This is a genomic window from Mycobacterium ostraviense (assembly GCF_002705925.1).
Classification (GTDB): Bacteria; Actinomycetota; Actinomycetes; order Mycobacteriales; family Mycobacteriaceae; genus Mycobacterium; species Mycobacterium ostraviense.
Map to the genome: position 1 here is coordinate 3249294 of NZ_NKRE01000001.1, position 114388 is coordinate 3363681.

Sequence of the window (114388 nt, forward strand, 5' to 3'; positions counted from 1 at the left end):
ATTCGTCCATCATGTCGGCGAGTTCGTCACAGTGGTACCGGGCGTGCAGGTCCGATCCACAGATGCCACACTTGCGGACATCGATCAGCAACTGCCCTTTGGCCGGTTGCGGGGTGGGCTGTTCGACTACCTCGAGCTTCGCGTTGGTGCAGGTTACCGCTCTCATCCTGAGACAGCCTGTTCGGTCGGGTTGATGTTGTTGCCGGGGCAAACGTAAACCTCGACGAACCCGGCTGTCACCCCCGGGGCGCCGGCAGGTTGGCGTCAGGGTCGGGCAGCGCCCACCGAACTGATCATGGCTTCTCCGCGATCATCAGGGTGTAGCCGAGTCGTCGGCCTGGACTTCGGATCGCGCCAGCGCGGTCAACGCGTGGACGGAGTCGGGCTGGATGCCGTTGTCGGCCAGGGTATCTGGAGCGGCGATGGCCAGGGCGGTGATCCGCGCGTCGATTCGGTCGATCATGTCCAGCAGGCTCTGGTCGTGCGATTCGACGTGGCGGATGCGTAGCCCGGCCTCCTGCAGGATGCGGGTGTAGTCGGTGACCGACCGGGCGTCGGCGATGCAGGCCACCCATGCGCGCAGTGAGGTCAGCTCCGGCGGTAGGCCGGCATCGGTGACGGTGACATCGGTGATGCCGACCAAGCCTCCCGGACGCAACATCCGGGCGAACTGGCGGGCTGCCGCAGGCCCGGCTGATTCCGCTGGGCGAGGTTGGCGACGAACTGCCGGTCCGACGCGAGGCGGATGCCGTTGGTGTTGATGATGACGGTCTTGATCGGCCGGCTCTGCGCGGCGTCGACGAAGTCAAAGATCTGCTTGTGGATCGTGGGCTCGCCGCCGGAGAACATCACGACTTCGGGTTCGCCCTCGGCGGCGACGAGTGCATCGAGCATCTTCTCGCACTGCGCCACGGTGAGCGCGTAGCCGTCGGGCTGGTGACCGGAGTCTGCGAAACAGATCGGGCAGTCCAGGTTGCAGTGGGTGTTGACTTCGATCAACCCCAAGCAGGCGTGCTGTTTGTGATCCGGGCACAGGCCGCAGTCGCTGGGACAGCCGTCGCGGATCTCGGTCTGAAACTGTAGCGGACTGGTGCCGGGTTTGTTGAATCGTATTGATTCCAAGTACATCTGAGCGTCCCCGTACGCCAGGGCCCCGAACTCGCCATGGTCGCGGCAGCGCTTGCGCAGATATACCTCGCCGCCGCGGACGTTGACCCGAGCGTCGACCACGGCCTTGCACACCGGGCAGATACTCCTGGTGTATTCGAGGAATACCTCATCACGGCGGATAGCGTGCCCGGCGCGCAACTGTCATCAGGACTACAGTTCAGCTGCGCGCCGCACCGCTATAGCGTGCTATAGCGGCAAGGATGATTGCAGGAGGTTGACCAGAATGATTCGTGCCGTCTGGAACGGGGCCGTGCTTGCCGAGGCGCCGCGAACCGTCCGCCTGGAGGGCAATGACTACTTTCCGCCGGAGTCGCTGCGGCGCGAGCACCTGGTCGACAGCTCGACGAAGTAGATATGCCCGTGGAAGGGCCTGGCGCACTATTACACCGTGCCGGTCAACGGCGAGGTGAATCCGGACGCCGCGTGGTACTACCCACGGCCGAGCCCGCTGGCGCGTCGGATCAAGAAACATGTCGCGTTCTGGAACGGTGTGCGCGTGGAAGGGGCGCCCGAAGAAGCTCGCCCGCAAAGCCCATCGGATAAGGATGGCCGGCTGCCGATCTGGCGTATCGGAATCACCGGCGGTCGGCATTTTGTGCTGCGTCGGACCCAGCGTCCTCGCAATGTTCGGAATCATCAGCGGCGCAACAGCATTGGCATGGGCCAACAATCTGTACGGCAACTATGCGTGGTGGTTCCGGCTGAGCGGCTTGGGTGTCCTTGCGCTGCTGGTATGGATTGCATTGCGGCGACGTAATCAGTGCAGTCTCGGCGGCATCCGCCGGTTACGGTGGCTGGCGACTACGCTGGGGATCGCGGTTGGCACCTACGCGGTGTTGTATGCGGTGACGACATGGCTGGAACGGTTCGCGTAAAACCGATTCTAGTCCGACGGTCTGGTGCTGCGACGAAACATGTTGTGACGCACCAATATTCGCAATCCAACAGTGGTAGCCAGGAGTGCGGCGAGAATAGCCAGCAGGGGCCATACCCCGAGCGAATCGACGCCCCGGACCAGCCAGGTTTGCACCGCACCGGCGGCTTCAATGACGGGATCCTCCGTGCTGGCGTCGGTCAAATACAACCGGATCTCGTAGTAACCGTAATCGGTCAGGTAGAGGCCCGGTCAGCAGCAGCAGGCCGGCCACGCGACCGGGGTAGGGCAGGATGCGACGCAGCACGCCCGCCGCCGATGACCCGACAAAGGCCACGGCCAGTGCGGCCACTCCCACCGTGATGGCCATGCCGACGGCGTAGAGCACGAATGCGAGAACCCCGGTGAGTATCGAGCCGCGCGAAATGTGGTGCTGATCAACGCCAGAAAGGGCCCGATCGTGCACGACAGCGAAGCCACCGCGTAAGCGACGCCGTAGCCGTACATGGAACGCAGGCGCGCCGTCGGCGCGCCACCGGAAAGCTTTGGCGCCACCACAGCGATATCTCTGCCGGTGAGCAGCCAAGCCGCCAAACCGATCAGCAACACACCGATGATCACGGTGGCAAACGGAACATACTGCTGCGCCGAGGCGATCAGTGGAGCAATCAGCAGACCGAAGATTCCGAACACCGTGAGGAATCCGGCCGACATGACAAGCGTGGCCGCTCCGGCACGGGCCAGCGCCACTGGCCGCGACGTGATCTGGCTGCCGCCGGCGATGACCAAGTCCAGATAGGCTAATAGGTGAACTATGACAACAGCGTTCGTGCTCTCCGGGGGCGGCAGCCTCGGGTCCATCCAGGTGGGGATGCTCCTCGGGTTGGCCGAAAGCGGCATCACGCCGGACCTGATCGTCGGCACCTCCGTCGGCGCCGTCAACGGCGGTTGGCTGGCGTCGCGTGCTGATGTCGAGGGCATCGGCATGCTGGCCGACCTGTGGCGGTCGCTGTCGAGAGAAGACGTGTTTCCCACCCGCCCGATCGTCGGGTTGTTGGGTTTTCTCGGTCTGCGTTCCAACCTGGTCCCGAGCCACGGCCTGCGGCGGCTTCTCAAGGGCCATCTGCAGTTTCCCCGGCTGCAGGATGCCCCGATACCGCTGCATGTGGTGGCCACCGACGTGCTGTGGGGCCACGACGTCCTGCTTTCGTCGGGTGACGCGGTCGACGCGATCACGGCCAGCGCCGCCATTCCCGCCGTCTTTCCCCCGGTGAACATCGACGGACGGGACCTGATGGACGGGGGTGTCGTCAACAACACCCCGCTTTCGCACGCCGTCGCGCTCGGCGCCGATCTGGTCTGGGTGCTGCCGACCGGCTACCCATGTGCGCTGCCCAAAGCACCAAGGGGGGCGCTGGCGATGGCGATATACGCCTTGACCGTTGCCATCAACCAACGCCTGGCCGTGGATGTCGCCAGCTATGAGAAATCGGTCGACTTGCGCGTCGTTCCACCGCTGTGCCCACTCGGCGTTACACCAATAGACTTCTCGCACACGGCCCGGCTCATCGAACGATCGCATGACGGCACCCGCGAGTGGCTGGCGACGCGTCGCCCCGTCGTTGGTCAGGCGGCGTTGCTTGCGCCGCATCGGCATTGAACCAGCGCGACGCTCGAGCCGCCGGGTTGGGCCTACACCCGCTGCAAAACTGTTCTCGCCGAGGGTTTTACCGACGTCGAAACGACCGTTGGGCTCGGGGCAGGGCTAGCCGCCGTTAAAGCGCCGGTTCGTATGGGCGGCGCGGCCAAGTCGGGCTGTGCTCGGGGTCAGAGTCCCGTGTCACGTCGGTACGGGCCTCGTCGCGGGCGTTGGAAGGAAAAGAGGTGTCGACGCATGTCGGCCGTCGGCCTGGCAACGGCCGAGCCGTCAATGCAACCGATGGAGAGCGAAGGCCGCTACACCTTCAACCAACAGCATCGCGACAATCTCAGTTGGTGGAACCGCACCTGGGTGCCGCAGCTCATCCCCAAAGGCGCCCTGCTCGAAGTCCAACTGCCGAGCGATCCGATCCACTGGATTCCCTATGGCGAACCGGACTGTCAGCCGAGCTCGGGCTGGGCTGGGACTGGGCTGAAATCAGCGGTTCGTGGTACCCGGACGGCCCCCCGCGGCACCAGCGGGTGGCCGTGCAACTCGAAGGTCAGCGCACCGTTCCCAACGAGAACCGCTACCGGGAGTCGGCAAACCCGTACGAACTGCCCGGCGTGTACATCCCCTTCGACAAACGGGTGGACGGCAGCAAGACCATCACGATCTTCGACTACCGACTCCTGCCGGAAACCGCGACGATTATTGGGCCGGAAGGGGTTTGGCAACAATCTGCCTGCGGCCCGACCCGATCCCCGAGGACGTCAGAGTGCTGGGCTTTCCCCCGGACACGCCGCCCACCTACGTGCTCACGCTTGTCGTCGGCGTGCGACAGGCCTCCTACGGAGGCGGCCTGCCACCGACCCCACTACCCCTACCGCCGATGGTCACCGTCGAGCCGGACGGGCCGGCCGCACCGACCCAGCCCGCTACCGAGGAGCATGGTTAGGTTATGGCCCCCAAATCATGAGGTCTTCCATCCCGTTGTTCATCGTCACCGTGGTCGGCGAAGGGCCGGTAACGTCGAAGTGGATTTTTCCGGTCGATTGTGCGCCTTCAGGAATAGTGGCTCCACTGATGTTGGACGGCGAAGCGACAAACCACAGAACCCGGTAGGCCGCCTGGTCGGGGACGACCGCGTTGAACTGCGAAATGGCGGGAGTGACGCTGCCCCGAATGGCCTTGACGGTTGCCGTCGCTTCCCAAAGCTTCCCGGCTACCTGGTAGCCCGGCGTCTCATCGCTGCTGGGCTGGAGGTTGCTGACCTTCCAGCTCAGGACAACCTGGCCGACGGTGTCGGTCATCGTCAGTTCGCTGCCAAGTTTGCCGACCACAGTATGGTCGGCCGACGCAATCGGTGCGCTGGTGAGCCCGGCAGTTGCCACGACCAGGGTTGCGACTGCCGCCTGTATCAATCTGGTGATTTTCATGGTGCTCTCCTCGGTGGTTGGAGCGACAACGGTTTATATATAAATCACCTTTTTCGCATATGACCACTATTTTCAAGAATTGTTATCCGCTGCCATCAGCACCTCGGCGTCACGGCACTGATCAAGATTTGGCCGGCGCGGATGCGATGCCCGCCGGCGAACTCGCGCTGGTGGCTGCGCCTCCGAGGCCTGCTGGCCGCCGCCCAGCGATTGCACGAGATGCCGGAGCGGACTTGCCGGGTGGTCTGACATCTCGACTCCTTTATGCACCGCCGATCATGTCACGAAGCGGGGGCCGACGGGTTCGAGCACCACATCACGATGGAAGGCAGACATCCGCTTGCGCTCGATGTCCGCTCAGCGATAGCCCAGCCTGAGCAGAACGCGAGCATTGAAGGCGCGCTCGGCGGTTGTCGGCAGCCTGAAGTCGAGACCGTCGGCCACCCGATTGATCGTGTTGAACAACCCGCAGACCTCGATCGCGTCGCGGACCGCTTCCGGGCTGACGCCGGTGTCGAGGACCGCGCGCACATCGGGCGGTCCAATTTCGTCGGGTGTGCGGGTCAACTTTTCCAGCAGGCCCAGGGTCGCCCGCACCCGGTCGTCGACCGCGGCGGTACACCAATCGCTCACTGCCGCAACGGTGGTCGCGGGGTCGAGGACAGCCGAAGCGACCGCCTCGTGGGTGGTGGCGCAGAATTGGCAACGGTTTTGCTCGGAGACAAAAGCGGCGAAGAGTTCGCGTTCGCCGACCGTCCACGGCGACGGGCCCCGCATCACCGCCTGAACCAGTACGAAGAACGGCTTGCCGAAGAACCGCGGACGGTAGTGGCGCATCTTGATGATGTCGGGTATGTCGCGGCGTGTCGCGGCCCGCAACGCCGCGAACACCAGGCGAGTGCCGAATCGGCTACGCGCGACGCTGTGCAGCCTCATCGCAACGCCTCGTTGAGGGCCGACATACCCGCGCACCGGCGGCTGTCACCCGCGCCGAGCGCGGCGGCGATGGTCACCTCGAATATCTGGTCCTCGGAATAGCCGGCTCGGCGCATCCGCTCTATGTCGCTGTCCTGCACGCGGTAGGCATGCCGGCGCAGCTTGTCCACATATGCCTGCAACGGCTCGGGCAGGTCATCGCCGTGGTAGGCGGCGTGTCGAACGGCCGGATCTGTATCGGCCGGGGCATCGAGAACAGCATGGCGAAGTTTCTCGCGCAGGCGTGGGTACCGGTCCATGATCGACACCGCGCACCCCCTTGTTCGTGGGCCGGTGTGGCCCGGTACGGCAAGGTGTGTCTGACCTTAACTAAGTTAGCCAATCACCCGCGACTGGCGTGGGGACTTTCCCGGCCACCCGTGGAGTCTTCTTGGCAATTGGCAGGGCTCGTTTTGAACGCGGGCGGCTTCGATGCGTGGATTAGTGAGTGGTGTCGAGGAATCGGTTGACCGCTTCGAGGAACTGAGTTGGGCAGTCACGGACGAACCAGTGGCCACAGGATTCGAAGACTCGCACCTGTCCGTCCTGAACCAGTTGTGAAGCACGGATCGAATCCGCCACTGGTACGAGCTTGTCATTGCGTCCCGCGAGTATCAGAGTTTTGGCTCTTATTTGGGGCAACTTTTCAACGAGGGACAAGTTTTCGGCCCCGGCGGTGAGCGCCCATCGTTGGGTGGCGGCGAAGGCTTCGCCGGCGCGCGGACGTTTGCCGCTGGCGATGACCGCATCGATGAGCTCGTCGGTCAGAGCCGAGGCGTTCTTCATACCGAGGCCGGAGCGCAGCTGCCTGCGGGTAAACCTCCTGCCCATGCTTACCGAGAGCCGAGTTGTGCGATTGGCCAGCCGGGGATGAGCGGCCACCCACTTGGTGAGGTGCATGAGCTTGAAGTTCTCGGTGATTCCGCCGGGATTGATCGCGATGATGCGGCGCAGCACCTCGGGGTGGTTCAGGGCCATGTTCAGGGTGATCCATCCACCGAGTGACGACCCGCCGAGGTCGACCAGATCCAAGCCGAAGCGACGAATTAGGGCGGCGACCCATTCGCCATACCAGGGCACCGAACACGACGAATCCGGGAACGCCGTGTCGCCGTACCCGGGAAGGTCGGGGGCGATGACCCGTCGGTGTTTTCCCAAGGTAGTAAGCGCTGAACCGAAAGACACCAGCGCGGAGTCGACACCGCCACCATGCAGCAGTATCAGCGGAGTGAGGTCATTACGCGGGTCAACCTCGTAGACCCGCGTGTGAATGGCTTGCACGTCGACCTGATGGGAGTTGATCCCGGCGGGAACCCGCAACAATGGCACCAGTTTCGGGTGTTCACTGGCCAATGAATCGTCCTCACCGCATCGCTGGGGGCCGTGCCAGAATCTCCTATTCGTACATGGCGTCGTGGGTTCGCGCTCTATTTCAAGGTGTCTTGATTGTAAACCGGCCGAATTCCACGGTTGGCCGAGCCGACAGCCGCTGATACGCCGCCACTACATCGATGAGCATTGGTCGACTCCCAGGTACGTTTCTGAAGGAACCGGTGAGTGAATTGCTCAGCCCGCGCTGCACCTGGCAAAGGTCATCTGTCGCTGCGGCCGCGCCCGCTGGCGTCCAGCGGCAGGATCAACCGAGGCCGGTGGATGGGGCCCAGCCGTGATCGCCAACTTCCCCGTCGGTGTGGATCGTCCTCGCCGCGGTCGTGCTGCTGCGGGAACCGCAGCCGATGCCCGCGCAGCAGGCGGCGGGTGATGCCAAGTGACAGGGCTCCGCCCTGTGCCCCATCTGTGTCAGACATCCGATAGAGCAGTAGGTGAGGGCTGTCGAGGGTTATCATCACGACACGTCGCGGCTGCGTCTGTTCTACGTGCTGATGTTCGACGCCATCGGCCCCCGCGAGGACTTGCGGACCCGCTTCGCGCAGCTGCACACCCACCTGCGTGACCTGTGCGAGCATTGGATCGGCGCGGGGCAGCAGGACGGTGAGATCCGCGCCGACGTGGCTCCGCGGGCCATCGTCACCATCCTGATCGCCGCCCTCGGGGGCATCGCCTATCAGGCGCTCATCGATCCGGACCTCGACCTCGACCCGCTCTACCGTGACCTGGACGCGCTGGCGATCGACGGGCTGCGGATGCGCTAGCTGTCGGTGCTAAGGAGTCTGGCGGCGTCGGCGCGAAGCCTGCGGGGTAGCGCACGAATCGACGAGTCTGACCGCCGATTGCGCCATCGCTTCGAGGTCGGCACGTTGCGCGCCGGCTCGGGCGCGTAGCGCCAAGCTCTGCAGCACCGCCGATGCCAGGCGCGCCAGCGCCTGTGTATCGGTACCGGCGGCAAGCTCGCGCTGCGCGACCGCCTTGTCGAAGCGGGCCGCGAAAGCATCATCGATGGTCCGGAAGATCCCGGCGAGGAACGTCCGGATGTCTTCGTGGCGTACGGCTTCGGCGGGTGCGGTACACATCACCAGGCATCCCCGCGCGGCTTCGTCGCCGCTCAGATAGAGGTCGATGCTGGCCCGGTAGAAATGCAGCAAGCCGTCAACCAAGGGGTGCTCGGGCGAGAGTGAGTCGGCGAGCTGCGCGCGCAAGTGCTCGCCGAAATGGCCGAGCGCGCGCAAATACATCGACTTCTTATCACCCAGTGCGGTGTACAGGCTGGGTCGGGTGACTCGGGCGGCCGCCGCGAGATCGTCCAGCGACGCCGCCGAATAGCCCGCCTGCCAGAAGACGCCCGACGCCGCTTCGAGCACATGTTGTTCGTCGAACCCGCGCGGACGCCCCCGCTGGCGCTTCACCCCATTGTTTTTCATACCGATCCGATCGAAAATATCCACGAGTAGTTTTACTGCGAGATAGTAGCAAAATGCACAGACGAGCGACGCCCATGTTGGTCAAACGCAATCCGTTCGCCCGGCCACGACCCGGCGACGAGATCCTGCCCAATGTTCACCTGCTCGGGACGCATCGCGTCAATTTCTATGCGGTGACCGACGGCCGATCCGTCACGTTGGTCGACTGCGGATTCGACGGGCATCGTCGCTACCTACAGCGCTGGCTCGATATGTCTGGTCGGCGATTGTCCGACGTCGAGGCGATCATCCTCACCCATGGGCACGCCGACCATGTCGGGTTTGCCGAACGGCTACGGCGACAGGGGATTCCGGTCTATTTGCATGACGCGGATACCGCGTTCGCCATGAGCCCGCGAGGGCGACGCCCGCCGCAACGCTTACGACGTGGCTTCTGGCATGCTTCCGCGCTCGGCTTGCTGGGTGAGGCGGCGTTGGACGGCGTCTTCGTGCAGCCCGTGCTCAAAGAGGTACGTCGCCTTTCTGCCGACAGCCAGCTGGACGTGCCCGGCCGGCCGACTGTCGTTGCCGTCCCGGCTCATTCGGCCGGCTCGGTGGCTTTCCGCCTACCCGGACAAGGAGCACTGTTGACCGGCGACACCCTGATGACACGCGACCCGATGTTCGGCGGTGCCGATCGCGCGGTCGTCTTCGCCGAACACACCGATCGCGACCACGCCGCGTTGGAGGCGCTGATTCACTTGCGGCCGTTAGCCGACGACGCGTTATTGCCTGCCCACGGCGAACCGTGGACCGACGCAGAGGCTGTCGGACGGGCGATCCGCCAAGCGCGAATTGCCACAGCCTGAAGTGATACCGGCCAGGTGCGGTTGTTGCGCGCCGGTGATCGCGCCGCCCGAGGCGGGTTGGCGATATTGCCACCCATAGGCCGTCACGGTTCTGGCACGACGAGCGAGCCCGGCCGCGACGATGCGCTTGAGATCGACTGACGCGCAGGCGAATCGGTGGCCGCTGCGATCAGGATCGCGGCGTTGGCGAGGGCACATGTCCGGCCGGCGCCGAGCAGGGCCGCGCCGGAAGATGGGTCGAGACCATCTTGGCCGGATCCAGCCGTGGAGCCGCTGGTAGGCAAGTCCGGCAAGGCGCCAACGCGCCGACGACTGCCGGCGCGTTGGCGCCTAACGACGACTGGCCAACACGTTGCCTGCTGAGAGGTGGACAGCCGCGCGAGAGTGCCGCGATCTCCGGGCGTGCGCCGGTGACGTCGAGCTCCACCCGCTGAAGACGGGTCGAGCTTTGTTGGTGGCACCCTTGCCTATGTTGAACGTACAACATAGAATGCCCGGCCAAATGCTTCTTGGGAGGACACCGCGGTCATGGCCAGTGGCGGGGCCTACCACGCCTCCAAGTACGCCGTGGAAGCCATCAGCGATGCGCTGCGGTTCGAAGTCCAGGGCTTCGACGTCAAGGTGGTGATCATCCAGCCCGGACTCATTCGCACCGACTTCTCGTCGACGGCGGCGGCCGCGATCGGCGCCGGTGACGGTCCCTACGCCGCGTTCAACGCCGGGGTCGCCCAGTCCACCAAGGAGGTCTACGAGAAGGGGCCGCTGGCCCATTTCGGCGGGGATCCCGACGACGTGGCCAAGGCGATCCAGAAGGCGATCACCGCGCGCCGGCCGAAGATCCGGATGCGGGTGACGCACTCGGCGCACATGCTGATCGCGCAGCGCCGCATGATGACCGACCGGATGTGGGACCGGTTCCTCAAGACGCAATTCACCCCACCCACGCTTGACGCTCGCGCCGTCCGCTGATGAACATGACCGCGACGCAAGCCCGCGCCGACCGGTCGGTGGAAAACGCGCTGTTCGACGACCCCGGTGCCGTTCAGCTACGGGTGCACGCGCGCAACCGGCCCGCCTGTCACCATGGAGTACGTGACCACCGCGATTGTGGTGACGGTGCTGGTGCTGGTGGCCATCGGCATCGTGATCAACGAACTTCTTCGGCTACGCACCTGGTTGAAGAATTCGCCTACCCCGCCCTCCGAGGGAGACGACACTGAGTCTCCTGACGGGCTCGCGTGATTTCTCGTCGAGATTGCCGCCACGGTCGTGGACCCGTGGAAACCACAGCCTCCACGGCAATCTCGATGCAACCGGCTAAGCCCGCAGGGCGGCGACCGTGTCGGCCAAAGTGGTGCGTGGATCCCGATAGGTGATGCCGAGTTCATGCTCGGACGGTGAGTCGTCGGACTCGGGCATCTGGGTGTAGTACTGCATCCCGGCGGCGGTGAACGGATTGTCGAACGGCAGGTACGGACCGGCCAAGTCCAGCAGTGTCCCCGCGACGCGCAGCACAGTGTCGGGAACCGGGACACTCACCATCGGTGTCTCGGCTACCTGGCCGAGCATTGTGGCCAACTCCGCTACCGGAATCCGGTGCCCGCCCACCATGTAGCGACGGGGCCCACGGCCAGGCTCCAGCAGCGCGGCATGCACGGCGGCCACGTCGCGGACGTCGATCACCAACCACGCCGCGCGGCGCCCGGGGATCGTGTGCATCTGCAGCGCCGCCTTGACTCCCTCACCGGCCTCACCGAATTGGTCCCCGACGGGCGGCCCGAGAACCATGCCGGGATAGGTGATGTTCACCGGTGCACCCGCGTCCTGCAGGCCGCGCGCATAGATTTCGACCTGAGCCTTCGACGTTCCGTAGCCATCCGTTCCGCCGACAACTGGCAGGTCGGCCGTCAGGGTCTCCAAATCGGGATGAAAGAGCGCCGTGAAACTGGATACGTGCACGATGGGATCCAGCCCCAGTTGGACGGCTTGGCCGAGGACATTGCGGGCGCCCTCCATGTTGGTGCTCAGCATCTGTTGCTTCTGGCGCGGGTCGGTGGCGACCAGTGCGGCACTGTGCACGACGGCGTCACATCCGGTCAACGCCTCACGGACCGCGTCGCGGTCCTTGATGTCTGCGGGAACGAAGTCCGATGTGTCGACACCCAGTTTGGCGACGGTACTCTCCAGCTTTGCCGGATTTCGGACCAGGAAGCGGACCGAGTGGCCGGCATCGGCAATCGCCTTGGCGGTCCAGCCGCCGACGAACCCCGTAGCTCCGGTTACCAGAACATGCATGGTGCGATTGTGCACGGTGGGCGGACCGGCGTGTGGCCGGGGCGCGGCTGGGAGGTGGTGATCTCGTCGCCGCCCGTACCGCAGGTCAGGGTCCGGCAATCACATCTGTCACATGATCCCCAGGCCCAGCGGTGCACATTTTGCCCGCCTACGAGCGACAAGCCCAGGCGCGCAACGGATTTGTCGCTGACAGCCGGGCATATCGGGTATTGCCCCGGCCAGTGACTGATGTGGCTGATGGGATGGTCGCGGCTGCGCCCGGCAACTCGGGGGCAGCGCCGTCCAAGACCGGACTTACGAAGCTAGCGCCGACTGTGTATCCCACGACGCAACACACCTACGAAGCGTCGCGTGGTTCGCGCTCGGCCGAGATTAGAGCCTAGAGGAGCCTAGAGGTGACGCGCCGCGAAATCCGCACCCTGGCTTGTCATGCCGTTCATCGCATACGAGACGTGGGCTACGGGATCGTTCCCGGCACCGCAAACGCCGTCGCCGTTGGCGCATAACTCGATCGTCTTGGGCTGATACAGCGGCCCGATGGTGATCGGCGGTGCGCCGTACCGGTTCAGGAATTGACCCGACGGCGTTCCGAAAAGGGCAACCGCTGCAACGTGATTAGCGATCTCGGCCGGCATCGGCGCGGGCACCGCGGCGGCCGGAACACCGGGCGGCACGGCAGCGGAGGTGACGTAACCGGCCACGGCCGCCCCCTGGGAGTAGCCGCCGAGTATCTGCCGTGTCGCGGGGCAGCTGGCCGCCATGGATTCGATATGCGCACTGGCGTCGCGAACCCCGTCGATGACCGTGAGCGGGAAATCGCTGCTGGAAAAGTCACCGCTGGCCGGATAGTTGATCGCATAGACCCCAAGTGACCTGGAACCGATCTGCGAGCGCAGCGCCTCCACGAAAGCGGCTCCAATGTTGCCTATCCCCGGCGGTTCGCCGGTGCCGCGGGCGAACAACACCTCGACGTCGGGGCATGGTTCGGCGGACGCCGACGGGACCTGGACGCCAGGTGCCACGGTCAACGCGGCCAGCGTGCCGACCGCAACCGCGACGCCGGTTGTCAACCGGCGTGCCAAGGAGAACGTTGTCGTCGACCAGCGCTGGCCCATCGTGGTCGGCCTGGCCTCGGCTGGTGGTTCGGCACTCATTGTCCCTGGATACCCGGCATCGGACGAGACTGAAACCTCCGCCACCGACGGGCGCTGATAGCGGGAGCCGGCCAGTCGGCGGCGTGGAAACACATCAGTGGAAGAAACCCGACTGCCCAGGCTCGGTGTGAAGCCGCCCGAGCTGGTTCCGCCCGTGTTGTACAGGCCCGAATTGTCGCCGCCGTCACCGGAATTCGCCGCGCCCGAGTTCCCGCCGCCGGTTCCGGAGTTACCAAATACCGAGTTGAACCCGCCGCCGCCCGAGTTGAAAAACCGCGATTGGCCGCGACCAGCACTGGATGCACGGTGGTTGCTCGCGCGGCTTCGTAGCCGGCGACCGCTGCCCGGGCCTGCCCGGCCGCGCGCTGGGCGCAGGCCGCCGCCGTGCTCAGCCACCCGGCGTAGGGAACCGCCGCCGCCATCGCCGTCGAGGCCGGGTCCCGCCAGGATTGACCGCCCAGGGTGGCGGTGACGGAGTTGACGGAGCTTGCCGCCGTGGCTAATTCGCCGGCAAGCCGGTCCCATGCCGCCACCGCGGTCAGCTTCGGACCCGAGCCTGCACCGGCGAAGATCCGTGCCGAATTGACTTCCGGTGGCAGTACCGAAAAGTTCATCGCGGTGACCCCTTTCCGCCCAGAACTTTACGATCGCGGGCGGCGCCGGGGAGCCGGTTCGTGCTACTTACTATTTGCTGCGCGGCACCGCCCCACGGGGCAGTGTCAGGGGAAGGTCGTTGTAAGTCGCGATGCCGGGAGCCGCCGCGACGACGGCCGGGATCGCGTTGATCACCGGCATCGCCGTCATGATGTGGCCGAGCACCATGAAGTCGGCGATCGTCTCGGCCTGGAAATACGGCGGCGGCAAGAAGCCGATCCGGGTGGTGACCGTCGGTTGCCCGTCGACCTGGATGACCCAGCCGTCTTGGTCGATCTTCCAGTCCGGTTCGAGGGTCTGTCCCTTGCGCCAGCGGACATTGAGCTCGACGACGGTTGTGCCGTCGAGCACGCCCTGCCAGCTCGCGTGCACACCCGCGACGCATCCCGCGGGTATGGTCCACGATCCGAGGTCGAGGTCCGCCGTGGTCTGCGCATACTCGGCCACACAGCGCACGGCGTCGAGTTCGACCCCTAGCGCATCGGCGACCAACCGGACCGCTTCGCCGAAAACGGCCGTCCCGTGCGCGGTCATCGCCTGCAGGTTCGGGTGGTCGATCGGCTGGCCGAAGCCGACCGGCTTTTCAGTCGCCGGGGAGTCGTAGAACGTGGTGTCGGCGGCCTCGTTGACGGTGACCTTGTCGATCCGGTCGCAGACCATCGCGGACACGATGGCCAACAGCTCGGCGAAGCCGGGGCTGACGCCGGAGCCGAAGATCGTCGAGCCGCCCCGCCGGCACGCGTCCCGGATCCGGTCGCGCTCGGCACCCAGGTTGTGCCCGGTGATGAAGGCCGCGGTGGTCACCACGTTGACGCCGGCCGACAGGATGCGGACCAGTTCGTCGACGTTCTTCCACATCGGGTTGTAGACCACGCAGTCCGGCTCGAGGTCCAACAGCGCTTCGACATCGTTGGTGGCGGCCACGCCCAGCGGTGTGATGCCGCACAATTCGCCGGCGTCGCGGCCGACCTTTTCCGGCGACCAGGCATAGCACCCCACCAGTTCGAGGGCTGGGTTGGCGGCGATCGCCTGCAGTGCGCTCTTGCCGACGTTTCCGGTGGTCCATTGCACGACCCGATAGGTTTTTGGCACTCGCTCAGCATAGGGAGCACGGCGATCAGGTCAATAAGCCGACTCGCCGGCCAGGATTTCGGCGAGCAAGGCGTCGGCCGGCGGTCGGTCCACCCGCGCCCGCACCCAGCGGCGGACCCGATCGCGAGTGTGCCGCGATTCTTCGACGTCGGCGCCGATCACCACCGAGGTCGTGCGCCAATCGTGGTTCCAGGCAGCAGATTCCGTCAGCGCGCGCTGCTGCGCGTCAACCAAGGAGAGAGTGGCCCGGCCGCCGGCGTCCAGGGCGCCGGCGCCGCTGACCTCCCCGGAGTGCACCCGCACCGGGATGTCGGTGGGCGGATCCGGCCCGACGACGGTTGCGTGTACTACCGCAATAACGCCAGGGCCCGCCGGCTCGACACTCCAGTCGACGGTGTCCTCGGCCGCATCGAAGATTCCGGGCGGCACCGCACCCCAGTTGATCGACGCCACGCCCCGGCCGATCGTCACCGCACCCTGCGGGGCCGCGTCGGTGCCGGCGGCCAGCGCGTAGTCGTCCCGGCGACCGCTCGGCAACGTCGTGACAACCGTCGAATCATCAACTGCCGCAGACAGTTCCGACCAGTCGATACCGTCGATGCCGGCCTCGTCGGCGAGCCGGGCGGCGGAACGGATCAGCTCGAGGACGCGCCGATCGTCGGTCCGCAGGTGGGAAAGCAGCGCGGCGGCATGCGGTGCCAGCAGCCCGGAAACATCCGAATCCAGGGTGTCGTCGGTGAAGAAGCCGTGCGCGCCGGCCGTCAGCACCGCCACCTCGGCGTCGAGCAGGGCCCGGTCGAGTCCGGCGATGCCGTCGCGCTGACTGGCGGGCCACCACCGTCGCAGCCAATGGCCCAGCGCCAGCCTGCATAGCGGGGCCGTCGACCCCGGCACGATGTCGACACCGGTGATCTCGAGGTTGCCGGCCGGTTGCGCGGCCACCGCGGATGCCAGCGCCACATGGCCGGTCTCTCCGACCACCCGCCACAGCCAGTCGGCGCGCGACACGTCGGTGAAGGCGATGTGGATCGCGGCATCGTCGGGTGGGTCGTCGATGGTCCACGACAAGACCGCGCCACTGACTTCCAGCACCGCGGTCAGCGGTGCCGCCCGCTGAGCAGGGCCCGTCGTCCACAAGCCGGATTCGGCGACCAATCTCATCCCGCCACCTGCAATTCCAGCATCGACTTGATCCGTTGCCGGTGGTCGAGGCTCACCGACCGGGCGACGCCTTCCAGTAGGGATCGCACGTCGTCGACGTCCTCGCAGGGCTCCTGCCAGACGTCACGTCCGTGCAGCCGGGCCCACAGCCGGCTCAGGTACGGCTGCGGGTAGGCGGCAAGGTCGTCGACCACCTGCCGTTGCCGCGGGTGGATCGGTCCGCCTTCGGCGAGGTAGCGCCGGGCGTGCAGGACATACGCCTCCTTACGCAGCCTGGACTGGATCTGCGCGGCCAGCGGGTACCGGTTGGTCATCGTGCGGTCCAGGGGCGCGAGCTCGACCGCGACCTCGATGCCGGCCACCAGCGTCGCCTGCTTGTCCTCGGCCAGCAGACCCCACGGGGCGCAGGCCCGGTCCACCTCCTCGGCGCACAACAGCGGCACATCGGGTAGCGCGTCGCGATCCAGGGCACGCCGTAGCGTGGCCCGCACCCGATCCACCACCGTCCGGTCCAGCGGGCGGTCGCTGTCGGAGCCGCCGACGACCTGTGGGCGCTGTTGCGGCGCAACGGAACTCAGTCCCAGCGTTACGATCGACCACGGCAGCTGGGCATCGTCGACGCGGGCCAGCGCGCCCAGGTTGTACGGGGTGGCATCGGCGATCAGGGCCCACCAGACGCGCTGGCGGGCGGCGGCTGCGCTATGACCGGTGGCGGCACCCAGCACGGCGCCCAACCCGGCCAGAAACGGCTCGACCACGGTGTCCAGCGCCGTTTCCGGGGCGCGCACGTCGCGCCAGCTGCGGTCGAGTTGCGCAGTCAGCGCGGTGACCACCGTGGGGTTCGACACGTATTCGTTGAGCACTTCGATGGCGGTGCGGTCGCGGCCCTGATGCACCTCGTGCAGCACCGCGGCCGGCGTCTCACGATCGTCGGGTGCGGGTGGCCCTTTCGTCACCGCCAACTCGAAACAGACCGGGAAATACAGCTCTTGGGCGTTTCCGCTGCGAATCCGCAGCCGGCGCCTTTCCCGTTTGAGCACCTCGAACCACGCAGCTGCGCACCGTAATTCGGGGCCACTGCCAACGATCAGGTCGCTCATTGCCGCGGCTGTGCCGGGTTCGACGACCGGGGCCGAATACCGGGGATTCGAGCGCAACCGCAGCACCAGCGGATCGATGATGCGTTTGACGGTGCGGCTCAGCGGGCCGCCGTCATCGCTGCTGAGCACCTCGACACCGGGACCGATTGCGCGCCACGCCCGGTCGATCACCGCCCGGCGGGGGTGACCCACCGCTACGGCCGTCGCCACCCGCGGATCCGCGCTCATCTCGACAGGATAGGGGTATGGGCCACCATAGTGATAACCCGAAAGTTGGGTTCGGTAGCCGGTCGCATACCAGAGCCTGGTGGCATGAACACGTCGAAGCTGCCGGCCGTCGTCGCCGAGATCGCGCTGATCGCAACCACCCTGCTGTACCTGATGTTTCACTGGTCGTGGCTCGCCCTGACCGGTGTTGTGCTGGCTGCGGCGACGGTGGTGTTGATCGGCCGGCTCGCCCGCGGCTCCCGCCCGGCAGCAGCGGACAGCCGTACCGTCGGGGTGGGCACGGTGCGCGCGGTCGGCGCCGGGGAGCGCCAGATCTGGATCGAGGTGGCCAGCGTGCACGGCGACACGTTCATCGGCCGCTTGGTGCGCGACGACGACGATTCCGACGAATCGGCGTTGCGTCCCGGCCTGGTCGTCCTGGTGGCGTTCGATCCCGCTGACCGCGAAGCGCTTTCGCTGACCGACGACGTGTTGGCCGTCCGTGCACGCGATCTGAGCTTCGCGTGACCGTCAGCGTGCGCCGTCGACGGCGAAAGTGACCAGGGCGGCCCAATACAGCGGGCTGGTGGTGACGTCTCCGTCCCGCCAGCGTCGCATCTGGTCGCGCTGCCAGCGATTGACGGCGCATCCGGCGTCGACGTTCTCGTGGGCCCGGTCCACGGCGGCGACCGCGTCGGCCATGGGATCGACCAGATCGTCACCGGCGGTTGCGAATTGGCGATAGGCGGCGGTCGTGGGCAGCGACCACAAGGTGGCCGTCACCAGCTGCGCCCCACCGAGAATCATCGCCGCCACCAGGCCGGTAGCCTCGTCGAACCGGTAGTCGCCACCCGACGCGCAGGCCAGCAGGGCCACCCGCGGCGGTATCGGCAACCGCAGGGTCATCAGATCCGACGCGGTCAGTGGCCGGTGCTCGCCGACCTCGTCGGCATCACCGGCGATTTCCGCCCGACAGGCCAGGTGCAGCGCGGCCCGGTCGGCCCGGCCTAGATCAGTGTCGGCCGCACTCGCGTGCCCGACGTACACGAGTCGGCTCGGGTTTTGGGCCAGCAAGCCGGCCAGCCACCAGCGGTCGGCATCGCTGCGGCGAAACAACTCGACCGCCGTCTCGACGCAAGGCAACACCGCGCGGCGTCGCATCAGCTCGGCAAAGTGCCGTGCCAGCGCAGTGTGCTCCGACGGGCGGCCGAGCACCGATCCCAGCGCGGAGTCGGGCCGCTGCCCGGGGACGCGGGGATCCAGCACCAGCACCGGCGGACCGTCGTGTCGGGCGTCCCAGCCGGCCGGTGTTCGCGGCGCATTGACGATGTTCTGCGGCACCGCCAGCAGCACGTCGACCAGTTCCATCAGCCGGTAGCCGTCGGTGTGCGCGGTGATATCGGCCAGCTGCCACGGGATGCGGGCGGCCGCCCGACCGCTGGCGGTGATGGCCTCCTGCCGGGCCCGCACCAGCTCTTCCTTGTTCGGCCCCGATTTCGGCACCGCCAGCAGGCCCCAGGGCACGCGTGCCAGATGGGCGCTGGGGGCGACGAACAGCACCGAGCGCGGCGACGACACGCACTCCGTCAGTAGCTGCCATCCCGATGTGCCGATCAGCAGCACACCGAGGATGTAGGCGAGCGTCAGTTCGGCATCCGGCGACGCGAACGGTCCTGTGGCCAGTGCCCGTTCGATGGCATCGCGCCGGCTCTCGGAGCCGTGCGGCTCGGGCAGCGCGTCGGCGAGTTCGGTCAAAGCCGCGAGCAGGATCGGCTCTTCCACCACCCAGGTAACGGTTTTCGACGGCTGGCCGACGATCCGCAAGCTGGCGTAGGTGGCGATCCCGACGTCGGCGTATCGCAGGACCAGAGTCAGCCGGTCCGAATCGGTCATGGCCAGGTCGACCAGGCGGGTTCGGCGGCGGTGACCGCGTGACCGTAACGCTGAAACGCCAGTGCGCGATAGTGACTCATGATCGGCTCGGCATCCGGCTCCATCCGCAGCGGCGGCAACGGCCCAAGCCGGGTCAGCGAGTTACCGGTTTGCGCCGGTGGACCCGCTGCCGCGAGGGCCGGCTCCGGCTCGGTGTCGGCCAATGCCGTTGCGGTGGTGGTCGACGCCCACTCACCCATTGCCGGCCGCTGCGGTTCCGCGTTGAAAGTGCCTCTGGCACTGTGGTATTCGACCAGCTCACTGACCAGGCCGGTGTTCTCCCATTCCCAGGCGACGGCGAAGGCGCCGGCCAGCATCGGTGCCGAGACATGGGCCGCCCACCGTGCTCTCGCGTCCGCGTCGGCGATCGAATAGCGCACCGAGTCGACGGCCAGCGCCGCGGGCACCTTGAGCTCGGCGGCCTGCTCGAGCTTGGTCAGCGCGCGCCGGTATTGCGGGGTGCCGACTTCGCCGCGCAGGATGCCGAGCCCGTCGGCTTGCCGCGCCTCGGTCTCCTGCAACGTCTCCTCCGGGTCGCCGGAGCTGTCAAAACCCAAGTCGGCCAGTGCGTCTGCCCGCCACACGGTGCCCAGGTGGCTGTCGAGCTGAGCGTACTGCAGCCAACTGCTGCGCGGTGAGGAGTCGAGCAACTCGCGCGCTTGCGCGATCATCTCGACCGCTTCGGCAAAACGGCTGCAGAAGATCGGGATCCAGCTGCGTTGCAGCAGAATACGATGCAGATGCAGTGGCTTACCCAGTTCACGCCAATGCCGTTCGGCGTGTTCCCAGCATTCGTCGGCGGCTTCCAGTGCGCCGCTTGCCAGCCGGGTAAGTCCCAGATACAGCCAGCACCGGGCGACGTCGTGCGCCCGGGCGTACCGGGCGATGACCGGATGAGCCCGCGACACCAACTGCTCGGCCGCCACATGGTCGCCGACCAGCCAGCGGGCCGCTGCGCGCTCCAATTGCGTTCTGGCCGAGGCTAATTCCCAGCCGTTGGCGGTTGCGCGGGCTTCGGCCCGCCGCAGCCAGGGCTCGGCTTCCGGCAGTCGCCCGGTCTCGATGCAGAATCTGCCGTACCCGGTGGCCGCGCAAACCCAGAGATAGTCGTCATAGGCGTCGGCGGCAGGCCGGTTCACGGCGTCGAGTATCTGCTCCCACAAGTGCAGCGATCGGGGATGCAGGTCGTCGTCGCAGAGTGCAACGGCGCACCGGAGGCGGGCGTGGGTGACTAGGGATTCGCCCTCGCCAGCAAGGTCGGGAAAGGCGTCGCCGGAGTCCGTGACCGACGCCGCCAGCTCCGCCAGCGCCGTCTGGGCGCCGTCGTGATCCCCGCGCGCCGCTGCCAGGCCGGTATGCAGCAACTGAGCGCGCCGCGAATAGCGGCAGACCATCCGCACGATGTCCGCGTCGGACATCCGCACCTGACCGGCTGCCTCGAGCATCGTGCCGGCCAGAATCCCGGCGTAGCTCGCCACACAGTCGCGGATCCGCCGAATGCATTCGTCCACACCGTCATTGGCACCGCGGGTCAGGTAGATCTCCCCGAGCTGCGCGAAGACCTCCAGCATCAGGTCGTCCCGATCGGCCTGCTCGATGCGCGGTATCAGGGACAGCAGCAGCTGGCGCGCACCCTCCTCGTCGGCGGCGAACGCCAGGCGCCGGGCGCGTTCGAGCTCGTCGAAGATCGACACGGCTGCATCATAAGTCCGGCCGGCGGACATGGAGGCATGTCCGCCGGCCGGGATCGGCCGCGCTAGCCGCACGTCACCTTGATGTTGAAGTCCTTGGTGATCATTCCGGCCATCGGGTTCTTCAAGTCGGCGCCCTGCGCCTGGCCGGTGATGGTGTAGGTCTTGCCGTCCACCGCGACCTTGGCCGAGCCCACTTTCGCGCTCATGTTGTCGGCGACGGACAACGCGTTGCCGTCGACGACCAGCGCCAGCGACTCGACCCGCGGCGTCGCCTCGTCGGTCATCACCACCGCCAGCGCCTGTTGCTGGCCACCGGTGGAGCCGCTGCCGATGTTGATCTTGCCGCCCTGCTTGACGCAGGTCACCGACGCCGGGTTCAGTCCAGGAAGATCGGTGCCGCCCACCTGGACCTGGGTCCCGCCACCGCCGGTGGAGACGCTGGGTGCTGGGCCGGCTGTGTGACCGCCGCTGGAGCAGCCCACCAGTACCGCAGCGCCGCCGATGGTTCCCATCGCAGCCGCGATAACACGCTTCATCGGATTTCCTTCCGTTGTGCGCCGCCCCGATGGCGGCGTCATGGCAGCAAGTACAAATCCGCTCGGCTGCTACCGATCCCAAGTATTCGAGCGACCCCGGAAGCGCCGCTGTTCGGCCGTGGTGATGGAGTGTCGGTGTGATCGAGATCCAGACCCTGGAAACGGCGCGAGTGTTGACGCTCTCATCGGGGCGGGTGAACGCCCTCGACGTCGAGCTGCTCGGCGAACTGACCGACGTCCTGCACCAGCTGCAGGGCCCGCTGGTGATCACCGGCGCCGGGCGGGTGTTCTGCGCCGGCGTGGACCTCAATCGCGTGCTGGATGGCGGTGCGGGGTACACCGATCAGCTGATCCCGGCGCTGTCGGACGCATTCGAGGCGATGTTCAGCTATCCCGCGCCAACGGTGGCCGCAATAAACGGCGCGGCCATCGCGGGCGGATGTGTGCTGGCCTGCGCCTGCGATCGGCGACTGATCAGCCCCGATGCCCAGATCGGAGCAACAGAGGTGCGGGTCGGGGTGCCGTTCCCGGTCGCTGCGCTGGAGGTGATGCGCTACGCGTGCGGCGACCGCGCCGAGGAGGTGGTGCTGGGCGGCGGCACGTTCCGCGGGACCGAGGCCGTCGCACGGGGACTTGCGCACGCCGTCGTCGACGAGGGCCTCCTCGAGGCGGCCGTCGCGGAGGCAGCGAGCCTTGGTGACATTCCGGCCGAGGCATACCGGCACACCAAAATCCAGCTGCGGGCGCCCACGGTGGTGCGCATGCGCGAATCCGGCGACATCGACGACGGCGTCCGCCGGCGCTGGGGTGCCGAGAAGACCCGGCAGGGGATCGCCGGCTACCTGGAGCGTCTTCGCCGGCGCTGAGCTATTCCTCGACCGTGAGCCCGCCGCGGGTGCGGGTGCGCCGGCGGCGGTGGGACGTCTTGCCGGTCGGGCGGCGGTTGCGTATCGCGCTCCGCGGCTCCTCGGCTTCGGTTTCTTTGGTTTCTTTGGTTTCTTTGGTTTCTTCGGTCGCGGGTGTTTCCTCGGCCGTTACTTCCGGCTCAACCTCAGCCTCGCCCGTCGGTTCCGGGGTTTCCGGCTCGGCCGGCTCCTCTTCGGTTGCTGGGGTTTCGGCTTCGGTCGTTTCAGCGGCCTCGGCCTCGGCTTCTTCTTTTTCTTCGGCCTCTTCGGTCTCAGCCTCGTCGGTGTCGCCGGGCTTCTCGCGGCGAATGCGCCGCTGCTTGGTTGCCTTCGGCTTGAGCGGTTTCGGTGGCGGCGGCGGCAATTCCGCGACAAACGACAGGTAGAACGCGAAGAACCCGAGCACCCCGATGGCGGCGGCGGCCCCGTAGATTCCGAACAACCACTGTCCCGCGGAGTCCAGACTGAGCCAGATCTCGCCGATCGCGGTGCCGATGATCAACACGCCCGCCAGCACATGGGCCACGATCGATGAGGTTCTTATCGACAGCGCGAGCTGCGGGGTGCCGAGTTCCGGCTTGCGAGTGCGCAACAGGGTGAACACCACCGGCAGTGCGGCCAGGCCGATCAGCGCGCCGGCCACGATCCGTAGCGTCGTTCCCAACGCGTGCGAGGTCTCGCCCATCAGCTCGTACCAGCGGGGCAACACGAAATAGAAGTAGAGGAGGCCGGCGGCGATCGAAAATGACGCGTGCCAAAGGACGGCCCACTTGCGGCGCATATGCCTCCTCATACTGGTTGGCCCTGGTCAGCTTAACGTTGCCGCACAAGCTGGCCGGCCCACACCGGGTGTGTCCGCGTTGCGGACTGATGGCGGAGGATGCGGGATTTGAACCCGCGAGGGCTGTTAACCCAACCCGCGTTCCAGGCGAGCGCCATAGGCCACTAGGCGAATCCTCCGCCGATATGGTAGCCGCTGGACGCGGCTATGTGTCCTGCGGCCGCCGTCGAGCGCGTCAGCCGAGGTACTAGACTCGCCGTTGGACCCCGCGCGGCGTCTATCCTGTGAACTCCCCCAGGGCCGGAAGGCAGCAAGGGTCAACGGGCTCTGTCGGGTGCGCGGGGTCCCCTCTGGTGAGGGGTGACGCAACCGAGTTCGACGGCGAAAGGGCCGCATTGTGTCGTTCGATTCCCTCAGCCGTGACGAGCTGGCAGCGCTGTATGACCGCCATCAGCAGGACTACGCGGAGTTGCAGGCCAAGAAGCTGGCGCTGGATCTGACCCGCGGCAAACCGTCCGCTGAGCAGCTCGACCTGTCCAACCAGCTGTTGAGCCTGCCCGGAGACGACTATCGCGACCCCGAGGGCGTCGACACGCGCAACTACGGCGGCCTGCACGGCCTGCCGGCGCTGCGTGCCATCTTCGCTGAGCTGCTCGGAATCCCTGTCCAGAACCTGATCGCGGGGAACAACTCCAGCCTGGAGTTGATGCATGACGTGGTCGCCTTCTCGATGCTCTACGGCGGCGTCGATTCGCCGCGGCCGTGGAAGGACGAACCGAGCGTCAAGTTCCTGTGTCCCGTTCCGGGCTATGACCGGCACTTCGCCATCACCGAGACGATGGGCATCGAGATGATCCCCGTCGCGATGCTCGACGACGGCCCTGACGTCGACCTGATCGAAGAACTGGTCGCCGCCGACCCCGCGATCAAGGGCATGTGGACGGTGCCGGTGTTCGGCAACCCCACCGGTGTCACCTATTCCTGGGAATCCGTTCGCCGGCTGGCCCTGATGCGGACGGCCGCGCCTGACTTCCGCTTGTTCTGGGACAACGCCTACGCGGTGCACACCCTGACCCATGACTTCATCCGTCAGGTCGACGTGCTGGGGCTGGCCGCCAAAGCCGGCAACCCGCACCGGCCGTACGTCTTTGCGTCCACGTCGAAGATCACCTTCGCCGGCGCGGGTGTCAGCTTCTTCGGTGGGTCGCTGGGCAACATCGCTTGGTATCTGCAGTACGCCGGTAAGAAGTCGATCGGCCCGGACAAGGTCAACCAGCTTCGGCATCTGCGGTTCTTCGGCGATGCCGACGGTGTGCGCCTGCACATGCTGCGCCACCAGCAGATCCTGGCGCCCAAGTTCGAGTTGGCGCTGGACATCCTGGATCAGCGGCTGCGGGATTCCACGATCGCCTCCTGGACGGAGCCCAAGGGCGGCTACTTCATCAGCCTCGACGTGCTGCCGGGGACGGCGCGCCGCACCGTGGCGCTGGCCAAGGACGCCGGAATTGCGGTCACCGAGGCGGGTGCGTCGTTCCCGTATCGAAAGGATCCCGACGACAAGAACATCCGGATCGCGCCCACGTTCCCGTCGCTTCCCGACCTGCGCGACGCCGTCGACGGGCTGGCGACGTGTGCGCTGTTGGCGGCTACCGAGTCGCTGCTGGCCCGCAGCTAGATCGACTGTGCGCTCAAGGCTTTCGCTGTGCGTCCAGGGCGGCAGAAATTGCGAAGATCCCGCTCGGTGTTCACCCTCGACGCCGTGAGTGCACACACGATGCCCAGCCGGGCGCTCGTCACCCAAGCTGAGTAGCCTGCTGACCGTGGCTCTCTACCGCAAGTATCGACCGGCAACCTTCGCCGAGGTGGTGGGGCAGGAGCACGTCACCGAGCCGCTGTCGGTCGCCCTGGAAGCCGGCCGGATCAACCACGCGTACCTGTTCTCGGGGCCGCGCGGCTGCGGGAAGACGTCGTCGGCGCGCATCCTGGCGCGCTCCTTGAACTGTGCGCAGGGCCCGACGGCCACGCCGTGCGGCGTCTGTGAGTCCTGCGTGGCGCTGGCGCCCAACGCGCCCGGCAGCATCGACGTGGTCGAACTCGACGCGGCCAGTCACGGCGGCGTGGACGACACCCGCGAGCTGCGGGATCGCGCGTTCTACGCACCGGCTCAGTCGCGGTACCGGGTGTTCATCGTCGACGAGGCGCACATGGTGACCACCGCCGGTTTCAACGCGCTGCTCAAGATCGTCGAAGAACCGCCCGAGCACCTGATCTTCATCTTCGCCACCACCGAACCGGAAAAGGTGCTGCCCACCATTCGGTCGCGCACCCACCACTACCCGTTCCGGTTGCTGCCACCGCGCACCATGCGAGGGCTGATCGGGCGAATCTGTGAGCAGGAGGGCGTCGTCGTCGACGACGCGGTGTACCCGCTGGTGATCCGAGCCGGCGGCGGGTCCCCGCGTGACACGTTGTCGGTGCTGGACCAGTTGGTGGCAGGCTCCGACCACGGCCACGACGGCATCCGGGTGACCTATCAGCGGGCATTGGGGCTGCTGGGGGCCACCGATGTGGCCCTGATCGACGATGCCGTCGACGCGCTGGCCGCAGGCGACGCGGCGGCGTTGTTCGGGGCGGTCGAATCGGTGATCGACGCCGGGCACGACCCTCGCCGTTTCGCCACCGATCTGCTGGAGCGATTCCGGGATCTGCTTGTCCTGCAAGCGGTTCCGGACGCGGTGTCTCGTGGTGTGGTGGATGCGCCGGAGGATGTGCTGGACCGGATGCGGGATCAGGCGGCGCGCATCGGGCCGGCGACCCTGACCCGGTACGCCGAGGTGGTTCAGGCCGGTCTGGGCGAGATGCGCGGCGCGACTGCGCCGCGCCTGCTCCTGGAAGTGATTTGCGCGCGGCTGCTCCTGCCGTCGGCCAGTGACGCCGAATCCGCGTTGCTGCAACGTGTCGAGCGGATCGAGACCCGGTTGGCCATGTCGATCCCGGCCGCTCCGGAGACACCGGACACCGCGGCCACGCGCCGTCCGGCACCGCCCGCGCGCCCGGCGGACACTGCGGCCCCGCGTCGTCCGGCGTCGCCCGAGCCGGCTCCCGAATCGGCTCCCGAACCGGCTCCCGAACCGGCTACTGCGCCAAGCGAACTCAACGCAGCCGCCGTTCGTACCATGTGGCCGACGGTGCGCGACAAGGTGCGCCAGCGCAGCCGCACCACCGAGGTGATGCTGGCGGGAGCCACCGTTCGCGCCCTGGAGGGCAACACGCTGGTGCTGACCCACGATTCGGCGCCGCTGGCCCGGCGGTTGTCCGAACAGCGCAATGCCGACGTCATCGCCGAGGCCCTCAAAGACGCGTTGGGCGTCGCCTGGCGGGTACGGTGCGAGGTGAGCGGACCCGAGCCCGTCACAGCCTCGGTGCCCGCAAAAGCGGAAGAGGTTGTGCCAGAAACCGATTCCGCTCAGCCCAGGGAAGACGAAGAGGAAAGCATGCTCGCCGAAGCCGGCCACAACAACCCCTCCGAGCCGCGCCGCGACCCCGAAGAGGCAGCCCTCGAGCTGCTGCGTAACGAACTGGGCGCCCGGCCCATCGACTAAAAAGCAAAACTACGGCGTCCACCATGGCCGCAGCGGCAGGTCATCCTCGCCCCAGGGGTCCACATTGGCGGCCAGCACGTGATGCAACTGAATGTTGTTGTGTTCGAATGCAACTCGCGATGCAGCCATGTACAGGCCCCACACTTTGGCGGTGGGCAGTCCGACCTCGGCGACGGCTTCCTCCCAGTGGTCGACGAGGTTGCGGCACCAGTCGCGCAGCGTCATCGCGTAGTGATGCCGGAAGTTCTCCTCGTGCAGCACCTCGAAACCGGCGTCCTGGACGTCGGTGATGATGCGCCCCGAACCCGCCAGCTCCCCGTCCGGGAAGACGTAGCGGTCGGTGAACCCGCCCGCGAATGGGGCCGACTTGTTGTCGTGGCGGGTGATGCAGTGGTTGAGCACCAGGCCGCCGGTGCGCAACTTCGACTTGAGGAAGCCGAAGTAGGCGGGATAATTCCGGACGCCGATGTGCTCGGTCAGGCCGATCGATGAGACCGCGTCGAATCCGGTCTCGGTCACGTCGCGGTAGTCGCAGTGCCGCACTTCGGCAAGGTCACTCAAACCGTCGTCTGAAATCGCCTGTTGCGCCCACTTGGCCTGCTCGGCCGATAGCGTGGCACCCAGCACATGGACGCCTCGTCGTGCTGCGTAACGCACCATGCCGCCCCAGCCGCAGCCGACGTCGAGCAGTCGGTCGCCCGGTTGTAGCCGCAGCTTCTCGAAGATCAGCCGGTATTTGTTCTCCTGAGCCTCTTCCAGCGTCGCGTCCGCGTTCGGGTAGACCGCGCAGGTGTAGGTCATCGACGGGCCGAGCACCCATTCGTAGAAGGTGTTGGAGACGTCGTAGTGGTGATGGATGGCTTCGGCGTCACGGGACTTGCTGTGCAGCAGGCCCTCGGCCAGCCGGCGCCACCGGGGCGGTGCCTCCTGCGGCGGCGGCGCGACCGGCAGCAGGTTCTCCACGCCGATCGAGCGCACGACATTGGCCAGCACCCGCGGCGACGGCCGCTTGAACTTCACCCGGTCGGTCAACGCTTTGAGCAGCTGATACGGGTCGCCGGGATGGACGCCGCGGGTCTGCAGGTCACCCGATACATAGGCGCGGGCCAGACCCAGTTCACCCGGAGCCGTCGCCAAGTAAGTGATGCCGCGCGGTGAGGTGAGTTCCAGACCCAGCGTCGCGTCGGCACGTCCGGCGGTGCTGCCGTCATAGGCGGCGAACTTCAGCGGCTGCTGTCCAGGAGCGGTGAAGATCGCCAGGATTTCGGCCATGGTCAGCTTGCCCCCGGCAGTGGGACGGCTGGCCTCCTTGATCGTTGTCATCGTCGTTGTACCGCCTTTGCGTAGAGGTCGAGTAGACGCGAGTCCGGGTCGTAGATCTTTTTCACGGTGTTGTAAGACTCCCCGCCGTAGAGCTCGTCAAACTCCTCGCGGGTGTAGTAGCTGTCGGAGTAGAGCGACTTGTGGCCGTCGAGCTCACTCACCTTCGCCTCGATCGCCCGGTTGGTCGCGCCCTCGGCGGTGGCTGCCGGCACCGACGACCAGAACCCGATATTGACGTAGGTGCGATCCGGCGGGATCGGGTACAGCGGCCAGGCAGTTGGTGAGTTGGGGTGATCGCGCAGCCGCAATGGGCACACCCAGATTGGCGCGATCGGCACATTGTCGAGGAACCACTGCAGAAACTCGCAGATTCGCTCGATGGGCACCTCGACGTCTTGAACGACCCGTTCGCGCGCCGGGCGTCCGTTGCGTTTCTCGATCCGGTCGGCGATTCCGAAGCGCTGATCGACCGCCACCAGCTTCCAGTAGACGCTGCTGCGCCGGTAGCGGCGCGGCCACCAGCGCCGCAGTCGTGGGTTCTGCGCGCCGAACGCGCGTGAACACCAGAACCAGTCGGTGTCCCAGCGCCAGAAGTAGTCGCGGATGGTCAACCGGTCTTCTTTGACTCCGGTCTCATGCTGGATGGACCGGTAGTAGATGTCTTGTCCGGTGTAGTCGCTGACCGGGCCCGGCGTCGTCGTCCGCATGCCCACGCACAGGTAGCTCTCGTCGGCGCCGAACACGACGCCGTCGAGGTAATCCACCGGGACTCCGTCGAGTCCTTGGGTGTCGACAATGCGTTCCATCGCCGCGATCATCTCGGCCAATGAGTGAAATCGGATGTGCCGCAAAGCCACGAAGGGTTTGACCGGCTCCAGCTCGATCCGCAGCCGGGTCGAATACCCCAGTGTTCCATAGGAATTCGGAAATGCGCGGTACAGGTCGGCGTGCTGGTCGGGGGACGCGGTGAGCAATTCGCCGGCGCCGGTGAGAATATCCATTTCCAGCACCGACTCGTGCGGCAGGCCATTGCGAAACGATGCCGACTCGATGCCCAGGCCGGTGACCGCCCCGCCGAGGGTGATGGTCTTCAGTTGCGGAACTACCAGCGGCGACAGGCCGCAACGCAGCGTCGCGGCGACCAGGTCCTCATACGTGCACATGCCGGCCACGTCGGCGGTGCGGGCGTCGGGATCCACACCGATGACGCCGGTCAGTCCGGAGGTATCCAGGCCGGGAGCATCGCGTTTGGTGCGGGCGCGGAACAGATTTGAGGTGGGCTTGGCCAACCGGACCGTCGCGGTCGCGGGGATGGATCGATAGCTCGCCAGCAACCGATCGACGCCCGATCGGTAGGTGGACAGCGCAGATTCACGGGCGGGCATCACATATATCGTAGTCACCGACCACAGCCCCCGCATCCGCGCGCGGGCTCGATACGGAGGAGTTGCACCTGATGGCACAGGTGAGCGCAGCCAGCACGATCTTGATCAATGCTGAGCCCGCGGCCGCACTCGATGCGGTGGCCGATTATCGCAGTGTCCGCCCGAAAATCCTTTCTCCGCAGTACAGCGAGTACCAGGTGCTCGAGGGTGGCCAAGGGCAGGGCACGGTCGCAAAATGGCGGCTGCAGGCCACCAAATCACGCGTGCGCAACGTGCAGGTCAACGTCGACGTCGCGGGCCACACGGTGATCGAAAAGGACGCGAACTCGTCCATGATCACCAATTGGACGGTGGCCCCCGCGGGACCCGGCTGCAGCGTCACCGTCAAGACCACCTGGAACGGCGCCGGGGGCGTCAAGGGTTTCTTTGAAAAGACGTTTGCGCCTCTGGGCTTGAAGCGGATTCAGGGCGAAGTGCTGGCCAACCTGAAAAAGCAGCTGGAAAGCTAACGCGCCTGGCTTTGGGCGGCCAGGAAACCTGCGATGCCGCGGACCAGCGCGCTGGCGTACTTTTGCCGTCCCTCGGCGGATTCGATCAGCGCCGAGTCCGCCGGGTTCTTCATGTTGCCCAGCTCGACCAAGATCGACGGATACTGCGCCAGGTTCAGGCCCGCCAGGTCGGAACGTCCGTACAGGCCGTCCTGACCGATGTAGTTGGCCGGCGGAATGCCCGAGGCCTGCAGCTGGTCCCGCATCACCTTGGCGAACTGCACCGAGGGTCCGGCCTGGGTCGCGTTCAGTGGCGGGGCCGAGTAGTTGACGTGGAAGCCGCGGCCGGTGGCCGGCCCGCCGTCGGCGTGCAGGCTGACGACCGCGTTGGGATGCAGGGCGTTGGCCATGTTGGCTCGCTCGTCGACGCAAGGTCCCAGCGCGTTGTCGTTGCCGCGCGACATGGCGGTGCGCACGCCCAGCGCGTTGAGCGCGGCCCGCAACCGCAGCGCGGTGTCCCAGGTGAAGGTGTGTTCCGGATAGCCGCTGTTGGTCGACGTTCCGCTGGCTTGGCAGTCCTTGGTGCCGCCCCGACCCGTGGGTACCTGGCGCCCGATCGACGAGTCGTTGGCCCCGTTGTGGCCGGGATCGATGAATACCACCATGCCGGCGATACTCGCGGGGGTGGCAGCGGCTTTCGGGACCAGCGGTAGCGCAGCGGCGACGAGCACGCCGACGACCCCCTGGAGTAGGAAGGCGATCCCGACACGCAGGCTGACTCGTACGTCCACTGCGCAAAGCTAACGTGGCGCGGTCTAGGCTGGATGTTTCGAATCGCCCGACAACCGCAGGCGAAACCAACTCGAGACCAAGATGCGAGGGGACTGTCATGCAACCTGGAGGCGATATGTCGGCGCTGCTGGCCCAGGCGCAGCAGATGCAGCAGAAGCTACTGGAAGCCCAGCACCAATTGGCCAACTCTGAGGTGCACGGCCAAGCCGGTGGGGGCTTGGTCCAGGTTCGCGTCAAAGGCAGCGGCGAGGTGATCGGTGTGACGATCGACCCCAAGGTCGTCGACCCCAACGACATCGAGACCTTGCAGGACCTGATCGTCGGTGCGATGCGCGACGCGTCGCAGCAAGTGACGAAGATGGCGCAGGAACGGCTGGGGGCATTGGCCGGGGCGATGCGTCCGCCGGGTGCGCCCGGTGCACCAGGGCCGGGGATGCCGGGTGCGCCGGGGATGCCGGGTATGCCGGGAGCGCCGGGGATGCCGGGAGCGCCGGGGGTCTGACCCGCACTGACATGTTCGAGGGACCTGTCCAGGATCTGATCGACGAGCTCGGTAAGTTGCCGGGTATCGGGCCGAAGAGTGCGCAGCGCATTGCCTTTCACCTCTTGTCGGTCGAGCCGTCGGATATCGACCGCCTGACCGCAGTGCTGGGCCGGGTGCGCGACGGCGTGCGGTTCTGCGCCGTCTGCGGCAACGTCTCCGATGGCGAGCGTTGCCGCATCTGTGCTGATCCACGACGCGACGGCTCCGTGGTGTGCGTCGTTGAGGAGCCCAAGGACATCCAGGCCGTCGAGCGCACCCGCGAATTCCGCGGCCGCTACCACGTCTTGGGTGGTGCGCTTGATCCACTGTCCGGGATCGGTCCCGAGCAGCTGCGGATCCGCGAGCTGCTGAGCCGCATCGGTGAGCGGGTCGACGACGTCGACATCACCGAGGTGATCATCGCCACCGACCCCAATACCGAGGGCGAGGCCACCGCCACCTACCTGGTGCGGATGCTGCGCGACATCCCCGGGCTGACCGTCACCCGGATCGCGTCGGGCCTGCCGATGGGCGGCGACCTGGAGTTCGCAGACGAGCTGACCCTCGGCCGTGCGTTGACCGGCCGCCGGGTGCTCGCGTGATTTCGCCGTGATGTCGCCGAGCCTGTAATTTTGCAGGCCGCTACTCGCACTTTCTCTGCGGATTTACAGGCTCGGTGAGTTGTCGGTTCCCGCTGCCAACATTTCGAGCCATGAAAACGGTTTTCCTCGGCAGCGAAGCTGTCTCGTCCAGCAAAGTGACCCGGCACGAGCTGCAACGGTGGTACCGGCCGGTGTATCCAGGTGTCTACGCCCCGCAACGGCACAACCTGTCACTGCGCGACCGGACCATCGGGGCATGGCTATGGTCGGGACGCCGAGCGGTCATTGCCGGTATCGCTGCATCCGCACTGCACGGCGCGCAATGGATCGACGATGACGTCGCCATCGAGTTGATCTGGTGCAACACCAGGCCCCCGAGGGGGCTCGTCGCTCGCGACGAAGTCCTGGCCGATGACGAGATCACCCGGGTAGTGGGCCTGCCGGTGACCACGTTGGCGCGGACTGCATATGACCTCGGCAGGCATCTGCCACGCGGGCAGGCGATAGCGCGCCTCGACGCGCTTATGCGAGCGACGCCGTTCTCAACCGACGAGGTTCTCCTGTTGGCCAAGCGCTATCCAGGTGCGCGTGGTGTCCGGCGACTGCGGGCCGTGCTGCCTCTCGTCGACGCGGGAGCGGCGTCGCCCAAAGAGACCTGGCTGCGGCTGTTGCTGATCGACGCCGGGTTTCCCCTACCCAGCACGCAGATACCGGTGCAGCAGGATTGGCGGCTGATCGCAATGCTGGATATGGGCTGGGAGAAATACCGGGTGGCGGCCGAATATGACGGTGACCAACACCGCACCGACCGCCGGCGGTATGCGCACGACCAACGGCGACTGCGCACCCTCGCGCAGCTGGGTTGGCTGATCATCCGGGTGATCGCCGAAGACAGATCCGACGAGGTAATCGCCCGGGTGCGCAACGCACTGCTGGCCAGAGGGTGGCGGCCTTAAGCCCTTAACCGCGCAGTCGCTCGCGGCGCAGCAGGTCCACCTCGGGGAGCTCCAGCGGCGGTAGCGAACCCACCACCTTGCTAAGCAGCAGGTCGGCAAGCTCGGGGTTGCGGGCCAGACACGGCCCGTGCATGTACGTCGCGACTACGCTGCCCTGAACCACGCCGTCGAAGCCATCGCCGGTTCGGTTGCCGGCACCCTTGACGACCGTTCCCAACGGCGACGCCGCGGGGCCCAGGACGGTGCCGCCGCGGTGGTTTTCGAAGCCGGTCAACGGCTGCGTCAATCCGGTCAGCAATGGCGTGCTGACAAGCTCGCCGATGGTGCGCGCCGGTTGCGGCGAGGTGGTGGCATCGAGCAGGCCCACGCCGTCGACCCGTTCTCCCGCGGATGTCTCGTACCACTGGCCGAGCACCTGGACGGCCGCACAGATCGCCAACACGGGCGCACCCCGGGCCGCCGCGCGCTGCAGACCCGGGTATTGCAGCAGGTGCGTGGTGGCCAACCGCTGGGCGTAGTCCTCCGCGCCGCCCAAGGTGTAGAGGTCCAACGATTCCGGGACCGGATCGGCCAGCGTGATCTCGACGATCTCGGCGGGGATGCCTCGCAGCAGCAGCCGTTGGCGCAGCACCACCGCGTTGCCGCCGTCGCCGTAGGTGCCCATCACGTCGGGCAGCACCAGACCGATCCGCACCTTGGAATCAGCCATGACGCGCCAATGCCCGTTGCAGCTGCAGGAACGCGGTGTAGTTGGCGACGACTTCGACCCGCCCCGGCGGGCAGGACGCGATGGCCGCCATGGTGTCGTGCACCAGGGTGTGGTCGACGTCCGCGTAGCCGAGGCGAACCGCCAGGTCGGTGCCTCGCTCCCCGGCGGCAACTACCGGTGTGTTCTCGAAGTGCTCGAAGCGTACGTCCCACAGCCACGACAGGTCCTCGCCGTCGGGTACCTGACCGTTGACCGCGATGACCACCCCGGCTGCGTGCTTATCCACCATCGAGAGCGCTTCCTGCCAGCCGGCCGGGTTCTTGGCCAGCAGGATCCGCGCTTGGTGCGCGCCGATCCGCACGGTCCGGTAGCGCCCGGCGACCTCGTCGACGTTGCAGACGGCTGCGACGGCTTTTCGGGGATCGGCGCCCAGCGCGACGGCGGCGGCGACGGCCTGGGCGGCATTGCCACGATTCACCGCGCCCGGAAGCGCCAACCGCATCGGCAGCGCCAGCCCGTCCGGCCCGTACAGGGTGTGGTCGTCGAACCACCACTGCGGGGTTGGCCGCTTGAAGTCGGCGCCGGTGCTGTACCAGTGACCGTGTTCGCGGACGATGACCTCGCCGCTGCGCGGGCAGCTCACCGAATCGTTGGACCAGGAGCCGCCCGCGGCCACCCACACCACGTTTGGGCTGTCGTAGCCCGCCGACGTCATGAGCACGTCGTCGCAGTTGGCGACGACGACGGCCTGCCGGTGCCGCGCCAGCCCGGCGCGCAGCGTGCGTTCGATCACGGTGATCTCGCCGACACGATCCAGCTGATCCCGCGACAAGTTCAGCAGGACGATGACGACGGGCTCCACGGCGTCGGACACGTGCGGCACGTGCATTTCGTCGACTTCCAGAGCCGCCAGCTTGGCATGACGATCCGCGGCCAGTGCGGCCACCAGCCCGGCGTCCATGTTGGCGCCCTCGGCGTTGGTGGCCACCGCGCCCAACGTGCCCAAAGCCGCGGCCGTCATCCGGGTGGTCGTCGACTTGCCGTTGGTCCCGGTGACGACCACGGTGCGACGGCCCACGGCGAGTTGGCGCAGCACCGAGCGGTCCAGGGCCATCGCGACCAGACCGCCGATCATCGCGCCGGCTCCGCGCCCGGTGACCCGCGATGCCCAGCGCGCGCTCGCTCCGGCGGCGAGGGCAAGGCGGGCCCGGGTGGTGATCACCCGGGTGAGTTTAGGGGCGATCGCAAGCTCGGTGCTTGTCGCCGGGCGCTGCGGGTCGCCCTCATCAGACTTCGTGCCCGACACGATGCGCAGCGACGCCGCTGATGTCGGTCGCGCATGCCATTCTCAACCTGTGAGCCATACCTGGGGACGGCCGGCCAGTCACCCGCACGAGGGTTGGGCCGTCATCGACGTCGAGACCTCGGGCTTTCGCCCGGGTCAGGCCCGGATCATCAGCATCGCCGCGCTAGGCATCGACGCCGACGGGCGGGTGGAGCAGTCCGTGGTCAGCCTGCTCAATCCGGGAGTGGAGCCCGGTCCCACCCATGTCCACGGTCTGACCGCGGCGATGCTCGAAGACCAGCCGCAATTCGCCGACATCGTGGGTGACGTGGTCGAGGTGCTACGCGGGCGCACCCTGGTGGCACACAATGTCGCGTTCGACTACGCGTTCCTGGCCGCCGAAGCCGAACTCGCCGACGCCGAACTTCCCGTCGACACCGTCATGTGCACCGTCGAGCTGGCCCGGCGGCTCGAGCTCGGCATGGACAATCTTCGGCTGGAGACGCTCGCCGCACACTGGGGTATCACCCAGGAGCGCCCGCACGACGCGTTCGACGACGCGCTGGTGTTGACCGGGGTGCTGACGCCCGCTCTCGAGCGGGCTCGGGAACTGGATGTCTGGCTGCCGATACGTCCGGTGACCCGACGTCATTGGCCCAACGGGCGGGTGACTCACGACGAGCTGCGCCCGCTGAAGGTGATGGCGTCCCGGATGCTCTGCCCGTATCTCAACCCGGGCCGCTATGTCACCGGCCGGCCCCTGGTTCAGGGCATGCGGGTGGCGTTGGCCGCCGAGGTAGGGCGCACCCACGAGGAGCTGGTCGAGCGGATCTTGTATGCCGGACTGGCCTACAGCGACGACGTGGACCGGGAGACCTCACTGGTGGTCTGCAACGAGACCGCTCCCGACCAGGGCAAGGGATATCACGCCCTGCAGCTTGGGGTACCAGTGGTATCCGACGCGCAGTTCATGAACCGCGTGGAATCGGTCGTCGGCGGCACCAGCATGGAGGAATTCACCGACCCCGGCCTGGTCGACCAGCAGCTGGCCCTCTTCTGAATCTTGCTTACACTACAGGCGTAGTGGTAGCGTCATGCCCATGTCTACCACTACGGATGTAGTACATCAAAGCGTGTACCGCCGACACGACTATTTCTTTCGGGAAGCCGCGATCCTGACCATGTCGCTCGGCGCCGTCTTGCACCTGTACCGGGTGGTCTTCGGAGACGAACTCACCCTGCGATACGTGGTGACCGTAACGACGGACCGAATCCTGCTGGTGCCGATGACGTACGCGGCCATCACCGGCATCCTGGTGTGGCATCGGGTCCGGTTCACCGGCAAACGGCATCGGCTGTTTTCACCGCACAGTTGGTCTACATCGGCGGCAGCGTGCCGCTGCACCTCTACATGTCCTATGTGGTCAGGGACGTGTCGATAGTGACGTGGTTTCCGATGTGGTTCAGCTATTTGCTGCTGATCGCGGTCTATCCGGCTTTCCTGACCATGTTCTGGCGGCTGCGCTACACCCACTGATGCCGCCGAACCCGCAACGCCGCACCCAGATCCTCGACGTCGCCATCGGCATACTGGCCGAGGTGGGGGTCGGAGGGCTGACGCATCGCCAGGTTGACGAGCGGGCGGGCCTGCCCGCGGGCACCACCTCGAACTACTTCCGGACCCGCCAGGCATTGCTCGAAGCGACCGCGGCCCGCACCGTCGACCTGCACTGGCAACGCGTGGCGGCGGTGCAAACCGCGGTCGGTTCGCTGACCCGTGACGGCGTCGAAGCGCTCCTGACGCGTCTCCTTGCCGACCCCGATGAGCAGGCGCGACGCTACACGCTGGCTCGGTTCGAGCTGTTCATGGAGGGGACGCGCCGGCCCGAGCTACAGCCGTTTCTGATCGCGCTGCAGGCCGCCGCGGTGAAAACCGCCACGCTGATCCTCGAGGCGGCGGGCTTCACCCCGACGCCTGAGCAGATGGACGAGTTGAGTCGGCTGCTCAACGGGTACCTGTTCAGCAACCTCACGATGCCAGGCACGGGACAGAATCCGGCCGGCGTGGTCGACCGGCTGTTACGTGTGTTTTCCGAGAAGTAGCCGGGCGGCACGAATAGCCGCGGTCAGTTCATCGGTTGCTGGCCCGGTTGACCGCCGACACCACCGCCCGCAGCGACGCGGTGGTGATCGACGGGGCGATGCCGACGCCCCACACGGTCTGGCGCTCGGCGTCTGCGGCACCCTCCGTCCTGGCGACCGAGGCCTCGACATATGCCGCGGCCTGCGCATCGCCGCCCGCGCTCATCGCGTGCTCGGAGTAGTCCAGGATGGCCACGTCGAGGCCGACGGGACGCAGCGCGTCGACAAACGCCGCCAGTGGGCCGTTACCGGTGCCGCTGATCTCGGTCTCCACGCCGTCGATCTTGACGGTCGCGACGATGTTGGTGGTGCCGCCGTCATCGTCGGCGGCGTCGACATGTTGCTTGATGCGCTCCAGCGGCCGCACCGGGGCCAGATATTCCTCGGCGAATACGTCCCACATCTCCTTCGGTGAGACCTCGCCGCCCTCGCCGCCTTTGCCCTCTGCGATCTTTTGAATCACCTGGGAGAACTCGATCTGCAGCCGTCGCGGCAGGGCCAGGCCATGATCGGCCTTCATGATGTAGGCGACCCCGCCCTTACCAGACTGCGAGTTGACCCGGATCACCGCTTCGTACGTCCGGCCGACATCGCGCGGGTCGATCGGCAGATACGGCACCTGCCACAGCATGTCGTCCATATCGACATCGGCGGCATCGGCGTCGAACTTCATCGCGTCCAGGCCCTTGTTGATGGCGTCCTGATGGCTACCGGAGAACGCCGTGTACACCAGGTCCCCGCCGTAAGGATGACGCTCATGCACCGGCAGCTGGTTGCAGTACTCGACGGTGCGCCGGATCTCGTCGATGTTCGAGAAGTCGATCTGCGAGTCCACCCCGCGGGAGAACAGGTTGAGCCCCAGCGTCACCAGGCATACGTTGCCGGTGCGCTCGCCGTTGCCGAACAGGCAGCCCTCGATCCGGTCGGCGCCGGCCTGATAGCCCAATTCGGCTGCGGCGACGGCGGTCCCACGGTCGTTGTGCGGATGCAAGCTCAGGATGACGGAGTCGCGACGCGCCAGGTTGCGGCTCATCCACTCGATCGAGTCGGCGTAGACGTTGGGCGTGGCCATCTCGACGGTGGCGGGCAGATTGAAGATGATCGGGTTGTCCGGCGTCGGCTGGATGATGTCGCTGACGGCGTCGCAGACCTGTTTGGCGTACTCCAGCTCGGTGCCGGTGTAGGACTCCGGCGAATACTCGAACCGCCACTGCGTGCCGGGATATTTGGCGGCCTCCTCGACGCACTTGCGGGCGCCGTCGGTGGCAATGGCCTGCACCGCCGCGCGGTCGGCTTTGAACACCACCCGGCGCTGCAGGATCGACGTCGAGTTGTAGAAGTGCACGATGGCGCGCGGCGCACCCGCACACGCCTCGAAGGTGCGCTCGATCAGCTCCGGACGGCACTGGGTCAGCACCTGGATGGTGACGTCGTCAGGAATCGCACCCTGCTCGATGATCTCGCGGACGAAGTCGAAGTCGGTCTGGCTGGCTGACGGGAACCCGACCTCGATCTCCTTGTAACCCATGCGGACCAGCAGGTCGAACATGCGGCGCTTGCGGGCCGGGCTCATCGGGTCGATCAACGCCTGGTTGCCGTCGCGCAGATCCACCGCGCACCACAAAGGGGCGTGGGTGATGACGCGGTCGGGCCAGGTGCGGTCGGGCAGCCGGATGGGCTCGACTTCTTCGGCGAACGAGCGGTACCGGTGGACCGGCATCGACGAGCCGCGCTGCGGATTCCATCCGGGCTGGCCGGGACGCGGCGGACCGGAAGGTTTGACGACGGTCCGGGCGAAGGTATAGCTGTCGGGTGAATCGGAATTGGTCACGGTAGTTGCTCCGGGTGATGAACGGGGTGGTGAGAAGGAACCTCAGACCGGCGCGTCGCGAACGCCCGCGACGGGAAGCCGGTCTGGATCAGACCCCGTCGCGGCGTCCGAGGAGGAGCACCCGCTGCACGTTGTGCACTCTACCGCTATCGGCCCGATCACCAAAACCACTGATATCGAGTGTGAGCTGACGGCTTTGGGTGTGCGTTGCGGGCGGGCAAAATCGCGAAAGTTCCGCCCTGTGCGCTCACTCGAAGCCGTCAGCTCACACTCGATGTGCGTCCACGTATCCTGTTGTGGACTTAAATCCAGTACCTCGAATCCGAGACAGGAAAAGATCAGTGGCGCTCGTCGTGCAGAAGTACGGCGGATCCTCAGTGGCCGATGCCGAGCGGATCCGTCGGGTCGCCGAGCGGATCGTCGCGACCAGGAAGCAGGGCAACGACGTGGTCGTCGTCGTCTCGGCGATGGGCGACACCACCGACGACCTGCTGGACCTGGCGCAGCAGGTGTGTCCGGTGCCACCGCCGCGCGAGCTCGACATGCTGCTGACCGCCGGCGAGCGCATCTCCAACGCGCTGGTGGCCATGGCGATCGAATCCCTCGGCGCCCAGGCCCGGTCGTTCACCGGTTCGCAAGCCGGCGTGATCACCACCGGTACTCACGGCAACGCCAAGATCATCGACGTCACGCCGGGGCGGGTGCGGGCCGCGCTCGACGAAGGCCGGATCGTGCTGGTCGCCGGATTTCAGGGCGTCAGCCAGGACACCCGCGATGTCACTACCCTGGGCCGCGGCGGCTCGGACACCACGGCGGTCGCCCTGGCGGCCGCGCTGTGCGCCGACGTCTGCGAGATCTACACCGACGTGGACGGCATCTTCACCGCCGACCCGCGGATCGTGCACAACGCGCGCAAGCTGGACACCGTCACGTTCGAGGAGATGCTCGAGATGGCGGCCTGCGGCGCCAAGGTATTGATGCTGCGCTGTGTGGAATACGCCCGTCGGTACAACATTCCGGTGCATGTCCGCTCGTCGTATTCGGACAAGCCGGGCACCGTCGTCGTCGGATCGATCAAGGACGTACCTATGGAAGACCCCATCCTGACCGGAGTCGCGCACGACCGCAGCGAAGCCAAGGTGACCATCGTCGGGCTGCCCGACATCCCCGGCTATGCGGCCAAGGTGTTCCGCGCCATCGCCGACGCCGAGGTGAACATCGACATGGTGCTGCAGAACGTCTCCAAGATCGAGGACGGCAAAACCGACATCACCTTCACCTGCTCGCGCGACGTCGGGCCGACCGCGGTGGCCAAGCTGGACTCGCTCAAAGACGAGATCGGCTTCTCCCAGGTGCTCTACGACGACCACATCGGCAAGCTGTCGCTGATCGGGGCGGGCATGCGCAGCCATCCCGGGGTCACCGCGACCTTCTGTGAGGCACTGGCCGCGGTCGGGGTGAACATCGATCTGATCTCGACGTCGGAGATCCGGATCTCGGTGCTGTGCCGCGACACCGAGCTGGACAAGGCGGTGGTCGCGCTGCACGAGGCGTTCGGGCTCGGCGGTGACGAGGAGGCCACGGTGTACGCGGGGACGGGACGCTAGATGGTTGCGACAGGTTTGTCGATCGGGATAGTGGGCGCCACCGGTCAGGTGGGCCAGGTGATGCGCACACTGCTCGACGACCGCGACTTCCCGGCGGCAGACAGTGGGGGGGCGGTGCGGTTCTTCGCCTCGGCCCGCTCCCAAGGCCGCAAGCTGGCCTTCCGCGGTCAGGAGATCGAAGTCGAAGACGCCGAGACGGCCGATCCGAGCGGCCTGGACATCGCGTTGTTCTCCGCCGGCGCGGCGATGTCACGAGTGCAGGCGCCGCGGTTCGCCGCCGCGGGCGTGACGGTGATCGACAACTCGTCGGCGTGGCGCAAGGATCCCGATGTGCCGTTGGTGGTGTCGGAGGTCAACTTCGAACGAGACGCTGGGCACCGGCCTAAAGGCATTATCGCCAACCCGAATTGCACCACCATGGCGGCGATGCCGGTGCTCAAGGTGCTGCACGACGAGGCGCAGCTGGTCCGCGTGGTGGCCTCCACCTATCAAGCGGTCTCCGGTAGCGGCTTGGCCGGGGTGGCCGAACTGGCCGCCCAGGCGCGCGCGGTCATCGACGACGCCGAAGCGTTGGTGCACGACGGCGGCGCGCTGGACTTCCCGCCGCCGCAGAAGTACGTCGCGCCGATCGCGTTCAACGTGGTGCCGCTGGCCGGGTCATTGGTGGACGACGGCTCCGGCGAGACCGACGAGGACCAGAAGCTGCGGTTCGAGAGCCGCAAGATCCTGGGCATTCCCGACCTGGCGGTCAGTGGCACTTGCGTGCGGGTGCCGGTGTTCACCGGGCACTGCTTGTCCATCAACGCCGAATTCGCCCGGCCGCTTTCGCCCGAGCGGGCTCGGGAACTGCTCGACGGCGCGCCCGGGGTGAAGGTGGTCGACGTGCCGACGCCGCTGGCGGCCGCCGGGGTGGACGAGTCGCTGGTCGGTCGCATTCGGCGCGACCCGGGGGTGCCGGACGGGCGCGGTGTGGCGTTGTTCGTTGCGGGGGACAACCTGCGCAAGGGGGCGGCGCTGAACACCATCCAGATCGCCGAGCTGCTGGCCGCCGAATTGTGATATGCGGGTGAGCTCCGCCTGGGTCGCGCGGTGCTCACTATTGGTCGTATCTTTCATTGTCCCGCAATGGTTTTGGGTTGCCCGCGCCGACCCCGCGGCGCCGGTGCCCGAGCCGATCCTGCCGCCGCTGGCCCCCGGTCAGGTGGTGCGGATCGGTCCGACTGCCGGCACCGGAACTCCTACCGGTGACTACGGCATCGGGGCCACCGACTTGTGCGACTTCATCGAATTTCCCAGCCGGCTGCTGCAGGTTTGCGGCGACAGCTTCGCCGGCCAGGGTGTCGGGTTCGGCGGCTGGTACTCGCCGATCGCCCTGCATGTCGACACCGCGTCGGTCGACGACCCCGCCGGGGTGCGCTACACCGGCGTCACCGGCGTAAGCCAGCCGCTGCTCGCCGACCCGACGCCACCGGGGGATTCGCAGCTCCCTGCCGGGGTGGTGCAGATCAACCGGCAAAACTATCTGCTGGTCGCGACGACCAAGAATCTGGTGCCGCAGACAACTCGGCTGGTGAAGGCCGAACCGGCGCGCGGCGGCTGGCAGACCGTTCCGGGGTCTCGGCGCGATGCGTCCTACCAGCGCTGGGGGCAGACCCAGATCAGCGGCTACTACGACCCGATCCCTACCCCGGAGTCGCCGAGCGGGTGGGTGTACATCGTGGCCAACAGCTTCACCCGTTGGCTACCGGTGGTGCTGTACCGGGCCACGCCGGAAGCGTTCACCGACCGGTCCCGCTGGCAGGGCTGGGCCGCCGGGCCCGGCGGCGGCTGGAACAAGCCGCCGACCCCGCTGTGGCCCGACCAGGTCGGCGAGATGAGCATCCGGCAGATCGAGGGCAAGACGGTGCTGTCGTATTTCAACGCCAGTAACGGCGACATGGAGGTCCGGGTGGCCGACGACCCGACGTCGCTCGGTACCGCTCCGGTGACCACCGTGGTGCGACACGAGGAGGAATGGCCCGAGCCGGCCGAAAGCCTGCCGCCGCCCTACGACAATCGGCTGGCGCAACCGTATGGCGGATACATCTCGCCCGGGTCCACGCTCGATGAGCTGCGGATATTCGTCAGTCAGTGGAACAATGCCGACCCGCGTGCCCGTGCGCCGTACCGGGTGATCCAGTTCGCGGTCAACCCGTTCAAGCCGTAAGACCTAGATGCCGCCGGCGTCGTCGGAGTAGCTATTTGGCTGCACCGCCCAAAGGCCACCCTGCCCCGGGGCCCAGGATGTCTCACAGCTACTACCTAAGTTGCGCATAGCCGCCACCACTGTTTGCCCCGGCATCATGCGTCTCATGAGCGAAACACCTGAAATACCGACAGCGCCGACGTCTACCGCCGTAGCATCACCGCCGCCGCCGGCGGCGCCACCGGCACCCCATCAGACCCCCAAGGTCTTCAAAGCCGCGGCGTGGGTGGCCATCGTCGCCGGAATCGTGTTCATCGTTGCGGTGATCTTCTTCACCGGCTTCCGGCTCGGCATGCAAAGCGGTCACGGCGGCTACGGCCACCACCGCCATCACAAGCCGCACGCGATGATGCACCGGATGGGAGGTCCCAATGGTGGCGTACCGGCGGTGAGCCCGAGCACCGGCCCTGGCGGTCCCGCCCAGGTGCCGTCCTCGGTTACGCCGGCCACCACACCCGGTCGTTAGAAACTTCGACACCAGGCCCGGTGCTCACTCGAGCACCGGGCCTCATGAATTTGTGATCAATCCGAGGTCGTATCGCCTTTAACCTTTGCGGTTGTCGCGGGGCTGAGCAATATTCGAGTGATGAGCGAAACACCGGAGCCCGCACCCCCACCGCCCCCACCGCTGTCTCTTATACACATCTGCGTCCCCACCGCCTGCCGTAGCTACCGCTGCACCGCCGCCCCCGCCGAGGGAAAAGCCGCCGAGGCTCTACCAGGCCGCGGCGTGGGTGGTGATCGTTGCCGGTGTCATCTTCATCGCATGGTCGCTCTTCCTCGCCGGCGCCCTGGTCTTGGGATACGGCAAGTGTTATCACCACCACCGCCACCACCATCACGGCATGTTCATGCCGGCCGGTCCGGGTGGCCCCGGCCCGGGGCCGGGATGGCAGTTCGGATTCCCCGGGCCGCCGCCACCCGGCATGGGCCCCGGCATGGGTCCCGGCATGGGCCCTGGCATGGGTCCCGGGTTCCCGGGCGGTCCGGGCGGACCGGGTGCCGGCCAGATGGGTCCCGGGGCTCCGCAGACGCCCAGCAGTCCCAGCCCCACCACGGCGCCGTCGCGGCCATAACCGGTTCAGCGAAGAGGCGCATACTGGGTCATGTGACCAAGGTGGCGCGCGACAACCGGCCCGGCGTCCCGTCGCGGGATGCCGGGCCGCGCTGTAGCAGATCGAAAGTCCTTCGCGCCCAGCATGATCCGGTCTAGTGGTATCATCAAACCGTATTACCATGCAGCCCAATAAGTTTCGTTGAACCAGCCCAGTCGACGAGGAGGCACCGATATGACGGAGCGTTACACCACCACCGACGCGGGCAGTCCCGCTCCCAGCGACGACCAGTCGCTGACCGTCGGCCCCGACGGCCCCATCCTGCTGCAGGACCACTATCTGATCGAGCAGATGGCGATGTTCAACCGGGAACGCATCCCGGAACGTCAGCCGCACGCCAAAGGCGGCGGCGCGTTCGGTCACTTCCAAGTGACCAACGATGTCAGCGGGTACACCAGGGCCGCGGTGTTCCAGCCCGGCGCCAAAACCGAGACACTGATCCGGTTTTCGACCGTTGCCGGCGAGCGCGGCAGCCCGGACACCTGGCGGGACCCGCGTGGTTTCGCCGTGAAGTTTTACACGTCGGAGGGCAACTTCGACATGGTCGGCAACAACACCCCGATCTTCTTCATTCGCGATCCACTGAAGTTCCAGCACTTCATCCGCTCCCAAAAGCGCCGGGCGGCAAACAACCTGCGGGACCACAACATGCAGTGGGACTTCTGGACCCTCTCACCCGAGTCGGCACATCAGGTGACCTGGCTGATGGGGGATCGCGGTATCCCGAAGACCTGGCGGCACATGAACGGCTACGGCAGCCACACCTACAGCTGGATCAACGCCGCAGGCGAAATCTTTTGGGTGAAGTACCATTTCATCACCGACCAGGGGATCGACTTCCTGACGCAGCAGGACGCCGACCGGCTGGCCGGTGAGGACGCCGACTACCATCAGCGGGATCTCTACGACGCGATCGAGCGTGGCGAATTCCCCAGCTGGACGCTCAAGATGCAGATCATGCCGTTCGACGAGGCCAAGACCTATCGGTTCAACCCCTTCGACCTGACCAAGGTGTGGCCGCACGGGGATTACCCGTTGATCGATGTCGGCAAGCTGACGTTGGACCGCAACGTCACCGACTACCACACCGAGATGGAACAGGCCGCATTCGAGCCCAACAATATCGTGCCCGGTACCGGATTGAGCCCGGACAAGATGCTGCTGGCGCGCGGGTTCTCCTACTCCGATGCACACCGGGCCCGATTGGGCACCAATTACAAGCAGATACCGGTCAATTCGCCGAAGGTGGAGGTCAACAGCTACTCCAAGGACGGCGCGATGCGGATCCACAACGTCACCGATCCGGTGTATGCGCCCAACTCCTACGACGGCCCCCAGGCCGATCCGACACGCGCCGCCGAAGTTCGCTGGATGGCCGACGGCCAAATGGTGCGTGTCGCATACACTTTGCGTGCCGAGGATGACGACTGGGTACAGGCCGGCACTCTGGTCCGCGACGTGCTCGATGACGCGGCCCGGGAACGCTTGGCCCACAACATCATTGGACATGCCTCCAAAGGTGTGCAGGAGCCGGTGCTGTCACGGGTGTTCGATTACTGGCGCAACGTGGACCCCGATCTAGGCAAGAAGGTGGAGGAGGGCGTGCGGGCGCGGCTGCATGGCAAGGCCTGATTCGATGCGAGTCGCGGCGCTGAGCCTGGCCCTCGCGGGCTGGGCAGCGGGCTGGGCGGCAGCCCCCGCTGCTCCGGTTGCGGCGGCTCAGCCGTCAGAGCCGGGGGTGGTGAACTACGCCGTCCTAGGCAGGGGATCGGTCGGCAATATCGTCGGCGCGCCGATGGGCTGGGAGTCGGTGTTCACCGAGCCGTTCCAGGCTTATGCGGTCGATCTCCCGGTGTGCAACAACTGGGCCGACATCGGGCTACCCGAGGTGTACAACGACCCCGACCTTGCGTCTTTCAACGGGGCGATCACCCAGACCTCTGCCACTGACCAGACCCACTACGTCAAGCAGGCAGTCGGGGTGTTCGCCACCAACGACGCCTCAGACCGGGCGTTTCACCGGGTCGTGGACCGAACCGTGGGTTGCGCGGGGCAGACCACCGCGATGCATCTGGACAACGGGACCACGCAGGTGTGGTCGTTCGACGGCGGCCCCCCGGGCCCACACGACGCGGCGTGGACCAAACAGGAAGCCGGCACCGACCGGCGGTGCTTCAATCAAACCAGGCTGCGTGAAAATGTGTTGCTGCAGGCCAAGGTCTGCCAGTCGGGCAACGGCGGTCCGGCGGTCAACGTCCTGGCCGGGGCAATGCAGAACCTGCTGGGCCAGTAACCACGTGCAAATGTGGGTACCCGTCTAATCCGTGCCTCGAAAAGCGGGCGGGAATATCTCGGGGCGCTCTGGAAGATGAGATGGTGGCGGCTATCGTTCTCGATAGCTGCGCAGGCCCCGGAGGAATCGTGATATGACGTTTGCCCCCAGCACTGCCGCGGCAGCGCAGCTGGACAGCGCCTGTGACAGCGATAGCGAGATCGCCTCGTTGGAAGCCGCGGGGGAGTACATCGCCGACGGCTGCCTCGTCGACGGCCCGCTCGGGCGGGTCGGGCTGGAGCTGGAAGCGCATTGCTATGACCGCGCGGATCCGTTTCGCCGGCCCGGCTGGGACGAGATCAGCGACGTTCTGGACTGGGTGAGCCCGCTGCCCGGCGGCAGCGCGGTCAGCGTCGAACCCGGCGGCGCGGTGGAACTGTCCGGTCCGCCGTGCGACGGGGTGCTGGCGGCCATCGACGCGATGAACCGCGACCAGGCGGTGCTGCGCCCGGCCTTCGCCGACGCCGGTCTGGGCCTGGTGTTCCTCGGTGCCGACCCGCTGCGGCCGACCAAGCGGATCAACCCGGGCCCGCGCTATCGGGCCATGGAACAGTTCTTCACCGCCAGTGACTCCGGGGCGGCCGGCGCGGCGATGATGACGGCGACCGCCTCCATCCAGGTCAACGTCGACGCCGGGCCGCAGGCCGACTGGGCGGCGCGGGTGCGGCTGGCGCACGCCCTGGGGCCGACGATGATCGCGATCGCCGCCAATTCCCCGATGCTCGGTGGCGAGTTCTCCGGTTGGCGGTCCACCCGGCAGCGGGTGTGGGGCCAGATGGATGCGGCGCGGTGCGGGCCGATCCTGGGCGCCAGCGGGGACGACCCCGCCACCGACTGGGCGCGTTACGCCCTGAAGGCGCCGGTGATGCTGGTGCACAACCCCGACGCCGTGGCGGTGACCCACTACGTCCCCTTCGCCGATTGGGCCGACGGCACGGTGCTGCTGGGTGACCGCCGCCCCACCACCGCCGACCTGGACTATCACCTGACCACGCTGTTCCCGCCGGTGCGGCCCCGGCAATGGCTCGAGATCCGCTACCTGGACAGCGTGCCCGACACCTTCTGGCCCGCCCTGGCGTTCACGGTGGTGACCCTGCTCGACGACCCGGGCGCGGCCGAGCTGGCCGCCGAGGCCGTCGAACCGGTCGCCACCGCCTGGGAAACCGCAGCCCGCGTCGGCCTGGAAGACCGGCGACTCTACGCGGCGGCCAACCGGTGCATGGCCGTCGCCGCCGAGCGGGCGCCGACGCAGCTCGCCGACGCCATGCAGGTGTTGATCGCCAACGTCGAGCGGGGCCGCTGCTGCGGTGACGACTTCGCCGACCGGGTCGTCGACTGCGGCCTCGCGCCGACGGTAGCGCGGCTGGCTCGAGGGGAAGCGTGACCACACCGGAAAGGCTGGCCCGCGATCTGGAGCGGGCCCGGACGCTGACGTTGCGCCTGGTCGACTTCGACGACGCGGAGCTGTGCCGGCAATACGACCCGCTGATGAGCCCGCTGGTGTGGGATCTGGCGCACATCGGTCAGCAGGAGGAGCTGTGGCTGCTGCGCGGCGGCAACCCGGACCGTCCCGGCAGGTTGCCGCCGCAGGTCGAGGGCCTCTACGACGCATTCCAGCACTCCCGCGCCAGCCGGGTCGAGCTGCCGTTGCTGTCCCCGGACCAGGCGCGAACCTTCTGCCGCAGCGTCCGCGCCGCGGCCCTGGACGCGCTGGACGCCCTGCCCGACGCCGTGGAGCACGGCCGGCCCGACGAAGCCGGCTTTGCCTTCGGCATGGTGGCCAGCCACGAATACCAGCACACCGAGACCATGCTGCAGGCGTTGAATCTGCGCCCCGGCGCGCCGCTGCTGCGGGAGACGTCCGTGCTGCCCGCCGGCCGGCCGGGTGTGGCCGGGACGTCGGTGCTGGTGCCCGGCGGGCCGTTCGTGCTGGGCGTGGACGCCGAGACCGAGCCGTATTCGCTGGACAACGAACGCCCGGCCCATGTCGTCGACGTGCCGGCCTTCCGGATCGGCCGGGTTCCGGTCACCAACGGCGAATGGCGACAGTTCGTCGACGACGGCGGCTACACCCAATCGCGGTGGTGGTCCGGCCGCGGCTGGCAGCACCGCCTGAGCGCCGGCCTGACCTCCCCGCAGTTCTGGAGCTCCGACGGGCGAACCCGCACCCGGTTCGGCTACCTCGAAGACCTTCCCGCCGACGAGCCGGTGCAGCATGTCACCTATTTCGAAGCGCAGGCCTACGCGGCCTGGGCCGGCGCCCGGCTGCCCACCGAGGTGGAGTGGGAGAAGGCGTGCGCATGGGACCCCGCGACCGAATCGCGGCGCCGCTACCCGTGGGGAGCCCAGGAGCCGACGGCCCGGCACGCCAACCTCGGTGCCGCGGCGCTGCGCCCGGCGCCGGTGGGCGCTTACCCGGCCGGCGCCTCGGCGTATGGCGCCGAGCAGATGCTGGGCGATGTGTGGGAGTGGACCAGCTCGCCGTTGCGACCGTGGCCCGGATTCGTCCCGATGATCTACGACCGGTACTCCCAACCGTTCTTCGACGGCGACTACCGGGTGCTGCGCGGCGGATCCTGGGCCGTCGAGCCGGCCATCCTGCGGCCCAGCTTCCGCAACTGGGATCACCCGTACCGCCGGCAGATCTTCTCCGGCGTCCGGCTGGCCTGGGACGTCGAGGATCCGGCCTGATGTGCCGTCATCTGGGTTGGCTGGGCACCGAGGTCACCCTGTCCGCGCTGGTGCTGGAGCCGCCGCGGAGCCTGCTGGTGCAGTCCTATGCGCCGCGCCGGCAAAAGCATGGGCTGATGAACGCCGACGGTTGGGGCGTCGGCTTTTTCGACGCCGGGGTGCCGCGGCGGTGGCGCAGCGCGTCGCCGTTGTGGGGCGACACGTCGTTCGAGTCGGTCGCGCCGGCGCTGCGCAGCAGCTGCGTGGTGGCCGCGGTCCGTTCGGCGACCGTCGGGATGCCGATCGAGATCAGCGCCACCGCACCGTTTACCGACGGAGAGTGGCTGCTGTCGCACAACGGCGTCGTCGACCGCAGTGTGCTGCCGCCGATCTCGGCGGCCGAATCCGTCTGTGACAGTGCGATATTGGCGGCCCTCATCTTCCAGCGTGGCCTGGACGCATTGGCCGACACCCTCGCCGAGATTGGCGCCGCCGACCCGCTCGCCAGGCTGAACATATTGGCCGCCAACGGATCTCGGCTGCTGGCTACCTCCTGGAACGAGACGCTGTCCATGCTGCGCCGCCCCGACGGAGTGGTGCTGGCCAGCGAACCCTACGACGACGACGCCGAGTGGGCCGACGTGCCGGACCGTCACCTGGTGGAGGTCACCGCGGACGGGGTCACGTTGACCGCCTTGGACGCCACGAAAGGACCTTGATGACGCTGTCGCTGTCCAACCACCTGTCCGAGGACTCGGCCTACCTCGCCTTGTGCCGCGACGTGTTCGACGGTCTGCAGATGACACCGAAGTCCTTGCCGCCCAAGTGGTTCTATGATTCGGTGGGCAGCGATCTGTTCGACCAGATCACCCGGTTGCCGGAGTACTACCCGACTCGCGCCGAGGCCGGTATCCTGCGAGCCCACTCCGCCGACATCGCCGCCGCCAGCGAGGCCGACACCCTGGTCGAACTCGGCAGCGGCACTTCGGAAAAAACCCGGATGTTGTTGAACGCGTTGCGCGATCGCGGTTCGCTGCGCAGGTTCGTGCCGTTCGACGTGGACGCCGGTGTCCTGTCGGCAGCCGCCAACGCTATCAAGAGCGAGTACCAGGGCATCGAAATATTCGCTGTGTGTGGTGATTTCGAGGAACACCTGGCCGAGATTCCCGACGGCGGCCGACGGTTGTTCGTGTTCCTCGGCTCGACGATCGGCAACCTGACACCCGGCCCGCGGGCGGAATTCCTGGCGACCCTGGCCGGCGTGATGCGGCCTGGCGACAGCCTGCTTTTGGGCACCGACCTGGTCAAAGACACCAAGCGGCTGATCCGGGCCTACGACGACGCGGCCGGCGTGACCGCCCGGTTCAACCGCAACGTGCTGGCGGTGATCAACCGCGAACTGGACGGCGATTTCGACCTCGACGCCTACCGGCACGTCGCCCGCTGGAACACCGCCGAGGAGCGGATCGAGATGTGGCTTAGGGCCGATCGCCGGCAACGGGTGCGGGTGGGCGCACTCGAGCTGACCGTCGACTTCGCCCCTGGCGAGGAGATGCTGACCGAGGTGTCGTGCAAGTTCCGGCCGGACGGCGTCGCGGCCGAGCTGGTTGCGGCGGGGCTGCGTGGCACCCGGTGGTGGACCGACGACGCCGGTGATTTCGGCTTGTCGCTGGCCGTGAAGTGAGCACCCTGGCCAAGCGCTGGCGGGCGGCTCGCCCGCCGGTCGCGGGTCTGCACCTGGACAGCGCCGCCTGCTCGCGGCAAAGTTTTGCGGTCTTGAACGCCACCGCCCGGCATGCGCTGCACGAGGCCGAGGTCGGCGGGTATGTCGCCGCCGATGCCGCCACGGCCGTGCTCGACGCGGGGCGGGCCGCCGTGGCGACGCTGTGCGGCATGCCGGACGCGGAGGTGGTGTTCACCACCGGCTCGCTGCACGCGCTGGATCTGTTGCTGGGCAGCTGGCCCGCACCAGGCGGGACGCTGGCCTGCCTGCCCGGAGAATATGGCCCCAACCTGGCCCTGATGGCCGCCCACGGGTTTGACGTGCGGTTCCTGCCGACCCTCGACGACGGCCGGCTGGCGCTGGACGATGCGGCGTTCGACCTGGAGGAGGATCCGCCGGAGCTGGTGCATCTGACCCCGGCGGGCAGCCATCGCGGCACCGTGCAGCCGCTGGCGATGATGGTCAGGCTGTGCCGCGAGCTGGGGCTGCCCGTGGTCGTCGACGCCGCTCAGGCGCTGGGCCAGGTGGACTGCGCGGTGGGCGCCGACGTCGCCTATTCGTCGTCACGCAAATGGCTCGCCGGGCCGCGGGGCGTCGGTGTGCTGGCCGTGCGCTCGGAATTGATGGAACGGCTGACTCCGCGGCTGCCGCTTCCGGAGTGGGCTCCGGCGCTGTCGGTGGCGCAGCGCCTGCAGCTTGGAGAGGCCAATTTCGCTGCGCGCGTGGGCTTTTCGGTGGCGGTCGGCGAACACCTGAGCTATGGGCCGGAATTGATCAGGGCGCGCCTGGCCGAGCTCGGCGGCATCGCACGGACCCTGCTGGCAGGCGTGGACGGCTGGGTGGTGGTCGAACCGGTCGACGAACCCAGCGCCATCACCACGCTGGCCGCGGTCGACGGCCCCGATCCGGTGGCAGTGCGAGCCTGGCTGCTCGCGGAGCGCGGAATCGTGACGACCTGCGCCGACGTGTGGCGAGCGCCGCAGGAACTGACGGCGCCGGTGCTGCGGATCTCACCGCATGTGGACACCACCGCCGGCGACCTGGAGGCCTTTGCCGAGGCGCTGATCGCCGCCACCGCGGCAACTTCGGTGTAAAGCGTGCCGGATCAGCCGGCCTTGTGCGCGCTCAGTAGATAGGCCGGCAGCATCATCCGGTCCTTCTCGTCGCGTGGGTGCGGCGGCATTTCAAACGGCGCTCCGGGAACCTGCGGCAGATTGGCATGGATGAACGCGGGCCGGATCTCGTCGATCTCCCAGTACTTGCTCACCGCGTCCCGCAACTCGTCCTCGTCGACCTCGTGGGGTCTGGCTTCGAATTCGGCCGGGAAGGCCCCCTTGGCGAACACCAGTACGTAGTAGCCGGCGCCCGGCGCCGCCGCACGATGCACCGAGCGCAGATAGCCGTCGCGACTCTCCACCGGCAGCGAATGAAACAGCGTGGAATCCAGCACCGTCGCGAAACGGCCCTCGGAGCCGGCCGGATAGCCGGCGAAGTCGGTGATGTCGGCCTGCACGAAGCTGGCCGTGCTCAACCCGCGCTCTTGGGCGGCCTTGGTGGCTGCCGCGACGGCCGTGGGCGTGATGTCGATGCCCACCACGGTGTAGCCCTGCGCTGCCAGCGCCAGCGACAATTCGGCGAACCCGCATCCGGCGTCGAGCACATCGCTGCGGACCTTCCCGGCCGCGATCAACGCCGCCAATTCCGGCTGCGGCTCACCGATATTCCACGGCGGCGGGCCCTCGAACACGCCCTGCTCCCGGTATGCGCCATCCCAGTCCATTACCTCAGAAGTCATGGCTCCCAACCTACTCACCCCAGGTGTGGACCGGCTCGTTGGCGTGCATGTGCTTGCAGTAGCGGCGCAGCATCTGCGCCAATGCCGCGCGCCGGTCTAGCCCGTCCTCCTGCAGAGCCCGCACCGTGGCGACCTGCCAGGTGGCGCCGTTGCGGCCGATGCTGGCCCGGCCTTCGATGACCCCCAGGAACCGGTCGCGCACCTCGGCGTCGACACCCCAGCGGCGCAGTCCCTCGTGAGCCATCGGCAGCAATGTGGTCAACACCAACTCCCGCGTCGTCACCTCACCCAGGCCCGGCCAATGCATCCGGGCATCGATGCCGTGCCGGGCGGCCGCGAAGAAATTCGCTTGTGCCGCAGCGAAACTCATCTGAGTCCAGGGCGGCCGCTCGGCTTCGGCCAGGCTGCGCAGCACGCCGTAATAGAACGCCGAATTGGCCAGCATGTCCAGGACGGTCGGTCCGGCCGGCAACACCCGGTTCTCCAGCCGCAGGTGCGGCCGTCCGTCGCCGGCCACCTCCGAGATGTCGTACACCGGCCGGTTCCACCGGTACACCGTGCCGTTGTGCAAGCGTAATTCGGCCAGCTGCGGAACCCGTCCGGCCGCGAGCTCGGCGACCGGATCCTCGTCGGACACCTCCGGCAGCAGCGACGGGAAGTAGCGGATGTTCTCCTTGAACAGGTCAAGGATGGAGCCGATCCACTGCTCGCCGAACCACACCCGTGGCCGCACGCCCTGGGTCTTCAGTTCCTCCGGCCGGGTGTCGGTGGATTGGGCGAACAGTTCGATGCGGGTTTCCGACCAGAGCTGGTGGCCGAAGAAATAGGGGGAGTTGGCGCCCAGCGCCAGCTGTGGGCCGGCCAGCACTTGGGCCGCGTTCCAGTGGGCAGCGAAGTCGGCAGGAGCCAGCTGCAGATGCAATTGCATACTGGTGCAAGCTGATTCGGGGGCAATGGAGGCGGCCTGCCAGCTCAACGGCTCCGGACCGGAGATGTTGATCGGGATGTCCTCGCCGCGGGCGTCGAAGATCGATTCGTTCAGCGCGACGTAGCGGGTGGATTCGCTCATCCAGCCCTCGGTCAGATGTTCGGGCATCAGCGTGGGCAGGATGCCGATCATCACGATGTGGGCGCCGTCGGAACCGGCCTTTCGCTCGGCGTCGTTGAGGCTGGCCCGCACGTCCCGTTCCAGGTCCAGGCCGGTACGCCCGGACAGCAGTCGCGGCGGCACATTGAATTCGATGTTGTAGGCGCCCAATTCGGTCTGGTAGGCCGGATCGCCGATCGCGTCCAGTACGGACCGATTCGTCATGGCGGGCTGGTAGTCGCCGTCGACAAGGTTGCATTCGATTTCCATCCCGGTGAGCGGCAGGTCGGAATCGAAGCTGCACTGGGAAAGCATCGTCTCGAAGACGTCCAGACAGACTTGCACCTTGCGCCGGTATTCCCGCCGGTGTGTGCGGTCATACGTGGTGCGCTTGACCTCTTCGCCCACAACGCCGATGCAACCGGTTTACCGCCCGCCGCGCAAGTGCGACCCGGGTAGGCGTCGATGCTTACCCACCATGGCCCATCATGGACGATTAACCCCAGTGTTCGATGTCACGTTTAGGAGTGCAGTTGGCCGAGTTCTCGGAGTTCGTTGCCGCCATCGATCAGGGCACCACCAGCACCCGCTGCATGATCTTCGATCACCGGGGCGCCGAGGTGGCCCGTCACCAGCTCGAGCATGAGCAGATCCTGCCCCGCGCCGGGTGGGTCGAGCACAATCCGGTGGAGATCTGGGAGCGCACCGCCTCGGTGCTTATGTCGGTGCTCAACGCGGCGGATCTGTCGTCCAAAGATATTGCGGCACTGGGGATTACCAATCAACGAGAGACGACGCTGGTGTGGAACAAGCACACCGGCCGGCCTTATTACAACGCGATCGTCTGGCAGGACACCCGCACCGACCGCATCGCGGCGGCGCTGGAGCGCGACGGCCGCGGTGAGGTGATCCGCCGCAAGGCGGGGTTGCCGCCGGCGACCTACTTCTCGGGTGGGAAGTTGCAGTGGATCCTGGATAACGTCCACGGGGTGCGGGACGCCGCCGAACGCGGCGACGCGTTGTTCGGCACCCCGGACACCTGGGTGTTGTGGAATCTGACCGGCGGGCCGCGCGGCGGGGTGCACGTCACCGACGTGACCAACGCCAGCCGGACCATGCTGATGAACTTGGAGACGCTGGACTGGGACGACGAACTGCTGTCGTTCTTCAACATCCCGCGCGCGATGCTGCCGGCCATCGAGCCGTCGTCACCCCTGCAGCCGTACGGCGTCACGCTGGACACCGGGCCGGTGGGCGGTGAGGTGCCGATCACCGGCGTACTTGGCGACCAGCACGCGGCCATGGTCGGTCAGGTGTGTCTGGACGTGGGAGAGGCCAAAAACACCTACGGCACCGGCAATTTCCTGCTGCTCAACACCGGCGAGACGATCGTACGATCGCAGAACGGCCTGCTGACCACGGTGTGCTACCAGTTCGGCGACGCCAAACCCGTTTACGCGCTCGAGGGTTCGATCGCGGTCACCGGTTCGGCGGTGCAGTGGCTGCGCGACCAGCTCGGCATCATCAGCGGTGCCGCACAAAGCGAGTTGCTGGCTCGTCAGGTTCCCGATAACGGCGGGGTGTATTTCGTGCCGGCCTTCTCCGGATTGTTCGCTCCCTATTGGCGATCCGATGCCCGCGGCGCGATCGTGGGGCTGTCGCGATTCAACACCAATGCGCATCTGGCCCGCGCGACGCTGGAGGCCATCTGCTACCAGAGCCGTGACGTGGTCGACGCCATGGAAGCCGATTCCGGTGTGCGACTTGAGGTTTTGAAGGTCGACGGCGGTATCACCAGCAACGACTTGTGCATGCAGATCCAGGCCGACGTGCTCGGCGTGGACGTGGTGCGGCCGGTCGTCGCCGAAACTACCGCGCTGGGCGCGGCCTATGCCGCGGGTTTGGCGGTGGGGTTCTGGGCGGACCCGTCGGACCTGCGGGCCAATTGGCAGGAGGACAAGCGTTGGACGCCGCAGTGGACCGACGAGCAGCGCGCCGCCGGCTACGCGGGCTGGCGCAAGGCGGTGCAGCGGACCCTGGATTGGGTGGACGTGTCGTGAGTCTGTCCGGTGGTGGTGGTCGTTGTGGTGTGTCCGGCGATTCGGCGTGAGCTTTCGGCCGGACTTCGCACCCTTCTCGCGCCACCCCAGTCACTCCAGCACCACGGCGCTGGTCATATGTGGTCTCCGATAGCGCTAGCGCATGTGCTATCGGATTTGGAACAGCACCATGGCGGACCGGGCGACACGGCGGCTCAACGGGTGGGGACCACGTCGGTAGGACGGAAACCAGCTTCGGCGATGGCGCCGACGCCGACTCGCCGCGCGCCAGGTGGTCAGTCCTCGCCGAGAATGCCGTAGATCTCGCGACGCGCGTTGTTGAGGATGTCGACGATGCGTTGCTGCTGCTCGGCGCCGGCGGCATGCGCTGCTTGCATGACCGCGCCGATCAGCTGGCCCATGGCCCGGCGCAATTCGAGGTGTCCGGGCGCGACGCCGTCGGCGATCTCCTCCCAAGGCGGGGTGTCGATCTTCTCGGCGACCGCCCGGCCCTCGTCGGTCAGCTCGAAGAGCTTCTTGCTGCCGTCGGACGCGCCGGCGGTGATCAGGCCCTCGTCGTCGAGTAGCTGCAAGGTCGGGTACACCGAGCCGGGGCTGGGACGCCACAGGTCATTGCTGCGCTCGGCGATCTGCTGGATCATCTCGTAGCCGTGCATCGGCCGCTCGCTCAGCAGCACCAGGATGGCGGCCCGGATGTCGCCGCGGCGGCCACGGCCGCGTCCGCCGCGGCGCCAACCGCCGCGCGGGCCGCCGGGGCCGAAGCCGAAACCGAACCCGGGGCCGAAACCGGGGCCGAACCCCAGCGGTCCGTCGTGGTCACCGGCGTGGTCGCGCAGGTTTGCGAAGAATTCACGTCGGGCCTGACGCCTGGCGCTGTGTAGCGCGCGCCGTTGTGCGGGCGGCAGGCCCAGGGCGGGGCCGGGGCCGAAGCCGAACCCCGGCCGAGCGCCGAATGGCCCGCCGGGCGCGGTGAAGAGGTTGTCCATGTTCTGTTCCTTACGTGTCTCAGAATACTGGCGCTGAAAGCTGCGCCGATGCATCAACGATATATCGTGACAGAACGCGATGCAACGGCGAACTTTTGGTTTGCGGTTGTTATTGCCCGGGTAGCCACTGAGGTCATGGACGGCAGAAATCGCCTGACGGAGACGCGTCCCAGTGGCGTGGCCGCTCCGACGCGGGGCAGCGGGCAGGCCCGCCTATGGGTTACCTGGGTGCTCGCCCTGCTGACCGTGCCGGGTGCCGCGATCGTGATGTTGTTCGCTCTCGGCGCGGTGATGAGCACCGATGCCTGCAGCGAAAGCCGCTGCCCCAACCTGGGCGCCGGGATCGACTTCGGTGTCTTGTTCTACGGCGCGCCGGTGGTGGCCCTGTTGGTCATCGTCGTCTCGGTGTTCACCGCCAAGCTCCGGTTCGGCATAGCGGTTCCGCTGGTCGGTCTGGCGCTATTGGTCGCCGACGTCGCCGTCTTGGCCGCGACGGTCGCGCGGTAGCTAGCTCGGCGGCGAGAAGCCGCCGGGCGGCGAAGTCTGCGGCGGTGGGTCGGGCTCCGGCCACGGAATCGCCTGCGGCGACGGGTACATCGGTGGCTGGGCGGGCGGTGGCTGGGCGGGCCATGCCGCCGCGGGCGGGTACATCGGTGGCTGGGCGGGCCATGCCGTCGCGGGCGGCCACCCCTGCGGCCCCGTCGGTGGCGGCCCCATCGGCCAGGCCTGTCGCATAGCCGGACGCAGCCGTGCCAACTCGCGGCGGTGCCGCTCGGCAAGCACCGCGGCCAGCGCCAGCTGCGGCGGAACGCCCGGCGGGGGCGGCGGGGCGACCCGGGAAAACACATCGGCGGCAATCCGGTACGCCATCTGCTCACGCAACCGGGGATACAATTGCGGTGCCCGGGAAAGGAATTGGCGCGCGACTTCGGCCTGGCCGGCGGTCAGCCCGGACAGCTGCAGCGACGACGCCCACCACGCCAGCGACGGCGGCATGGCCGGCGGCGGCCCCAGGCGCGGAGCGCGCTCGCTGACGACGATGGTGCCGGCGAACATGTCGCCCACGCGTTTACCTTTTGGCGACACCATGCTGCAGATCACGGCCGGGCTGCCCATCAGCATCCAGATCTCCACCACCGAGGCCAGCGCGCGAAACAGCGCCTGGCGAAAGCGTTCCGGGCCCCCGTCGTCGGATACCACCCGCAGACCCATCACGATCTTGCCCACCGACCGGCCCCGGGTCGCGGTCTCGATGGCCACCGGGTAGCCGACGAACGCCAGCACCGTGAACATGATCAGGAACGCAATGGTCAACGCCTCGTCCAGCTGACTCAACGCGGCCGCCCACAGCATCAGCCCGAGCAGGTAGCCGATGAAGATCACCGTCATGTCGATGATCGCGCTCACCGCACGCACCGGCAGCTGGGCGATCTGTACATCGAGCACCACGGCGTCCCCGGTCACCACCTCCGACATACCCCGGAACGCTACAGGTTTGCGGACGGCTGCCTGCCGCACTCGGTTGGGTACGCTGCGCAGGTGGACGTCGACGCGTTCTTGCTGACCCACCGCGGCACCTGGGATCGCCTCGACCAGTTGGTCAAAAAGCGTCGCTCACTGACCGGTGCCGAGATCGACGAGCTCGTCGAGCTCTACCAGCGTGTGTCCACGCACCTGTCGATGCTGCGGTCGGTGTCGTCGGATTCGTTGCTGATCGGCCGGTTGTCGAGCCTGGTCGCCCGCGCGCGGGCCGCGGTCACCGGCGCGCACGCGCCGCTGACCAGTACCTTCGTCCGGTTCTGGACGGTGTCGTTCCCGGTCGTCGCCTACCGCGCCGGGCGTTGGTGGTTGGCTACGGCGCTGGCGTTCTTCGCCGTCGTGGTGCTCATCGCGTTCTGGGTGGCCGGCAGTCCGGAGGTGCAGTCGGTCATCGGAACTCCCACCGAGATCAACGAATTGGTCAACCACGACGTCGAGTCGTATTACAGCGAGCACCCGGCAACGTCGTTCGCGCTGCAGGTCTGGGTGAACAATTCCTGGGTGGCGGCCAAGTGCATCGCGATGTCGGTCGTGCTGGGCCTGCCGATACCGCTGGTGCTTTTCCAGAACGCGGCCAACGTCGGAGTGATCGCCGGTTTGATGTTCCAGGCCGGCAGGGGCGGCCTGCTGCTGGGCCTGCTGATTCCGCACGGGCTGCTCGAGCTGACGGCGGTGTTCCTGGCCGCGGCAACCGGGATGCGGCTGGGGTGGTCGGTGATCGCGCCCGGTGACCGGCCGCGCGGACAAGTGCTGGCCGAGCAGGGCCGCGGCGTGGTGTCGGTGGCCGTGGGCCTGGTCGGGGTGCTGCTGGTGTCCGGGCTGATCGAAGCGATGGTGACGCCGTCGCCGTTGCCGACCTTCGTCCGGATCGCCATCGGCCTTCTTGCCGAGGCCGCGTTCGTGTTCTACATCGTTTACTTCGGCCGTCGCGCCGCCAAGGCCGGGGAGACCGGCGACATCGAGGACGCTCCCGACGTGGTGCCCACCGGCTGACGCGGGCCGCCGGAATCTACAGCCGGCCGGTCGCTTTCATCGCGAGATAACGATCCGCCAGGGCCGGCGCAAGCTCCGTCGGCGGCGCGTCGACGACGTCCACTCCGCTGCGGCGCAGTCGCGACGCGATCGCCCGACGGTCGTTGCGGGCGCGTTCTGCTGCGGCCGCGTCGTAGACCGCTGCCGCGTCGGAACGCCCGATGGCCAGTTCATCGACGCGCGGGTCGGCGACTGCGGCCACCACCACATGATGTTTGGCCGACAGCTGCGGCAGCACCGGTAGCAGACCCTCGTCCAGGGCGGTGGCGTTGAGGTCGGTCAGCAGCACCACCAGCGACCGGCGCCGGGTCCGCCGCAGAATCGCGGAAATCATTGCCCGCCAATCTGATTCGACGAGCGCCGGTTGCAGCGGCGCCATCGCGTCGACCAGTTGGGCCAGCAGTTCGGTGCGGGACGCGCCGAAAACCGCCGCCCGGCTGACCCGATCGTGAGCCAGGAAGTCGACGTGGTCGCCGGCCCGCGACGCCAGCGCCGCCAACAGCAGCGCGGCATCCATCGACCAGTCCAGCCGGGGCCATCCGGCGGGATCGGCGGCCGTCGGGTCAACACCGACCCGCCCCGCCGCCATCCGCCCGGTGTCGAGCACCAGCACCACCCGCCGGTCCCGCTCGGGCCGCCAGGTGCGCACCATCACGTCGGCGCGACGTGCCGTCGCGCGCCAGTCGATCGAGCGGACGTCGTCGCCGACGACATATTCGCGCAGCGAATCGAATTCGGTGCCTTGCCCGCGGATCAGCGTCGGCAACAACCCGTCGATCTCGCGCAGTTTGGCCAGCCGCGACGGCAGGTGCTTGCGCGACAGAAACGGCGGTAGCACCCGGACCGTGCCGGGCACCGGCTGCGAACTCTGCCGGCCCGCCAAGCCCAGCGGTCCGAGTGATCTGGCGGTGACAGCGGCCGCACGCTGGTCGCCGCGGCGAACCGGCCGCAGCTGGGTCGTCAGCTGCTGGCGCTCACCGCCGCCGACGTTGACCCGGTGGCTGCGCGGTTCGCCGCGGGCGCTGGGCGGCCAGGCGTCGCGGATCTGGCCGCGGAACCGGCGCCGGCCCTCGTTGTGGATGGACAGGCCAGCGTCCGCGGGCTGGCCCAGCCGGATCGAGCTGTCCGGGGAACGGGTGAAGCGCAACTTGCGGGTGCTGGCAGCCGCCACGATGTCGATGACCACCGCCGTCATCAGCAGCGCCAGCAAAGTGACGAAAGCCCTTGCCGGCCAAGGGGCCAACGCGATCGGCAGGACGCAGATCAGCGCCAGCAGGCCGGTTCGTCCGGTCAGGATCACTAGCGGGGCACCGGAACCGAGGCCAGTATCCCGTCCAGCACGCCGTCGGGCGTGGCCCCTTCGAGCTCGGCTTCCGGACGCAACATGATCCGGTGCCGCAGCGTGGGCCGGGCCATGGCCTTGACGTCGTCGGGAGTGACGTAGTTGCGCCCCGACAACCAGGCCCACGACCGGGCGGTGCCCAGCAGCGCCGTCGCCCCGCGCGGCGACACCCCCAGTTGCAGCGCGGGGGAGGAGCGGGTGGCCCCGACGATGTCGACGATGTAGCCCAGGACCTCGTCGGCGATCAGCACCTGACGAACCGCTTCCCGCCCGGCGGCCAGCTCGGCCGCCCCGGCCACCGGCCTGATCGCGGACAGATCGCGCGGGTCGAAACCGTGCGCGTGCCGGCCCAGGATGGCGATCTCGGCGTCGCGGGCCGGCAGCGTGACGTTGAGTTTCATCAGGAAACGGTCGAGCTGGGCCTCGGGCAGCTGATAGGTGCCTTCGTATTCGATCGGGTTCTGGGTGGCCGCGACGATGAACGGGTCCGGCAGCAGTTTGGCCTGGCCTTCCACGCTGACCTGACGCTCTTCCATGGCCTCGAGCAGCGCGGCCTGTGTTTTGGGTGGCGTGCGGTTGATCTCGTCGGCGAGCAGCAGGTTGGTGAACACCGGGCCCGGCCGGAAGGTGAATTCGGCGCTGTGCGAGTCGTAGACCAGCGAACCGGTGACGTCGCCGGGCATCAGGTCGGGGGTGAACTGCACCCGCTTGAACTCCAGCTGCAGCGCGGCGGCCATGGCCCGGACCATCAACGTCTTCGCCACTCCCGGAACGCCTTCCAGTAGCACGTGGCCGCGGCACAGCAGCGCGATCACCAGGCCGCTGATCACGCCGTCCTGTCCGACGACGGCCTTGCCGATCTCGGCGCGTAACCCCAGCAATGCTTCGCGTGCCGAGTCCGCGGGCGCGGATTGGGTGGGAGCGGATTGTGTCACGAGTGGGTGACCTGCCTTTCGATGTCGTCGAGCGCGCGGGCGAGGTGTAGTAGGTCCTGGTCGGTGGCCGGTGGCGGACCGTACAGGTGGTATCGAACGAACTCCGGGTCGGCCCCGCTGCGCCGGGCCACGGTCATCACCACCGCCGGCGGGTCGGTGCCCGGGCCGATACCCAGCCTCGGCAGCAGTCGTTGCAGCGTGGCGGTGCGCAGCGCCTCGGCGGCGCGATCGCGGGCTCGCCGGGACCGGTACAGCCGGCCGCGGCCCTCGACCGTCTCCGAGGCGCGGACCACCACGGGCATCTCCTCGGCCACCAGCGGGCCCAGCCGGCGGCCCTTCCAGAGCGCCACCAGCAGGACCACCAGCCACAGCTGCCAGACGATCCACGTCACGTTTGTCGGGATCAGGTCGGACAGCGAACCGGGCTCCGACGTCTGGCCCTCGACGCGGTGCGGCGCGTACCAGACCAGCCGCGGCCGGTCACCCGCGAGGTTCATCGCCAGCGCGGCGTTGCCCTCTTCGAGCAGGCCGCCGTTGGTCATGAAGTCGCTACTGCCGACCACCGTGACGGTTCGCCCGGCATCGCGATAGCGGACCAATGCGCCGCCGTAACAGCTGACCACCTCCAGGTCGTCCCTGGGCTGGTAGGCATCGCTGGGCCCAAAATGCACTTTTCCGGCCCGATTGGCTTCGCGCAGCGGGCATTTCGGCTGGGACGCGAATTGTTCGGCGGCCGTGATGCGCAGCTTCGGGGTGAGCGCTCTGCGGGCTCGCGCGGTGGGCTCCACCAGGAGCAGGTCACCGGGGGTTTGTGCCAGCCGCTGCAGTAGTGCGCTGTCGGTCAGGTATTGGGTCTGGGCCACCAGCAGCAGCGAGTCGGCGCGGGCCGAGCGTTCGACGTCGGCGACGGTGTTGGCGACGACGACCTCGACGCCGCCGTCGCGCAGCAACGTCACCAGCGCATGGGCGCCGGAGGAGTTGGTGGCCGCGGGATCCATCATGCCGCCGGGCCGCGGCGCGGTCAGGTAGGTGCCGACGGCGGCGACGAGGACGATCGCGGCCAGCGCGAGCACGATGCCGCGCCACGGGCGCCGTCGTCGGGTGATACCCGGTGCCGGCATCACCGGACCTGCGCCCAGGAATCGGGTGTGGCGGGGCGTTCCACCGCCGACGAGGCATGAGCACGTGATCGCAAGTGGTCGTCGAGGTCCGCGATCAGCTGGTAGGAATCTGGAGTTCCGGGCCGCTCGCCATAGGTGACGTCGTTGAAAGCCGTTGCGGCCCTGGACAATTCGCCTATCAGATGCGGCAGGGCCGCGCCCGCGTCGGTGGCCAGCTCGTTGGCGGTGCGTCCGGGGGCCGGGTTCAGCACCCCGTTCTCTTCCAGCTCGCGCGCGACCGCGCGCAGTCGGTGCCGGATGGCTGCGGCCCAATTACCTTGGGCCGCAAACGCTTCAGCCGTGGCTCTATGCTGGGCCGCGGTGAGTTGGCCGGCTTCGAACAGTTGGTAATCACCGCCGCGGTGGGTGCGCATGGTGCGTCGGGCGATGTGGACGGCGACGATCACCGCGATCACCGCCAGGATGAACACCACCGTCAGGGTGAACCAGCCACCGGATACCGAAGCGCCCTTCTCCAGCAGCCGGTACAACTGCTCGTTGAGCCAGTCGCTGAAAGCCGTCGACAGCGATGGCTTGGGGTAGATCGGTTTGTCGAGCTCATGCTGCGCTGCCTGGTGGGCGGCATCGCGGTCGATGTCGATGGAAGGCATCGTCAGTCAGTCCCCACCAGTCGATTAGTAAGGCCGGGTGAGCCACAGATTGTCGGTGGACTCCACCGCGGCGGGCCCACCGGCGGCACCGGTCTGCAGCACCAGATCGAAGGCTTCGGCGCGCATGCGGCGATCGGTGTAGAGCAGCACGACAACACCGGCGGTGAACGGTGCGGTGATGATCTGGCTGATCGCTGAGCCGACCGCCGACAGCGTCGTACCGACGAGCAGCATAGGGATGGATCCGCCCGACGCGGTAACGCCCAATAAGATCTGGCTCGCGATGCTGAAGGGCGCCGCGACCGCACCGCCGACCAGGCCCACCACCAGCGCCGTCAGCAACCGGATACCCAGAACCCGCCAGAACCCGCCGCGGACCAGCCGGAACGACCTGGTGACCGCGTCGACCAGCGGCAGTCGCTCCAGCACGATCAGCACCGGCGCGAACATCAGCATGGTGTACAGATAGCCCAGCAGCAACCCGACCAGCAGCAGTAGCGGGATGCCCAGCAGGACCGCCACCGCACCGTTGGCCACGGCCGCGACCCCGACCAGGATCACCACCACCAACCCCGCGAGCGCCACCATCCCGGCGGCTTCCAGCAAGGCCAGCCCGATCAGCGCCAGCACGCGCCCCCGGACCCTGGCCCACGCCTCGCCGATCGTGATGGGAGACCCGAACACCGCGCGCCCGACGACGACGGTGAGGATTCCGCTCAGCAGCATGCCGCCCAGCCAGGTGACCAGACCACTGGCCGCCACCGAACCCATCCAGGCGCCGAAGACGCCCAGACTCAGCTCGGTCGACGGCTGGGTTTTCAGCTGGTTGAGGGCCGCCAACGGTCCGATCGTGGCGATCAGCGTGACGACCTGCATGATCACCACGACGACGGCGGTCAGACCCAGCGTCGCCTTCGGGTTGGTGCGGATGTAGCCGACCGCGCCGTTGTAGATATCGCTCAAGGTCAACGGCCGCAGCGGGATGATTCCGGGTTTTACCGCCCCGGGAATCAGCGGCGGGCCGTAACCCGGTGGCGGCGCACCGTAACCCGGCGGCGGGGGGCCATATCCGGGCGGAGCGCCGTAGCCGGGGGGCGGGGGACCGTAACTCGGCGGCATGCCGTAGGCAGGTGGCACTCCGTAACCGGGCGGCGGGCCGTATCCGGGCGGTGGGGCGCCGTAGCCCGGCGGCTGCGACGATGGCGGCGGATAGCCGGCGCCCAATGGTGGGTACCCGGCCGGTACGTACCCGGGGGTCTCGGCCGGCGGGTCCACCGGATAACTCGGCGGCAGCGTACTCACCGGATGTGGCGGCTGTCGTCGTTGGTCATGGGCTCCATCCTGTCGGCGGTCGGCGCATTTCTCAATGCAGGTACGACTTCCGGTCTTGGTGTCGGCTTCGGCAACCTCCGAAAGCAACGCGCGTAGCGTCTCTGCCATGGCGGAACTCAAATCGCGGCTTCGGGCCGACCTAACCGAAGCGATGAAATCGCAGGATAAGTTGCGAACCGCGACCCTGCGCATGGTGCTGGCCGCAATCCAGACCGAGGAAGTGTCGGGCAAGCAGGCCAAAGAGCTCACCGACGACGAGGTGCTCAAGGTGCTGGCCAGAGAATCCCGCAAGCGTGGCGAGGCGGCGGAGATCTACACCCAGAACGGGCGTGGTGAGCTGGCCGCCAACGAGCACGCAGAAGCCCGGATCATCGACGAGTATCTGCCTACGCCGCTCACCGAGGCAGAAGTGGCCGACGTCGCTGACACCGCCATCGCCCAAGTGGCCGAACAGCTCGGGCATCGGCCCACCATGAAGCAGATGGGCCTGGTCATGAAATTCGCCACCGAGATCGCCGAGGGCAAAGCCGACGGGGCCCGCTTATCCGCGGCGGTCAAGGAGCGGCTGTAGTCACGGAGGAAGCGGTTTATCGACGGCTTGCTGCGCCGAGCGTGACATGGCGACGAAAAAACGGCCAAATTCTCGCCCTCAGAACACGTTCGGCGAAATCCCCGTGACGGCGATCAACGCGCGCACGACCGTCGATAGTGCGCTCTTGGCCTGGGGCTTGGGTTTAGTTTAGTCTTAGTACCACTTTTCGACCGGCCGCGCCGCAAACGCGCAGTTCAGCGATGTGCCACCGTCCGAACTCGGGGATCGTGAGCCCAGTCGGGTCCAGTATCCGGGAACACCCCAGCCCTGGGCGCGCTCATTGCGGCCGTGCTCAGCGGCCGGCATCAAGTCGCTGGCGCTGCGGCACCACCACGTATTTCGGGTCGCGGGTGGATTCCACACCGGCCTCGAACACCCCGAACCGCTGCAGCGCACTGCCGGTGAGCAGCGCCAGCCCGCACAGCATCGCCGCGAACCGGCTCCGGCCTGCCGCGGCCGTGCCCAGCGCCCCGCCGATCGTCAGGTACTCCGCCCACCTGCGCAGCCGGTGCGGCTTTCCCGTGGTGTACGCCTCGGCGGCCAGCCCCAGCCGTTGCTCCAGCAGCCGAGACGCCGCGACCTCCAGCCCGGCCCCCACGACCGCGAGTCGCCGCGCCGGACCGGCCTCGGCCACGGGCGCCAGCACCATGCCCCAGCCGCCGCCGCTGGCCGCGGCCGAGCCGGTGAAGACGAAAGGCAGATACGGGTGTGCCTCATGCCAGGCGGGGACGGCGGTCTGCGACAGCAGGACCGCGGTGTAGGAGGCAACCCCGGGTGCGGCGGCCGCCGCCGACAACCCGGCCGGGCGCGCCAGCCAGCTCAGCAGCCTCCCGACCCAGGTGCGCCGCAGCGGCGCCGGCATGAGCTCGGCGGCGCCGGCCAGCCCGGCGCCCGGCCCATAGGCGGCGAGCATCCAGGTGCCCACGCTCATCGGTGAACTCGGCTTGGCCACCCGCAGCATGTGGTGGAACCGCTCGGGGCGGCCGAGGTCGGCGACGAGGAAGTACATGCTGGCCAGGATGCTGGCCAGCGCCCCGACTCGGCTCACCCGGCACAGCGCCGGGCGTCCGGTCAGATCGGCGCCGGCGGCCAGTAGCGCCGAACCCGCCGACAGGCCACCGGAGAACAGGTACGCCGCGATCTTCCACTCCCACACCGGTGGTTTGAGCACCGGACGCCCGTAATAGGACCGGAACTCCGCTCGGGGCACGGCAAGCTGTTCCCGGTCGCCGGCGGTCATGGCCGGCTCCCGACAAACGCCGACACCGCCGCGGCCACCAGCGCCGACGCGGCCATCCCGGCATAGCGCCACATGGCCGGCAGGTCCCGGGTGGGCACCACCGGATCCGGCGGCAATCCGTAGACCTCGGGCTCGTCCAGGAGCAGGAAGAACGCGCCGTCGCCGCCCACGCCGTCGTCGGGATCGTGACCGTACAACCGCGCCTCGGTTACGCCGCGCTCATGCAGCTGCTCGACCCGGCGGGCGGCGCGCTCCCGCAATTCGTCGAGCGGGCCGAACTGGATGGAGTCGGTGGGGCAGGCCTTGGCGCACGCCGGTTCCAGCCCGTCATGCAGCCGGTCGTAGCACAGCGTGCACTTCCACGCCCGGCCGTCACCTTCGCGGCGGTCGATCACCCCGTACGGGCAGCCGGACACGCAATACCCGCAGCCGTTGCAAATGTCTTGCTGCACAACGACAGTGCCGAACTCGGTGCGGAACAGCGCGCCCGTCGGGCACACATCCAGACACCCGGCATGGGTGCAGTGCTTACATACGTCGGAGCTCATCAGCCAGCGAAAGTCGGTGCGGGACTCCGGGCCGGCCGACGCGCCGGGGCGCTCGAATTTCGGGATGCCGAGGTCGGTAGCCGGCTGCTCGATGAACGCCACGTGCCGCCAGGTGTTGGCGCTGAGCATGCCGGTGTTGTCGAACGACATCCCCAGCAGGTCGAAGCCGTCGTCGGGAACCCGGTTCCATTCCTTGCAGGCAACCTCGCAGGCCTTGCAGCCGATGCACACCGAGGTGTCGGTGAAGAACCCGACTCGCGGTGGGTGCTCCAGATGCCCGGCATCACCGGCCGGATCGCTCAGCGGTCCATAGAAACTGTTGCGGTTCAAGGGGTTTCCTCGCTATGGGTGTCCAGTCGGGTGCCGGTCGCCGTGGTGACGCCGGCCCGGCGGCGGTATTCGGCGATGTAGGCCAGCAGCGCCGGTCCGCGGGGCCGTCGTCCCGGTTGTATGTCGCAGGTGCAGACCTTGCTCTCCTGGATGAAGACGTTGGGGTCCAACACCACTCCGAGCAGGTCGTTGACCACGTCGCCGTCGACCAGGCCGGCGTAACCCCAGTGGTAGGGCATCCAAATCTGTTGCACCACACGGTCTTCGATGCGAAGCGGCTTCATCCGCTCGGTCACCAGCACCCGCGCGTCCACCGCGGTGCGGCTGGTGATCACATGCGCCCAGTCCATGTGCGTCAGCCCCCGGATGCGCGCCAATTCCGGTGACACCTCGACGAACAACGCGGGCTGCAGCTCCGACAGGTAGGGCAGCTGCCGGCTCATCCCGCCGGCCGTGTGGTGCTCGGTCAGTCGCGCCGCGGTGAAGACGAACGGGAACACCTCCCCGTGGGCCTCCGGCGGCGCCGGGTTCGACGGATTGTCGTTGCGGCCGTAGACGATTCGGGTCGGGTTGCCCTGCTGTCTATACAGCGCATTGCGCACCGGGGACTCGTGCGGCTCGTAGTGCGTGGGCAGCGGACCGTCGGCCAAACCGCTGGGTGCGAACAGCCAGGCCTTGCCGTCGGCCTGCATGACGAACGCGTCATCGCCGCGCAACGCCTCGACGCCCACCGCGCCTTCGGGCGGGCGGTAGTCCGGCGGCTTGTGCTTCTCGAAGTCGGGCACGTCGTGGCCGGTCCACTCGCGGTTCTCCGGATCCCACCAGATCAGCTTCTTGCGCTCGCTCCACGGCCGGCCCGCCGGGTCGGCCGAGGCCCGGTTGTAGAGCACCCGCCGGTTCAGCGGCCAGGTCCAGCCCCACTGCGAGGTGTCTCGCCGGGCCGCCTGGTTGAAGTCGTCGGCGTACACGCCGCTGTAGATCCAGCAGCCGCAGGCGGTGCTGCCGTCGGCCTTCAACTCGGTGTAGCCGTTAACCGCCCGACCGGTCGTCAGGTCGATGCCGTTGATGCGGCGCAACACGTCCTCGCCCGAGGGCTCGTCACCCTCCATCGCGTAGTCCCAGAACAGCTCCAGCAGCGGCCGGTCGCGCTCGTCGGTCGAGCCGGCCAGCTTGTCCCGCAGCCGCCGGCCCAGGTGGTAGAAGAACCACAACTCCGAGCGGGCATCACCAGGCGGGTCGACTGCTTTCTCCCGCCACTGCAGCATCCGCTGGGTCTGGGTGAACGTGCCGGCCTTCTCCACGTGCGAGGCCGCCGGGAAGAAGAACACCTCGGTGCGGCAGGTCTGCGGGGTGATCTCGCCGGTCTCGACCTCGGGAGCGTCCTTCCAGAAGGTGGCGCTTTCGATCATCACCAGGTCGCGCACCACCAGCCAGTCCAGGTTGGCCATGCCGAGCCGCTGCAGCCGCCCGTGGGCCGACCCGACGGCCGGGTTCTGGCCGAGCAGGAAGTAGCCGAACACCTTGCCGTCGACCATGTCCATCACGGTGCGGTAGGTGCCATGGTCGCCGTTGATCCGCGGCAGGTAGTCGAAGCAGAAGTCGTTGTCGGCGGTGGCGTGCTCGCCCCAGTACTCCTTGAGCAGCGACACCAGGTAGGCGTCGGCGTTGTGCCAGAAACCCTTCTGGTTCTGGCTCTTGATCCGGTCCAGGTAGTCGTCCAGGGTCGCCTGGCCGGCGTGCGGCATGGCCAGGTAGCCGGGCAGCAGGTTGAACAGCGTCGGCACATCCGTGGAGCCCTGGATGCTGGCATGCCCGCGCAGCGCGAACACTCCGCCGCCGGGCCGGCCGATATTGCCCAGCAGCAGCTGGATGATCGAGCCGGCGCGGATGAACTGCGCGCCTATGGTGTGCTGGGTCCAGCCCACGCTGTATACCAGCGCCGTGGTGCGCTCGCGGCCGGAATTTTCCGTCCACGCCCGCGCGACCCGCAGAAAGGTGTCGGCCGGCACGCCGCACACTCGCTCCACCATGTCCGGGGTGTAGCGGGCGTAGTGCCGCTTGAGGATCTGGTAGACGCAGCGCGGGTGCGACAGCGTCGGGTCGGCCGGGATATCGCCGGCAGCACCCTCCACCGCCGGGCCGCCGGAGCCGAGCTGATCGGGCGCGGCGCGCTGTTTGTCACCGGCCCCGCCGCGGCCGTCGTGGTGTGTCGACTCGTAATGCCAAGTCGCCGGGTCATAGGAGGCGGTGTCGGGGTCATAACCGCTGAACAGGCCGTCGAGATCCTCGGCGTCGCGGTAGTTTTCGTCGACCAGGAACGCGGCGTTGGTGTAGGCGGTGACGTACTCGCGGAAGTCCAGCTCGTTGGAAAGGATGTAGTTGATCACCCCGCCGAGGAACGCGATGTCGCTGCCGGCGCGCAGCGCCACGTGCCGGTCGGCCAGCGCGCTGGTGCGGGTGAACCGCGGGTCGATGTGGACGACCTCGGTGCCGCGCGCCTTGGCCTCGATCACCCACTGGAACCCGACCGGATGGGCCTCGGCCATGTTCGAGCCCATGATGACGATGAAGTCCGAATTGACCAGGTCTTGCTGATAGTCCGTCGCTCCGCCGCGACCGAAGGAGGCTCCCAGACCGGGAACCGTGGCGCTGTGTCAAATACGGGCTTGGTTCTCGATCTGCAGCGCGCCCAGGGCGGTGAACAGCTTCTTGATCAGATAGTTCTCTTCGTTGTCCAGGGTGGCGCCGCCGAGGCTGGCGATGCCCATGGTGCGGCGCAGCGTGTTGCGGTCGGCGTCGAAGTCCTGCCAGCCCTTGCGACGTGCGTCGAGCACCCGGTCGGCGACCATGTCCATCGCGGTGTCCAGGTCGAGTTCCTGCCATTCGGTGGCGTAGGGGGCGCGGTAGCGCACCACGGTTTCCCGCTGCGGCCCGGTGACCAGCTGGGTGCTGGCAGATCCCTTGGGGCACAAGCGTCCTCGGGAAATGGGGCTGTCCGGGTCGCCCTCGATCGCGATGACCTTCTCGTCTTTGATGTACACCTGCTGCGCGCAGCCCACCGCGCAGAACGGACACACCGAGTGCGCGACGTGGTCGGCGTCTGCGGTGCGCGGCGTCAGCGTTGCCGAGCGAGCCGACTGTGCGGCTTTGCCGCGGCCCAGCGGGTCGGACCCGGTGAGCTGGCGGTAGACCGGCCACGACTGGATCAACTTCGCAAGCTTGCTTTCCGGGTGCATGGCTTGATCAAACCCTGCGGCGTACCTGGGGAGCAACCGGCAGCCTCAAAGCGTCGTCCTGGTGCCGTCGGCATCGCGGCGGGTAATCCTCAGTGCGTCAAGCCGTTCGAGCAACGGGACGGCCACCCGGCGAGTGGTGCCTAGGGCGCGCCGGGCGTCGCTCACCGTGAACGGCTGCGGCAGCGTCGCCAGGATGGCGGCCGCGCGCGTGAACGCGTCGGGCCCCAGCACGACGCCGTCGGCAACGCGGGTCAGCCGCCCGGCCCGCACGGCGGCGGCCAGCTCGCGGCTGCCCAGCTTCAGTTCGGCCAGTTCGTCGGCCTCCGGCGCCCGGAACGGTTCGGCGGCCAGCCACTCCTCGACGGTGCGCACCGCCTTGTCGACGCGCGCCGGCAGGCCCGTGCCGGGCGGCCGGACCAGGCCGTCGGCCACCTCCAGGCCGGTGCCGTCGAGCAGCTCGGACACCAGTTCGGCGGCGGGCAGCCCCACCCGCTGCCGCAGCGCCTCCAGTGGCATGCCCGCCGCGATGTCGTGGTCGGCCGCCCAGCGCCGCACCGTCGTGACCGCAAGCTCGCGCCGCCCGGCCCACCACGGTGGATCCACCACCCACTCGCCCACCCGGTGGCCGGTGGCCGGCAGCCCCATCGCGCGCAACTCTGCCGCGGGTGCGCACTCGGGTGGGGGCACCCGGCCGGTGGCCAGCTTCTCGCCGCGGGCCCGGGCCGCGCCGCGGCGGTGCAACTCCGGCGGCCGCACGTCGAGCACCTCGATGCCGGCCGCGATCCGGTGCTCCCCGGGATCGCGCAGCAACCCGACGTCACCCACCCGCAACGGCAACGGCCTGGTCAGCCGCAGCCGTGCCCCGGCCGTCCCCAGCGGGCGCACCCGCACCGGCACCGCCGCGGACCCTAGGTGCAGCACCAGCTGGCGGTGCAGGGTGTCCGCCGACCGCAGGGCCACGTCGATCTGCGCGGTATCCAGCCAGGCACCCGGCGTGCGAACGGTGTCGCCGCGAGCGATGTGCCGGCGGTCCACGCCGCGCAGGTTCACCGCCACCCGCGCCACCGCACCGGCCGCATCGACGTCTCGGCCCAGCGATTGCAAGCCGCGGACGGTGACGCGGCGTCCGGCGTGTTCGAGTTCATCGCCCACCCGGATCGTGCCGGCGCTCAGCGTGCCGGTGACGACGGTGCCCGCACCGCGCACCGTGAAGCAGCGGTCGACCCACAACCGCACGTCGCCGTCGCGGTCCGGCTGCGGCAGCCGCCTCGTCAGGGCCAGCAGTTGGGCCCGCACCTGGTCCAGTTCGGTGCCCAGCGCGACCGGCGCGTCGGCCAACCGCGCCCGCACCTGTTCGATCGCCGGCGCCGGATCGGCAAGGTCTGCCTTGCTGATGACGACCAGCACATGCGCAACCCGCAGCGCGTCCAAGGCCGCGAGATGCTCGTCGGACTGCGGCATCCAGCCCTCGGTGGCGGCCACCACGAACATGACGGCCGGAACCGGGCCCACGCCGGCGAGCATGGTGGGAACGAAGCGTTCATGGCCCGGCACGTCGACGAACGCCAGCCGGCGTCCGTCGAGTTCGGTCCAGGCGAAGCCCAGGTCAATGGTCAGGCCCCGGCGCTGCTCCTCGGCCAGCCGGTCCGGCCACATCCCGGTGATCCGATGGACCAGCGTCGACTTGCCGTGGTCTACGTGGCCCGCGGTGGCTATGACGAACACGCCAGCACCGCCGCCAGCACCAGGTCGTCGTCCTCCGGTGCCACCGTGCGCAGATCCAGCAGGCACCGGCCGCCTTCCACCCGGCCGACGACCGGCGGGCTGCCGGCGCGCAGCTTGGCGGCGTAGGACTGGGGCACGCTCAGCCCGGCGCTGGGCAGCTGCACGCCCGGGGCCCCGCCCCCGCCGACGGCCGCCACACAGTCCACCGCGTGCGCGCTCGGTAGTTGCGCGGCGAGGCTTTCGGCGCGGGCGCGCAGCTGCGTCACCTCGGCGGCCAGCGCTCGAGCTACCGGCGGCGGCGGTCCTACCACGGTCGCTTCCAGCGCGGCGAGGGTGAGTTTGTCCACCCGCAGCGCACGGGCCGCCGGATAGCGGCGCAGCCGCTCGATCAGGTCGGCGTCGCCGAAGAGCAGGCCGGCCTGCGGGCCGCCGAGCAGTTTGTCGCCGCTGGCGGTGACCAGGTTGGCGCCGTCGCGCAACGTCGTTGTCGCGTCCGGCTCGTCGGGCAGCATCGGGTGCGGCTCCAGTAGTCCGGAGCCGATGTCGACGACCAGCGGCGTGTCGAGCTGCGCCAATTCGGCCACGCTGACCGCCGAGGTGAACCCGGTGACGCAGAAGTTGGACGGATGCACCTTGAGCACAAACCCGGTGTCCGGCCCGATCGCGTCGGCGTAGTCGCGCAGGCTGGTGCGGTTGGTGGTGCCGACCTCGCGCAGCCGCGCACCCGTGGACGCCAGCAGCTCGGGGATGCGGAATCCGTCGCCGATCTCGACCAGCTCGCCGCGGCTGAGCACGATCTCCTTGCCCGGGGCGAGCGTGAGCGCGGTCAGCAGCAGCGCGGCGGCGTTGTTGTTCACCACGTGCACCCCGCCGGCGGCGGGCACCGCCGCGGCGAGCGCGGCCAGCGCGCCCCGGCCACGGCGCGCGCGGCGGCCGGTCGCCAGGTCGAATTCGACGTCGGTGGCGCCGCTGGCGGTGACCACCGCGTCCACCGCGGCCTGCGACAACGGCGCCCGGCCCAGGTTGGTGTGCACGACGACGCCGGTGGCGTTGATCACGGGCCGCAGGCTTGCCGCGGTGGCCGGGAGTGCGGCGACGGCGTGTTCGGCCACCCGCTCCGGCTCGATCTCGCCGGTACGGGCCCGCTGCTGTGCCTGCGCGATCACGGATTTCACCAGGGTGCGGCCCAGCAGCTGTTGCGCTTCAGCCAGCCGGGGATCGGCGAGGAGCGCGTCGGTGCGCGGAACCCGTCGTCGCGCGTCACTCATGAGCGGGACCCGGGCAGGACCAGGGCAGGTGGCGGAGGCGGACGGGAATTGAACCCGCCAGCGGCAGCAACTGTCGCTCGACGGTTTTGAAGACCGCGCCGGTCACCAGACCGGAGACGCCTCCCTGGGCCATGGCGACAATTATGGACGCCATGGCCTACCGACTGACTCAGTACGCGCACGGCGGCGGCTGCGCGTGCAAGATCCCGCCCGGCGAGCTGGAGGACGTGGTGCGCGGATTGCGCGCCGGCGTCCCCGCTCATCCTGCCGGTGAGCTGCTGGTCGGGCTGGACAGCGGTGACGACGCGGCCGCGGTGCTGATCGAGGGCGGCACGGCATTGATCGCGACGACCGACTTTTTCACCCCGGTGGTCGACGACCCCTACGACTGGGGCCGGATCGCCGCCGCCAATGCGCTGTCCGACGTGTACGCGATGGGCGGGCGGCCGGTGGTCGCGGTCAATCTGCTGGGGTGGCCGCGCGATGTGCTGCCGTTCGAGCTGGCCGCCGAGACGTTGCGCGGCGGGCTGGACGTGTGCTCGCTCGCGGGCTGTCATCTGGCCGGTGGGCACAGCGTCGATGACCCCGAGCCCAAGTACGGGCTCGCGGTCACCGGAATCGCCGATCCAAACAGGTTGCTGCGCAACGACTCCGGTAAGCCCGGCACCCCACTGTCGCTGACCAAGCCGCTGGGTATCGGGGTGCTGAACAGCCGGCACAAGGCCACCGGCGAGCGGTTCGCGGACGCCATCGAGGCAATGACCACGCTCAACGCCGAAGCGGCGGCGGCGGCGCTGGCGGCCGGCATCGAATGTGCCACGGACATAACCGGTTTCGGATTGCTGGGGCACTTGCACAAGCTGGCCAGGGCCAGCGGTGTGACGGCGGTGATCGACTCGGCCGCGGTGCTGTATCTGGACGGCGCGCGCGAAGCGCTGGCCGCCGGCTACGTCAGCGGTGGCACCCGGCGCAATCTCGAGTGGGTGGCCCCGCACGTCGACCTGGCTGCGGTGAGCGAGCAGGAGGCGCTGCTGCTGGCCGACGCGCAGACCTCCGGCGGACTGCTGATCGCCGGCGAGATCCCGGGCGCACCCGTTATCGGCGAGCTGGTGCCCCGCGAAGAGCGCACGATCGTGGTGCGCTGAGCCGCTGGCGCCGTCGGGCTACAGTCCAGCGCGTGGACCGGTACGAGCAGATGTGCCGCGCCGGCCGGTAAGCCCGAGGTAGGCGGCGATGAGCAACACCGCGACGACGATGCCGACCAGGAACGGGATGAACTCGAAGCCGCCGTTCTGATTCGAGTATCCGAGCCTGTAGGAAATCCAGGTGCCCAGGAAGGATCCGACGGCACCCAATGCCACGGTCATAATGACGCCGATGTTCTGCTTGCCCGGCATGACGAGGCGGGCGAGCGCGCCCACGATGAGACCGACCACGATGGCCCCGATGATTGTTCCGATCATTGTCCGCTCCTTTTGCGGTTGAGGCGGGCCGTTGCCCGCTCCTGCGCTCGGTCTACCCGTTTTGGCGCCGCGGCAAGCCACCGCGAGCGCAACGCTAGGGCGAGTTTGGGGGCGATTTTTCGCCGTGGCGTTACGTGGGCCAATAGCCGGGTACCCCAGCGCGTATGACGAATTTCGGCTATACGTTGATGACCGAGCAGAGCGGACCGAAAGACCTTGTGCAGTACGCCGTTTCGGCCGAGCAGCGGGGCTTCGACTTTTTGGTCTGCAGCGACCACTTCTCGCCCTGGCTGACATCGCAAGGACACGCGCCCAACGCCTGGGCAGTGCTGGGCGCGGTGGCACATGTCACCGAACGGGTTGACCTGTACTCCTACGTGACCTGTCCGACGATGCGCTATCACCCCGCGATCGTCGCGCAGCAGGCCGCCACCGTGCAGATCCTCTCCGACGGGCGGTTCACGCTCGGACTGGGTAGCGGCGAAAATCTCAACGAGCACATCGTCGGCCGGGGCTGGCCGGCTGTCGAGCGTCGTCAAGACATGCTGCGCGAGGCGGTCAAGGTCATCCGCGAACTGTTCGGCGGCCGGCTGGTGAACTGGCGTGGCGACTATTTCCAGGTGGATTCGGCGCGATTGTGGGATCTGCCGGACGTGCCGGTCGGCATCGGGGTGGCGGTCGGCGGTCCCAACGCCGTCGACAAGTTCGCCAAACTTGCCGATCACCTGATCGCGGTGGAGCCCGACGGCGACCTGGTCGACTCGTGGCACGCGGCACGCCAGGTTGCCAACGGGACCGGCGCCGGACGGGTGGTCGGGCAGCTACCGGTGTGCTGGGATCCTGACCTTGACGCCGCCGTGGAACGCGCGCACGATCAGTTCCGCTGGTTCGGCGGCGGCTGGGCGGTCAATGCGGACTTGCCGACGCCTGCCGGTTTCGCCGCGGCCACGCAGTTCGTGCGTCCGGACGACGTCGCCGAGAACATCCCGTGTGGGCCGGATCTGGACGCCATCGTCGAATCTGTGCGGCCGTATTGGGAAGCCGGTTACACCGATATCGCCGTCGTACAGATCGGCGGGCAGCACCAGGACGAGTTCCTCAAGGAGGCCGCCGAACCGTTGCTGCACAAGCTGCGGGCCGCCGCGTCCTAACACACCACAAGGCAAGGGAAATGACGATGAAAGACGCTTCGGCGAGGGCAACGGCCACTCTGGCGCGTGGCCTCGGTGGGGCCAGCCTGGGTCTCGGCCTCGCCGAGGTGCTGGCCCCCGGGAAAGTAGCCGTGCTCGTGGGCGTGGCCGACACGGACCGGTCGCGCTCGGTCATCCGCGCGTTGGGGATACGCGAATGCGGCCATGCCGCCGCGTTATTGCTCGGCTCGCCGAAACTGGTGTGGACCAGGGTGGCCGGCGACGCGCTGGACATCGCGCTGTTCGGAGCGGGTGTGCTCAGCCGCGGCCGGGGAGCACGCGCGCGCAGCGCCGTCGCCGCCGTCGCGCTGACCGGAATCGCCGGGGCCGACTTCTACGCCGCGGTACGCGCCGCCCGCGACGGATGCCACCGGCATGGTAACGGCACGAAGCATCGGTCGCTGCGGGCCGCGGTGACGGTGCGCCGTTCGCCGGAGGACGTGTATCGGTTCTGGAGTGACCTGGAGAAGCTGCCCAGCTTCATGCATCACCTGCGATCGGTCACCGCCCGCGACGGCGGGCGGTCGCATTGGGCCGTCAACGCGCCGGTAGGCCAGCCCGTGCAGTGGGATGCGCAGGTCGTCGAGGACGTGCCCAACAAGAGGATTGCCTGGCAATCCGTGCGTGATTCCGGGGTAAGGCACGGGGGCAGCGTCGAATTCACGCCGACGGCCGCGGGCGACGGCACCGAGGTTCGAGTCACGATCGGCTACCACATACCGGGCGGTGCGCTCGGCAAATCGGTTGCGACGCTGTTGGGCGAGTCGCCGGAACAGCAGGTCAACGACGATCTTCGGCGGTTCAAGCAGATCCTGGAAACCGGGCAGGTGCTCTATTCCGACGGGTCACCGGAAGGCACGTCAGCGTTGCGCCAGATGCATCAACAGCCCGCGCAACCGATGAGCCAAGGAGCAGGCCGATGAAGGCCACCGTCTGGGCCGGACGCAATAGCGTTGAGGTGCAATCGGTTCCGGATCCCACGATCCGCAACGACCGCGATGTCATTGTGCGGGTCACCTCCACCGCGATCTGCGGTTCGGACCTGCACATCTACGACGGCTATATCCCCACGGTCGAGCACGGCGACGTGCTGGGGCACGAGTTCATGGGTGAAGTGGTCGAGGTCGGAAAAGCGGTGTCCAACTTGGCCGTCGGCGACCGGGTGGTGGTGCCCTTCCCGATCGCATGCGGGGCCTGCTCGGCGTGCGAGCGCGACCTGTACTCGCTGTGTGAGAACTCCAATCCCAACGCCGGCATGGCCGAGAAGTTGTTGGGTCATTCGCCCGCAGGGCTTTTCGGATATTCACACATGTTGGGCGGGTTTGCCGGTGGGCAAGCCGAATACGCTCGGGTGCCGTTCGCCGATGTGGGCCCGTTGAAGATCGACGACGATCTGACCGATGACCAGGTGTTGTTCTTGTCGGATATCCTGCCCACCGGCTACATGGGCGCCGAGATGTGCGACATCACCCCCGGCGACGTCGTCGCCGTATGGGGTGCCGGTCCGGTGGGCCTGTTCGCGGTCGCCAGCGCCTACTTGCTTGGCGCCGCCAAAGTGATTGCCATCGACCGGGTCCCGTATCGGCTGGAGTTGGCGGGCCGGCTGGGTGCGACACCACTCAACTTCTCCGAAACCTCGGTGCTGGAGGAGCTTCGGGACATCACCGCCGGGCGGGGACCGGACCACTGCATCGACGCGGCGGGCATGGAGGCCCGCAACGGCTCTCGAGTGGTGGACGCCTACGACCGCGTCAAGCAGGCCGTACGGTTGGAAACCGAACGGCCGCACGCACTTCGGGAAGCTGTGTTGAGTTGCCGCAACGGCGGCACCGTCTCGGTCATCGGGGTGTATGGCGGCGTGATGGACAAATTCCCCATCGGCGCGGTGATGAACCGCTCGCTGACCATCAAGACCGGCCAGTGTCACGTACAACGCTACATGCGGCCGCTGTTGGACCGGGTCTGCAGCGGCGAGATCGACCCCACGATCATCATCAGCCACCATCTCCGGCTCGACCAGGCTCCACACGGCTACGAGATCTTCAAACACAAGCAGGACGGCTGCACCAAAGTCGTCTTGAACCCATGAAGGAGCACCCCGATGTCGAACGAGTTGCACGGCAAGAGGATCGCCATCCTGGCTGCCGATGGCGTGGAGAAAGTCGAACTGGAGCAACCGCGCGCGGCGGGGTAGCGATCGTCCCCGACCAACGGGTTGGTTTCAACCAGCGGTTTGCGGGCATTAGTAGTACTAGTACGCCGTGATCGCCACGGCGGTGCCGCGAAAGGCCTCCCTTGACGACCACCTACCCATTCTTGGATGGCGCTTTGGTCGCCGACATGGTGTACCAGCCACAATTCGATTCCCGTTTGCTCGTTGACACGATGAGGCGGACCGGCCTGATTCCGCGCCGGAGGGTCCTCGACCTGTGTACCGGCAGCGGTTTCGTCGCGATCGCCGCCGCTGAAATGGGCTGTGCCAGCGTCACCGCGTTCGACATCTGCCCACATGCCGTGCGGTGCTCCCGCGACAACGTCGCCGACGCCGGAGTGGACGTCGACGTTCGTCAAGGCTCGTGGACACGGGCTTTCGTCTGCGCACCGTTCGAAGTGATCGTGTCCAATCCGCCGTATGTCCCCGCTCCGCCCGTCGACGACTCCGATGCCATCTCGCCGGCGGCCGGTCCGTCATGGGCCTGGAATGCCGGACCCGATGGGCGGCTGGTGCTGGATCCGCTGTGCGAGTCGGCGGCAAAGCTGTTGTGCGACGGGGGATCTCTGCTGCTGGTGCAGTCGGCTCTGGCGGGCGTGCAGCGGTCCCTGGATTGTCTGTTGTCCACCGGTTTGGATGCCGAAGTCGTTGCCGCTCAGTGGATTCCGTTCGGACCGGTGTTGTCGGCGCGGGCGGCATGGCTGGAGGAGACCGGACGGGTGCCCCGCGGCTGTCGCGATGAGGAACTCGTGGTGATCCGGGCGGACAAGTCATGACCACCACCCGGGTTCAGGTGGTGCCCAACGGTCCGATCCTGGTGTCCGGTCCGGTGCGCATCGAGACACCCGGCGGCGGTGTCGTGGAATCGGACCGTTTCATGGTGGCCATCTGCACCTGCCGGCGCAGCAAGGAATACCCCTTGTGCGATACGAGCCATCGCAGGTGCCGGCTGCAACGGGTCAGCTGATCGCCAGGGCGGCCAGTCCGGTGACGCCCACGTGGCCGTGAAGCCAGGGGGAACTGCGGCCTAGCCGCGGGCGGGCCCGTGGAGGCCACATTCCGCGCATGCTGCGGATCGCAACTGCGGAGCGGACCGGGCGGGAAGCCGTCAGCTACCCGGAGAGACGAGGGACACGCGCCGAGGACAGGAACTCGCGCCAGAACTCATAAGACTCGCTGTCACCGACGGCGGTGCCCAGAGCACCTCACGGATGCCGTCGATGGCCACCCCGGTGGTCACCACCAGGGCCTGGGACGCCATATGTGCCCCCACCCCGACGTCGCAGAAGGCGGCATCGCAGAACACGTGCGGAAACTGCGCCTGGGCCAGGCTGCGGGTGCGAAACGCCTCGATCTCGGCGTCGGGGCCCGCATAAATCCGCGAACCACACGGCGGGTCGCGAGGGCCCCACCCCATCACCGGCAAGACACGCCCCGGGCGCAGACCCCGGCCGTCCGCCTCAGTCCCGAAGCGGGGACTTACCCCTGACGGGGTTTCGAAACCGTCGCTACGGGCTACAGATTTCTCTTATGAACACCGTGGCGCCACCGCTGCTGAGCGTTCGCTACAACGGGTCGCAACGTAGGTTCGCGGCAGGACGGGACGTGGTCGTCGGACATGACCTGCACGCTGATATATGCATCGCGAACCCGGTGGCGTCGCGTGTCCATCTGTTGCTGCGCTTCGATCAGGGCCGCTGGGTTGCGATCGACAACCACTCTCACAACGGCACATTTGTCAACGCTCGCCGGGTAGAAATGGTGGAAATCCACGACGGCCAGCGCATCAACCTCGGCAACCGCGACGGGCCGTGCTTGACTTTCGAGGTCGAACAGCCCGAGGTGCCGGCGGGCGGGTCACCGCGAACAACACCGATTTGCGCCGTTCAACCCTCAGGAGCCGCAGCGCCGAGGGATCCACAGCCAGCAGCCCAAACGGGCGGGGCGTGCCGGTCGCCGAGTAGCGGCGATCGCACGCATGCCGCGCCGGCGCCACTCCAGCCAATGCACCGGTCCCTCGGGCAGGGACCGCCCGGCTACCCGCCCAGCACGATGCGGTCGGCACCGCTGCCGAACTGGCAGCCGCACACCCAGGCGCCCGGGCGGAATTCGCCGCCGCCGGCCGAGTTCCGAGGATCCGCCCGGATGGACCCTGTTGCCGCCAAGCCGCCGGACACGTCGAACCTGGCGACGAGAGTGATCAAGGCTTTCCGGGCTGGCAGCGGGGTACCCGAGACGCCCGCCGGTTGCGCGACGATCGGTCGCGCCACCGACAACGACATCATCCTTCCGGATGTCTTGGCGTCGCGGCATCATGCGTTCCTGGTTCAGACGCCGCTCGGCACCGAGATCCGCGACGCTCACAGCGTCAATGGCACGTTCGTCAACGGAGTCCGGATCGGGTCCGCGGTCCTCAGTGAGGGCGACGTGGTCACCATTGGCAACGGCGACCTTGTCTTCGCCGGCGGCGCCCTGGTCCCGCGCACGCAAGCCGAGACGCGCAACGACGGCCTGCAGGTCAACTCGGTCCGCTTCAAGGTCGACGGGAAAGAACTGCTCGACAACATCTCCCTGACCGCGCGACCCGGCACACTCACTGCGATCATCGGGGGATCGGGCGCGGGCAAGACCACGCTGGCCAGGCTGATCGCCGGCTACACTCGTCCCAGTTCCGGCTCGGTCACCTTTGAGGGCCATGACATCCACCGCGAGTACGCGACCATGCGCAGCAGGATCGGGATAGTGCCGCAGGACGACATCGTGCACCGCCAGCTTACGGTCAACCAGGCTCTAGGTTATGCGGCCGAACTGCGGCTACCGCCCGACACCAGCGCAGCAGACCGCGCCCAAGTGGTTGCCCGGGTGCTCACGGAGCTTGATCTGACCGAGCAGGCCGACGTCCGGGTGGACAGGCTGTCGGGTGGGCAGCGCAAACGCGCCTCGGTGGCGCTGGAACTGCTCACCGGCACGTCGCTGCTGATCCTCGATGAGCCGACCACCGGTCTGGACCCGGCGCTGGACTCTCAAGTCATGATGATGTTGCGGCAACTGGCCGACGCCGGCCGCACGGTATTGGTCGTGACGCACTCGGTGTCCTATCTCGACCTCTGCGACCAGCTGCTGTTGATAGCACCCGGTGGCAAGACGGCTTTCTGCGGCCCGCCCGACCAGATTGGCTCGGTGATGGGAACCACCAACTGGGCCCAGATCTTCATCAAGGTGGGCGCCGACCCCGACGAAGCCAAGCGACGCTTCCTGGCTCAGCAACGGCTGGAGCCAAAGCTGCCGGCGGCCGCAAAGCCGAAGGACTTGGGCGAGCCGGTGCGCATCGATGTGTGGCGTCAGTTCTCCACGATCGCGCGCCGCCAAGTTCGGCTGGTCGTCTCCGACCAGTGGTACACGGTCTTCCTGGCGGCGTTGCCGTTCATTCTGGCCCTGCTCGCATTGACCGTTCCGGGTAAGACGGGATTCGGCTTCGCCGACCCGGCGGGTAAGACACCGGCCGAACCCGCGCAGATACTGGTCCTGCTCAATGTCGGCGCCGTGTTCATGGGCACCGCGTTGACAATCCGTGACCTGATCGGCGAGCGCCACATCTTCCTGCGGGAACAGGCGTTCGGCCTATCCACCCGGGCCTACCTGCTGGCCAAGCTCGCCGTGTTCTGCCTGTTCGCGATCGTGCAGTCGGCGATCGCCACGACCATCACGGTGGTCGGCAAGGGCGCGCCGACCCGTGGCGCCGTGCTGTTGGGCAATCCCGCCTTCGAACTGTTCGTCACTGTCGCCGCGACCTGCGTCGTCTCGGCAATCCTCGGCCTGGCGCTGTCGGGGCTGGTCCGCTCCACCGAGCAGATCCTGCCGCTGCTGGTGGTGGCGATCATGGCACAGCTGGTGCTCTCTGGCGGCCTGGTCATAGTGACGAACCGGGCGGTACTCGACCAGCTGTCCTGGACGACACCGGCGCGGTGGGGTTTCGCGGCGTCGGCGTCGACCGTCGACCTGAACGGCGTGCAACCCAGTCCATTCACTCCTAGGGACAGCCATTGGCGCCACACGACGGGCGCATGGTTACTCGATATGGCCATGCTCGGTGTGTTGTCGGCGGTCTACTCCGGCGTCGTGTGGTGGCGGATTCGGCTCAAGCGCTGAGGTCCCGGCATGACAGATCGTGAATCACGTCCAGTTGCGGCCCCTTCGCCGCCGGCTGCGCCAGGGCTCGCGCGACGTCGACGGGTCCCTGTCAGCGACGCGGTCGTCCACAAGGAAGGTTCCACTCTGGGCCCATCAGGGAGGAGAGGCGCATGTGGTTTATGGACTCACAGCCGGACATGATCGGATTCAACCCCACCGCAGACAGCGCGAAAGTCCGCCGCTCCCGTGAGCCTGGGCTGCGCGGTTTCGTGATGCACCTCGGGGACCTCTTGCGCAATGGCGACGCGGCCTTTGACCGGATGTTCGATCGCTATGGCGATGTCCTGTGGTTGCGGGTGCCGAGATTCTTCGAGATTTTTCCCGGCGTCTCCGAGGTCGCCTTCGTGCGTGATCCCGCACTGATCAAACCGCTCTTTACTGCCCCCGACGAGGTGATCGACTCGTCGACGCCGAACCGGGTCCTCGGGATACTCCACGGCGACCGATCGTTGTTGCTGATGGAGGGTTCCGAGCATCGCCGGCTGCGCAGGCTGCTGTTATCTCGCCTCCGCGGAGAGGCACTGCAGCAGTGGGCCGATGTGATCGTACGCAGCGCCGAACACGAGGCGCGCAGCTGGCTTGCAGAGGAGTCCGTGCGGGTGCATCGCCGGATGCTCAATGTGTCGCTGGAGGCGATTCTCGCGATCACCCTCGGGATCAGGGACGAGAGGCTACCGACCTGGAAGGAGGCGTGGCACGAACTGGGTGAAACCTGGGGATCGGAGGAAATGGCGATACGGTACGCCCTGCGTCGGCTGGGCGGCGTGCGGCGCTGGCGGCGATTTCGACGCGCCCTGGCCCGATGCAACGAGTTGGTTTTCGCGGAGATCGCTCGGCGCCGCGCGACGCCAAACTGCGCGACGGCGGATTTGTTGGATCTGATGCTACGCGCCGACGGTGTTCCATTGAGCGACAACGAAATTCGTGATCAGATCTTTACGATCATGCTCGCCGGCCAAGAGACAACGGCGATCACGGTGGGCTGGGCGATTGAACGGCTGCTGCGGACTCCGTCCGCCATGAAGAAAGCTACCGCGGAGGCTCGCAGCACAGACGCAACCACCTACATGGAGGCCGTGGTCCACGAAACTCTGCGTCTGCGACCCCCGATAACGGGGCTGGGACGGGTTACGCGCCAGCCGATAACACTGGGCGGGTACGACTTCCCCGCCAATGTGCTGATCGCACCTTTGATCCGATCCATTCACCGCAAACCCGAGCTCTACGACGATCCGGACAGGTTCATGCCGGAACGCTTCCTCGACACCCCGCCGGGCGTATACAGCCTCATTCCGTTCGGCGGCGGGTCGCACCGGTGTTTGGGGGACCGGCTCGCGGTCTTTGAGTCCACTCTCATACTGAAGACCATCCTGCGGACCGTCGAGCTCAGCGCCGTCGATCCTCGCGATGAAAAAGTCAAACGCAAAGCCGCCGTATTAGTCCCCGGAAACGGTGCCCTGGTGCGCGCGCAGGCCATCCAGCACGCGAGCCAGCTGGAGGACGACTGACGGCAATTTCCTCCTGGTTCTCGCCTTCATGAAGCGGCCATGAAGCGGCGCACAGGATGTCGTGCTCGTCGGCGGGATCGTATCGCCGCGATCGCGTGGAACGGGCCTTCATTTGGGCCCGCGCCACCTCCGCCGACGACGAAACCGCACTCTTCCAGGGTCGCGATGGTCGATTATTCACCCAACGGCCGTAGCAGCGACGTCTGGCCGGCCTGCCATGCCTGCATAAGGCAGTCCGCCAAACGGTTTTCGAGGAGCTCGAACGCTCGCATCCCGAACACGATGTCCTGGTCGAGGTGCGGTTCTCGCGCGGCGAGGTCGCCGACCACGTCGATGCGGACCACCTGTTCGTGTACCGCGTCCGCTTCCACGTGTTCGCGGTAGAAGGCGACACATTCTTCGGGTGCGTCCATCCGCCGCAGTGCCTCGACCATCCGCCGGGAACCCGGCGGCGAGGTGATCTCCGTGGCCGCGAAGTGCCCGATCGCGGCGCCCCGCAACCGCCGGTGCAGCCCGAACGACGACATGATGTTGACCACCGCCAGTGATTCGGCGGGAACCACGCCGAGGTAACCCAGGTAGCTCGAATCGAGCCCGGCCGCGTCCAAGAGGTCGGCGAAAAGTTGCTGGTGCACCCGCGGGCCATAACCGGCGCCGTATTCGTCGAACTCGACGGCGACGAATGCCGCCTTGGCCTGACCGGTCAGGCGCGGAATTGCCCAGGCATGGGGATCACCCTCTTTGAGGTGATACAGCGACCTGTGTGCAAAGTATTCACGCATCTGCTGCCACGTGCCTGCATCTCGCAGGTAATACGACGGCCCGCTGCCGTCGACAGGTTCCGTCGACAGCTTGTCCATTTCGCCCATTGCCGTGTCGCGCGGCTCGATAGGGCCGACATCACGGCGCACGCCCGTCAGGAAAGCCCGCTCGAGTTCGGCGCGAAGGTGAAGTAGCGCGGGATTCCACTCCCACATCGGATCCACCCCGGAAAAGCCGCGGTAATGCAGTTCGTAACACATGTACAAAGCCAGTTGAAGATCGAGGCCGTAGGGATCGACGTCGCCCACCGAGCCGCCGATACGGGTGAACTGCTCGCGCGGTGCCGGTCCGGTCAAGGCGCGGCGTACCGCGATCGACAGTGGTCCGTACCCAGCCGGCAAGCCCGGCAGCGAGACGGCAGCCGGGTGTCCCAGCTCCAGGCGCGGGACAGTTGTGCGAGTCACGCCCGTGAATACCCCGAATCCCGCGGCTCAACCATCCGGCCGATGGGAGCCGTTGGTCGATGCGTTCAGACAAACGTCACCACAGCGGACGGTATTCGCGGCGAATGGATCTTTTATTGGCCATATCCGAGGACTAAACTCCTTGCATGCGCTGCGGGGGCGGCGTGGCCGGGGTCTAACACAAGGCCCACTTCCAATCCATTCCAGACACTCAGCGTGCCGGGGGGTTCGTCTATGCCCGCGAGGACCAATGTCATTGCATTGCAACCGAATCGACAACGTTTGGCGGCGCGGAACCACGCCGGCCGACAAACCAATCCACAAACGGCACTACGGCCCGCGTCGGCGCCGGCGAATGCCAAGACCACTGAGCGGCGGGCCGCCGCGGTCATCCGAGACCTCGATCAGAGGCGCGCTTTCGGCGCCAGGGTGCCGGCGGCCCAGCCGCCGCCCAACGAGTTGGCCGAACGGGTGGCCGCAGTCGCCGGATTCCTGCGGAAGCGACTGACCGGGGACTACCGCGTCGATGAGTTCGGCTTCGACCCGCACTTCACCGACGCACTAGTACGGCCGTTGCTGCGGTTCTTCTCGCGGTCGTGGTTCCGCGTCGAGGTCAGCGGGATCGAAAACCTGCCCGACAAGGGAGCCGCCCTGGTGGTTTCCAACCACGGCGGGGTGCTACCGATCGATGCGCTGATGATCTCGACAGCGGTGCACGACCACCACCCCGCGCACCGCAACCTGCGGGCCTTGGCCGCCGATTTGTGTTTCGACCTGCCGATCATCGGCGAGGTCGCCCGCAAGGCCGGTCACACGCTGGCCTGCCCGACCGACGCCCATCGGCTGCTGGCGGCCGGCGAACTCGCCGCGGTGTTTCCCGAGGGGTACAAGGGTTTGGGCGAGTGCTTCAAGGACCGCTACAAGCTGCGGCGGTTCGGTCGCGGGGGGTTCGTGTCGGCGGCGGTGCGCGCCAAAGCGCCGATCATCCCGTGCGCGGTGGTGGGTTCGGAGGAGATCTATCCGATGCTGGGCGATGTCAAGCCGCTGGCGAGGCTGTTGGGCCTGCCGTACTTCCCGATCACCCCGTTGTTCCCCTGGGCCGGCCCGGCCGGGCTGATGCCGCTGCCGTCGAAGTGGCACATCGCATTCGGCCGCCCGATCGGCACCGCCGACTACGACCGCGCCGACGCCGACGATCCCACCGTCATGTTCGAATTGACCGACCACGTGCGGGAGACGATCCAGCAGATGCTGTACAGCCAATTGATCCGCCGCCGCAACGTCTTCTTCGGCTAGCGGCTGAAGGCTAACGAGACAGCCGGAAGGTCATCTCGATGGCAGTCCCACCCGGGCTGTTGTCAATCTCCACCGCGTCGCTGAGGGCGTTGATCAACGTCAGGCCGCGGCCGCCGTCCCTCGGATCGGCCGCGGGCGTCTTCCACGACCCGGAGTCGACAACCCGCGCCTGGACCGCTTCGTCGACGGCTCTCACGTCGACCAGCATGGTCCCGACGCGATGCCCGCGGTAGGCGTGCTCGATGCAATTGGTACACGCCTCGTTGATCACCAGCACGATGTCGCCGGCCCGTTCGTCGGAGACCTCGGCGGCTCGCAGCCACCACGCCAGCTGGTGCCGGATGCCGGCCAATTGATCTGGGGTGGCGCTGGTTTCGATACGAAGCGGCCCGTGTGGATGCCGGTACGCCACCATCGCGACGTCGTCGTCGTATCCGGCCGCCGGCGCCAACCGGCCCAGCACGGCATCGGCGACGGCATCGATCGGCAACATCATCGACTCTGTCAAAACGCCGGCGACACGTCCCAGGCCTTCGTCGATCGACTCGTACTTGCGCTCGACCAGGCCGTCGGTGAATAGCATCAGCGTCGAGCCGGGCAGCAATTTCTGGGAAGCCTCCGGGCGCGGCTGCGTTCGCCGGACCGCCAGCGGCACCGAGCGGGCATCGGTCAACAATGTGGTCCCGCGGCCCGGCTCGGCAAGCACCGCGGGCATGTGCCCGGCGTTGCTGTAATCGAGGATCCCGGATTTGGTGTCCAGTATCGCCAGAAACACCGTGGTGCAGTAGGCATCTGGAATGAGCGACGCGGCCGCATCGAGTTGTTCGAGCAACAGCGCGGGTTGCGCGCCGGTGAGTAACAGCGCGCGCGCCGAGCTGCGGAGCTGACCCATGATCGCGGCGGCCGGCAACCCGCGGCCCACGCAGTCGCCGACGACAATGCCGATGCGGTGGTCGTCGAGAGCCAGCACGTCGTACCAATCGCCGCCGATCTCCAAGGGCGGCACGGCGGGTTCGTAGCGGACGGCGAAGCCGGGCGGCGGCTTTACCGGCGGCAGCATGGCACGCTGCAGGGTCAGCGATGTCTCACGCGCGCTCTCGAATTGCCGGACATGACCGATGGCCAGGCTCAGGTGACCGATGAGCACCGTGACCAGCAGCCGATCCTCGGCGGTCACCCAGCGCGGCACCCGCAGCTCCAGCCACAACGCGACGTCGGCGGCACCCGACAGCACCGCGACCAGTCCACTGGCCTTGCCCGGGGAGTCCGGCCATTCGATCGTTCTCGCCGTCAGCGGCAGTTGTTGACGTGCCTCCTCAAATGTCTGCCGCAGCAGCGGATCCATTCTGCGCCAAGATTTTTCGGACGGCTCCCCGGCGACCTGGACGGCCGGCTCACCGTCGCCGGGCGGCCAGATGACGGCAACCACGCGTTGCACGTCGACCGCGCTCCGGCATTCGTCGAGGGTGATGGACAGCACCTCGGCCATGCTCTTGGCCACGCTGACCGACGTGGCCAGCCGCAACACAGCGCTTTCCCTTGCGGCAAAAGCTCGTTCGGCGGTGATGTCGCGAACCGTGCCCACGTACACATCCCGGTCCGCGACGGCACCCCGAACGGCGTTGATACTCACCGTCACCCAGACCAGATGGCCGTCGCGGTGCCGGATCGGCGTCTCGTACTCGGCAAAGCCGTCCCGCCGGACCCGCTGCTGTTGCTGGGCCGCGCTTTTCTTGTCGAGCAACCACGGATGCGGCCACCGGTACGGCAAACCTTCCGGGGGGTAGCCGATGATCTCGGCGAACGCGCTGTTCATTTCGATCACGGCGCCGTCGTGGTCGGCGACGAAGAATCCTTCCTGCAACGAGTTCACCAGCGCGGTGCGGAACGTGTCACGATGGGCGAGATCCTCGGCCCGGGCCCGCTGCTGCTCGTAACGCCTGGTGCCGTCCAGGAATCCGCGGGTGGCGATGTCGAGGGCGGCCAGGGTCTGCAGCAGGAACTCCAGCGCGAGCGACCGACCCGACGCAGGCTCGTCCGAGAACTCGTCGAGGAACCGGAAGTGGTTCTCGATGATGTCGAGCATGCTGATGCGTTCCTGCAGGGCTCGGCGGCCGAGCTCATGGCCGACGGCCAGGCTGTCCTCGTCGCGCTTGTCCAGATAGGTACGCAGCGCGGCGAAATAGTGGGCGTGGAAGTCGTCGGTGTAGGTCATGTCGAGATACCCCGGTGACGCGCGGCGAGCACCATCGCGTCGTCAGTGTCCTTGGCGTGCTTGACCAGTATCTGCTCGGCGATGGCAGTGGCGGAAGCGGCGAAGTCGATGTGATCCAGGTGATCGTCGGTGATGCCGTCGCTGGCGATGACCAGCAGGTCACCGGCGCGGATCGGCACCACCTTGGCCGGCGTGACCTCCGGTACCCGGTAGCCGACGATGCCGGCAGTCAGCCGCACGCTGGAACTGATCCGGACACCGCTGATCGCCTTGGCGACCAGGTTGGCGGCCACGTTTCCCACGCCCGTCCAGCACAGCCCGCCGGCGGGGAAGTCGATCCTGGCCAGGGTCATCGCGACCCCCCGGGTGCCGGACAGCATGCGGTGGCAGAGCTGGATCAGCACCTCGAGACGCTCGTCGCGGGCGTCGTTGAGCACGTCGACGGCGATGCGTGCGGCACGGGCGGCCTCCGGGCCGTGTCCGAGTCCGTCCAGGACACCGAACAGCACGGCGTCGTCGCCGATCTGGACCGCGATCGGCAGGTCGCCGCAGGTGTGCTCGCCCGGCCGCGGCCGGCCCGCGACCGCCCACTCGATCGGCCCGAACCGGCCGTTATCGCGCACGGGGCGGAACCCATTTCCACATTTCGACGGTCGTTCCGCGGCCGACCGCCGACTCCACGATCAGCCGGTCCATCAGGCGCCGCGCGCCCGGCAAGCCCATGCCCAGCCCGCGGCCGGTGGAGTAGCCGTCCTCCATCGCGCGATCGACGTCCGCGATGCCCGGCCCGTCGTCTTCGGCGCGCACCACCAGCGCCTTGCGGCCCTCGCGGTCGGCCACCGCGACCCGGACCTCGCCCCGGCCGGCGTAGCTGGTGATGTTGCGGGCGATTTCGGAGATTGCGGTGGCGATCATGGTGACATCGGTCAGCGAGAAACCCAGCTCGCTGGCGAGCTGATGCCCGGCGTGGCGGGCAGCGACGATGTCGTCGGGGTGGTCCACCTCGACGACGATGTCATCCCTCACCGTCGTCATCCGTCACCGTCGGGCCCGATCATCGGCTTTTCCAGGCCCAGCTTGCGGTTCAGCAGCGCCAGGCCTTCCTCTAAGTCGAGGGCGGTGTGCATATCGTCGAAGGCCAGCCCCAGCTGCACCATCGCGAAGGCCACCTCCGGCCGCAGGCCCACGATCACCGTCTCGGCGCCACGCAGCCGGATCATTCGTGCGATCGTCTGCAGGGACCGCGCGGCAAACGAGTCGAGCACCTCCACGGCGGTGACGTCGACGATGATGCCCTGGGCGCGGAATTCGGTGACGCGGTCCATCAGACGTTGCCGGAAGAGTTCGGTCTCGGAGTCGGTGAGCGCGGAGCGCACCGTCGCGATGAGAATCGGCCCCAGTTTGAGAATCGGTACTGGCACGGGCTGCCTTTTGATGAGTGCCTACCCGGTCTAGTCGCCGGTACGGGTGACTTCGTAGCCGAGCAACCGCTCGGCTTCTTCGATGCCGCCCTGCAGGTCACCGACGGCGTTCATCTTCGACAGGTCCAGCCCGATGGTGACCAGGGTCAACGCGATTTCGGAGGACAGGCCGGTGATGATCACGCTGGCGCCCATCAAGCCGGAGGCGTCCACCGTTTGCACCAGGTGGTTGGCCACCGTCGAATCGATGGTCGGCACACCGGTGATGTCGATGACCACGACCTTGGCGCGGTTGGCCCGGATGGCGCGCAGCAGCTGCTCGGTGACCTGGCGGGCGCGCTGGCTGTCCAGCACGCCGATGATCGGCAGAATCAGCAGCTGCTCGCGCACCTGCAGCACCGGCGTCGACAGCTCCCGGATGGCCTCCTGCTGCTGGCGGATGATGCGCTCGCGCTCCTGCACGAAGCTGACCGCCACGGTGTTGGCGATCCGGTTGGCCGCCGGCTCGTAGGCGTCGAGCACTTGGTTGAGCATCTCGAAGTCGGTCTGGTACTTCTCGAACAGCGAGCGGGCCAGCACGTCGCGCAGCAGCAGCACGATGCCGACGACCTCGTCGGTCTCCACGCCCCGGGGAATGATGCGTTCCGACAGGTCGCGGGCATAATCCTGCAGCGCTTCCACGCTGCCGGTCTCGAGCACCTCGACGTAGTTGTCGTAGACGGCGGTGGCTTCGGAGAAGATCTCCTCCGGCGTCATCGCGGTGAGCAGCTCCGCCGCGGTGATCCGGCGCGCCCACTCCTCGCGCAACCCGGTCCGGTTCTGCCGCAGATGCTGGACCAGCTGTGGCAGCAAACCATCGCTGGAGACCGGCTGCGGGACGGCGGTGGTGTTCGAAGTATTCGAAGTATTCGAAGTATTGGTGAGCTCGATCGGCAAGTCTGACATCTGGCCTCCCCAAGTGCCATGTCGCGCCCCGGAGGGCGCAGCTCATATGGGGAGACTAGCCTGGGGCACGCCGCGCAACGCGTCGAGGTCTTCTTCTTCTCGCAGTTCGGGAGGCGGGTTAGGCTTGCAGTACCCCCACGGCTTTGGACAAAGGACCGCCATTGTCAGCTCCTGATTCGATCACCGCCGAGGTCACCGACCACGACGGCGTCGCCGTGCTCAGTATCGGTGGCGAAATTGACCTGGTCACCGCTCCGGCCCTGGAAGAAGCCATCGGCGGCGTGGTCGCCGACAACCCCACGGCGCTGATCATCGATCTTTCCGGGGTGGAGTTCCTCGGCTCGGTGGGGCTCAAGATCCTCGCCGCGACCTACGAGAAACTCGGCGGCGCGGCCGAATTCGGGGTGGTCGCGCGCGGCCCGGCGACCAGACGGCCGATCCACCTGACCGGTTTGGACAAAACTTTCCCGATGTACCCGACGCTGGACGAGGCATTGACCGGCGTGCGGGACGGCAAGCTGAACCGCTGACACATCACGTTTTCGTCACGATCGAGATAACGATCGTCTAAGAACTCGTCGTTACTTCTGAGAATTTTGCTGTTCCTTAACACATCGGGTCACACCAGTGCGCTCGTGTCACGGCTGCGACGTTTGCCGTCACGGGTGCATGTTCGTCCTGGGCGAACGGTGCCCGACGGCCTCTTTTCCTTCCGCTACTTTGGCTTTCGGGGATTCGGGAGCCTCCATGATCGGTTTGCTCACGCGAATCATGTGAAGGAATACGTCATGAAATTCAGCAGTATCGTCGCGCGTCGACGCGTCGCCGGCGTCAGCGCCGGTTGCCTGCTCGGGGGGCTGGCCATCGGGATCGGGGGCGCGCCGTCGGCGGCGGCCGCGCCCGACTGCAGTACGGAAGGCGTCCACGCCACTGTTTCGTCGGTGACCGGCTCGGCGCAGCAGTACCTCGCCGCGCATCCGGGTGCCAACCAGGTGGTCATGGCCGCTTACGGGCAGCCGCGTGGGGAGGCGGCCGCCAACATTCGCAACTACTTCACCGCGCACCCCAACGAGTACTACGACCTGCGCGGGATTCTGGCGCCGATCGGTGACACCGAGCGCCAGTGCAATGTGACGGCCCTGCCGCCGCATCTGGAGTCCGCCTACCACGAGTTCATGGCGGGCTGACCCAGCCGCCCAAGAAGCCCGTAACGACCCGCCCCAACGACGTGGCGGGTCGTTCGGCTTCGACGGGGCAAGCCGGTGGAAAATCTCCGTCCGGGTCTCGCCGGATGCGATGATCACCGGCATGGATGTCGACCATCCGGACCGGTACCAGCGTTGGGACCACCGCAAGCGCGGGGAAACCGAACTGCAACGGCTCGACCGCAATTGGAACAGCCTGCTGCAGGAGCTGCGGGTGGTCCAGACCGGGGTGCAGCTGCTCACCGGGTTCCTGCTGACGCTGCCGTTCCAGCAGCGCTTCGACACCTTGACCCTGCACGGGGTGTATCTAGTCACAGTGGGATGTTCGGTGGGCGCGACGGTGCTGCTGATCGCCCCGGTGGGTATGCACCGGCTGCTGTTCCGGCGGCACCGCCTGGTGGTGCTGGTGTCGGCGGCGCACCGGTGCGCTTACGCCGGTTTGGTGCTGCTCGGGCTGGCCTTGACCGGGGTGACAGTGATCATCTTCGACGCGGTGTCCGGGGCAACCGCCGGCATCGTCGCCGGGGCCTGCGCTTTGGCGCTGTTCGCGGTTTTCTGGGTGCTGGTTCCGCTGTTGTTGCGGACCCGCGACGTGCGCCTGCCGGACTACTGATCCGCCGACCCCCGGTGTGAGCCGCTGTCGCGGCGGGTAATTCCTCTTGGGACATGAGAGGAGCGTCGATGCGGCTGCGTCGCAGCGTGCTGAGCAAACCCGGGATCGCCCGCAAACGGCGGGGTAAGGGCTTCGCCTACTACGGGCCGGACGGCGAGCTGCTGACCGACGCCCAGACTCTGCAGCGAATCAAGGACCTGGTGAACCCGCCGGCGTGGCAGAAAGTGTGGATCTCGCCCCACGCCAACGGACACATTCAGGCGGTCGGCACCGACGCGGCCGGACGCCGCCAGTACCTCTACCACCAGGCCTGGCAGCAGGAGCGTGCCGAGGAGAAGTTCGACCGCGTGCTGGCGCTGTCCAAGGAGCTGCCGGAGCTGCGGCGCCGGATCGCGGAGGACCTCGGCGGCCGTGGTCTCACGCTGCAGATCGACGACCCCGAAGTGGTCCGCGCGGTGCGCTCGCTGACTCGCCGAAACTCGTGCTCGGAACGACTCCTGGTGTGCCGCAACGGCTCTGGATGGGCAGACATTCGTGCCGACGACCTCAATGCGCACTTCAAGGAGTTGGTCGGCACCGACTACAGCGTCAAGGACTTACGAACCTGGCATGGCACCGTGCTGGCGGCCGCGTTCGCCGACGCGGACCCGCCGGTGTCGCAACGCGTGGCCAAGCGGGTCGAGGCCGCCGTGATGCGCGAGGTCGCCGAGGAACTGGGCAACACCGCGGCGGTGGCGCGCGGCTCATACGTCGATCCCCGGGTGGTCACCGGGTACGAGCAAGGCATGACGATTGCCGCGGCGGTCCGCCGCGCGCGGCGCGCCCGCCGGTCCGCTGCCGCGCAGCAGATCCTGGAAACCGCACCCGAACGCTGGTGCAACGAATCGCTAAGGGCCAGAGCGCATCTCGGGCTCAGCCGTTGGCCAAAACGGCTTGAACCGGCTACCCGCCGGCGGTGCGCTTGAGCGCGGTGTGCGGACTTTCGCCGTAGGCCTGGCGATACAGCACGGCGAACCGGCCGGTGTGGGCGAAGCCCCAGCGCTGCGCGATTTCGCTGACCGTGGTGACCGAGCGGTCGCCGGAGAGCAGGTCTTGATGGGCTCGATGCAGCCGGACCCGGCGGAGGTACTCGGTGGGAGTGGTGTCGAGCTGCTGGCGGAACAGGTACTGCACCGCCCGCGGCGTCAGATGGACCACGGCCGCGACGTCCTTGACACCGATGTTCATCGCGGCGTGACGATGAATGAACGACATGGCGGTTTGCAGGGCCTTGGGTACCGATGGGTCGTTGGGCGACGACGTTCCCGCGGTGACGTTGGACGGAAAGCACTCGAGTAGCGCAGCGGCCAGCAGCCGGGCCGCCGCGGTGACCAAAAGCGGGTGCCGGGCGGTGTCGGCCGAGGCGAAGCTGGTGGTGACGTAGTCGAACGCGTCGCGCCACGTGCGCGCCGCCGCCGGCGTACGTGGCCGGGAACTGAGGAACTCGACCTGCTGCGGCATCGGCGTGTGGGACCCCGCGGCCACCTGTCGGAGCAGGTCGGCGTCGATGCTGGCAACGGTGAACCGAACGCTGTTCAGTCGCAACAGGCGCGGAAATCCGTCGACCGCCAGCAGCGGAGTGTCCGTGTTCGGTGAGCCGTCGCCGCCCGCGATCAACGAGCCCGAGCGCGGTTGGATCACCACAAAGCCGTCGGCCGTGCGGATTTCGCAGTCGACTCGGCCCTGGATCGTCACGTCGTCGACGGTGAGGTGTTCGGCCGCGAATCGACGGTGGGTGACGGTCGCTCCCTTGACGAACTCGCTTATTCGCCAGCTCGGGTGATAGGCGTTGCTGAAGAACCTCTGGGCGGCGACCGGGTCGGCGGTGTGGAAGTGTGCCAGGCGCACCGCGGCCGGGCCGTCCTGTTGCTCCGGGAGATTCTTTCCGTCAAGGCTGGCCGCGTCGCGCAGCTGCGGACACGCACGGCACCGTGTGTCCTCGGTAACACTTGTCATGGTTGACAATAATCGTAGTTGATTCGTGCCACTATCGGGCGTTTGCCACGTGTTGCCGTTCGACCGGCGAGCCCACCTGGCGATAGATGTTCAGCGCGTCGAGGGCGATGCGTTCCCAGGTGAACCGCGACTCGGCGTGCAACCGCCCCGCCGCCCCCATGCCCGCACACTGAAAGCTTTGTCCTTGAAGAGTTTTCAATGCCATCGCCAATTCCCTGAGGTTGTCGGGCGGCACCAGTAATCCGGTGACCGAGTGCACCACCGTGTCGGCCAGGGCACCGGTGGACACCGCCACCACGGCGACGCCGCTGGCCATGGCCTGCAACGCGGCGCCGGCCCGCGGCGCCTGCCGGGGCGTGCACGCGACCACGTCCGCCGATCGCAGCAGTGCCGGCAGTTCGTCGGCGGCGACCGGGCCGGCGATGCGGACCCGGTCGCTCACCTGTAGCTCGGCAGCAAGGCTTTCCAGCGCGCGCCGGGCCTCCTGGTGCCGGGAGCCGGTTGCGGCGCTGTCAGCGATGACGAGTTCGGCCGCCGGAATCTTGGGCAGGGCGCGGATCGTCGTGTCGAAGCCGCTGTCGGGCAGTGGATCCGGCGCCACGCAGACGATGCGATGCAGGTCGGTGCGCGGCAGTTCGGGACCCACCGGGGTGTAGCGCTCGACATCGACCCCGGTACCCAAGACCGACAACCGCGCACGGCTGCGGCGCAGCCCGGCCAATGCGCTCAGCTCGGCGCTGCTGCCGGCGGTGACCCAGGTCGCGTTACGCGCCAACAGCGGTTCGAGCCGGGCGCGTTCGGAGCCACCGGGATGACCACCGGCCGCGCCGGGCCGCATCAGCGAGACCAGCCCGTAGAAGCTCTGCACCGTCGGCAGCCGTCGCCGTTTCGCCGCCAGCTGGGCGGCCAGGCCCCCCAACCATCCGAGGGCATGAACGACGTCGGGCGGATCCGACGACCACACGGCGGCCAGTTCGGCCGCCCATTCGCCCACGTAAGGCAACACCTGCGCGGGGGGAATCGCCGCGACCGGACCGGCGGTTACCGCAACGGTCCGATAGCCGTGCTTGGTCGCGGTCTCCGGGGTCGGCGGGGTATCCGGGAACGTGGCCCGGCGGCGTACGAAGGCGGTGACGTCGTGCCCGTGCGTCGCCAACGCCGCACACAGCTGCCCGCAGTCCTCGGCGACGGTCCCACCGCACTCGGGGTCGTACTCTTGAACGACAACGTCGTCACCGCAGACGATCGCGATCTTCATTGGCCATCCTCCGAACCTCGCGACTCCCTTCCCGCGTTTCTTGGGGCGCTCCGCGACGCGCGGAGACTACCCACTATGGCGGGGTTGAAACCGCCGCAGAGGTTGGTTTCGCATTCTGGACCGACCGCCCCGGCGAGGCAGTCAGCCCACCACCTCCATGAGCAGCAGCGCCCCGCCCACCCGGTCCCCGGGCGAGCGCAGCGACGTGCAGGTCACGCGCACCTGAGCCGGGCGGCCGCGTCGGTTGACCGCATCCAGCATGGTTTCGCCGAAGCCGTCGGGGTCCACCAGGGCGTTACCGATCAACGGCCGCAGCATCTCCATCGGCAGTCCGATATCCAGCGAGGTCAGCGGCGAGCCGTTGGCCTCGTTGGCCCGCAATCCCCACAGGTCTTCGCAGCCGCGGTTCCACATCACCACCCGCATGTCCCGGTCCACCACCGCCATGCCCAGCCGGATCGAGTTGACCAGCGATTCCAGCAGCTCCTTGGTTTCGTCCAGCTGCAGACTGCGTTCCTGCAGGGTGTCGTTGATGGTATGCAGTTCGTCATTGGTGGACTGCAACTCCTCGTTCATGGTTTCGAGTTCTTCGTTGGTGGACTGCAGTTCCTCATTGGTGGTTTCGAGCTCCTCCACCGTCGACTGCAGTTCCTCGTTGGTGGTCTCCAGTTCCTCGTTGGTGGACTGCAGTTCCTCGTAGGCGGTCTCCAGCGCCCGGTTGGTCTGGCCGATCTTGTCGAGCAGGGCGCGCGTCGCGGTGACGTCGAAGAACACGATCGAGACGCCGAGCAGGCCGTTCTGGGCGTCGATGAGCGGGTTGACGTGGATCTCGAACCACACCGTGTCGGCGCCGGGCCGCTGCCATTTGACGTCTTGAATCCGCGCCGAACGCCGCTCCACCTTGGCCTGCTCCAGGTAGGCGCGCAGCTCGACGGGCCGGTACGACACTTCCAGGTCGCGCAGCAGCCGCCCGATGTCGCGGGCCGAAAGGCCGAAGGCGGTCTCGGCCTGCTGGTTGATCATGGCCACGGTGTCCTCGCCGGTGACCACGATCTGGGCCACCGGACCGGTGCGAAAAGCCAAGTCCCGCAAGGTAGTCAGGCCCGTCGAGCCGTCATGACGGTCGTAGAACGCTGCCGCCGGGTGGTAGCGGTTGACGCTGTCGTGCGGTCCGGCGGTCTTGCGGAAGATCCGGTTCTTGAGGTTCAGCGGGGTGAAGCGATCGCCGTGGCTCAACAGCATCTCGGCGTGCCCCAGGAACAGGGTGCCCTGCGGAGCGAGCGCGAAGTGCAAGCGGCTCACCACATTTCGCTGCGTTTCAGCGTTGAGATACATCAGCGTGTTGCGACATACCAGTAGGTCGACCCGCGAGATCGGCGCGTCCTTGACCAAGTCGTTGCGGCCGAATATGACGGCGCGACGCAGATCCTTGCGAAATACGTAGCGGCCGTTGACCTGTTCGAAGTAGCGGGCCAGCAGATCGGTCGGCACCGACTCGACGGCTCTGCCATCGTAGGAGGCGGTGCGTGCCTCGGTGAGCGCTTCTTCGTCGATATCGGTGCCGTAGATCTTGACTCGTTGCCGGAATGCGTCGGCGCCCAGCACCTCAGCCAACAGCATGGCCAGCGAGTAGGCCTCCTGGCCGGAGGCGCAGCCGGCGCTCCACACCCGGATCGGGTCGCCGGGACCACGCTCGGCCAGCATCCGGGGAATCACGTCGGTGTTGACGAAGTCCCACGCCTCTTCGTCACGGAAGAACGCGGTGACATTGATGAGGATGGTGTTGAACAGCGAGGCGAATTCGTCCGAGCTGGCTTGCAGAACGTCGAGATAGTCCTCGAAGGAGGAGTAGCCGGCCTGATCCATCCGGTGGCGGACCCGGCGCATCAGCGAAGTCCGCTTGTACCCGGTGAAGTCGAACCCGCGGGAATCGCGCAGGTAGCGCAACAAGGCCTCGAAGGACTCCTCGGAGGTAGCGTTCATGGCTGTGCCGTTCGCGTTCGGTGGGGTGGCCGACGGACTGGAACACTACTCGCGATGTCAGAGTTCATTTTCGGGGCCGACGAGTGCCCAAACCGTTTTGCCCGATGACGTCGGCGTGCTACCCCAGGCCCGGCACAGCGCGGCGATGATGGACAGGCCGGACAGCATTTCGGCGCCGCGCCCGGCGTCTTCGTGCCGCGCCGCGGGTTGGTGACTGTTGTCCTCGACCGCGACGGTGACGGTGTCTCGGTAGCTCTCCACGACCAGCACCGGCGCGCTGTCGGTGTGCGCGAGCACGTTTTCCACCAGCACCGTGGCCACCGTGGCGGCGACCGCGATGAGGTCGTTTCTGGCCCATGCGGCCAGCCACGCCTGGATCAGTGAGCGAGCCACCCGGACGCTCACCCCGGTCGGCGGAAGCTGGGCGCGGCTCCGCCGCCGGCCGTGTCGGGACACGTCCTCCACCGCGCCGACGGCCGCCTCGAAACTCGGATGCACCGGCACGTACCGCGCCACCCCGACGCTGGTGATGATCCGCCGGACCTGCGGGTCGCGGCAGGTCAGCAGAATCGGCACATCCGGCCAGGTGCTGACGTGCCAGCGGGCACTGGTGAACACCGACCATGCCGAGGCGGACGGCACCGACAGCCGGTTCACGTCGACGATCACCGCGCCCGGTTCGTCCAGCGCCGCCTTGATGACGGCGTCGCGCAGCTCGCGATACGTCAAACTGTCGAGCACGCCCTCGGCCACCAGAACCACCACGTCGCTGTGGCGCTCGATCTCGACCGTCACCCGCGGGCTCGATTCGGCCACGTCAATCACCGCCGTGGCCGCGGCGGGGTCCGCTGGCCGAAAGGCGCTGGCTGAGTACGGCTAAGGCCCGCTCGGTCTCCTCGGCCTGGGCGGTGTAACGCCGAAACATCGGGCCGTGCCCGGCCCGGTCGGCCAGTTGCCGAGCCAATTTGGACTTCTCCTGCAGGCTGCGCAGCGCGACCCACAGCGCACCCTCGATCTCGTCGTCGCGCGCAGCGAGCAACGCGTCGGCCGTCCACGCATGGCCCACCCGGCAGCGATAGTGACCTTCGGCGATCGACACCAGCGAGCCATTGCAATCCGGGCAGGTATAGCCCGAGGCCGTTCCCAGCTGCTGGGAGTCGAAGTCGGTGGCGAAATGAGCCGCCATGGCGATGCGGTTCTCCAGTTCCAGCGCGCTGTCGGGTTCCATGTCGAGCTCCTTGACTTCCCGATCGGCCAGCTCTTTGAGAACCACACCGATGTCGGCCGCGGCGGCCTCTCGATCCAGCACGCCGGCGTTGCGGGCGTTGATCGGCATCGACGGGAACAGCGCATCCTCGGGTGTCTGGCCGAGGGTGACACCGCCGCGCGAGCGGATCGCCTTGAGTCCGAGGACACCGTCGTCGAGCACACCCGACAGCAGCACTCCGATAACACGTGGTCCGAAAGCCACTGCTGCCGAACGAAATAGCGCGTTGATCGCCGGACGATGCCCGTTTTCCGTCGGTCCCTCCGACAGCAGCACCCGGTGGTCGGCGACCAGCAGATGGCGACCTGGGCGGGCCACATAGATCCGTCCCGGCTCCAGCCGTTCGCCGTGCTCGGCGGCCGCGGCCGGCACCGGTCCGCTGCGGTCGATGATCTGCGCCAACACGCTGGGCGCGTCCGGCGGCAGGTGCAGCGTCACCAAGTAGCTGTAGGGCAAATCCGGCGACAGGCCCGCGGCCAGACTCCGCAGTGCTTCGACGCCTCCAGCCGAGGCGCCCACTACCACCACGCCGCGGAGGTTGCTGTGATTGCTATGTTGGCCGGTCTCCTGCATGACCACCCCTGGCTACCCGCGTTCCAGGATACGTAACCGTGGTTACCCGCGGATAGGCCCCGGCGCGAAAGCGGGGACCGCGAGATCGCCGCGAAAATCCGTTTGGCGAATCACCTTGAGGGTATTTGGCTCGCCATGTCGGAATTGACAACCAAGACCGTGCTGGTGTGGCACGTGCACGGATCGTGGACGCAGGCGCTCGTGGCGGGCCGGCATCGCTACCTGATCCCGTGGGCCGCCGATGATGCTGCCGAAGGCAGGGGGCTGGCCGGGCGGTCATGGCTCAACGCCCAGGAGATCGGCCTCGAGGAACTGGGCCGCCACGACGTCGACCTGGTGGTGTTGCAGCACCCGCACGAGGCCGCGCTGTGCGCCAGGTGGCTGGGCCGCCGCCCCGGCCGCGACGTGCCCGCGGTGTACGTCGAGCACAACACCCCGCGGCCGCACGCGGTGAGCAGCCGGCACCCGCTTGCCGATCGCCGCGACATCCCGCTGGTCCACGTGACCGATTTCAACCGGCTGATGTGGGACAACGGCTCGGCACCCACCCGGGTGATCGAACACGGCATGGCCGATCCCGGACCGCTCTACACCGGCGACATCGTGCGCGCGGCCACGATGATCAACGAGCCGATGCGCCGCGGCCGCACCGTCGGCGCCGACCTGCTGGAACCGCTGTCGGCATATGCCGCCATCGACGTGTGGGGCATCGGCAGCGAGGCGCTCTCTTTGCACCGCGGCGGCAACCGCGGAGCAGTGACCGGCCGGGGTGACGTCTTGGCTCCGCAGTTGTGGGGCCACGTCGCCCGCCGGCGGGTATACCTGCATACCGCGCGCTGGACCTCGCTGGGGCTGTCGCTGATCGAGGCGATGTTCCTGGGGATGCCGGTGGTGGTGGTCGGAACGACGATGGCCCCGCTGCTGGTGCCCGGCGAGGCCGGCGTCGTCAGCGCCGATGTGGCCACGCTGGGTCGGGGCCTGCGCGATTTCATGAACGACCACCAGCAGGCCGTCTCCGCCGGCAAGGCGGCGCGGGAATTCGCCACCACCCGCTTCTCGCTGGACCGCTTCCTCGCCCAGTGGGACGACCTGATCGAGGAGCAGTGCAGTTGACCCGAAAGGAGCCGGCATGAGGATCGCGATGATCTCCGAACACGCCAGTCCCCTCGCCCATCTGGGCGGCGTCGACGCGGGCGGTCAGAACGTCCACGTCGCCGAGTTGTCGGCCGCGCTGGTCCGGCGCGGCCACGAGGTGGTCGTCTACACCCGGCGCGATCACCCCGCGCAGCCCGACTGCGTCGAGACCGAATACGGCTACACCGTAGTGCATCTGCCCGCGGGCCCGGCTCGCGCGCTGCCCAAAGACGAACTGCTGCAATACATGTACGGGTTCGCGCAGTACCTGGACGCGGACTGGCTGGGCGTGCCGCCCGACGTGGCGCACGCCCACTTCTGGATGTCGGGCCTGGCCACTCAGCGGGCCGCGCGGGCGCACCGCATTCCGACCGTGCAGACCTTCCATGCGCTGGGCGCGGTCAAACGAGCGCACCAGGGCGTCGACGACACCAGCCCGGGCTGCCGGATCGGGGTGGAGGCGATCGTCGCCCGCGATGCCGACTGGGTGGCGGCCACCAGCACCGACGAGGTGTTCGAGCTGGTTCGAATGGGCCGCGCCCGGTCCCGGACGTCGGTGGTGCCGTGCGGAGTCGACGTCGACGCCTTCACCCCGGATGGGCCGGCAGCCGGCCGCGGCGATCGGCCGCGCATCGTGTCGGTGGGACGACTGGTGCCGCGCAAGGGGTTTGAGACGCTGATCCGTGCGCTGGCCCGGATCCGCGACGCCGAGCTGGTGATCGTCGGTGGCCCCGACCGCAGCGCGGTGGCCGACGACCCGGAGGCGCGCCGATTGCGGCAGCTGGCCGCGTGGCTGGGGGTATCCGAACGGGTACACCTGGTCGGGGCGATCACCCGGGACGAGATGCCGGCCATGTTGCGCTCGGCCGATGTGGTGGCCTGCACTCCTTGGTACGAACCGTTCGGGATCGTTCCGCTGGAGGCCATGGCCTGCGGCGTGCCGGTGGTCGCCACGGCCGTCGGCGGAATCCGCGACACCGTGGTCGACGGCGTCACGGGCCGGCTGGTACCGCCGCGGGACCCCGCCGCGCTGGCCCAGGCACTCTGGTCGCTACTGCGGGACGGCGGCCGCCGCGCGGCGTTGGGCACGTCCGGTCGGGAGCGGGCCCGGACGCGCTATAGCTGGGACCGGATCGCGGCCGACACCGAACGCGTCTACGACAAGCTGGTGCCGGCACGACGAATGGCCGCCAGGTGGGGATGATTCAGGTAGTGTTATGGCTCAACGACTTTCGAGCAGGCGCAGCGACCGCTCGACCGGCTCGGGCAGCCGGTGCCGCTCCCGCAGCGCCTTCGGCAGCACACTGAGCGCCTCGAATAACGCTGCGGCATGGGCGGTGTCGCGCGCGGCGGCCCAGGCCAGCTCGGCCGAGGCGCGGATGCACCGGTCCACCGGCCGGCGCAGGCACGCGGTGAGCATTTCGTTGCGCAGCACGCGGGCTTGCTGGACACGGTTCGGTTTTCGAGCCGCCGACGGTTGGTGGTATGCCACCAGCGCACGGCAGAAGCACAGATCCCAGCCCTGCGCGGCCAGATCCCAGGCCAGCAGCGCCTCTTCGCCCCGGAAGTGCAGGATCGGGCTGAAGCCGCCGACCGCCTGGAACGCCGCCTTGCGTACCAGCGCCGAGCAGGCCTGGAACCCGAGGATGGACGGTCCGGGCAAGGCCGTGCGGCGGCCCAGCGGGCTGTTGGCCAGTTCGTCGACCAGCGGGTCGTCACGGTGCTGCGGCCAGACGACGGTACGGCCGGCCAGCAGCGCCACGGTGGGATATCCGTCGAACAGCATCTCGGCGAACTCGACGGCCTCGGGCGCCCACCAGGAGTCGTCGTCGCAGAATGCGACAAACGGTGTGCCGCACTGTGCCACCCCGATGTTGCGGGCCACCGCGCCCGCGTTGCGGGTCAGCGGTATGACGGTCAGCCGCCCGCCGGCGCGGTCCGCGATCCGGGTGGCCGCTGCTACCGAGCCGTCGTGGGACGCGTTGTCCACCACGACGATCGGGCACCCGGTGGTGTCCAGGAGACGTTCCAGGACGGTGCACAGCTCGCCGGCACGGTCACGCGTCGCGATGACGAAGGACGTTCGGGGCCGGCTCGCAGAGGTTGCAGAGGGGACCGCCATATCCAAGTCAACTACCCGGAATCGCACGGCCCAAACGCGTTTCGTCGTCGGATTCCCGGGTACCAAAGGCGGGTGTTTGGAATGTCGCGTGTTCTGGTGACCGGCGGTGCCGGGTTCCTGGGTGTTCACCTGGGTAAACAGCTGCTGGGGGCCGGGGTCGAGGTGATCAGCGTAGACGACCTGTCCACCAGCTCGCCCGCCGCGGCGGCCAGACTGCGAGGGCGGCCCGGTTATCGCTTGGTGCACGGCGATGTTTGCGATCCCGGGGTCATCGGCCGTGTCGGGGTTGCCTTCGACACCGTTTTCCATCTGGCGTCACCGGCTTCGCCGCTGGACTACCAACGGTTGCCGATCGCGACGCTGCGGGCCGGATCCGAGGGCACGGCCACGGCTGTGGAGATCGCCCAGCGTGGCGGTGGGCGGCTGGTGCTGGCGTCCACCAGCGAGGTCTACGGCGACCCCCAGCAACATCCGCAGCGCGAAAGCTATTGGGGCAACGTCAATCCCGTCGGGCAGCGCAGTGTATACGACGAAGCCAAGCGCTATGCGGAGGCGCTGGTCTTCGCCCACCACCGAAAGCACGGCACCGATGTCGGGGTCGCCCGCATCTTCAACACCTACGGGCCGGGTATGCGCGCCGACGACGGCCGAATGGTCCCGACGTTCTGCCGGCAGGCGCTGCGCGGTGAACCGCTGACCGTATCGGGCACCGGCACCCAAACCAGGTCACTGTGCTACGTAGCCGACACGGTTGCCGGCCTGATCGCACTGGCCCGCAGCGACTTCAGCGGCCCGGTCAACATCGGCAACCCGACCGAACTGACCGTGCTCGAGGTCGCCGAACTGATTCGTAGGCTGGCCGATAGCGACTCGGCGATCGAATTCAGCGCGCCGGCCGTCGACGACCCGCAACGCCGCTGTCCCGACATCAGCCTGGCTCGTCAGGAGTTGGACTGGCAGCCGCGGGTCGACCACCGCACCGGGCTGAGCAGGACGTTGCAGTGGTTCCGGATGACGCTCGACCACTCGCGGCGGAACCCGGTCCGCGAACCGCTGGCAACGTAGGAGTCCTGATGCGAATCCTGGGCGTCAACGCGGTCTTTCACGATTCGGCTGCGGCTTTGGTGGTCGACGGACAAGTGGTAGCGGCCGCCGAGGAAGAGCGGTTCTCCCGGCGTAAGCACGGCAAGCAGGCGGTGCCCTTCTCGACGTGGGAGCTTCCCGTCGCGGCCATCCGCTGGTGCCTGAATGACGCCGGTTTGCACCCGGAGCAGATCGACGCTGTCGGCTATTCCTACGACCCGACATTGATGTATGAAGAACCGCTCGACCCGGCCGGGCTCGACCGGGACTGGGAGTACTTGCGCACCCTGTATGCACTGCGGGCGCCGCGCTTCTTGGCCGCTGCCGTGCCCGGGCTCAATCCCGAAGTGGTGCAACATGTTCGTCATCATGTCGCGCACGCGGCATCGGCAGCGCTGGCCTCCCCGCACCCGGATGCTGCGGTGCTGGTGGTCGACGGTCGCGGCGAGCGAACCTCGATGCTGGCCGGGGTGTACCGCGACCACAAGCTCGACGTGCTGGCCTCGCAGCGGCTGCCCGACTCGCTGGGGCTGCTCTACGAAAGTCTCACCGAACACCTGGGTTTCGCGCGTTCCAGCGACGAGTACAAGGTGATGGCGATGGCCTCCTACGGCCGGCCCCGGTTCGCCGAGGTGCTGCGCGACTATGTGCACGCCTGCGCCGACGGCGGGTTCCGGACCAAGCCCGTCCCGTGGGAGGAACTGGCGCCGCGACGGGCGCCGGATGCCGACGTGCTGGATCCGGTGCACGCCGACCTGGCCTGCAGCGTGCAGCGGGTCGTCGAAGAGGTGTTGCTGGACCTGGTCGGCTGGCTGCGCGACCGCACCGACGGCGACGCGCTGTGCTTGGCCGGCGGGGTGGCGCTGAATTGCGTTGCCAACACCCGAATCTACGCGGAATCCGGCTTCGACCGGGTGTGGGTGCAACCCGCCGCCGGTGACTCCGGCACCGCGCTGGGCGCCGCGCTGGCCGTGGCCGCAGCTTACGGCGAGCCGATCGCCCCGATGCCGACGGCGCACCTGGGCCGCGGCTGGTCCGACCGGCAGATTCGCGCCGTGCTGGACAGCGCTGCCATCAACTACGAAGAGCCACGGGATATTTCGGCTGCGGTCGGCGATGCGCTGGCGGAGAACAAGCTGGTCGGTTGGTTTCAGGGCCGCGCCGAGTTCGGCCCACGGGCACTCGGTGGCCGCTCCCTGCTGGCCGACCCGCGCGACCCGGCCAACCTGGAACGACTCAACTCGGTCAAGGGACGCGAACAGTTCCGGCCGGTGGCGCCGATGGTTCTCGCCGAGCGTGCCGCCGAAATCTTCTCGCGCGGCCCGCTGCCCAGTCCTTACATGCTGTTCGTGCACGACGTCGCCCACTCCTGGCGAGACCGCATTCCCGCGGTCACCCACGTCGACGGCACCGCACGCATCCAGACCGTCGACAAGGCCGCTGACCCGCGGCTGCACGCGACGATCAGCCGGTTCGCCCGACGCACCGGGGTGCCGGTCGTTGTCAATACCAGCTTCAACACCGCCGGCCGGCCGATGGTGGACAGCCCGCGGGATGCGCTCGAGGTGTTCGGCAGTTCCCCGATCGACGTGCTGGCCATCGGCCGCTACCTGGTCAGGCGGCGCCGATGACGGCCGGCTACACGATCGTCGTGCCCACCGTCGGCCGAGAATCCTTGCACCGCTTGATGACTGCGGTGGGCCAAGGGTCGGGACCGGCGCCGACGGAAGTGGTGGTGGTAGACGACCGCTCAGTTCCGGGCACCGCCCTCGACGTGGTCGGCCAGCTTCCGGTGCGGGTGCTGACCAGCGGCGGGCGCGGCCCGGCGGCCGCACGCAACGTGGGATGGCGCGCCGCCACCACCCGGTGGGTGTGCTTCCTGGACGACGACGTGGTGCCCGGGCCGCGGTGGCGCTCGGAGCTGGCCGCCGACGTGGCGGCCGCCGACGCGGCCGGCGCGGTGGGCTCCCAGGCGGTCATCGAGGTGCCCGCGGCCCGGTCCGGACGGCCGACCGACGACGATCGGCGGACCCTGCGGCTGGCATCGGCGCGCTGGATCACCGCCGACATGGCATATCGGCGCGACGCACTGGTCGCCGTGGGGGGCTTCGACGAGCGGTTTCCCCGCGCCTACCGCGAGGATTCGGATCTGGCGGTGCGGATCGTGGCGGCCGGCGGTCACATCACGCGCGGTAGCCGGCGCAGCCGGCATCCCGTCGCCCCGGCCAGCTGGTGGTCCAGCGTGCGCGCGCAGGTGGGCAACCGCGACAACGCGCTGCTGCGCCGCAAGTACGGCCGGTATTGGCGAATCATCATCGGCGAGGGGCCGGGCCGGATGCCCGCGCATCTGGCCGCCACGTTGGCCGGCGGTGTCGCCATCCTCGCCGGGCTGCTGCGTCGGGGTCGGCCGGCCCGGCTGGCGACGATGCTGTGGCTGCTGCTGACCGCGGAGTTCACCGCCCGGCGTTGGCTGGCCGGTCCACGTTCCGTCGTTGAGGCCCTTCGACTTTCGGTGACCAGCGCGGTGATTCCACCGGCCGCGGTGGCGCACCGGCTGGCCGGCGAGGGCGCGTTTCGCCGGGCCCGGCGCGATCCGCCGCTGGCGGTGCTGCTGGACCGCGACGACACGCTGATCGTCGACCAGCCGTACCTCAACGACCCCGACGGTGTTCGGCCCACCCGTGATGCGGTCCGGGCGCTGCGGCGGTTGCGTGAACGCGGGCTGCTGCTGGCCGTCGTCACCAACCAGTCCGGAGTGGCCCGCGGGCTGATCAGCAGCGACCAGCTGACCGCCGTCAACGCCCGGGTCGACGAACTGCTCGGCCCGTTCGACTCCTGGCAGGTATGCGTGCACGCCGAACTGGACGGTTGCGGCTGCCGCAAACCGCAACCGGGCCTGGTGCTGGCCGCCGCCCAGGCGCTGGCGGTACCGCCCAGCCGCTGCGTGATGATCGGCGACGCCGGCGGCGATGTGGAGGCGGCCCTAGCCGCCGACGCCGACGCGGTACTGGTGCCCACCGCGCGCACCCTGCCGGACGAGATCGACCGCGCGCACGCCCGCGCGCGGGTGGCCGCGACCCTGGACGAGGCGGCATCGCTGGTGCTGCGGGAGTGCCGATGAGGACCTCCCTGAACACCGCGATCGTGGCCCGGCTCGATAGCGCCGGCGACGTGCTGATCACCGGCCCCGCGGTGCGCGCGGTGGCCGCCTACCACGACCGGGTCGGCATGCTCGTCGGGCCACGCGGCCGCGATGCCGCCGAACTACTGGTCGGGGTCGACGAGATCGTGGAATGGCAGGCCCCGTGGGTGGACTTCGACTCGCCCGAGCTGACCGCCGCCCACGCCGAGGCGCTGGTCAAACAGCTGCGCGACATCGCGCCCGCCCGCTTGTACATCTTCACGTCGTTCCACCAGTCGCCGCTGCCGCTGGCGTTGCTGGCCAAGATGGCGTCGGTGCCCTGGGTCGGCGCGATCAGCACCGACTATCCCGGCGCGCTGCTGGATCTGAGACACCAGGCGCCCACCGGGATTCCGGAGCCCGAGCGGGCGCTGTCGCTGACCGCCGCAGCCGGTTGTCCGCTGCCCGCCGGCGACGACGGCGCGCTGCGGATCCGTGCGGTCGGCCCACTGCCGAGCCGACTGGCCGCCCGGATCGGCCCGGACCCTTTCGTGGTGTTCCATCCCGGCGCCGCGGTGCCGGCGCGGCAACCGAGCCAGCAACGCAGCGCGGCCATGGTGGCGGCGCTGGCTCGGGCCGGATACCGTGTCGTCGTCACCGGTGGTCCCGGCGAGGCGGCGCTGACCGCCGTCGTCGCCGGCGCCGCGGCCGCCGATCTCGGCGGCCGGACCAGCCTCGCGCAGCTGGCGGCGGTGTTCGCGGCGGCGCGCGTCGTCGTCGCACCCAACACCGGACCGGCGCACCTGGCCGCTGCCGTCGGAACCCCGGTGGTGTCGTTGTTTGCGCCCGTGGTCCCGGCCGCACAGTGGCGCCCCTACAGCCGGCGGGTCAGTGTGCTGGGTGACCAGGCCGCGCCGTGTCGCGCCAGCCGCGCCCGGGTCTGCTCGGTGCCCGGCCATCCCTGCCTGGACGGAATCAAAGACGCCGAACTGCTCGCCGCGGTGCGGTGGCGAGGAGGACCGCCATGATCGAAGTGCACTTCGACGCGCTGCGGGACGCGGTGGGCCGGACCAGCGTGCAGGCGCCGCGACTGCGAAGCTGGGGCCGGCAACTGGCGGGGGTGCTGAGCGGCGGCGGTCGGCTGTTGGCGTGCGGCAACGGCGGCAGCGCCGCCGAGGCCCAGCACCTCACGGCCGAACTCGTCGGACGCTTTCGCGACGAGCGTATTCCGTTGTCGGCCATAGCGTTACACGCAGACACCTCGGCATTGACGGCCGTCGCCAACGACTACGGCGAAGAGGAGATGTTCGCCCGCGGAGTGCGCGCGCACGGCCGGCGCGGCGACGTGCTGGTGGCGCTGTCGACCAGCGGCAGCAGCCGCAATGTGCTGGCAGCGGTCAAAGCTGCCCACGACCTCGACATGCTCACCTGGGGCCTGACCGGGCCGGCGCCCAACGTGCTGGCGTCGATGTGTCATGACGCGGTCACCGTGGACGCCCCGACGACGGCGACCGTGCAGGAAATCCACCTGCTGCTGGTGCATGCGCTGTGCATGGCAGTCGACGATGTGCTGCTGAGTTCGGAGAGCGTATGAAACAGCTTGTGATCATCGGTGATTCGATGCTAGACATCGATATCGAAGGGTCGGCCACCAGGCTGAGTCCGGAGGCGCCGGTGCCGGTCATCGATACCGACCGAATGATGCAGCGCCCGGGCGGGGCAGGCTTGGCCGCGCTGCTGGCGGCGCGCACCGAAACCGGAGTGGTACTGGTCACCGGTATCGCCGACGACGACGCCGGCCGGCAGCTGCACGGCCTGCTCACCGCCGCCGGGGTTCGGGTGCTGGGGCTGCCGATGTGCGGAACCACCGTGACCAAGACCAGAATTCGGGCGCGCGGGCAGTCGCTGCTGCGCCTCGACGGCGGCGACGGTTTTCCGGTCAGCCGGCCACTGGCCGACGAGGTGACGACGGCGCTGGCCGGCGCGCGAGCAATCTGTGTGGCCGACTACGGCGGCGGCGTGACCGCGCTGCCGGAGATACGGGGGGTGCTGAGCCAGCTGGCACCGCGAATCCCGGTGGTCTGGGACCCGCATCCGCGCGGCGCTCCGCCGGTGCCGGGATGTGCCTTGGTGACTCCGAATCATCAAGAGGCGCAGCACTTCTGCGGCGACAGCAGGGACGGTGAGCTGCTCCGCAAGAAATGGTGCGCGCAGCTGGTGTGCATCACCCGCGGTGAGCACGGTGCCTGGATATACGGAGCCGACGGCGACGCCGAGCACGTCAGGGTCCCGCAACCGGCAGCGGCCGCCGGCGACGTCTGCGGAGCGGGCGACCGCTTCGCCGTCGCCGCGGCCACCGCCCTGGGAGCCGGCGCGGGGCCGGTCGCCGCCGTAGTCGCCGCGGTCGCCGACGCCGCCCGCTTCGTGGCCACCGGCGGCGCTGCCGCCGTCTCGACCCCCGTCCCGCGCGCTGTGCTGCCGACCGGCGCCCGGATCGAGGACCCCGCCGGGGCGGATCCGGTCGCACTGGCCGAGCGGCTACGGAGCGACGGCCGCACCGTGGTGGCCACCGGCGGCTGCTTCGACCTGCTGCATACCGGGCACATCAGGTTGCTGCGGCAGGCCCGCGAGCTCGGCGACGCCCTGATCGTCCTGGTCAACTCCGACGCATCGGTGCGCGCGCTGAAAGGCGACGGGCGCCCGGTGATGCGCGACGTCGACCGGGCGCGGGTGCTGGCCGCGCTGGCCTGCGTCGACGCGGTGGCCATCTTCGACGAGCCGACTCCGGAGCGGCTACTGGAAGAGCTGCGTCCCGACATCTGGGTCAAGGGCGGCGACTACGCACCTGCCGACCTCCCCGAAGCCGAGGTGGTGCGCCGCCACGGCGGCGAGGTGGTGATCCTGCCCACCGTGGCCGGCTACTCCTCGTCCCGGTTGATCGCCGCCGCGAGTTCCGGCCATGGCCGCAACCAAAGGACTTGATATGACTAGCGTAACGAATCCCCTTGGTGCCGTGCTGATCTCAGGCGGCTCCTCGGGGCTGGGCGCGGCCACCGTCGCCGCGGTGGCCCGGCGTGGCGGCACCCCGCTGGTCATCGACAAGAAACCCCCGGCGGCCGACGTGCCGTACGCGGCCGCCGACCTGGCCGACACCGGCGCGGTCGAGACCGCCGTCGAGTCACTGGCCGACCGGGTGGGCGGCCGGATCACCGGGGTGTTCACCGCGGCCGGCATCGACTCCTGCGGCACCCTGGACCAGGTACCCGCCGAAGAGTGGGAACAGGTGATTGCCGTCAACCTGGTCGGCACTGCGGCCGTCGTCCGCGCCGCCCTGCCCTACCTCAAGTCCGGTCACGGCCGCATCGTCACCTGCGCCTCCACCCTGGGCATCAAAGCGGTCAGCGACGCCACGGCATACTGCGCCTCCAAGTTCGGCGTCGTCGGCTTCACCCGGGCGCTGGCGGCCGAACTGGCCGGGCAGGTCGGGGTGACGCTGCTGATTCCCGGCGGCATGCACACCCCGTTCTTCGACGGCCGCACCGAACAATACAAGCCGCCGGCCGACGCCAAGCTCAACAAACCCGAAAACGTCTCCGAGACAGTGGTTTTCGCGCTGTCTCAGCCGCCCGGGTGCGAAGTGCGGGAGCTCGTGGTCTGCTCATCCACGGAGCCCTCGTGGCCGTAGCGTCGCCGGGTGACACCGTCGTGGTGCTGCGGGCGCTGGGGCTGGGCGACCTGCTGACGGCGGTGCCCGCGCTGCGGGGGCTGCGCCGGCACTATCCCGGCGCCCGGATCAGCCTGGCGGCTCCCGCAGGCTATCGGGAGCTGGCGCTGCTCACCGGCGCCGTCGACGACGTGCTGCCGACCGCGGGCCTGGGCGACGTACGTCCGTTGCCGCAACCGCCCGCGCTGGCGGTCAATCTGCACGGCCGCGGCCCGGAAAGCATCGACCACCTCCTGGGGTGGCGACCCGCGGCGGTGATCACGCATCGGCACCGTCGTCACCCCGAGCTGGCGGGACCGCCATGGGATTGCGGCAGGCACGAGGTGGACCGCTGGTGCTCGCTGCTGCAATGGGCCGGAATCCCTTGTGAGCCAACCGATGTGACCGTCCGGCGCCCGACAGTCGAGCCCGGCCCTACCGGCGCGGTGGTGATCCATCCGGGCGCGTCGGCGGCGGCGCGACGATGGCCGGCGGAGCGCTTCGCGGCGGTGGCCGCGGCACTGGCCGACGACGGCCACGAGATCGTGATCACCGGGTCGGCCGCCGAATCCGACCTGACGCACGACGTTGCCCGCCGCGCCGGTCTGCCGTCGAGCGCCGTCCTGGCCGGTGCGCTGGAGCTGCCGGAGCTGGCCGCGCTGGTCGCCGACAGCCGGCTGGTGATCTGCGGCGACACCGGCGTCGGGCACCTGGCCGCCGCGACCGGCACCGCCTCCGTGGTGCTCTTCGGGCCCACCGCTCCTGGCCGCTGGGGTCCCCGCGGGCCCGCGCCGCACGTCGCACTGTGGGCCGGCGGCCTCGGCGATCCGCACGCCGACGTGCCCGACCCGGGCCTGTTGCGCGTCGACGTGGCCGCGGTGCTCGAGGCCGGGCGCCGACTGTTGAAGGAGGCCGCATGAGCGCCCCGCCGCGGGTCGGGGTGGTCGGGGTCGGCTACGTCGGTCTCACCACCGCCGTCTGCATGGCTGCCCGGGGGTTGCACACCATCGCGGTCGACATTGACGACGACAAGGTGCGGAAACTCTCGGCCGGAATACCGGTGATCGACGAACCCGAGTTGCCGAAGTTGCTGCGGGCCGGGCTTTCTCGTCGGCTGCTGAGCTTCAGCGCGAGTTTCGAAGCCTTGGCCGATTGCGACGTCGTCTACGTCTGCGCGCCCACGCCGAGCGCCGACGACGGGCAGGCGGATCTGGGTGCGGTGCACTTGGTGGTCGACCGGCTCGCCGCGGTCCTTGGGTGCGGCGCCATCGTCGCACTGAAGTCGACGGTGCCGGTCGGGACTGCCTCGGCGGTGGCTAATCGACTGCGCGGCACCGGCATCCGAGTCGTATCGACACCGGAGTTCCTGCGCGAGGGACACGCCGTGCATGATTTCCGGCATCCGGACCGGCTGGTCATCGGCACCGTCGACGACGTTGCCGCGCAACGGGTTCGGGAGACCTACGGCCCGGAGGCCGAGCCGGTGTTGCGGATGACGCCGGAGAGCGCCGAGCTGGCCAAGTACGCCAGCAACGCCTTTCTGGCGGTGAAGCTTTCCTACACCAACTCGCTGGCGGCGTTGTGCGCCCGAGTCGGCGCCGACATCGATGACGTCACCGGCTGCATGGGCGCCGACGGCCGCATCGGAGCCGAATTCCTGCGGCCCGGTCCCGGGTGGGGCGGTTCGTGCCTGCCCAAGGACACCGCGGCGCTGGTGCACACCGCACGCGGTCACGGCGTGTGCTTCGCCGAAGTCGAGGCCGCCCGGGTCACCAACGCCGCTCAGGCCAATCGGATTGCCGGTGCCCTGCGCAGCGCGATGGGCCGCCCGCTGTCCGGCCGCCGGATCACCGCGCTCGGTTTGACGTTCAAGGCCCAGACCAGCGACACCAGAGATTCTCCCGCGCTGACGGCGTGCGCGGAGCTGGCCCGCGCGGGCGCCCAGGTGATGGCTTACGACCCGCAGCTGGGCAACATCGACCCGGTGATCCTGCAGCGGGCCGAGGTCACCGCCGTCGACGAACCGTACCGGGCCGCCAAGGCGGCGGACGGCATCCTGGTGCTCACCGAGTGGCCGCAGTTTCGCGATCTGGACTGGCATTCCATCGCTCGGGAGGCGCCCGTCGCCGTCGTCCTGGACACCAGAAACCTGCTGGATCCGGCCGGAATCCGCGCCGCCGGACTGACTTACCTGGGAAACGGCGCCCCGCAGGGGTTCTGAAGCCGATGTTTAGCCGCGGTTTCACCGGGTAGGACCTGGGCTGCGGGTTGCCGGCGTTCGGGACCGGCGACCGTGGAGGAAGTGGAATTGACTGATGACAGGGTCATACCCATTCGCCCGGCCGCAGGTAGTGAGCCACGCGGCCGCGCCGAAAAGCCGCAACAGCGCCACGATTCCTCGCCCGGCGGGTTGGCTCTGGTCACCGGCGCCAGCAGCGGCGTGGGCTTCGCCTTTGCCAAACAATTCGCCCGGCGCGGATACGACCTGATCGTCGCCGACTCCTGCGACGACATCCACACCGCGGCGACCGCTCTCAGCAGCCTGGGTACCAACGTTCAGCCGATCCAAGTCGACACGCGGCTCGCCGAGCGGCCGTATGTGTTGTACCGGCGCGTGCGGGCCGCCCGGCAGCCCGTGGTGGCGGCCGCGCTGAACTCACCGGTCGACGGCTACGACCCCGACGACAGCCTGGAAAACGTGCTGCAGGAGATGGTGGCAGGTATCGGTCAGACCATGCGGCTGGCTCGGCTGCTGGCCGAGGAGATGGTCGTGCACGGCCGCGGCGGCATCATCTTGACCGCGTCGCGGGCCAGAGCCGCATCGGACCACCCGGACCACTCGGACCACTCGGACCACTCGGACCGCCAGGCGGCGCTGTACCGGGCCAGCGCGGCTTTTCTCAGAGACTTCGCCCAGACGCTGCAAGACGAGTTGGGCCAGACCGGGGTGCTGGTTACCACGATGCTGCCGGAACCCGTCGGTCCCGGCAGTGCCCGGATGCACCGCGCACTGGCCAGGGTGGATGTGGCGCTCGACCAGCTCAGCCAGCTGGCCGGCGCCGCGTGGCATCCACGCATCCTGGCGGAACTCGCGCGCCGGCTGATCCGCGATGACGTGAAATGGCTTGTACGACAGATCATCTCGCCGTCCGGGGAAGCGGTGTGACGCGGTGGGTGGTGTTGGGTGATTGGGCGCACCCACCGCGTCACCGGGTGGAACGGGAAGCCGTGAGTCAGTTGC

General features: G+C 67.9%; 108 protein-coding genes, 2 tRNA genes, 1 other RNA gene and 7 pseudogenes (2 of these 118 only partly in view). 62 read left to right on the forward strand and 56 right to left on the reverse strand.

Translation table 11 applies throughout. The features are described from left to right. The 3 genes from CDN38_RS14910 to CDN38_RS30845 all read right to left on the reverse strand — a co-directional run. Positions 1-166, reverse strand: partial view of a zinc-binding dehydrogenase gene (locus CDN38_RS14910; protein WP_075509793.1) — the 5' end (the start) only. It extends 1019 nt beyond the left edge of the window; only the first 166 of its 1185 coding nucleotides appear in the window; the start codon lies at positions 164-166; the stop codon falls past the left edge of the window. 147 nt (positions 167-313) lie between these two features. Further along, positions 314-643: a class I SAM-dependent methyltransferase gene (locus tag CDN38_RS30840; protein WP_075509794.1), complete on the reverse strand. Its 330-nt coding sequence runs from the start codon at positions 641-643 to the stop codon at positions 314-316. Then, entirely contained in the window at positions 589-1308 is a 720-nt protein-coding gene (locus CDN38_RS30845) for a radical SAM protein (protein ID WP_420865935.1), read from the reverse strand. The genes CDN38_RS30840 and CDN38_RS30845 overlap by 55 nt, the downstream gene beginning before the upstream one ends. Before the next feature lie 85 nt (positions 1309-1393). On the opposite strand from CDN38_RS30845, the pseudogene CDN38_RS29465 reads away from it, so the two are divergent. Together CDN38_RS29465 and CDN38_RS14920 are read left to right on the forward strand one after the other, a co-directional pair. Beyond that, a pseudogene (locus CDN38_RS29465) lies at positions 1394-1684 on the forward strand (DUF427 domain-containing protein); the annotation flags it as partial. Then, positions 1661-2045 (forward strand): annotated as a pseudogene (locus CDN38_RS14920) (hypothetical protein). The pseudogenes CDN38_RS29465 and CDN38_RS14920, both read left to right, overlap by 24 nt. A gap of 251 nt (positions 2046-2296) precedes the next feature. Here the strand turns inward: CDN38_RS14920 and CDN38_RS14925 are convergent. Further along, the gene (locus CDN38_RS14925) at positions 2297-2833 is read right to left on the reverse strand and encodes a cytochrome c biogenesis CcdA family protein (protein WP_180276331.1); all 537 of its coding nucleotides are present in this window, start codon (positions 2831-2833) and stop codon (positions 2297-2299) included. 25 nt (positions 2834-2858) lie between these two features. Between CDN38_RS14925 and CDN38_RS14930 the strand changes: the two genes are divergently transcribed. Further along, positions 2859-3704 (forward strand): patatin-like phospholipase family protein, encoded by an 846-nt coding sequence (locus CDN38_RS14930; protein WP_075509795.1) that lies wholly within the window; start codon positions 2859-2861, stop codon positions 3702-3704. Positions 3705-4413: 709 nt separating this feature from the next. Continuing rightward, on the forward strand, positions 4414-4641 hold the full coding sequence (locus CDN38_RS30850) for a hypothetical protein (protein WP_233026889.1): 228 nt from the start codon (positions 4414-4416) through the stop codon (positions 4639-4641). A gap of 1 nt (position 4642) precedes the next feature. Here the strand turns inward: CDN38_RS30850 and CDN38_RS14940 are convergent, their stop codons facing one another. The 4 genes from CDN38_RS14940 to CDN38_RS14955 all read right to left on the reverse strand — a co-directional run bounded on the left by CDN38_RS14940 (position 4643) and on the right by CDN38_RS14955 (position 7450). Next, entirely contained in the window at positions 4643-5122 is a 480-nt protein-coding gene (locus CDN38_RS14940; protein WP_075509796.1) for an MPT63 family protein, read from the reverse strand. A gap of 357 nt (positions 5123-5479) precedes the next feature. Beyond that, positions 5480-6058 (reverse strand): carboxymuconolactone decarboxylase family protein, encoded by a 579-nt coding sequence (locus CDN38_RS14945; protein ID WP_075509797.1) that lies wholly within the window; start codon positions 6056-6058, stop codon positions 5480-5482. Beyond that, positions 6055-6357, reverse strand: a complete 303-nt coding sequence (locus CDN38_RS14950) for a carboxymuconolactone decarboxylase family protein (RefSeq protein WP_233027197.1) — start codon at positions 6355-6357, stop codon at positions 6055-6057. The genes CDN38_RS14945 and CDN38_RS14950 overlap by 4 nt, the downstream gene beginning before the upstream one ends. Before the next feature lie 181 nt (positions 6358-6538). After that, positions 6539-7450, reverse strand: a complete 912-nt coding sequence (locus CDN38_RS14955; protein WP_161951596.1) for an alpha/beta fold hydrolase — start codon at positions 7448-7450, stop codon at positions 6539-6541. 470 nt (positions 7451-7920) lie between these two features. Here CDN38_RS14955 and CDN38_RS14960 point away from each other — a divergent pair, with 470 nt between their 5' ends. Further along, positions 7921-8250 (forward strand): TetR family transcriptional regulator C-terminal domain-containing protein, encoded by a 330-nt coding sequence (locus tag CDN38_RS14960; RefSeq protein ID WP_075509800.1) that lies wholly within the window; start codon positions 7921-7923, stop codon positions 8248-8250. Positions 8251-8259: 9 nt separating this feature from the next. Here the strand turns inward: CDN38_RS14960 and CDN38_RS14965 are convergent, their stop codons facing one another. Continuing rightward, positions 8260-8901 (reverse strand): TetR/AcrR family transcriptional regulator, encoded by a 642-nt coding sequence (locus CDN38_RS14965; protein ID WP_180276332.1) that lies wholly within the window; start codon positions 8899-8901, stop codon positions 8260-8262. Between the two features lie 68 nt (positions 8902-8969). Here CDN38_RS14965 and CDN38_RS14970 point away from each other — a divergent pair, with 68 nt between their 5' ends. From CDN38_RS14970 to CDN38_RS29470, 3 genes are all read left to right on the forward strand, one after another. Continuing rightward, the gene (locus CDN38_RS14970; RefSeq protein ID WP_082277017.1) at positions 8970-9764 is read left to right on the forward strand and encodes an MBL fold metallo-hydrolase; all 795 of its coding nucleotides are present in this window, start codon (positions 8970-8972) and stop codon (positions 9762-9764) included. Between the two features lie 528 nt (positions 9765-10292). Continuing rightward, complete coding sequence (locus tag CDN38_RS31855) at positions 10293-10733, forward strand: SDR family NAD(P)-dependent oxidoreductase (RefSeq protein WP_075509801.1); 441 nt, start codon at positions 10293-10295, stop codon at positions 10731-10733. Between the two features lie 123 nt (positions 10734-10856). Further along, positions 10857-11006 (forward strand): hypothetical protein, encoded by a 150-nt coding sequence (locus CDN38_RS29470; RefSeq protein ID WP_180276267.1) that lies wholly within the window; start codon positions 10857-10859, stop codon positions 11004-11006. 75 nt (positions 11007-11081) lie between these two features. Here CDN38_RS29470 and CDN38_RS14985 read toward each other — a convergent pair whose 3' ends face one another. From CDN38_RS14985 to CDN38_RS15010, 6 genes and pseudogenes are all read right to left on the reverse strand, one after another. Continuing rightward, positions 11082-12059 (reverse strand): SDR family NAD(P)-dependent oxidoreductase, encoded by a 978-nt coding sequence (locus tag CDN38_RS14985; RefSeq protein ID WP_075509803.1) that lies wholly within the window; start codon positions 12057-12059, stop codon positions 11082-11084. Positions 12060-12448: 389 nt separating this feature from the next. Next, complete coding sequence (locus CDN38_RS14990) at positions 12449-13174, reverse strand: cutinase family protein (protein ID WP_082277021.1); 726 nt, start codon at positions 13172-13174, stop codon at positions 12449-12451. Between the two features lie 314 nt (positions 13175-13488). Beyond that, positions 13489-13827 (reverse strand): annotated as a pseudogene (locus CDN38_RS33020) (PPE family protein); the annotation flags it as partial. A gap of 70 nt (positions 13828-13897) precedes the next feature. Next, the gene (locus tag CDN38_RS15000) at positions 13898-14959 is read right to left on the reverse strand and encodes an NAD(P)H-dependent amine dehydrogenase family protein (protein ID WP_075509805.1); all 1062 of its coding nucleotides are present in this window, start codon (positions 14957-14959) and stop codon (positions 13898-13900) included. A gap of 30 nt (positions 14960-14989) precedes the next feature. Continuing rightward, entirely contained in the window at positions 14990-16120 is a 1131-nt protein-coding gene (locus CDN38_RS15005; protein WP_075509806.1) for a hypothetical protein, read from the reverse strand. After that, positions 16117-17448, reverse strand: a complete 1332-nt coding sequence (locus CDN38_RS15010) for a hypothetical protein (RefSeq protein WP_075509807.1) — start codon at positions 17446-17448, stop codon at positions 16117-16119. The genes CDN38_RS15005 and CDN38_RS15010 overlap by 4 nt, the downstream gene beginning before the upstream one ends. Positions 17449-17532: 84 nt before the next feature. On the opposite strand from CDN38_RS15010, the gene CDN38_RS15015 reads away from it, so the two are divergent. Beyond that, entirely contained in the window at positions 17533-17955 is a 423-nt protein-coding gene (locus tag CDN38_RS15015) for a hypothetical protein (RefSeq protein WP_075509808.1), read from the forward strand. Positions 17956-17958: 3 nt separating this feature from the next. Here the strand turns inward: CDN38_RS15015 and CDN38_RS15020 are convergent, their stop codons facing one another. From CDN38_RS15020 to CDN38_RS15030, 3 genes are all read right to left on the reverse strand, one after another. Further along, on the reverse strand, positions 17959-19320 hold the full coding sequence (locus tag CDN38_RS15020; RefSeq protein ID WP_075509809.1) for a CHAT domain-containing protein: 1362 nt from the start codon (positions 19318-19320) through the stop codon (positions 17959-17961). After that, entirely contained in the window at positions 19317-21053 is a 1737-nt protein-coding gene (locus CDN38_RS15025) for a tetratricopeptide repeat protein (RefSeq protein ID WP_075509838.1), read from the reverse strand. The genes CDN38_RS15020 and CDN38_RS15025 overlap by 4 nt, the downstream gene beginning before the upstream one ends. 62 nt (positions 21054-21115) lie before the next feature. Next, positions 21116-21589, reverse strand: coding sequence for a lipoprotein LpqH (locus CDN38_RS15030; RefSeq protein ID WP_099319026.1), 474 nt, complete (start codon positions 21587-21589; stop codon positions 21116-21118). Between the two features lie 137 nt (positions 21590-21726). Between CDN38_RS15030 and CDN38_RS15035 the strand changes: the two genes are divergently transcribed. Further along, positions 21727-22455: an enoyl-CoA hydratase/isomerase family protein gene (locus CDN38_RS15035; RefSeq protein ID WP_075509811.1), complete on the forward strand. Its 729-nt coding sequence runs from the start codon at positions 21727-21729 to the stop codon at positions 22453-22455. A gap of 1 nt (position 22456) precedes the next feature. Here the strand turns inward: CDN38_RS15035 and lucA are convergent, their stop codons facing one another. Both lucA and CDN38_RS15045 read right to left on the reverse strand, forming a co-directional pair. Beyond that, on the reverse strand, positions 22457-23275 hold the full coding sequence (gene lucA, locus CDN38_RS15040) for a lipid uptake coordinator LucA (protein ID WP_075509812.1): 819 nt from the start codon (positions 23273-23275) through the stop codon (positions 22457-22459). Between the two features lie 90 nt (positions 23276-23365). Then, positions 23366-23454, reverse strand: a tRNA-Ser gene (locus tag CDN38_RS15045). A 78-nt stretch (positions 23455-23532) separates the two neighbouring features. Between CDN38_RS15045 and ffs the strand changes: the two genes are divergently transcribed. The 3 genes from ffs (at position 23533) to CDN38_RS15060 (ending at position 26877) form a co-directional block, all read left to right on the forward strand. Next, positions 23533-23629, forward strand: an RNA gene (gene ffs / locus CDN38_RS15050) — signal recognition particle sRNA small type. A gap of 43 nt (positions 23630-23672) precedes the next feature. After that, positions 23673-24950, forward strand: coding sequence for an aspartate aminotransferase type Ic (locus CDN38_RS15055; protein WP_099319027.1), 1278 nt, complete (start codon positions 23673-23675; stop codon positions 24948-24950). Positions 24951-25095: 145 nt separating this feature from the next. Beyond that, on the forward strand, positions 25096-26877 hold the full coding sequence (locus CDN38_RS15060) for a DNA polymerase III subunits gamma/tau (protein ID WP_075509814.1): 1782 nt from the start codon (positions 25096-25098) through the stop codon (positions 26875-26877). Between the two features lie 9 nt (positions 26878-26886). Here CDN38_RS15060 and CDN38_RS15065 read toward each other — a convergent pair whose 3' ends face one another. Both CDN38_RS15065 and CDN38_RS15070 read right to left on the reverse strand, forming a co-directional pair. Further along, complete coding sequence (locus CDN38_RS15065; RefSeq protein ID WP_201258257.1) at positions 26887-28200, reverse strand: class I SAM-dependent methyltransferase; 1314 nt, start codon at positions 28198-28200, stop codon at positions 26887-26889. Continuing rightward, entirely contained in the window at positions 28197-29585 is a 1389-nt protein-coding gene (locus tag CDN38_RS15070) for an FAD-binding oxidoreductase (protein ID WP_180276333.1), read from the reverse strand. The genes CDN38_RS15065 and CDN38_RS15070 overlap by 4 nt, the downstream gene beginning before the upstream one ends. Before the next feature lie 71 nt (positions 29586-29656). On the opposite strand from CDN38_RS15070, the gene CDN38_RS15075 reads away from it, so the two are divergent. Then, positions 29657-30094: an SRPBCC family protein gene (locus CDN38_RS15075; RefSeq protein ID WP_075509816.1), complete on the forward strand. Its 438-nt coding sequence runs from the start codon at positions 29657-29659 to the stop codon at positions 30092-30094. Here CDN38_RS15075 and CDN38_RS15080 read toward each other — a convergent pair. Beyond that, entirely contained in the window at positions 30091-30864 is a 774-nt protein-coding gene (locus CDN38_RS15080) for an Rv3717 family N-acetylmuramoyl-L-alanine amidase (RefSeq protein WP_075509817.1), read from the reverse strand. The genes CDN38_RS15075 and CDN38_RS15080 overlap by 4 nt on opposite strands. Positions 30865-30962: 98 nt before the next feature. Between CDN38_RS15080 and CDN38_RS15085 the strand changes: the two genes are divergently transcribed. The 3 genes from CDN38_RS15085 to CDN38_RS15095 all read left to right on the forward strand — a co-directional run bounded on the left by CDN38_RS15085 (position 30963) and on the right by CDN38_RS15095 (position 32946). Next, a complete protein-coding gene (locus CDN38_RS15085) occupies positions 30963-31367 on the forward strand; it encodes a YbaB/EbfC family nucleoid-associated protein (protein ID WP_075509818.1) in 405 nt (134 codons plus the stop codon). Positions 31368-31378: 11 nt separating this feature from the next. Next, a complete protein-coding gene (recR, locus tag CDN38_RS15090; protein ID WP_075509819.1) occupies positions 31379-31990 on the forward strand; it encodes a recombination mediator RecR in 612 nt (203 codons plus the stop codon). Between the two features lie 110 nt (positions 31991-32100). Continuing rightward, entirely contained in the window at positions 32101-32946 is an 846-nt protein-coding gene (locus tag CDN38_RS15095; protein WP_075509820.1) for a putative endonuclease domain-containing protein, read from the forward strand. A gap of 4 nt (positions 32947-32950) precedes the next feature. Here CDN38_RS15095 and CDN38_RS15100 read toward each other — a convergent pair whose 3' ends face one another. After that, positions 32951-33655 (reverse strand): type 1 glutamine amidotransferase, encoded by a 705-nt coding sequence (locus CDN38_RS15100; protein ID WP_075509821.1) that lies wholly within the window; start codon positions 33653-33655, stop codon positions 32951-32953. Continuing rightward, positions 33648-34877: a Mur ligase family protein gene (locus tag CDN38_RS15105; RefSeq protein ID WP_075509840.1), complete on the reverse strand. Its 1230-nt coding sequence runs from the start codon at positions 34875-34877 to the stop codon at positions 33648-33650. The genes CDN38_RS15100 and CDN38_RS15105 overlap by 8 nt, the downstream gene beginning before the upstream one ends. A gap of 133 nt (positions 34878-35010) precedes the next feature. Here CDN38_RS15105 and CDN38_RS15110 point away from each other — a divergent pair, with 133 nt between their 5' ends. The 3 genes from CDN38_RS15110 to CDN38_RS15120 all read left to right on the forward strand — a co-directional run bounded on the left by CDN38_RS15110 (position 35011) and on the right by CDN38_RS15120 (position 37043). After that, positions 35011-36000: a DEDDh family exonuclease gene (locus CDN38_RS15110; RefSeq protein ID WP_075509822.1), complete on the forward strand. Its 990-nt coding sequence runs from the start codon at positions 35011-35013 to the stop codon at positions 35998-36000. A gap of 258 nt (positions 36001-36258) precedes the next feature. Further along, positions 36259-36477 (forward strand): hypothetical protein, encoded by a 219-nt coding sequence (locus tag CDN38_RS30865; RefSeq protein WP_233026890.1) that lies wholly within the window; start codon positions 36259-36261, stop codon positions 36475-36477. After that, the gene (locus CDN38_RS15120) at positions 36477-37043 is read left to right on the forward strand and encodes a TetR/AcrR family transcriptional regulator (protein WP_075509823.1); all 567 of its coding nucleotides are present in this window, start codon (positions 36477-36479) and stop codon (positions 37041-37043) included. The genes CDN38_RS30865 and CDN38_RS15120 overlap by 1 nt, the downstream gene beginning before the upstream one ends. Before the next feature lie 28 nt (positions 37044-37071). Here the strand turns inward: CDN38_RS15120 and leuA are convergent, their stop codons facing one another. Then, positions 37072-38913, reverse strand: coding sequence for a 2-isopropylmalate synthase (gene leuA / locus CDN38_RS15125; protein ID WP_075509824.1), 1842 nt, complete (start codon positions 38911-38913; stop codon positions 37072-37074). Between the two features lie 341 nt (positions 38914-39254). On the opposite strand from leuA, the gene CDN38_RS15130 reads away from it, so the two are divergent. The 12 genes from CDN38_RS15130 to egtE all read left to right on the forward strand — a co-directional run bounded on the left by CDN38_RS15130 (position 39255) and on the right by egtE (position 51699). Then, positions 39255-40520 carry an aspartate kinase gene (locus CDN38_RS15130; RefSeq protein ID WP_075509825.1) on the forward strand — a complete coding sequence of 422 codons (1266 nt, stop codon included), beginning with the start codon at positions 39255-39257 and terminating at the stop codon, positions 40518-40520. After that, the gene (locus tag CDN38_RS15135; RefSeq protein ID WP_075509826.1) at positions 40521-41579 is read left to right on the forward strand and encodes an aspartate-semialdehyde dehydrogenase; all 1059 of its coding nucleotides are present in this window, start codon (positions 40521-40523) and stop codon (positions 41577-41579) included. It abuts the gene before it with no gap. A 1-nt stretch (position 41580) separates the two neighbouring features. Continuing rightward, positions 41581-42726: a DUF4185 domain-containing protein gene (locus tag CDN38_RS15140; RefSeq protein WP_082277019.1), complete on the forward strand. Its 1146-nt coding sequence runs from the start codon at positions 41581-41583 to the stop codon at positions 42724-42726. A gap of 136 nt (positions 42727-42862) precedes the next feature. Then, positions 42863-43231 (forward strand): hypothetical protein, encoded by a 369-nt coding sequence (locus tag CDN38_RS15145; protein ID WP_233026891.1) that lies wholly within the window; start codon positions 42863-42865, stop codon positions 43229-43231. A 268-nt stretch (positions 43232-43499) separates the two neighbouring features. Further along, complete coding sequence (locus CDN38_RS15150; RefSeq protein ID WP_099319028.1) at positions 43500-43841, forward strand: hypothetical protein; 342 nt, start codon at positions 43500-43502, stop codon at positions 43839-43841. Between the two features lie 213 nt (positions 43842-44054). Next, the gene (locus CDN38_RS15155) at positions 44055-45512 is read left to right on the forward strand and encodes a catalase (protein ID WP_075511856.1); all 1458 of its coding nucleotides are present in this window, start codon (positions 44055-44057) and stop codon (positions 45510-45512) included. A gap of 4 nt (positions 45513-45516) precedes the next feature. Next, positions 45517-46173: a sensor domain-containing protein gene (locus CDN38_RS15160; protein WP_075511855.1), complete on the forward strand. Its 657-nt coding sequence runs from the start codon at positions 45517-45519 to the stop codon at positions 46171-46173. Positions 46174-46306: 133 nt separating this feature from the next. Then, positions 46307-47596, forward strand: coding sequence for an ergothioneine biosynthesis glutamate--cysteine ligase EgtA (gene egtA / locus CDN38_RS15165; protein ID WP_075511854.1), 1290 nt, complete (start codon positions 46307-46309; stop codon positions 47594-47596). Continuing rightward, positions 47593-48903 (forward strand): ergothioneine biosynthesis protein EgtB, encoded by a 1311-nt coding sequence (gene egtB / locus CDN38_RS15170; protein WP_075511853.1) that lies wholly within the window; start codon positions 47593-47595, stop codon positions 48901-48903. The genes egtA and egtB overlap by 4 nt, the downstream gene beginning before the upstream one ends. Beyond that, the gene (gene egtC, locus CDN38_RS15175) at positions 48903-49601 is read left to right on the forward strand and encodes an ergothioneine biosynthesis protein EgtC (RefSeq protein ID WP_075511852.1); all 699 of its coding nucleotides are present in this window, start codon (positions 48903-48905) and stop codon (positions 49599-49601) included. The genes egtB and egtC overlap by 1 nt, the downstream gene beginning before the upstream one ends. Continuing rightward, the gene (egtD, locus tag CDN38_RS15180) at positions 49601-50566 is read left to right on the forward strand and encodes an L-histidine N(alpha)-methyltransferase (RefSeq protein WP_075511851.1); all 966 of its coding nucleotides are present in this window, start codon (positions 49601-49603) and stop codon (positions 50564-50566) included. The genes egtC and egtD overlap by 1 nt, the downstream gene beginning before the upstream one ends. Beyond that, entirely contained in the window at positions 50563-51699 is a 1137-nt protein-coding gene (egtE, locus tag CDN38_RS15185; protein ID WP_075511850.1) for an ergothioneine biosynthesis PLP-dependent enzyme EgtE, read from the forward strand. Before egtD ends, egtE begins: the two co-directional genes overlap by 4 nt. Before the next feature lie 11 nt (positions 51700-51710). On the opposite strand, the gene CDN38_RS15190 is transcribed toward egtE, so the two are convergent. Next, on the reverse strand, positions 51711-52400 hold the full coding sequence (locus tag CDN38_RS15190) for a class I SAM-dependent methyltransferase (RefSeq protein ID WP_075511849.1): 690 nt from the start codon (positions 52398-52400) through the stop codon (positions 51711-51713). A 10-nt stretch (positions 52401-52410) separates the two neighbouring features. After that, positions 52411-53895 (reverse strand): glutamate-cysteine ligase family protein, encoded by a 1485-nt coding sequence (locus CDN38_RS15195; protein WP_075511848.1) that lies wholly within the window; start codon positions 53893-53895, stop codon positions 52411-52413. 104 nt (positions 53896-53999) lie between these two features. On the opposite strand from CDN38_RS15195, the gene glpK reads away from it, so the two are divergent. After that, positions 54000-55547 (forward strand): glycerol kinase GlpK, encoded by a 1548-nt coding sequence (glpK, locus tag CDN38_RS15200; protein WP_161951660.1) that lies wholly within the window; start codon positions 54000-54002, stop codon positions 55545-55547. Positions 55548-55822: 275 nt separating this feature from the next. Here the strand turns inward: glpK and CDN38_RS15205 are convergent, their stop codons facing one another. Beyond that, complete coding sequence (locus CDN38_RS15205; protein ID WP_075511847.1) at positions 55823-56533, reverse strand: PadR family transcriptional regulator; 711 nt, start codon at positions 56531-56533, stop codon at positions 55823-55825. A gap of 135 nt (positions 56534-56668) precedes the next feature. On the opposite strand from CDN38_RS15205, the gene CDN38_RS15210 reads away from it, so the two are divergent. Further along, complete coding sequence (locus tag CDN38_RS15210) at positions 56669-57040, forward strand: hypothetical protein (RefSeq protein ID WP_075511846.1); 372 nt, start codon at positions 56669-56671, stop codon at positions 57038-57040. Here the strand turns inward: CDN38_RS15210 and CDN38_RS15215 are convergent, their stop codons facing one another. Continuing rightward, entirely contained in the window at positions 57041-58009 is a 969-nt protein-coding gene (locus CDN38_RS15215; protein ID WP_075511845.1) for an RDD family protein, read from the reverse strand. Between the two features lie 63 nt (positions 58010-58072). Here CDN38_RS15215 and CDN38_RS15220 point away from each other — a divergent pair, with 63 nt between their 5' ends. After that, positions 58073-59065, forward strand: a complete 993-nt coding sequence (locus CDN38_RS15220; RefSeq protein WP_099319029.1) for a stage II sporulation protein M — start codon at positions 58073-58075, stop codon at positions 59063-59065. Between the two features lie 16 nt (positions 59066-59081). On the opposite strand, the gene CDN38_RS15225 is transcribed toward CDN38_RS15220, so the two are convergent. From CDN38_RS15225 to CDN38_RS15245, 5 genes and pseudogenes are all read right to left on the reverse strand, one after another. Further along, positions 59082-60404 carry a DUF58 domain-containing protein gene (locus CDN38_RS15225; RefSeq protein ID WP_099319030.1) on the reverse strand — a complete coding sequence of 441 codons (1323 nt, stop codon included), beginning with the start codon at positions 60402-60404 and terminating at the stop codon, positions 59082-59084. After that, a pseudogene (locus CDN38_RS15230) lies at positions 60404-61373 on the reverse strand (AAA family ATPase). Before CDN38_RS15230 ends, CDN38_RS15225 begins: the two are co-directional and overlap by 1 nt. 4 nt (positions 61374-61377) lie before the next feature. Then, positions 61378-62520, reverse strand: coding sequence for a DUF4350 domain-containing protein (locus tag CDN38_RS15235; RefSeq protein ID WP_180276420.1), 1143 nt, complete (start codon positions 62518-62520; stop codon positions 61378-61380). Beyond that, complete coding sequence (locus tag CDN38_RS15240) at positions 62502-63152, reverse strand: DUF4129 domain-containing protein (protein WP_075511840.1); 651 nt, start codon at positions 63150-63152, stop codon at positions 62502-62504. Before CDN38_RS15240 ends, CDN38_RS15235 begins: the two co-directional genes overlap by 19 nt. Before the next feature lie 24 nt (positions 63153-63176). After that, positions 63177-64571 (reverse strand): hypothetical protein, encoded by a 1395-nt coding sequence (locus CDN38_RS15245; RefSeq protein ID WP_408633073.1) that lies wholly within the window; start codon positions 64569-64571, stop codon positions 63177-63179. A gap of 19 nt (positions 64572-64590) precedes the next feature. Here CDN38_RS15245 and CDN38_RS15250 point away from each other — a divergent pair, with 19 nt between their 5' ends. Further along, positions 64591-65055, forward strand: a complete 465-nt coding sequence (locus CDN38_RS15250) for a GatB/YqeY domain-containing protein (protein ID WP_075511839.1) — start codon at positions 64591-64593, stop codon at positions 65053-65055. Positions 65056-65368: 313 nt separating this feature from the next. Here CDN38_RS15250 and nrfD read toward each other — a convergent pair whose 3' ends face one another. The 6 genes from nrfD to CDN38_RS15280 form a co-directional block, all read right to left on the reverse strand. Further along, entirely contained in the window at positions 65369-66316 is a 948-nt protein-coding gene (gene nrfD / locus CDN38_RS15255) for an NrfD/PsrC family molybdoenzyme membrane anchor subunit (RefSeq protein WP_075511838.1), read from the reverse strand. Beyond that, positions 66313-67194: a 4Fe-4S dicluster domain-containing protein gene (locus CDN38_RS15260; RefSeq protein WP_075511837.1), complete on the reverse strand. Its 882-nt coding sequence runs from the start codon at positions 67192-67194 to the stop codon at positions 66313-66315. Before CDN38_RS15260 ends, nrfD begins: the two co-directional genes overlap by 4 nt. Next, entirely contained in the window at positions 67191-70430 is a 3240-nt protein-coding gene (fdh, locus tag CDN38_RS15265) for a formate dehydrogenase (protein ID WP_099319032.1), read from the reverse strand. The genes CDN38_RS15260 and fdh overlap by 4 nt, the downstream gene beginning before the upstream one ends. Positions 70431-70475: 45 nt before the next feature. Continuing rightward, positions 70476-72155: a selenocysteine-specific translation elongation factor gene (locus tag CDN38_RS15270; protein WP_075511835.1), complete on the reverse strand. Its 1680-nt coding sequence runs from the start codon at positions 72153-72155 to the stop codon at positions 70476-70478. After that, entirely contained in the window at positions 72143-73423 is a 1281-nt protein-coding gene (gene selA, locus CDN38_RS15275) for an L-seryl-tRNA(Sec) selenium transferase (RefSeq protein ID WP_075511834.1), read from the reverse strand. Before selA ends, CDN38_RS15270 begins: the two co-directional genes overlap by 13 nt. Positions 73424-73452: 29 nt before the next feature. Further along, positions 73453-73547, reverse strand: a tRNA-Sec gene (locus CDN38_RS15280). A 28-nt stretch (positions 73548-73575) separates the two neighbouring features. On the opposite strand from CDN38_RS15280, the gene selD reads away from it, so the two are divergent. After that, positions 73576-74568 carry a selenide, water dikinase SelD gene (selD, locus tag CDN38_RS15285; protein WP_075511860.1) on the forward strand — a complete coding sequence of 331 codons (993 nt, stop codon included), beginning with the start codon at positions 73576-73578 and terminating at the stop codon, positions 74566-74568. An 18-nt stretch (positions 74569-74586) separates the two neighbouring features. Here selD and CDN38_RS15290 read toward each other — a convergent pair whose 3' ends face one another. Beyond that, on the reverse strand, positions 74587-74886 hold the full coding sequence (locus CDN38_RS15290) for a GlsB/YeaQ/YmgE family stress response membrane protein (protein ID WP_075511833.1): 300 nt from the start codon (positions 74884-74886) through the stop codon (positions 74587-74589). Positions 74887-75050: 164 nt separating this feature from the next. On the opposite strand from CDN38_RS15290, the gene CDN38_RS15295 reads away from it, so the two are divergent. From CDN38_RS15295 to CDN38_RS15320, 6 genes and pseudogenes are all read left to right on the forward strand, one after another. After that, on the forward strand, positions 75051-76037 hold the full coding sequence (locus CDN38_RS15295; RefSeq protein WP_075511832.1) for an LLM class F420-dependent oxidoreductase: 987 nt from the start codon (positions 75051-75053) through the stop codon (positions 76035-76037). 26 nt (positions 76038-76063) lie between these two features. Further along, on the forward strand, positions 76064-76999 hold the full coding sequence (locus CDN38_RS15300) for an SRPBCC family protein (protein ID WP_099319400.1): 936 nt from the start codon (positions 76064-76066) through the stop codon (positions 76997-76999). Continuing rightward, entirely contained in the window at positions 76996-78165 is a 1170-nt protein-coding gene (locus tag CDN38_RS15305) for a zinc-dependent alcohol dehydrogenase (RefSeq protein ID WP_075511831.1), read from the forward strand. The genes CDN38_RS15300 and CDN38_RS15305 overlap by 4 nt, the downstream gene beginning before the upstream one ends. Positions 78166-78177: 12 nt before the next feature. Beyond that, positions 78178-78264, forward strand: a pseudogene (locus CDN38_RS15310) (peptidase C56); the annotation flags it as partial. Between the two features lie 107 nt (positions 78265-78371). Beyond that, the gene (locus tag CDN38_RS15315) at positions 78372-79064 is read left to right on the forward strand and encodes a HemK2/MTQ2 family protein methyltransferase (RefSeq protein WP_075511830.1); all 693 of its coding nucleotides are present in this window, start codon (positions 78372-78374) and stop codon (positions 79062-79064) included. Continuing rightward, positions 79061-79255 carry a CDGSH iron-sulfur domain-containing protein gene (locus CDN38_RS15320; protein WP_075511829.1) on the forward strand — a complete coding sequence of 65 codons (195 nt, stop codon included), beginning with the start codon at positions 79061-79063 and terminating at the stop codon, positions 79253-79255. Before CDN38_RS15315 ends, CDN38_RS15320 begins: the two co-directional genes overlap by 4 nt. Positions 79256-79403: 148 nt before the next feature. Here the strand turns inward: CDN38_RS15320 and CDN38_RS15325 are convergent. Further along, positions 79404-79672, reverse strand: a pseudogene (locus CDN38_RS15325) (transposase); the annotation flags it as partial. Between the two features lie 137 nt (positions 79673-79809). Between CDN38_RS15325 and CDN38_RS15330 the strand changes: the two are divergent. Beyond that, positions 79810-82437 (forward strand): ATP-binding cassette domain-containing protein, encoded by a 2628-nt coding sequence (locus CDN38_RS15330; RefSeq protein WP_408633074.1) that lies wholly within the window; start codon positions 79810-79812, stop codon positions 82435-82437. A gap of 152 nt (positions 82438-82589) precedes the next feature. After that, the gene (locus tag CDN38_RS15335) at positions 82590-83987 is read left to right on the forward strand and encodes a cytochrome P450 (RefSeq protein ID WP_082277243.1); all 1398 of its coding nucleotides are present in this window, start codon (positions 82590-82592) and stop codon (positions 83985-83987) included. Between the two features lie 173 nt (positions 83988-84160). On the opposite strand, the gene CDN38_RS15340 is transcribed toward CDN38_RS15335, so the two are convergent. Continuing rightward, positions 84161-85213 carry an iron-containing redox enzyme family protein gene (locus CDN38_RS15340; RefSeq protein ID WP_082277242.1) on the reverse strand — a complete coding sequence of 351 codons (1053 nt, stop codon included), beginning with the start codon at positions 85211-85213 and terminating at the stop codon, positions 84161-84163. Positions 85214-85447: 234 nt separating this feature from the next. Here CDN38_RS15340 and CDN38_RS15345 point away from each other — a divergent pair, with 234 nt between their 5' ends. After that, complete coding sequence (locus tag CDN38_RS15345) at positions 85448-86509, forward strand: lysophospholipid acyltransferase family protein (protein ID WP_099319033.1); 1062 nt, start codon at positions 85448-85450, stop codon at positions 86507-86509. A 10-nt stretch (positions 86510-86519) separates the two neighbouring features. On the opposite strand, the gene CDN38_RS15350 is transcribed toward CDN38_RS15345, so the two are convergent. From CDN38_RS15350 to CDN38_RS15370, 5 genes are read right to left on the reverse strand one after another with little or no spacing between them, the layout of a single operon-like run. After that, positions 86520-88724 (reverse strand): SpoIIE family protein phosphatase, encoded by a 2205-nt coding sequence (locus CDN38_RS15350; RefSeq protein ID WP_075511824.1) that lies wholly within the window; start codon positions 88722-88724, stop codon positions 86520-86522. Continuing rightward, positions 88721-89347 (reverse strand): SpoIIE family protein phosphatase, encoded by a 627-nt coding sequence (locus tag CDN38_RS15355; RefSeq protein WP_075511823.1) that lies wholly within the window; start codon positions 89345-89347, stop codon positions 88721-88723. Before CDN38_RS15355 ends, CDN38_RS15350 begins: the two co-directional genes overlap by 4 nt. Further along, a complete protein-coding gene (locus CDN38_RS15360; protein ID WP_099319402.1) occupies positions 89337-89750 on the reverse strand; it encodes an anti-sigma regulatory factor in 414 nt (137 codons plus the stop codon). The genes CDN38_RS15355 and CDN38_RS15360 overlap by 11 nt, the downstream gene beginning before the upstream one ends. A 5-nt stretch (positions 89751-89755) precedes the next feature. Further along, positions 89756-90145, reverse strand: a complete 390-nt coding sequence (locus CDN38_RS15365) for an STAS domain-containing protein (protein WP_099319034.1) — start codon at positions 90143-90145, stop codon at positions 89756-89758. Between the two features lie 30 nt (positions 90146-90175). Next, the gene (locus CDN38_RS15370; protein WP_075510526.1) at positions 90176-91090 is read right to left on the reverse strand and encodes an STAS domain-containing protein; all 915 of its coding nucleotides are present in this window, start codon (positions 91088-91090) and stop codon (positions 90176-90178) included. A gap of 161 nt (positions 91091-91251) precedes the next feature. Here CDN38_RS15370 and CDN38_RS15375 point away from each other — a divergent pair, with 161 nt between their 5' ends. From CDN38_RS15375 to CDN38_RS15390, 4 genes and pseudogenes are all read left to right on the forward strand, one after another. Continuing rightward, entirely contained in the window at positions 91252-91620 is a 369-nt protein-coding gene (locus CDN38_RS15375; protein ID WP_075510542.1) for an STAS domain-containing protein, read from the forward strand. 258 nt (positions 91621-91878) lie between these two features. Next, the gene (locus CDN38_RS15380; protein WP_075510541.1) at positions 91879-92277 is read left to right on the forward strand and encodes a heme-binding protein; all 399 of its coding nucleotides are present in this window, start codon (positions 91879-91881) and stop codon (positions 92275-92277) included. A gap of 121 nt (positions 92278-92398) precedes the next feature. Then, positions 92399-92908, forward strand: a complete 510-nt coding sequence (locus CDN38_RS15385; protein WP_075510540.1) for a DUF6328 family protein — start codon at positions 92399-92401, stop codon at positions 92906-92908. A 68-nt stretch (positions 92909-92976) separates the two neighbouring features. Further along, positions 92977-93845 (forward strand): annotated as a pseudogene (locus tag CDN38_RS15390) (DNA topoisomerase IB). Positions 93846-93850: 5 nt separating this feature from the next. On the opposite strand, the gene CDN38_RS15395 reads toward CDN38_RS15390, so the two are convergent. From CDN38_RS15395 to CDN38_RS15415, 5 genes are all read right to left on the reverse strand, one after another. Beyond that, entirely contained in the window at positions 93851-94903 is a 1053-nt protein-coding gene (locus CDN38_RS15395; protein WP_082277100.1) for a helix-turn-helix transcriptional regulator, read from the reverse strand. Positions 94904-94934: 31 nt separating this feature from the next. Then, the gene (locus CDN38_RS15400; RefSeq protein ID WP_099319035.1) at positions 94935-96161 is read right to left on the reverse strand and encodes a glycosyltransferase; all 1227 of its coding nucleotides are present in this window, start codon (positions 96159-96161) and stop codon (positions 94935-94937) included. 141 nt (positions 96162-96302) lie between these two features. Continuing rightward, positions 96303-98144: a CheR family methyltransferase gene (locus CDN38_RS15405; protein WP_099319036.1), complete on the reverse strand. Its 1842-nt coding sequence runs from the start codon at positions 98142-98144 to the stop codon at positions 96303-96305. 57 nt (positions 98145-98201) lie between these two features. Beyond that, positions 98202-98960 carry an STAS domain-containing protein gene (locus CDN38_RS15410; protein WP_142361286.1) on the reverse strand — a complete coding sequence of 253 codons (759 nt, stop codon included), beginning with the start codon at positions 98958-98960 and terminating at the stop codon, positions 98202-98204. Between the two features lies 1 nt (position 98961). Further along, positions 98962-99984, reverse strand: coding sequence for a chemotaxis protein CheB (locus CDN38_RS15415; RefSeq protein ID WP_075510537.1), 1023 nt, complete (start codon positions 99982-99984; stop codon positions 98962-98964). A 135-nt stretch (positions 99985-100119) separates the two neighbouring features. On the opposite strand from CDN38_RS15415, the gene CDN38_RS15420 reads away from it, so the two are divergent. Together CDN38_RS15420 and CDN38_RS15425 are read left to right on the forward strand one after the other, a co-directional pair. Next, positions 100120-101097 (forward strand): glycosyltransferase, encoded by a 978-nt coding sequence (locus CDN38_RS15420; RefSeq protein ID WP_180276334.1) that lies wholly within the window; start codon positions 100120-100122, stop codon positions 101095-101097. A gap of 16 nt (positions 101098-101113) precedes the next feature. After that, positions 101114-102322: a glycosyltransferase gene (locus tag CDN38_RS15425; RefSeq protein WP_075510523.1), complete on the forward strand. Its 1209-nt coding sequence runs from the start codon at positions 101114-101116 to the stop codon at positions 102320-102322. A gap of 18 nt (positions 102323-102340) precedes the next feature. Here CDN38_RS15425 and CDN38_RS15430 read toward each other — a convergent pair whose 3' ends face one another. Then, positions 102341-103240 carry a glycosyltransferase family 2 protein gene (locus CDN38_RS15430; RefSeq protein ID WP_075510535.1) on the reverse strand — a complete coding sequence of 300 codons (900 nt, stop codon included), beginning with the start codon at positions 103238-103240 and terminating at the stop codon, positions 102341-102343. Between the two features lie 81 nt (positions 103241-103321). On the opposite strand from CDN38_RS15430, the gene CDN38_RS15435 reads away from it, so the two are divergent. The 10 genes from CDN38_RS15435 to CDN38_RS15470 all read left to right on the forward strand — a co-directional run bounded on the left by CDN38_RS15435 (position 103322) and on the right by CDN38_RS15470 (position 114313). Continuing rightward, positions 103322-104305 carry an NAD-dependent epimerase/dehydratase family protein gene (locus tag CDN38_RS15435; protein ID WP_082277099.1) on the forward strand — a complete coding sequence of 328 codons (984 nt, stop codon included), beginning with the start codon at positions 103322-103324 and terminating at the stop codon, positions 104303-104305. Between the two features lie 8 nt (positions 104306-104313). Continuing rightward, on the forward strand, positions 104314-105954 hold the full coding sequence (locus CDN38_RS15440) for a carbamoyltransferase family protein (RefSeq protein ID WP_075510522.1): 1641 nt from the start codon (positions 104314-104316) through the stop codon (positions 105952-105954). Further along, on the forward strand, positions 105951-107444 hold the full coding sequence (locus CDN38_RS15445) for an HAD-IIIA family hydrolase (protein WP_075510521.1): 1494 nt from the start codon (positions 105951-105953) through the stop codon (positions 107442-107444). Before CDN38_RS15440 ends, CDN38_RS15445 begins: the two co-directional genes overlap by 4 nt. Further along, positions 107441-108472: a glycosyltransferase family 9 protein gene (locus tag CDN38_RS29475; protein ID WP_180276335.1), complete on the forward strand. Its 1032-nt coding sequence runs from the start codon at positions 107441-107443 to the stop codon at positions 108470-108472. Before CDN38_RS15445 ends, CDN38_RS29475 begins: the two co-directional genes overlap by 4 nt. Further along, a complete protein-coding gene (locus CDN38_RS29480; RefSeq protein ID WP_075510520.1) occupies positions 108469-109038 on the forward strand; it encodes a D-sedoheptulose-7-phosphate isomerase in 570 nt (189 codons plus the stop codon). The genes CDN38_RS29475 and CDN38_RS29480 overlap by 4 nt, the downstream gene beginning before the upstream one ends. Further along, positions 109035-110426 carry a D-glycero-beta-D-manno-heptose 1-phosphate adenylyltransferase gene (gene rfaE2 / locus CDN38_RS29485; RefSeq protein ID WP_075510519.1) on the forward strand — a complete coding sequence of 464 codons (1392 nt, stop codon included), beginning with the start codon at positions 109035-109037 and terminating at the stop codon, positions 110424-110426. Before CDN38_RS29480 ends, rfaE2 begins: the two co-directional genes overlap by 4 nt. 1 nt (position 110427) lies before the next feature. After that, the gene (locus tag CDN38_RS15455; protein ID WP_075510518.1) at positions 110428-111129 is read left to right on the forward strand and encodes an SDR family oxidoreductase; all 702 of its coding nucleotides are present in this window, start codon (positions 110428-110430) and stop codon (positions 111127-111129) included. Further along, complete coding sequence (locus CDN38_RS15460) at positions 111120-112067, forward strand: glycosyltransferase family 9 protein (protein ID WP_233026894.1); 948 nt, start codon at positions 111120-111122, stop codon at positions 112065-112067. The genes CDN38_RS15455 and CDN38_RS15460 overlap by 10 nt, the downstream gene beginning before the upstream one ends. Beyond that, the gene (locus CDN38_RS15465) at positions 112064-113368 is read left to right on the forward strand and encodes a UDP-glucose dehydrogenase family protein (RefSeq protein ID WP_075510516.1); all 1305 of its coding nucleotides are present in this window, start codon (positions 112064-112066) and stop codon (positions 113366-113368) included. The genes CDN38_RS15460 and CDN38_RS15465 overlap by 4 nt, the downstream gene beginning before the upstream one ends. Before the next feature lie 87 nt (positions 113369-113455). Beyond that, a complete protein-coding gene (locus tag CDN38_RS15470; RefSeq protein ID WP_161951626.1) occupies positions 113456-114313 on the forward strand; it encodes an SDR family NAD(P)-dependent oxidoreductase in 858 nt (285 codons plus the stop codon). A gap of 67 nt (positions 114314-114380) precedes the next feature. Here the strand turns inward: CDN38_RS15470 and CDN38_RS15475 are convergent, their stop codons facing one another. Then, positions 114381-114388, reverse strand: partial view of a cutinase family protein gene (locus tag CDN38_RS15475; protein WP_099319037.1) — the final stretch only. Its footprint extends 754 nt past the window's final position; only the last 8 of its 762 coding nucleotides appear in the window; the start codon falls outside the window, past its right edge; the stop codon is at positions 114381-114383.

What these genes read in the sequence shown, in the direction of transcription:
- CDN38_RS14930 (WP_075509795.1), top strand. Translation starts at nt 2,859, where the DNA reads ATGACAACAGCGTTCGTGCTCTCCGGGGGCGGCAGCCTCGGGTCCATC.
- CDN38_RS15140 (WP_082277019.1), top strand. Translation starts at nt 41,581, where the DNA reads ATGCGGGTGAGCTCCGCCTGGGTCGCGCGGTGCTCACTATTGGTCGTA.
- CDN38_RS15380 (WP_075510541.1), top strand. Translation starts at nt 91,879, where the DNA reads ATGAAATTCAGCAGTATCGTCGCGCGTCGACGCGTCGCCGGCGTCAGC.
- CDN38_RS15320 (WP_075511829.1), top strand. Translation starts at nt 79,061, where the DNA reads ATGACCACCACCCGGGTTCAGGTGGTGCCCAACGGTCCGATCCTGGTG.
- CDN38_RS15300 (WP_099319400.1), top strand. Translation starts at nt 76,064, where the DNA reads ATGAAAGACGCTTCGGCGAGGGCAACGGCCACTCTGGCGCGTGGCCTC.
- CDN38_RS15405 (WP_099319036.1), bottom strand. Translation starts at nt 98,144, where the DNA reads ATGAACGCTACCTCCGAGGAGTCCTTCGAGGCCTTGTTGCGCTACCTG.
- CDN38_RS15305 (WP_075511831.1), top strand. Translation starts at nt 76,996, where the DNA reads ATGAAGGCCACCGTCTGGGCCGGACGCAATAGCGTTGAGGTGCAATCG.
- recR (WP_075509819.1), top strand. Translation starts at nt 31,379, where the DNA reads ATGTTCGAGGGACCTGTCCAGGATCTGATCGACGAGCTCGGTAAGTTG.
- CDN38_RS15155 (WP_075511856.1), top strand. Translation starts at nt 44,055, where the DNA reads ATGACGGAGCGTTACACCACCACCGACGCGGGCAGTCCCGCTCCCAGC.
- CDN38_RS15370 (WP_075510526.1), bottom strand. Translation starts at nt 91,090, where the DNA reads ATGTCAGACTTGCCGATCGAGCTCACCAATACTTCGAATACTTCGAAT.
- CDN38_RS15345 (WP_099319033.1), top strand. Translation starts at nt 85,448, where the DNA reads ATGCCCGCGAGGACCAATGTCATTGCATTGCAACCGAATCGACAACGT.
- CDN38_RS15065 (WP_201258257.1), bottom strand. Translation starts at nt 28,200, where the DNA reads ATGACAACGATCAAGGAGGCCAGCCGTCCCACTGCCGGGGGCAAGCTG.
- CDN38_RS15440 (WP_075510522.1), top strand. Translation starts at nt 104,314, where the DNA reads ATGCGAATCCTGGGCGTCAACGCGGTCTTTCACGATTCGGCTGCGGCT.
- CDN38_RS15250 (WP_075511839.1), top strand. Translation starts at nt 64,591, where the DNA reads ATGGCGGAACTCAAATCGCGGCTTCGGGCCGACCTAACCGAAGCGATG.
- CDN38_RS31855 (WP_075509801.1), top strand. Translation starts at nt 10,293, where the DNA reads ATGGCCAGTGGCGGGGCCTACCACGCCTCCAAGTACGCCGTGGAAGCC.
- egtC (WP_075511852.1), top strand. Translation starts at nt 48,903, where the DNA reads ATGTGCCGTCATCTGGGTTGGCTGGGCACCGAGGTCACCCTGTCCGCG.
- egtA (WP_075511854.1), top strand. Translation starts at nt 46,307, where the DNA reads ATGACGTTTGCCCCCAGCACTGCCGCGGCAGCGCAGCTGGACAGCGCC.
- selD (WP_075511860.1), top strand. Translation starts at nt 73,576, where the DNA reads ATGGCCTACCGACTGACTCAGTACGCGCACGGCGGCGGCTGCGCGTGC.
- CDN38_RS14950 (WP_233027197.1), bottom strand. Translation starts at nt 6,357, where the DNA reads ATGGACCGGTACCCACGCCTGCGCGAGAAACTTCGCCATGCTGTTCTC.
- CDN38_RS15295 (WP_075511832.1), top strand. Translation starts at nt 75,051, where the DNA reads ATGACGAATTTCGGCTATACGTTGATGACCGAGCAGAGCGGACCGAAA.
- CDN38_RS15430 (WP_075510535.1), bottom strand. Translation starts at nt 103,240, where the DNA reads ATGGCGGTCCCCTCTGCAACCTCTGCGAGCCGGCCCCGAACGTCCTTC.
- CDN38_RS15205 (WP_075511847.1), bottom strand. Translation starts at nt 56,533, where the DNA reads ATGGACAACCTCTTCACCGCGCCCGGCGGGCCATTCGGCGCTCGGCCG.
- CDN38_RS15350 (WP_075511824.1), bottom strand. Translation starts at nt 88,724, where the DNA reads ATGACCTACACCGACGACTTCCACGCCCACTATTTCGCCGCGCTGCGT.
- CDN38_RS15400 (WP_099319035.1), bottom strand. Translation starts at nt 96,161, where the DNA reads ATGAAGATCGCGATCGTCTGCGGTGACGACGTTGTCGTTCAAGAGTAC.
- CDN38_RS15160 (WP_075511855.1), top strand. Translation starts at nt 45,517, where the DNA reads ATGCGAGTCGCGGCGCTGAGCCTGGCCCTCGCGGGCTGGGCAGCGGGC.
- CDN38_RS29480 (WP_075510520.1), top strand. Translation starts at nt 108,469, where the DNA reads ATGATCGAAGTGCACTTCGACGCGCTGCGGGACGCGGTGGGCCGGACC.
- CDN38_RS15395 (WP_082277100.1), bottom strand. Translation starts at nt 94,903, where the DNA reads ATGACAAGTGTTACCGAGGACACACGGTGCCGTGCGTGTCCGCAGCTG.
- selA (WP_075511834.1), bottom strand. Translation starts at nt 73,423, where the DNA reads ATGAGTGACGCGCGACGACGGGTTCCGCGCACCGACGCGCTCCTCGCC.
- CDN38_RS15135 (WP_075509826.1), top strand. Translation starts at nt 40,521, where the DNA reads ATGGTTGCGACAGGTTTGTCGATCGGGATAGTGGGCGCCACCGGTCAG.
- CDN38_RS15425 (WP_075510523.1), top strand. Translation starts at nt 101,114, where the DNA reads ATGAGGATCGCGATGATCTCCGAACACGCCAGTCCCCTCGCCCATCTG.
- lucA (WP_075509812.1), bottom strand. Translation starts at nt 23,275, where the DNA reads ATGCGCCGCAAGTGGGCCGTCCTTTGGCACGCGTCATTTTCGATCGCC.
- CDN38_RS14990 (WP_082277021.1), bottom strand. Translation starts at nt 13,174, where the DNA reads ATGGGCCAGCGCTGGTCGACGACAACGTTCTCCTTGGCACGCCGGTTG.
- CDN38_RS15190 (WP_075511849.1), bottom strand. Translation starts at nt 52,400, where the DNA reads ATGACTTCTGAGGTAATGGACTGGGATGGCGCATACCGGGAGCAGGGC.
- CDN38_RS14970 (WP_082277017.1), top strand. Translation starts at nt 8,970, where the DNA reads ATGCACAGACGAGCGACGCCCATGTTGGTCAAACGCAATCCGTTCGCC.
- CDN38_RS15070 (WP_180276333.1), bottom strand. Translation starts at nt 29,585, where the DNA reads ATGCCCGCCCGTGAATCTGCGCTGTCCACCTACCGATCGGGCGTCGAT.
- CDN38_RS15095 (WP_075509820.1), top strand. Translation starts at nt 32,101, where the DNA reads ATGAAAACGGTTTTCCTCGGCAGCGAAGCTGTCTCGTCCAGCAAAGTG.
- CDN38_RS29475 (WP_180276335.1), top strand. Translation starts at nt 107,441, where the DNA reads ATGAGGACCTCCCTGAACACCGCGATCGTGGCCCGGCTCGATAGCGCC.
- CDN38_RS15210 (WP_075511846.1), top strand. Translation starts at nt 56,669, where the DNA reads ATGGACGGCAGAAATCGCCTGACGGAGACGCGTCCCAGTGGCGTGGCC.
- CDN38_RS15075 (WP_075509816.1), top strand. Translation starts at nt 29,657, where the DNA reads ATGGCACAGGTGAGCGCAGCCAGCACGATCTTGATCAATGCTGAGCCC.
- CDN38_RS14985 (WP_075509803.1), bottom strand. Translation starts at nt 12,059, where the DNA reads ATGCATGTTCTGGTAACCGGAGCTACGGGGTTCGTCGGCGGCTGGACC.
- CDN38_RS15145 (WP_233026891.1), top strand. Translation starts at nt 42,863, where the DNA reads ATGCGTCTCATGAGCGAAACACCTGAAATACCGACAGCGCCGACGTCT.
- nrfD (WP_075511838.1), bottom strand. Translation starts at nt 66,316, where the DNA reads ATGACCGCCGGCGACCGGGAACAGCTTGCCGTGCCCCGAGCGGAGTTC.
- CDN38_RS15445 (WP_075510521.1), top strand. Translation starts at nt 105,951, where the DNA reads ATGACGGCCGGCTACACGATCGTCGTGCCCACCGTCGGCCGAGAATCC.
- CDN38_RS15085 (WP_075509818.1), top strand. Translation starts at nt 30,963, where the DNA reads ATGCAACCTGGAGGCGATATGTCGGCGCTGCTGGCCCAGGCGCAGCAG.
- CDN38_RS15015 (WP_075509808.1), top strand. Translation starts at nt 17,533, where the DNA reads ATGAACACGTCGAAGCTGCCGGCCGTCGTCGCCGAGATCGCGCTGATC.
- CDN38_RS15335 (WP_082277243.1), top strand. Translation starts at nt 82,590, where the DNA reads ATGTGGTTTATGGACTCACAGCCGGACATGATCGGATTCAACCCCACC.
- CDN38_RS15240 (WP_075511840.1), bottom strand. Translation starts at nt 63,152, where the DNA reads ATGCCTTCCATCGACATCGACCGCGATGCCGCCCACCAGGCAGCGCAG.
- CDN38_RS15435 (WP_082277099.1), top strand. Translation starts at nt 103,322, where the DNA reads ATGTCGCGTGTTCTGGTGACCGGCGGTGCCGGGTTCCTGGGTGTTCAC.
- CDN38_RS15415 (WP_075510537.1), bottom strand. Translation starts at nt 99,984, where the DNA reads ATGCAGGAGACCGGCCAACATAGCAATCACAGCAACCTCCGCGGCGTG.
- CDN38_RS15020 (WP_075509809.1), bottom strand. Translation starts at nt 19,320, where the DNA reads ATGACCGATTCGGACCGGCTGACTCTGGTCCTGCGATACGCCGACGTC.
- CDN38_RS15120 (WP_075509823.1), top strand. Translation starts at nt 36,477, where the DNA reads ATGCCGCCGAACCCGCAACGCCGCACCCAGATCCTCGACGTCGCCATC.
- egtD (WP_075511851.1), top strand. Translation starts at nt 49,601, where the DNA reads ATGACGCTGTCGCTGTCCAACCACCTGTCCGAGGACTCGGCCTACCTC.
- CDN38_RS15215 (WP_075511845.1), bottom strand. Translation starts at nt 58,009, where the DNA reads ATGTCGGAGGTGGTGACCGGGGACGCCGTGGTGCTCGATGTACAGATC.
- CDN38_RS15420 (WP_180276334.1), top strand. Translation starts at nt 100,120, where the DNA reads ATGTCGGAATTGACAACCAAGACCGTGCTGGTGTGGCACGTGCACGGA.
- rfaE2 (WP_075510519.1), top strand. Translation starts at nt 109,035, where the DNA reads ATGAAACAGCTTGTGATCATCGGTGATTCGATGCTAGACATCGATATC.
- CDN38_RS15465 (WP_075510516.1), top strand. Translation starts at nt 112,064, where the DNA reads ATGAGCGCCCCGCCGCGGGTCGGGGTGGTCGGGGTCGGCTACGTCGGT.
- CDN38_RS15290 (WP_075511833.1), bottom strand. Translation starts at nt 74,886, where the DNA reads ATGATCGGAACAATCATCGGGGCCATCGTGGTCGGTCTCATCGTGGGC.
- CDN38_RS14940 (WP_075509796.1), bottom strand. Translation starts at nt 5,122, where the DNA reads ATGAAAATCACCAGATTGATACAGGCGGCAGTCGCAACCCTGGTCGTG.
- CDN38_RS15385 (WP_075510540.1), top strand. Translation starts at nt 92,399, where the DNA reads ATGGATGTCGACCATCCGGACCGGTACCAGCGTTGGGACCACCGCAAG.
- glpK (WP_161951660.1), top strand. Translation starts at nt 54,000, where the DNA reads ATGTCACGTTTAGGAGTGCAGTTGGCCGAGTTCTCGGAGTTCGTTGCC.
- CDN38_RS15010 (WP_075509807.1), bottom strand. Translation starts at nt 17,448, where the DNA reads ATGAGCGCGGATCCGCGGGTGGCGACGGCCGTAGCGGTGGGTCACCCC.
- CDN38_RS15030 (WP_099319026.1), bottom strand. Translation starts at nt 21,589, where the DNA reads ATGAAGCGTGTTATCGCGGCTGCGATGGGAACCATCGGCGGCGCTGCG.
- CDN38_RS15005 (WP_075509806.1), bottom strand. Translation starts at nt 16,120, where the DNA reads ATGAGATTGGTCGCCGAATCCGGCTTGTGGACGACGGGCCCTGCTCAG.
- CDN38_RS14945 (WP_075509797.1), bottom strand. Translation starts at nt 6,058, where the DNA reads ATGAGGCTGCACAGCGTCGCGCGTAGCCGATTCGGCACTCGCCTGGTG.
- CDN38_RS15455 (WP_075510518.1), top strand. Translation starts at nt 110,428, where the DNA reads ATGACTAGCGTAACGAATCCCCTTGGTGCCGTGCTGATCTCAGGCGGC.
- CDN38_RS15100 (WP_075509821.1), bottom strand. Translation starts at nt 33,655, where the DNA reads ATGGCTGATTCCAAGGTGCGGATCGGTCTGGTGCTGCCCGACGTGATG.